Raw genomic sequence first — 115343 nt, forward strand, 5'->3', positions numbered from 1 at the left:
CCATCAGATAAGTTTAGTTTGCCGTCCGGTCACACTGCTGCTGCATTTGTGATGGCAGCAATCGGCAGCCATTATTATCCTGACTTTACTGTCTGGATGTTTGCTTGGGCAGGTTTGGTCGGCGCCTCTCGGGTTTTGCTCCGAGTTCACTTCCCTACCGATATTATTTGTGGTTTGGCCCTTGGCGCTTGCGCGGCCTCCTGCAGCCTAGTGATTTGGGCCTAACCCCTCTCTCGAAGTAGTCAATGGAAATCATCAATTAATGCGTATTTTGTATGGCGTTCAAGCCACTGGTAATGGCCATATCACGCGTGCTCGAGCGATGGCGCAGGCACTCAACGACACAGATATCGAAGTCGATTTTTTGTTCACTGGTAGACCCGCCGATCAGTTATTCAACATGGAGCTATTCGGACAGTACAAGGCGTTGCCAGGCCTCAGTTTCGCCACTTCCGGTGGCCGTGTGGATCTGATAAAAACCCTGCAGCAAGCCCGAATCAGACAATTGTTCAGTGACATTAACAAGCTCGATGTTAGCCAGTATGATTTGGTGCTGAATGACTTTGAACCCGTCTCAGCATGGGCTGCAAAACGAGCCAACAAACGCTGCATTGGCCTATCACACCAGTCTGCATTTAGCTTCGACATACCGAAAACAGGGCAGGATCTGGGGTCAAAACTAGTGATGCGTTACTTTGCCCCATCATCCGAGCAACTGGGTGTACATTGGCATCATTTCGGCCAGCCAATCTTGCCACCGATCATTGATGTCGGCATGACCCAAACCAACGCCACTGATAACAAAGTCGTTGTCTACTTGCCCTTTGAAGAACTCAGCATCATCAAACAAATGCTGCAACCATTCAGCAATTACCGCTTCTATATCTATCATCCACAAGCAACAAATGCTGAAGAAGGCCACCTGTCGCTGCGCGCCCTTAGTCGCGTAACCTTTGAGCACGATTTGCTCGAAGCGGAGGGTGTGATTGCCAACGGAGGATTTGAACTACCAAGTGAAGCACTATTCCTTGGTAAAAAAATTTTGGTTAAGCCCTTGGTTCGGCAGTTTGAACAAGAGAGCAATGTATTAACGCTGGAGCAACTCGGGCTAGCGAGCAGCATGGCGGATCTAGATAGCAGCAAAGTGAGTCAATGGTTAGATGCACCTTCAGCGCAACCAATCAATTACCCAGATGTTGCTGGCCGATTAAGCCAATGGCTTGCCGAAGGTGCGCAGCAGTCGCTGATCGAACTGAGTCATGAGTTGTGGCAACAAGTGCGATTTCCCAGCTACGCAACTCTTCCTGCGCCCTCAGTCTGAGTGGGCGCTTACCATTATTTGTCACCACATCACGGTTTTACTGTTCCGTCGCAGTAACTGCCCAGTCAAGCTTTCAGCTTTATCGCTGATTGGACTACTTTTAGTTCAAGGACCGACAACTGCTTGAGTTCACTAATACTTCTCTGAAGCATTAGCACTATAGATTTGTTGCTTAAAGCCGATAAGCAATAAAGAGCCGCTGTGCCACCGGTAGTTGCTCGATTATTTGATCTGGCCATTTGCCAGTATCAGTTTTTGACGGAGTAATTTTAGTTATGACCATTCGAAACCGCCTGTTGATCCAGCTCGTGGTTGGTGCGGCATTAATGACCATGTTGTTAGTCGTCGCGATTGTCGTCGACCGCTCATCGCAACAATACAGCCGCCTGTCAGCCTCAGTGTTGAAAGATATGTTTGAGATTGAATCAATGGCTTACAACGTCAGTCAGTTCGAGCGAGTCAAAGATTTGCAATACATTGAATCATTCAACAGTAATCGCGATCGAGTCGAAAAAACGCTAACAAAACTGAGTGACGACGTCACGTCAGATGCAATCAGGCAGCAACTGCAAGTGACACAACAAGCGGTGTCTGACTACGTCAACATAGTCAATCAGCTCGTTGAACTGCGACAACAAATTGGCTTGACGCCAAAAACCGGCCTTTACGGCGCATTGCGATCAGCGGTCCATGAAGTTGAAACCTTGCTCTATGCACAGAATAGTTATCAACTTATCGCCCAAATGCTGCAGCTTCGTCGTGCCGAAAAAGACTTCATGCTGCGCTACGACATTAAGTACTTGGGCAAGTTTAATAAAGGCGTAGAGACACTCAATGCATCGATTGGCGACAGTGGTTTACCGAGTTCGACACAGGATCAACTGCGCAATTTACTGACCACCTACAGCCAGCGCTTTACCACCTTAGTTGAAGCCGAAGAGCGTATTGGCTTGACGCCAAATGCCGCACTAAGAGGACAACTACAACAAACGCAGTCAGAGGCGCTGACAAAAATCGCTGAACTGAACGAGCTTATTGCTGACACCAGTGCTGAAGTTCGTAGCCAATACCTAACCTTTGCCGCTGTTGTCGTCATTCTGTTAACAATCGCATTGACCGCACTAGCGCTATGGACGTCACGTTCGATTACCTCAAAAGTGAATGCTTTGCAGCGCTACATGCAGGAAGTCATTAGTAGCAAAGATTTGACCTTGCGGGCTGATGCAAATGGCAAAGATGAACTCGCAATGATCAGCGCAGGAATCAACCAGTTACTCGCAATGTTCCAAGAGCTTGCCGAACAAGTGTCAAAATCCAGCGCAATTTTGGACGATGCCGTTGGTCGTTTATCGACTCAGGCATCGAGTACTCATGATGGCGCTATCCGGCAACTGGAAGAAACCGAGCATGTCGCTACAGCAACGACTCAAATGGGCCAAACCCAAGGCGAGATTGCTCGCAATACCGAATCGGCAGTGACCCATGTCGATTCGACCTATGCAGAGGCCGAGCGCGGTACCACTGAAGTGGATAACAGCATCAGCCACATCAGTGCGTTGTCTGAAAAGCTCAATCAAACAACCGCCCAAGTACAAGAACTGGCGGAGCAAGGCAACACCATTGGCTCCATGCTTGACGTCATTCGAGGCATTGCCGAACAAACCAATTTACTGGCATTAAATGCTGCAATTGAAGCCGCTCGTGCTGGTGAGTTGGGTCGCGGCTTCTCTGTTGTTGCCGATGAGGTTCGCAGCCTCGCCAATCGCACTCAGGAGTCTACCGAGGAGATCGCTGCAATCATTAAAAATCTCCAGGATAGCACCGGCACCATTGCGGAAATGATGGGAGAGTGCAAGCAATCGGGCGAGGTCAGTGCCGAGCTGGCCAGTGGAGTTGGTGATGCACTGCATTCAATTTTGCAATCAATGTCAGGCATCGTCGATATGAACACTCAGATAGCCACAGCGACAGAGCAACAAAGCTTGGTATCAGCAGAAGTAACAAGAAATATTCAGCGTATTCGTGATATTGCCGAAAGCACCAGTACCGAATCAGAACAAAGTGTCGCAGTCGCCCAAGAAGTCAACGAACAGTCAGAAAACCTGCGTCAACAAGTCAGTCAATTTAAGGTCAACTAGCTGTTGTCACCGTCAAAGCTAACTTGAATGGGGATCTGCAGCGCTTGCTTGGTTGCGCAGCGCTGCCGATACTCAGCCCACAAGGCGTCCTTGTCGCGACAGAGTCGATGCAGCCAGTCCCATGAGTAAATTCCAGAGTCATGGCCGTCATCGAAGATCAGTCGGACCGCATAATGACCAACGGCTTGAGCATCAAGGATTTGCACCGCTGATTTGCCCTCGACCAAAATCGGATTACCGTGCTGTTGCACCTCTGCAGACGGCGAGTGGACTCGAAGAAATTCCGCTTCCAGAGATGCCGTCAAACCATCGCTAAAGGTCAGAGCCAGTATCTGGCTCTGACGGTGCAGTTTGATGACGGTAGCGCGGATTTGACTCATTGTCTGACCAGCAGATTACAGAATGAAGCGGCTTAGATCTTCGTCTTCGATTAGCTCGTCGAGATAGCGATTGACGTATTCAGCATCAATCACAATCGTTTCGCCATTGTGATCAGAAGCCTTATAGGAAATCTCTTCCATCAGTCGCTCCATCACCGTATGCAGTCGACGAGCACCGATGTTTTCTGTGCGCTCATTGACTTGCCACGCAGCCTCGGCAATTCGTTGAATACCAGATTGCTCAAACTGGATGGTCACACCTTCGGTCGCCATCAGAGCCTGATACTGCTCTGTTAGTGAGGCATTTGGTTCCGTCAAGATTCGAACAAAATCGTCAGTACTCAAAGCCGACAGTTCGACTCGAATAGGCAAACGACCTTGTAGCTCGGGAATCAAGTCTGATGGTTTAGCCATTTGGAATGCGCCCGAGGCAACAAATAGGATATGGTCAGTCTTCACCATGCCATGTTTGGTACTAATGGTGCTGCCCTCAACCAGAGGTAACAAGTCACGTTGCACGCCTTCACGGCTGACATCGGGGCCAGAAGCACTGTCGCTGCGTTTACAGATCTTGTCCACTTCATCGATAAATACGATGCCGTGCTGCTCAACAGCAGTGAGCGCTTTTTGCTTTAAATCTTCTTGATTAACCAGCTTTGCAGCTTCTTCTTCGGTCAGAGCTTTAAAAGCGTCTTTGACTTTCAGCTTCTTCATCTGGCTGTGGGTGCCAGACATATTCTGGAACAAGCCTTGCAGCTGGTTCGTCATCTCTTCCATGCCCGGTGGCGCCATGATTTCAACGCCCGCTTGCGGCTGCGCCACTTCGATTTCAATTTCTTTATCGTCTAAATCGCCTTCACGCAGTTTCTTGCGGAAGATTTGTCTCGTTGAAGAGGTATCTGGTTTGGCATCTTCGCCCCAGCCTTCTTTAGGCGGTGGCAGCAAAGCATCAAGAATTCGATCTTCCGCCGCTTCTTCGGCGCGGAATTTATTCTTGTCCATCTCCTGCTCTTTGACCATTTTGACAGCCATATCGGTCAAATCACGAATGATCGAATCCACTTCCTTGCCAACGTAGCCCACTTCAGTGAATTTGGTTGCTTCAACTTTGATGAAGGGAGCGTTGGCCAATTTCGCTAAACGGCGGGCAATTTCGGTTTTACCGACGCCCGTTGGTCCGATCATCAGAATGTTTTTTGGGGTCACTTCTTGACGCAGCGCCTCAGGCAACTGCATGCGGCGCCAACGGTTACGCAGTGCAATGGCAACGGCTCGTTTGGCGTCTTGCTGACCAATAATATGAGCGTCCAATTCATGGACGATTTCGCGGGGAGTCATCTCAGACATAACAGCATCCTAGTTAAACCAGCGCGCTGGAATTAGTAATCCAATTGCTCGATGGTTTGGAATTGGTTGGTGTAAACACAGATATCGCCAGCTATTTTCAGGCTTTTTTGGACAATCTCATCCGCCGCCAACTCAGTGTTTTCTAGTAACGCAGTCGCAGCGGCTTGGGCAAACGAGCCTCCAGAGCCGATGGCGATCAAATCATGCTCCGGTTGCACCACATCGCCATTGCCGGTAATGATTAATGACGCGGTATGGTCAGCAACTGCCAACAATGCCTCAAGCTTGCGCAGCATGCGGTCGGTACGCCAATCTTTGGCCAGCTCAACAGCGGCACGGGTTAGATGACCCTGGTGCATCTCAAGCTTGCTTTCAAAGCGCTCAAATAAAGTAAAAGCGTCGGCGGTACCGCCGGCAAAACCGGCCAGAACTTTGTCGTTGTAGAGGCGGCGCACCTTCTTGGCATTGCCTTTCATTACGGTATTGCCAAGTGACACTTGGCCATCACCACCAATAACAACTTTGCCATTGCGACGAACAGAAACAATCGTGGTCACAGGCGTTCTCCTAAATTATACGGTTAACTGCAAGATAGGGGCGCCTGAGGGATTTTCAAGGGATGATGGCCAGATCGACCATCACCAATACCAGATCTTACAACCTCGCACTGAAGCACGCTGCAACGCGTGGCGGTCTTTTTCTGCCAAACGTTTGGTCTTGTAGGGTCCCAATACTACCTTGTACCAGACGCCATTTGATCCTTCAGCGCGACGCACTTCTGAGCTCAAACCTTGGAACGCAATTTTGGCTTTTAGTTCTTCCGCCTGGTTTTGTAGACGGAACGAACCACATTGCATCAAGTAAGGTCGTGTTTGCTCCGGCGCTTCTGGCACATCCACTTCGACTTCTTTGGTTTCCAGCTCTTCGATGAAACTCCAGCGTTCTTCTGGTTTCTCAGGCAAAGCGTCGGCGGGCTTAGCGTTCTGCTGTTGCACTTCGGGCTCTTGCCCTTCCACCCGCTCGGCACTGCCCTTGATATGGCTTAAGCCATAACCGAAGGCAGCAATCAAACCAACAATGATGATGATTCGAACCCAGGGTAACTGAACATGGGAGCCATTGGCACGAGCTTGGGTAGCGCGTCCCTTGTTCTTACTATTGCTGCGAACCGGCTTCTTTGGAGCAGGCTTGCGCTTGGCATAATCTCTAGGCATAGAACAGCGACCAGTTAATCAGTAACAAACGTTGAGCAGGCGGTTACATCCGCTCCAACGTCGCAATACCGAGCAATCCCAAACCAAGCTTCAATACCTTTGCGGTAGCCCCGCAAAGCAACAATCGGCTGGCGCGGACATCATCCGCAACACCATCTTTGTTGACCGGGCAGGCTTCGTAGAAACTCATGAATTGTCCGGCTAGTTCGTACAAGTAAGTGCACATGAGGTGAGGCGAGGTTTTCGCTGCGACATTGTTCACCACATCACTAAACTGGGTCAGTTTCTGCGCCAATGCCTGTTCCGCTGCTTCTTGCAGTTGTGGCGAGCCGCTGAGCGTCGCGCCATCAACGCCAGCTTTGCGGAAAATAGATTGAATGCGAGTATATGCATACTGAAGATAAGGCGCAGTGTTGCCCTCAAACGACAGCATATTGTCCCAGTCGAAAATGTAATCTGTGGTGCGATTTTTCGATAAATCGGCATATTTCACTGCCGCCATGGCGACAGCGGTAGCGATTTCCCGACGCTCATCATCGGCCAAATCTTGATTCTTCTCAGCAATCAAGGCATTGGCTCGCTCTTCAGCCTCGTCCAGCAAATCGACCAACTTCACTGTGCCGCCTGAACGGGTCTTAAATGGCTTACCATCTTTGCCTAGCATCATGCCGAAGGCACAGTGCTCCAGTGATACTTGCTCTGGTACATAACCCGCTTTACGCGCAATAGTCCAGGCTTGCTGCAAGTGCATGGCTTGGCGCGAATCAATGAAGTACAGCACTCGATCGGCACCCAGTTGCGCGACGCGGTATTTGGCACAAGCGATATCCGTGGTGGTATATAGATAACCGCCATCTTTCTTGCGAATAATGACGCCCATAGCATCGCCATCTTTACCTTTGTATTCCTCTAGGAACACCACCATGGCGCCGGCATCTTCAACGGCTAGGCCCTGCGCGGCCAAATCCTCGACAATGGCAGGCAACATGTCGTTGTATAGGCTCTCACCCATGACGTCTTTATCGCTCAGCGAAACATTAAGACGATCGTAGTTGCGCTGGTTTTGCTCCATGGTGATATCCACCAGCTTGCGCCACATGCTTTGGCAATACTCATCACCGCCTTGCAATTTCACCACATAGTTGCGCGAACGCTCGGCAAAATCCTCGTCTTCATCGTAGTGCTTTTTAGCTTCGCGATAGAAAGCTTCCAAATCAGATAACTCCATATCTGAAGCTTGTTCATTTTGAACCTTTTCGAGGTAGGCGATGAGCATACCGAACTGAGTACCCCAGTCACCAATATGATTGGCTCGAACAACCTGATGACCCAGAAACTCTAAAGTCCGAGTCACTGCATCACCAATGACCGTGGAGCGAATATGGTGAACAGCCATTTCTTTGGCAACATTGGGTGCGGAATAATCAACCACAACGGTTTGTGGGCTAGCGGCTAATTGCACGCTGGCGTGGTCATCGGACAGTAATTGGCCGATTTGATCCGCCAGATGATCTGGATTGACAAAAAAGTTAATAAAGCCCGGACCAGCAATCTCGATGTTGCTAATGGCCGCGTGCTTGGGCATCAACTCAATTATTTGCTGCGCCAATTGGCGGGGATTTGACTTGGCAGGTTTCGCCAGCATCATCGCCAAGTTAGTGGCAAAATCACCATGACTCTTGTCTTTAGTGCGATCAATCTGCAGTCGAGGCTGCAAATCAGCAGGCAAGGTTCCTGCTTGTTTCATTTGCGAGACAGTTTCGAGCAACAGGGTTTCAATAATCGCTTTCATAATAACAATAAGTCCGGAGTGGTTAGTGATGCATCAGGGTGCAGGCGGCAAATTGTAAACTGCCGAGAGGGTACATTTCTACCTGCACAAGGATATTCCTCAACCGAGTTGATCTCAGACCTTGGCAGTTCGTAATAAAAGCCAGAGATATCGCAATCCCGATGGTGTTTACAAGGTCGAACCGAGCATGAAGCAAGAACAAGAATTCGCACTCTTTCCACTCACTGCCCACGTGTTACCGGGTGGCAAGCTGCCATTGCGAATTTTCGAGCCCAGATATGTCCGCATGGTACGGGATGCGGCAGCAGGCGGTCGTCCATTTTGCATGTGTATGCTCGACGTCAAGGCCAAACCACAAACGATGATGAATATGTACCCACTAGCCACCGAAGTGGCCATCATCGACTTTGATCAATTGCCTGATGGCATGCTTGGCATCACCGTCCAAGGGTTGCGCAAGCGCAGGTTAAGTCGCGTTTGGGTCGAACAAGACGGGCTAAAAGTTGGCGAAACTAGCGTAGTTCCCGAATGGCCAAAACAGGGGTTATCATTAACACAGCACAAAATTGTCGACCAGCTGCAGCGGCTTTATCAGGACAACGAAAGCTTGCAGGATTTGCAGTTGGATTTTCACGACAACGATGCCAGCTGGTTGTGTCAGCGCTGGCTCGAATTGCTGCCCATGGACCCAAATGACAAACAATTATTAATAGAACAACCCGATTGCACCGCCGCCCTTGCGTTTTTGGAGCAAGCAATCAGGACCACAGGAGAGTCATAGTGATCACCACCCCCGGAAAACTAGTTAAGTCAATTGCCCTACTCGCTGCAATCGCCAGCTTTGGCGTTACGGCGGCGTCATGCCCAGACACCTTAAAGTTTGTTAAACGCAAGTTAAACAGCTCTGAGACCGTCAATTTGTGTACCGAGTACAGCGGCAAACCATTGCTGATCGTCAACACAGCCAGTTACTGCGGCTTCACCCCCCAGTTTAAAGGGTTGGAAAAGCTGTACGCCGATTACAAAGACAAAGGGCTTGTGGTTTTAGGCTTCCCAAGCCATGACTTCAACCAAGAAGACAAAGACGAGGGTAAAACGGCCGAGCTTTGTGAGTTGACCTACGGGGTGAAATTCCCAATGTTTGAACCAATGCCAGTACGGGGTGACGATGCCGACCCGTTTTACCGCAAGCTGGCAGCCCAAGCAGGCGAAGCGCCGAAGTGGAACTTTCATAAATATGTTGTCAATCGTGAAGGCAAAGTCATTGCTTCATTTAGTGCGATGACCAAACCTGACAGCGACGACATGATTAAAGCCATTGAATCAGCCATGTAAGCTTGCAACACTCCGAAACCAAAAACTGCCGCTTTTATAGCGGCAGTTTTATTAGTGACAAAGAAATGACAGCGATGTCGTGGCACAACGGTTATTGCGCAATTTGACTTAGCTTTTTTGCCAACATCAAGCCAACTACGGTGATTTCGGAGTCATTCTTTGTTTAGATCACTTTATTCGCCATTTTTATTCAATTTGCGACAAGTTACATACTTTTAGCGACACATTTCGTAATTTTCCGTTTATTTTTTGATCGCCAATCCGAACCGGTGCGTAACCCCAGATGCGCCTAAATGAAAACAAGGATTAGCAACCATGAAAGCCACCAAATCACTCCTAGCAGTCGCCGTAACTTCCACCCTACTCGCCGCTTCCCTTACTGGTTGCGGGGGGAGCAGCAACAACTCAAGCAGCGTTAACACCGTTGACACTCCCGAGTATGCATATCTGCGCGTATTTCACGCAGCCCCAGATGCACCGGCAGTGAACGTATGGTTAAACGGCTCCCCAGCACTTGAGGGTGTTGACTATCAAGTCAGTTCTGGCGCCATTCAGGTCCCCGCTGGCAGCCACACTGTGCAAGTAGACGCCATTTTGGCCGACGGTTCACCACTGACTGTCATACCAGAAACACAATTAATGTTGGACGCAGACACTGAATACAATGTTGTTGCAACTGGTAAAGCAGGCTTAATCGGCACAGGCGATCCAATGGAGTTTGGGCCGCAAATTATTGCCCGCCCAGCGCTGATGCCCGATGGCGCTCGAATTCAAGTCATGCACGCGTCTCCTGATGCACCGATGGTTGACGTATTTATTACCGCGCCAGGAGACGATTTGAGCACTGCGATGCCGTTCGCAGATAATGTTAGCTTCCCTATGGCAACCGACGCAGTCGAAGTGCCAGCAGGCAGCTATCAAGTCCGTATCACGCTGCCAGACGACCCAACTGTAGTGGTGTTTGATTCCGGCACGGTTGACGTACCCGCTGGGTCTGACTGGTTTGTTGCAGCTGTGACCAACACCGACGCGGGTAGCTCACCGGTCAACTTGCTAGTAGATGCAGCCAGTGCTTCCTTGGTTGTGCGCGATGCAGCGATGGAAGCTGACATTCGTGTCGCTCACACTATCAGCGACGCACCAGCAGTCGATGTGTGGATAAACGGTTCGGCGCCAGCAATGGACAGCCCACTTTATAACGTGTCATTTAAGGACTTTACCGGCTACCTCATGGTACCTGCCGGTGACTATCGCTTTGATGTTGGAGTCAACGGCACTGACCCGGTGGTGGTTGTCGATGCTCTCGGTCTCGATGCCTCGCTGATGCCTGCGTATAAATACACAGCGCTGGCAATCGGTAACCTCGGCGATGGCATGGCCAACGATGAACTGTTCGTGGTCATGGACGAAAACACTCGTCGCGTTGCGACCGAAGCAAAACTGCGCGCCATCCACGCGTCTACGTTGGCGGGCGATGTCGACATTTATGTTAGTGCTGATGCAACGCCGTCAAGCGATGATGTGATTCTGGCAGGGGTACCCTTTAAGGGCGACAGTACCGTGTTGTCGGTGTCGCCGGGCACTGCTTACGTCATGGTAACACCAGCAGGCGACCCCGGCACCATTGCCATTGGCCCTGCTGAGTTACCACTGGAGGGTGGTACCTTGACAACTTTAGTCGCCATTGATGATCCAATGTCAGCGACAGGCGTATCAGTCATAAGTTTGGATGATTAATAGTTAGTAGCCGGGCCTCATAAAGGCCCGGCAATAACGACAGGAGTGACGATGTCGACAGCACAGAGCAGCGTTTGTGGTTATACTGCCAGCACTTCTCCTTTAGTGTCGGGCCAGATGAAACCCCAGCCAGAAGCAAAAGTAAAACCAGCCGAAAATGACGGCGAGCGTTGGAAAGCAGCGCTTTGTCAAATCGCTGAAAACAAATGCCGTAAGCACTACGCCGCATTGTTCAACCATTTCGCGCCAAGGTTGAAAATGTTTGCTATCCGCTTGTGCGACGGTAATGAGGCTCTAGCGCTGGAATTGGTTCAAGACACCATGATGACGGTTTGGCAGAAAGCGCATTTATACAATGCCGGTAAAGGCGCCGCTTCGACGTGGATCTACACCATCGCCCGTAACCTCCGATACGATCAATTACGAAAAGCCAGCAGCAAAGCCGATGTCATCAGTGCTGAAGATTTATGGCCGGTACTGGAGGCGGAAGCGGACGAAGGCAGAAGTCAACCTGACCACTTGGTGCTGCAACTGCAATTGGAAAAGTACTACGACGCTTTGTCCCCCGCTCAGATGGAAGTGATCCGCAAAGTGTATTTAGAAGACAAACCTCAGCAACAAGTCGCTGATGAATTGAACATCCCGTTAGGCACAGTGAAATCTCGTATTCGGTTAGCAGTGCAGAAGTTACAAGAAAAAATTGAGGCTAACGATCATGATTAAAAGCCACCCAAGTGAAGAATTATTGCGCGCTTTTGTAAGCGGAGAGCTGCCACCTGCATTAGCCTTGTGTGTCTCAGCACACGTCGATATGTGCCGCTTATGTCAGCGTGAAGTGAAGCAAATTGAGCAAGAGTTAGCAGCAAGCATAGAGCATCAAAACAATGATAGCGCTGACATTCAGGTATCAGACGATCTGACGGCAATGATGGCTGCCATTATAGACAGTGAGCCAGCGCCGGTTGAACAACCGAGTCTGGTCGCCGAGCGTCACAAGGCCAAACATATTCGCTGGCAGGACAACAAATTCTTACTGCCACGAGCGCTGCAACGTCAAATAGCAGAACAGCCAGAGTTGGTGACCGGTGATAGTTGGTTTCAGCTCGGCAAGTTGTGGCGAGGGCGCCTAGCAGAGCACCAACAGTGGCGCACCAGCTTTTATTACATTGAGCAGGGCGGCGAGATACCAGAACACACTCACAAAGGGCGCGAGATTACGCTGGTATTGTCCGGCAGCTTCGTCGATGGTGATGAGGTGTACCAAGAAGGTGATTTTATATACCGCGACGGCGCTCACACCCACAAGCCTGGTGCAAGCGTCAGTGAAGATTGCTTGTGTTTCACCGCGGTCGAAGCACCATTGCACTTCACATCGGGCGCGACCCGATTGCTCAACCCGATTGGCAAATTGCTGTACTAAGCCATTCAAACGGTGTCATGGGGATCAACATCCACATGCCACCGCACTACTTGGGCGAGTTTAGAGCTTTCTATCTCGCCCAAGCTTTCGGTTAATAATTTCTGAATTGGTGCTTTTTGTGGCGCAATCAGGACCAATTGCCATCGATATCGTCCTGCTTTGCGCACCATTGCACATGGCCCAGGAGGCATCACGATAACTTCATGTCGCTGGGCTGCTGTGTTTAACACCAGCTCGGCTGCAGCCAAAAACTCAGCGACCTTCGTCTCATCATTCGCCTCAGCACGAATAATTGCAATTGCCGCATAAGGTGGTAACTGCGCTTGCTTACGCTCCGCCAGCAACGCACTGGCCACCTGCTGATAACCCTCAGTCTGAAGTTGTTGCACCCAAGGGTGATCAGGGTAGTGGGTTTGCAGCAAGACCTGAGCTTGCTGACCTGCTCGTCCTGCTCTACCAGAAACCTGAGTTAACAACTGGCACATCCGCTCTCCAGCGCGAAAATCACTGCTAAACAACGCACCATCAACGTCGGCGATAACCACCAAAGTGACATCCACAAAATCATGCCCCTTGGCCAACATTTGGGTCCCAACCAAAATTCGATAGTGTCCGCGCTGGATGTCAGCAACCAAGTTTTCGAATGCATCTTTGCGTCGAGTTGAGTCACGGTCGATGCGAACCACGGGGTAATCAGGAAACTGCTCTTGCAATGCTTCTTCGAGCTGCTCAGTGCCTTGGCCGACCGGTACCAGTTGAGTGCTGCCACATGAATCACATTGATGCGGCACCGGTCGCTCAACTTGGCAATGATGACAAACCAAGCGACGAAACCCCTTATGCCAGGTAAACGGTCGGTTACAACGATGGCACTCAGCGAACCAACCACATTCATGGCACAACAATACCGGCGCAAAACCACGACGATTCAAAAATACCAGCACTTGGTTGTTAGCTTGTAAGTGCTGCTCCATGGCTTTGACAATGGGAGCAGACAACGGCCCTGTCATCACTTGCTGACGCATGTCGATGGCCGCTATCTTCGGCAATTGACCACCGGCAGCACGTTCACTCAGAGTCAGATGCTGATAGCGACCGGCCTCGACATTGGCCAATGATTCAAAACTCGGCGTAGCAGAGCCCAACAACAGCAGCACTTGCTCGTTTCTGGCGCGCATGACGGCTAGGTCGCGAGCCTGGTAACGGAAGCCATCTTGTTGCTTGTAACTGCCATCATGCTCTTCATCGACCACAATCAAGCCGAGGTTGGCCATAGGAGTGAAAATGGCTGAGCGAGTACCGAGCAACACTGGTAACTCGCCAGTGCGTGCCGCCTGCCAAGCGGCAAGTCGCTCGCTATCGTTCAAACCCGAATGTACCAGACCAATCCGAACGCCTAAATGATGGCGAAACCGGCTCAAGGTTTGAGGTGTTAAACCGATTTCAGGCACCAGTACCAAGACTTGTTTACCTTGTTCAATAACTTGCGACATGACATCGAGGTAAACCCTAGTTTTGCCGGAACCGGTAATGCCTTCAAGTAAGCTGACCGAAAACCCTTGCAAGCGCGAACACAACGCCGTAATTGCAATGCTTTGTTCACGGGTTGCAGGCGGCTGGTTTGATGGCTGTGACAAAGATTCATTCAAAGCACTCAGCGGAGCAGATTCAATCCATTGCTTTTTCGCCACTGCTTGAATGGTAGCGCCAGTGACGCCTTGAGCACTCAGCGTTGCTCTTTCCTGAGCTCCTGCCTTTAGCAACTCCAGCAACTGCCACTGTTTCGGTGCCCGCTTAGTCGATTGCGCATCTTGCGCCACCCCTGCATCCGTTAGCTGCCACACTTCAATATCGGCACTATTGGGCTGTTCGCCTTGACGCATTTTCTTCGGCAGGGCATGAGTGAGTACTTCGCCAATGGGATGCTGATAGTAGCGTCCAGCCCACTTCAACAAGTCCAGTAGAGATTGCGGCCAAATAGGCTGCTGATCGAGCACCTCATCAACCGCCTTGAGCTGCTCGACCGGCCAATCACTGTGATCACTTTCGCCAACGACCACGCCAACCATCATGCGACGGCCAAAGGGCACTCTGACCCGGCCACCAACAACCACTTGGCGCTGCGGATGAGGCAAATAGTCGAAGATCCGCCGCATCGGTACCGGTAAAGCGACATGAATAAAGCGAAGGTCTGACACGAACAAAATCACACAGTCAATAAGTAGCGCAAGCTTACCATGGTTAACACCAAGCAGTGGATACCGAGCAACTGCGACTATAATTGGTTAAAAAGTTAGCAATTGGGCTTGATCCGGCGCTATAACTGCTTTACCATTCGCGCCCCAAACAGAAGTAACTAAACCACGTGTGGTGTCTGACTCCGGGTTGGATAGCGACACGGCCTAATAATTGAGGTTTTCCATGCAACAAGGTATTCACCCTGAATACGCTGAAGTAACAGCAACTTGCTCTTGTGGTAACACAATCAAGACTCGCTCTACTTTGGGTAAAGATTTCCACATCGACGTATGTAGCTCTTGCCACCCGTTCTACACTGGTAAGCAGAAAGTTCTGGATTCTGGCGGACGCGTTGATCGCTTCAAGAAGCGTTTCGGCGCTTTGGGCAAGAAGTAAAACTCTTGCACCAGCAGAAAAAGGCGCCGGATGGCGCCTTTTTTGTTTGTCCGCCCCGTACTGAAATCCTCACCCACTGAACGTCGTCGGAACAAAACATCATGAGTCTATCGCGTGTTATTCTTTTTGCTGGTTTGGTGCTTTCCTGTCATGCCGTTGGTCAAATGCTCGACTGCCTACCGCAAGGCGCTGCTGAGCGAGTCATCATGGCGCAACTCCATGATGGCGACACCATCACCCTGAGCGATGGCCGCCGCATTCGCTTTACTGGTATCGACACCCCTGAGCTTGACCACAAGCAGCCATCACGCAACGAACCCTATGCCTTGCAAGCACGCAATCGTCTCGATCAGTTAATTGATAACAAACCTGTCAGCATGGTCGTCGATCGGCGTCCTCGGGATCGTCACGGCCGCACACTTGCTCACTTAGTCAATCATCAGGGCAAAAACATCAACCAGCAGCTGTTACTCGACGGCTACGCCAAGTTGATGGTCATTGGCGATAACGATCTTTGGCGCTGCTACAACATGGCCGAATGGATTGCTCGTCGCGATAAGCGAGGATTATGGCAACTTGCAGAAAATCAGCCATTAGCTGTTAGTCAAATCACCCGCCCTTCAAAGCGCTGGCGCGAATATCGTGGCACGGTGACAAGATTTCAGCGCAACCAAAATCACAGTTGGTGGCTACTTGATAACAAACTCTGGGTCGGCGGTGAAAATCAAGTCATCGAACAACTACTGATCCCAGCAAATCCCTCGGTAGAGGGCGAAGATTGGATCGTGAGAGGTGTGCTGTATGAGTCCTATGGCAAGTGGCGAATCAGAGTCAACCATAGTTCGCAAGTGATCCGCACCAGTGAAATGGAGCGCTGGGTTGATAAGGTCAAACCAACCTAATTAGCAGCGCCAGCGCTTTGCTCACAAGCCAAGCTCGCTAAGCGATGAATAGTTGTCAGGCCTTACCTCAGTGTCCCAAGTGAGCAATCGCTCGCTTTGGTCAATCGGTAAGTCATTAATGCTCGCGATGCGTCGTTGCATCAAGCCTTGTGAATTAAATTCCCAATTCTCGTTGCCGTAAGAGCGATACCAATTGCCTGAATCATCGTGCCATTCGTAAGCAAAACGAACTGCAATGCGATTGGCGGTGTATGCCCATAACTCCTTACACAAACGATAATTCAACTCTCGCTGCCATTTACGACTGAGAAATTGCTCTATCTGTGCTCGGCCTTTAATAAACTCCGAACGATTGCGCCACACCGAGTCAGGGCTATAGGCCATAGCCACGGCAGCAGGATTTTTGCGATTCCAAGCATCTTCTGCTTTGCGCACTTTAATGGCTGCAGATGCCGCATCGAAAGGCGGAAACGGCGGCCGAGATTCATCTGTCATTCAATCCTCCAGTTGGTTTGGCTGCCATCAGCAGCCAATACCATCACTTGTTCAGCTATCCTTGCGTCGAGCGCATTACCAGGATTTATACGGCAGGAACTTACCATTTAAAGTCAGCAGTACCCGATCGCCCTTAGGATCTTCAATCTTGTCCACTTCCATAGAAAAATCGATGGCACTCATGATGCCGTCACCAAACTTTTCCTGAATCACTTCCTTGAGTGTTTCGCCATATACGCCAACCACCTCATAAAGACGGTAAATCAACGGATCCGTTGGTACAGCTTGATCCCAAATTTTGGTTGGAAAAGCGATCAATGCGCTAGTGACCTCTTCTCCCAATCCTAGGTAACTGCTGATTGCTGCGGCTTTCTCAGCAGGAGCGCTATTCATGCCAAGGCACGCCGATGCCAGCCATACCGGCGACATATTCAAATCAACGCCCATCTTTTCCCAGCTTAGGTTCAATTGGGTTTTGGCGGCAACAATAGCATCTGTCATTTGCTCTTTATTCATCAGTAACTCCTTGTTGTTCAACAACATCAGGTAATAACAAAATTATGCAGCGGGTTGCTCCGACTCACTTGCAACAAGCTTGATGTCGGTAAGTTCAATTTGTTCAGGCTCGGGGTCGTCGCCCATATCATCGGTTGGATCAACAATCACAGGGCTGTTGTCCGACGATTCTCGCAATGCCAGCTCACCCGATCGATTCACCAAGAAATCGACCAAATGGTTGCGGATCTTGTAGTATCCAGGGTGTTCGATAATGTCTGAGCGCTGACGCGGACGTGGCAAATTGATCGTCACGGATTCGGCAATTTTGGCTTCTGGACCATTGGTCATCAGCAACACCCGATCGGCCAGCAAAATCGCCTCATCGACATCATGGGTAATCATAAAAACGGTCTGCTGCGACTCCGACCAGATTTTGATCAGCTCATCTTGAATAATCCCGCGGGTGAGCGCATCGAGCGCACCGAACGGTTCATCCAGCAATAGCAATTTAGGTTGGGTAGCAAAGGCCCGGGCAATGCTGACGCGCTGACGCATGCCGCCTGACAATTGCGATGGCTTGCGATCCATCGTTGTCGACAGGCCGACCATCTGCAGATATTTTTTGCTATGGGTTTCAACTTGTTCGGCAGACCACTTGGGAAAACGAGCTCGGACTCCAAAGTTGACGTTCTGCAACGCACTGAGCCACGGCATCAGGCTGTAGTTTTGAAACACTACTCCGCGATCTAAGCTTGGCCCCGACACTTCCTTACCTTCCATGATGACGCCGCCAGATGACGCTTCATCTAAGCCCGCCAAGACATTGAGAATGGTCGACTTGCCACAACCGGAATGGCCAATGATGCAAACAAACTCGCCTTTCTCTAGGGCAATATTAACGTCTTTGAAGACCACCAAGTCGGGCCCCTTGTTAGGGCTTGGGTAGGCTTTGCTTAAGCCTTCGACCGATACCAAAGGTTTTTTATCTGTCACAGGCTACTCCTCATAAGCGACCAAGCGGGAAACTGCCGACAACGCCATGTCTAACAACATCCCCACCACACCAATCATCAAGATGGAGAAAATCACGCTGTTCAAATCCAGGTTGTTCCACTCGTTCCATACGTAGTAACCAATGCCGGTACCGCCAACTAACATCTCCGCAGCGACAATCACCAGCCAAGCGATACCGATGGAGATCCGCATCCCCGTCAGAATGGTCGGTGCGGCAGCCGGTAAAATCACACTCCACGCCGTTCGCCATGGGCTAAGCTCATGGGTTTGCGCCACTCGGATCCAGTCGCTGCGAACATTGGCAACGCCAAAGGCCGTGTTGATTAACATCGGCCAAATCGAACAAATGAAGATGACAAAAATCGCCGACTGCTCAGAGTCCTTAATGATGAACAGTGCCAACGGCATCCACGCCAGCGGCGAAATGGGTCTTAACACCTGAATGAATGGGTTCAGGGCTCGATACATCAACGGCGACATACCAATGACAAAACCGAGCGGAATGGCGATAAGAGCAGCAGCAAAGTAGCCCGTCAGCACCCGATAAAGCGAGTAAGCGAGCTGAATGCCGATGCCTTTGTCGTTAGGGCCCGCATCGTAGAAAGGGTTACTGAGTTCCTGCCACGCCAATGCCAGTACTTGCGATGGCGGCGGCACCCGAGCTTGGTCGTCAGCCCCGCCCATCAGCAATTCAAACTCGGTTAGCGCTTCCGATGCCGCGGGAGGCTGATTCATTGCCTCCCACAACCCCAGCAAAAGCGCGAGAAACACCAGTGCAACAATCGTCGCTCGCACATTCAATGACATCATCAGCTCCTTTTGATGGCAAAGCTGTTCACATAGCCTTCTGGATCCGTGTAATCAAAGGTCTTACCCATGATGGTGTAATTCTCATAGGTCTTGCTCGGCGCTTCATAACCAAGATCTTTCATCACTTTGGCGGTATCCGAGGCAACATATACCTGCTCAGCAATGCCTTTGTAGTCGATGTCACCATCAACATAACCCCAGCGTTTCATTTGGGTCAGAATCCACACGGCCATTGAATGCCACGGGAATGGATCGAAATCGATGCGGTCAGGGACGTCGTAGACTTTCTTCTCCAAGCCATCCACGTAGCGGCCAGTTAACACTTGGCGAATCACGATTTCCGGCTGGTTGAGATAATTCTTCGGCGCAATTGCGGCAGAAATTTCACTGCGATTTGCCGGATCGGCAGAATAGTGGGTGGCGTCCACAATGGCGCGGAACAATGCGGTATAGGTGTTCGGCATCTCGGTGGCAAACTTCTGGCTACAAGCAAATGCACAGCATGGATGCCCTTCCCAAATATCTTTGGTCAAGGTATGGATGAAACCGACTTTCTCGTACACCGCACGCTGGTTAAATGGATCCGGTGATAAGTAACCATCGAGGTTACCGGCTCGCAGGTTGGCGACCATTTCTGGCGGCGGTACGACACGGATTTGAATATCCTTGTCCGGGTCGAGGCCAAATTCAGCGACGTAATAACGCAGCAAGAAGTTATGCATCGAATAATCAAACGGCACACCAAACTTAAAGCCCTTCCATTGCTTCGGATCGCGCTTATCTTTGTGTTTGTTGTGCAGCACAATGGCTTGGCCATTGATGTTTTCCACCGCCGGCATAATGTACGGGGTAGCAGTAGAGCCGGCGCCCATGGTCATTGCCAATGGCATTGGAGTCAGCATATGCGATGCGTCGTATTCGCCATTTAACGACTTATCCCGAGCAACTGCCCAGCCGGCGGTTTTGATCACATCAACATCCAATCCGTACTTGGAATAGAACCCCATCGGGTGCGCCATGATGATAGGCGTGGCACAAGTAATGGGTACAAAACCAATATTAAGCTTGGTTTTTTCTAGTTGGCCAATGCCATCTTTTACCGCAGCCTTTACTTTATCGAGCGGCAAAATAGAGCCCAGCGCTGCAGCCAAGGTACCGCCGCCAACCATGCGAATAAACTGTCGACGGCTCTGATCGTGATGACCAAACATGCCTCGTACAATGGCACTTTCCACTGCCCGATCCATGATGTCTTCTTGCGTCATTGCCGCTTGCTGACTGGCTTTTTGTTCGGGCTCAACTGACTGCCGAGCTTGCTGATCATATTGATCACCATAGGCTTCAAGCGCCTCAGTCCGCTGTTGGTCACTCAATTGCGGTTGGCGTTGTAGTTGGCAATCCATACAGTCGCAATCGATGGTGTGCGTCAATCCGACTTTGTGATCAAAAGGGTTTCCTAAGCTTTTGATGGCCATGCCGTATTTCTCCCTTTGAAAGTACTGTGATTAATTGGCTTGAAACAAAGCACCAGAGTTGTGCTTGACCTATCGCTGTGCGCGTATCAACAGCAAATGTCGACGATTTCTGCGTTCGACTCTGGGTTAGCGCGGTTTTCATAGAGTCGGACGGGTTTGCTCCGTTTCGTTCGTAGAAGCTATTTGCAAAGACAGAACCAACTTTCAAAAACAACCATAAGAAACTGTTTTTAATGAATTTATTATCACCAAACGGAAATCAAACATAACTACGAATTTTCGTAGAACACGAAATCTCGTAGTTACCATCACGAAATTTCGTAGTAATTGGCGTAAAAATTGAACAGTTTTTGGCAATGACAGGTGTTCGGCTCAAAAAACGGGGAAGTTTATGGCTACGATTGAACAAATCGCCTTTTGGAACTCACCGGTCCCACAACTGATGGTGTGCCCGATATCAAACCTAATTGAGGCAGCCAATAAATCGGCTTGTCAGCTGCTGCAAGTACCGCTGGGAGACCTGAAACAAACCCATGCCAGCAGTTGGTTCAACCACTGTTTCACTCAATTGGTGGTTTTCACTCAGGAAACCATGATGAACGGCCATGCTTGGTCGGACACCCTAAGCGTCAAAGTTGCTGACCAAGAACAACCTATCGTACTGGAAACCCTAGCCAGTCAGGTCGAGCTAGAAGGCCGGCAGATGATTCAATTTGTGTTTCAGGATGTCGAGAAAATTGATCGCAACCGCGTGCAGTCTGATGCCCAACGTCATTACCGCTCTGGCATTGGTCAGTGGCAACGAATGGCGCGTATTTTTCAAGATTTTGAGCGCGAGAACCAGCTCATTCTCGACGCCGCAGGGGAAGGTATTTATGGCGTTGATGCCAATGGCCAAGCGACCTTTATAAATCCAGCCGCTGAGCGCATATTGGGCTTTCGCAGTGAGGAGTTGATTGGCCGCAACATCCATACTGCAATTCACTACAAACACTGTAATGGCGACCACTATCACGTTGAAGATTGCCCTATTTATGCCGCCTTTCAAGAAGGCGAAGTGCGCCAAGTGGACGACGAGGTATTTTGGTCAAAATCAGGTGTACCGGTTGATGTCGAATACACCAGCACACCGATCAACGATGGCGATCAAGTCGTGGGAGCGGTGGTGATCTTCCGCGATATTACCGAAAAGAAGCGAGCTCAACGTGAGCTTGTTCAAGCGTTGAAGGAAGTCGATCAACTCCGCCAGCAGCTGGAAATGGAAAATGCCTATCTGCAAGAAGAAATTAGCTCCGAGTTTAACAACCACCAAATTGTTGGCCGCTCTCAAGCGGTACGAGAGTTGGTTAAACAAATTGATTTAGTTGCACCAACGGACGTCACTGTTCTTATTTGCGGCGAATCAGGCACAGGTAAAGAACTGATAGCCCGCGCCATTCATGAATCCAGCAAACGCAGCAAGCGGTCACTGATTCGGGTGAACTGCGCGGCAATTCCTGCTGAGTTGTTCGAAAGTGAGTTTTTTGGCCATGCCAAAGGTTCCTTTACCGGCGCCACCAGCGATCGGCCGGGTCGTTTTGAATTGGCCCATGGCGGTACTTTGTTTCTTGATGAAGTCGGTGAGATACCGCTGGCTTTGCAGGGCAAATTGCTTCGGGTATTGCAAGAACAACAGCTGGAGCGGATCGGTGAATCATCGACTCGCAATGTCGATGTGCGGATCATTGCCGCAACCAATCGAAATCTGGCGGATATGGTGGCAGCAGGTACCTTTCGAGAAGATCTCTATTTTCGCTTGAACGTGTTTCCCATTGAGTCGGTGCCGTTACGGCAGCGAGCAGATGACATTCCGCTATTGGCTCATCACTTTTTGGACAAAGCCGGCAAGCGGCTCAATAAGCCCGACATGCGGATATCATTAGCACAATTAGAAACCCTCAAACGCTATGACTGGCCGGGCAATATTCGTGAACTGGAGAATGTCATCGAACGCCAGGTGATTTTGGCCCACGGCCAATGGTTGAAGTTTGATGATCTGCAGGCAGAAAAACAGCAAAGGCTTGAGTCCAACATCGCCGAAACAGCCATCGTCACGGCCGGAGACCTTAAGCAACAAGAGCGACAAAGCATTATCAACGCTCTCAAACAAGCCAAAGGCAAGGTGTTTGGTCGTGATGGCGCCGCAGAAATCATGGCGGTCAAACCGACCACTCTGGCATCACGCATCAAGCGGTTAGGTATCGATGTGCAGCTTTTTAAAGGTGAGCAGGCTTAAAACATAACGCCAATTGTTGGCTTACTTCATTGCCGACTTACCATCAACAACAAAAAGGCCGCCCATTTCAGAGGCGGCCTTTGTCAATCAACTTAATAGTGATTAACCACTATTGCGCATACCTGCAGCAATACCTGTGATAGTGATCATCAACGCTAGCTCTAAGTGCTTCTGCGCAGCTTCACATTCTTCATCACCTTCACATGCACGATTGCGTTTGAGCAATTCAGCTTGCAAGCGGTGCAGCGGCTCCATGTAAGTTGCACGCAGTTTAATCGACTCACGACTCCACTGTTCGCGCTCCATCAAACCTTCATCGTGAGTAATCGACAACACGGTATCGATGTCAGACGCCAACTGACTGCGCAGTTTCACGCCCAATGGTTGCAACTCTTCTGGTACCAGCACTTTGTCATAGTAGGCCGACAGGCTGGAATCAGATTTCATGAATACCATTTCCAGCATCAGCATCCGAGTGCGGAAGAATGGCCAAGTAGAGAACATTTCTTCAATCAGTTCGGCCTTGCCAGAGGTCAACGCACTGGCCAATGCCTGCCCCGCGCCGAGCCACGCTGGCAGTACCAGACGGTTCTGCGACCAAGCAAAAATCCAAGGAATAGCGCGCAATGATTCCACACCACCACCTGGTTTACGCTTAGCCGGACGTGAGCCCAACGGCAACTTGCCGAGCTCTTGCTCTGGTGTCGCTGCGCGGAAATAAGGCACAAAGTCTTTCTCGCCACGAATAATCGAACGATATGCTTGGCATGACTCTTCGGCTAAGCCGTTCATCACCTCGCGCCAGCTGTCTTGCGGCACTGGCGGCGGCGTCAAGATGCCTTCCAACACGGCGCTGGTGTATATCGCCAAACTGCGGACTGCCAAATCGCTCAAACCGAACTTGAAGCGAATCATTTCGCCCTGCTCAGTCACTCGCAGACCACCTCTCAGTGACCCCGGAGGCTGAGACAAAATCGCTTGGTGAGCTGGCCCGCCACCGCGACCGATGGTGCCGCCTCGACCATGGAATAGGGTAATAGCAATATCTTTTTGTTCAGCCAAGGCAACCAAGGCTTCCTGCGCCGAATACTGGGCCCAAGCAGCTGCAAGTACACCGGCATCCTTGGCAGAGTCCGAGTAGCCGATCATCACTTCTTGCTTGCCATTGATGTAACCACGGTACCAGTCAACAGAGAACAGGCGCTCCATACAATCAACAGCACCATCCAAGTCATCAAGTGTCTCGAACAATGGCGCAACAGGCATGGCATAGCTAATACCTGCTTCTTTCAACAACAGGTGAACCGACAACACATCAGATGGATTGCTTGCCATCGAGATAATGTAGGTGCCTAAGGTATCTGGATCGGTATCAGCAATAACGGCACAGGTGTCCAATACTTCCTGAACATCATCACTTGGCTGCCAATTACTTGGGATTAGAGGGCGCTTGCTGTTGAGCTCTTGCAGCAAGAATGACTGTTTGTCTTCCTCACTCCACTGCATGTAATCGCCCAAACCGAGGTAACGAGTCAGTTCACTGAATACTTCTGCGTGGCGCTCGCCATCTTGGCGAATATCCAAGCGGGTTAGATGAATACCAAAGCAGTGAACGCGGCGGATAGTCCGCAATAAGCGATCGTTAGCGATGGTGTCCATGCCGCATTCGACCAACGAGTCGTAGCACAACTGCAGCGGAGTCAGCAGATCAGTCTTGGTATGGATCAAACCAGGCTGCTTGAGCTTAGAGAAGCTACCGTTGAGCGCACGGAATAATGCTGCCCGAGTCGCCTTCATCCGATCGCGCAGGTCTTTGACGATTTCACGATATGGTTCGTTGCTATCAACGACCAACTCGCGCACTTTGTCATTACAAGCACGCATCGATAATTCGCTAGCCAGCACATCCAAATCAGCAATGTACAAATCAGCCGCTTTCCAGCGTGCCAAATAAAGTACTTCGCGTGTCACCGCAGCGGTAACAAATGGGTTACCGTCACGGTCGCCCCCCATCCAGGAGGCAAACTTGACCGGACGAGCATCAATTGGCAATGACATGTCGAGCTTAGACTGCAACAAATCATCAAGTTGTTCTAAATAGTCAGGCACCGCATCCCACAGTGAAGATTCAACTACGGCGAAACCTGATTTCGCTTCATCGACCGGTGTAGGTCGCTGTGTACGAATTTCTCGTGAGCTCCAAGCCTGATGAATCAGCGACGCCAATCGATTTTCAGTTTTCTGGCGCTGGCGGCGAGGCAGATCAGCTTGCTCCAACAACTCCAAACAATCTGCCACTTCAACATACTTGTTGATCATGGTGCGGCGGCTGGTCTCAGTTGGATGAGCGGTCAAGACCAGTTCAACCGACAACTGGCTGATGGCATCTGCAATTTTATCTTTGCTGATTTCCTGTTGCTCGAAGCGCTCGAGCATGTCTTCAAACGGATCAGGTTTATCAATAGCCTGATTCGCGGCTCTGGAAATATTGTGGTATTGCTCGGCAGTGTTCGCCAAAGTCAAGAAGTGGTTGAAGCTCCGAGCAACGCCCATTAACTCGTCGTCGCTGAGGTCATTTAAGGTAGCTTCTAGCTGCTGATTGGCGTCCTTGTCACCGGCACGCGCAGCCTTTGATAAGGTGCGGATATGCTCCACTTGGTGAAATAGTTCTTCGCCTAAATCTTGGCGAATGACGTCGCCTAACAGGTTTCCCAGTTTACGCACATTGGCGCGCAAGGCTTCATAGTGTTCCATGAACATGTACCTTCGTTAACGCTGCAAACAAAATAAAACCAGCAAGGTGCCGGTTTCAAAATTAGTGCTAGTTCTAATCAAGGCAAATTGGCCTTAAATAGTTTACCGATTCTATCAGGTATATAAAAAGCCTCAACTTGCCGGCTTTCTAACCACTTTTTGAACACGATCTATTCAACTGTGGTAACTAAAGTTTACAACAGAGCGAATTGAATAATCCATATATTCATGCATTTTTGTTGCATAACCATGCAATCAAAGTTAATGTGTCACTCTCATTTTAAAGGGTTATCTTTACCCTTGTTTTTTGCCCTGATAATTCTGGAAAAAGTATGTCTCAGTTGATTCGTTGTGCCGTGATTGGAGCCAGCGGTTATACCGGCGTGGAGCTAGCAGCATTGATTGCTCGCCACCCGCAATTAGAGCTTGGAAAAGTATATGTTTCCGCAGCCTCCGTCGATGGCGGCAAACAGCTTAGTCAACTGCATGGCCGCTTCCTGGGATTGCTTGATTTGCCGGTAACGCCACTTACCGATGACGAATTGGCGCAAGTTGGCAAGCAGCATGACTTGGTGTTCTTAGCCACTGAACATCAAGTTTCAACTCAACTTGCTCCGACCTTTTTGGCTCAAGGCGCCGTAGTGATGGACTTATCCGGCGGCTTCCGCTTTGCTGATGCAGAGGTTTATCCGAAGTTCTATGGTTTTGAGCACGAGCAACCTGAATTGCTCAAAAAGGCTGTTTATGGTCTTGCTGAATGGAACGCCGAAGCGGTGAAAACTGCTGATTTGGTTGCCGTTCCCGGCTGTTACCCAACGGCATCATTAACCGCATTAAAACCCCTGCGAGAAGCTGGCTTATTGGATGATGTTCAATATCCGGTGATCAATGCCGTTTCTGGTGTCTCAGGTGCTGGCCGCAAAGCCAGCATGACCAACAGCTTTTGCGAAGTTAGCTTGCACCCGTATGGTGTATTAGGTCATCGTCATCAACCAGAAATCAGCGACCAACTCGGCCGCGACGTTATCTTTACCCCACATTTAGGCAATTTCCCACGCGGTATTGTTGCCACGGTGACAGTTAAATTGGCTCCAGGAGTCACTGCTGAACAAGTCAGTCAGGCCTATCACAACGCTTATGACAGCAGCACTTGCGTTCGCTTGTACGACGCAATGAATCAAACCCCAAGCATCAAGAATGTAGTCAACACCTGCCATGTCGATATCGGCTGGAAGGTCGATGAAGCAAATGGTCACGCCGTGTTGATTGCTGCCGAAGATAACTTGCTCAAAGGCGCTGCTGGCCAAGCCATCCAATGTGCCAATCTGCGCTTTGGTTTAATTGATTTCCCATTTGAAGCAGGAGCCGCACTGTGAGTTTAGTGGTCATCAAACTTGGTGGCGCAGTGATGGAGCAAGCCGAGCCTGCGCTAAAGCTCTTCCGTACGGTTGCCGATCTGCAAGCCAAAGGCCATCAGGTGGTATTGGTGCACGGTGGCGGTATTTTTGTTGAGCAACAAATGCAGGCTCAGCAATTAGTGAGCGACAAGCTCGACGGCCTGCGCGTGACGCCTGATGAACACATGCCGGTTGTGGTCGGCGCGCTTGCCGGTTACGCCAACAAATTATTAGTCTCTTATGCCAAGCAAAGTGGCGTTGATGCTTGTGGCATTAGTCTCGCCGATGGCGGCATTACCACAGCAACCGTGCTCAATCCTAAGTTAGGTGCCGTAGGCACATGTCAAGCAGCTGATCCGGCCTTGGTTCAAGCGCTGCTCTCTGCTGGCAAAGTGCCAGTCATTTCATCCATTGCGATGTCAGCCGAAGGCCGTTTGCTGAACGTCAACGGTGACGACGCGGCAACCGTGATTGCCCAGTTACTAAGCGCCGATTTAGTGCTACTTTCTGATGTGGATGGTGTGCTAGATGGCAACAAACAACTGATTCCACAACTGGATGAAGCAGGCATTGAACAATTAATTGCCGATGGTGTGATAACCGATGGCATGATCCCAAAAACCAAAGCAGCATTGGCAACAGCGCGATCTCTATCGCGCCCGATTGCCGTTGCCAACTGGCGTTATCCGGAGCGACTGGCAGGCCTATTACAAGGCGAACCGGTCGGCACCCGTATTCTGCCCTGATTAACCGACAAACCGTCAGACAGCGACACATCGAGATAAATTATGACGTTTGAACATTTACTAACGGTCAAGGATCTGGATAAAGCGACCATCGAACAGCTGATCGCCCAAGCCATCGACCTTAAGCAAAATCCGCAAAAATATCAGCAGGCGTTGGCCGGCAAAAGCATTGCAACCATCTTCGAAAAACCGTCGCTGCGAACTCGCGTGAGCTTTGATGTTGGCATCCAAAAACTGGGTGGCCACGCGGTTTACCTCGATCAGCAAAATGGCGCATTGGGCAAACGCGAAAGCGTCAAAGACTTCGCCATGAATCTGTCATGCTGGGTCGATGGCATTGTCGCGCGGGTATTCAGTCAAAAAACGCTGGAAGAGCTAGCCGAATACGGCTCAGTGCCAGTGATTAACTCATTGTCAGATTTGTATCACCCCTGTCAGGCATTAGCCGATTTCCAAGCACTTACTGAGCAGTTTGGCAGTGTTGAAGGTAAAACGCTGGCCTATGTTGGCGATGGTAACAACGTCACTCACTCTCTGATGCTGACCGCAGCCATTCTGGGCTGCAACATGGTCGTGGTGACACCGCCGGGCCATAGCGTGGATGGCCAGGTTGTGGTTGATACTCAAGAACTTTGTGCTAAATCAGGTGCCAAACTGGTGATTAGCAATGACATCAACGATCTGAAAGGCGTTGATGCAATTTATGCCGATACTTGGATTTCAATGGGCGACGAAACTCCATTTGAAGTCATTGCCGAGAAATTCATGCCGTATCAGGTCAATAAGCAACTGATGGCAATGAGCGGCGCACAGTACTTTATGCACTGTCAACCAGCGCATCGGGAACAAGAAGTGACTTCCGATGTATTGGATGGCAAACAATCAATCATCATGCAACAGGCCGAAAACCGCATGCACGCGCAGAACGCCGTGATGCTGGCACTGTTACAGAAATAAGTGAACTAAATAAGAATTTTGGAGCGCGAGATAATGAGCGAAACAATTAAAAAAGTCGTGTTGGCCTACTCTGGTGGTTTGGATACTTCTGCCATCATTCCTTGGCTCAAAGAAACCTACCCAGGTTGTGAAGTTGTGGCTTTCTGTGCCGATGTTGGCCAAGGCGATGAAGAGCTAGAGGGCTTGGAAGAAAAGGCTTTGGCCTCCGGTGCAACCGAGTGCCACATTGTCGATCTGAAAGAAGAATTCGCGGCAGACTATATCTACCCAACGCTGAAGACAGGCGCTATCTACGAAGGTACTTATCTGCTGGGTACTTCGATGGCACGCCCAGTGATTGCCAAAGCCCACGTTGAAGTGGCGCGTAAAGTTGGCGCTGATGCGGTTTGTCACGGTTGTACCGGTAAAGGTAATGACCAAATCCGTTTCGAAGGTTGCTTCGCTGCTCTCGCCCCAGATCTGAAAGTGATTGCGCCGTGGCGTGAGTGGACCATGGAATCTCGTGAAGACTTGCTGGCTTACCTCGCAGAGCGCAACATTCCTTGTTCTGCCAGCCTGACCAAGATCTACAGCCGTGATGCCAACGCGTGGCATATCTCAACCGAAGGTGGCGAGCTGGAAGAAACTTGGAATGAGCCTTCTGAGCAAGCTTGGGTGTGGACTAAGTCGCCAGAGCAAGCGCCAAATGAAGCTGAATACCTGACCCTGAAAGTTGAAAACGGTGAAGTAGTTGCCCTTAATGGCGAAGCACTCAGCCCGTATCAAATGGTTGTGAAACTGAACGCGATTGCTGCCGAGCATGGCGTTGGTCGCGTTGATATCGTTGAGAACCGTTTGGTGGGCATGAAGTCTCGTGGTTGCTACGAAACGCCGGGCGGAACCGTCATCATCGCAGCTCTGGAAGCAATTCGTGAGTTGGTCATGGACAAGCGCTCACGCGAATGGCTGCACACCGTTGGTGAGCAGTTCGCCCACTTGGTGTATGACGGTCGTTGGTTCACGCCGCTGAAAGATTCTCTGTTGGGTGCTGCTGATGCTTACAGTGCTGATATGAACGGTGAAGTGGTCCTGAAGCTTTACAAAGGTTCAGTAACAGCAACTCAGAAACGTTCGCCAAACAGCCTGTACTCTGAAGAGTTCGCTACTTTTGGTGCTGACGATGTTTACGACCAAAAACATGCTGAAGGTTTCATCCGCTTGTATACACTATCAAGCCGGATTAAAGCGCTGAAAGATCAGGAGAAGTAATCATGGCGTTATGGGGTGGACGTTTTTCACAAGGCAGTGACGTACGATTCAAAGCATTTAATGATTCGTTGCCGTTCGATTACCGTCTGGCGGAACAGGATATTGTTGGCTCTGTGGCTTGGTCGCAGGCGTTGCAAAAGGCAGGCGTGCTGACTGTTGAAGAGCAGCAGAACTTACAACAAGCACTTGAGCAGTTGTTGCTGGAAGTGCAGCAAGATCCGAATCAAATCCTCCAGTCGGATGCGGAAGACATTCATTCCTGGGTCGAAGGCAAGTTGATCGACAAGGTCGGTGATTTGGGCAAAAAGCTCCACACTGGCCGTAGCCGTAATGATCAGGTTGCCACCGATCTCAAGCTGTGGTGCAAAGAGCAAGGCGAAGAAATCTACGCCGCATTGGTCAAGCTGCAAGAAGCGCTGGTTAACTTAGCTGCTCGTGAGCAATCCACGGTATTGCCAGGTTACACCCACTTACAGCGCGCTCAGCCACTGACCTTTGGTCACTGGTGTTTGGCTTATGTCGAGATGTTCGATCGTGACTTGAGCCGAGTGAAAGACGCGCTGCATCGAATGGACCGCTGCCCGCTGGGCTCTGGCGCTCTGGCCGGTACTGCCTACCCGATTGACCGTGACGAACTGGCGCAATCTTTGGGCTTCCGTTCAGCGACTTTAAACAGCCTGGATGCTGTGTCCGATCGTGACCACGTGCTGGAGCTGCTGTTCTCTGCTAGCACTTCGATGCTGCACTTATCACGCATGGCCGAGGATCTAATTTTCTACAACTCAGGTGAAGCTGGCTTCATTGAGTTGGACGATGCAGTGACTTCGGGCTCATCGCTGATGCCACAAAAGAAGAATCCCGATGCGCTGGAATTGATCCGCGGTAAAACCGGTCGGGTTATTGGCTCTTTGAGTGCCTTGATGGTCACCATCAAAGCCCTGCCAATGGCCTACAACAAAGACATGCAGGAAGACAAAGAAGGCCTGTTTGACGCTGTTGATACTTGGCTGGCTTGTTTGGATATGGCGTCGCTGTGTTTGCAAGATCTCAAGGTTAATCAAGACGCGACACTAAAAGCAGCACAGCAAGGTCACTCTAACGCGACTGAACTGGCTGACTATCTGGTTGCTAAAGGCTTACCGTTCCGTGAAGCGCACCATGTGGTGGGTGAGGCGGTTGTTGCTGCCATCGAAAAGAACAAAGCATTGGAAGAATTCGAATTGGCTGATCTCAAGCAGTTCAGCGATTTGATTGATGAAGATGTGTTTGAGCATCTAACCATCGAAGCCTGCCTTGCTAAGCGTGAAGTGCTGGGTGGTACTAGCCGCGCGAGTGTTGAATCAGCCCTCAACGGTAAGAGCCAGTTTGAAACCCAGCAAGGTCAAACCAAAGGTGGAACTTCAGTCGGCCAAGTTGGTTATGCGTTGAGTCAAGTGCAGCAACGTTTGAACGCCCAGAAAGCTGAGGTGCTGAGTGTTCGAAGTGCTCGCTTGTCCGATATGGATGAAATTGATCGCATTGTTTCTCACTGGGCCAAAGAAGGCGAAACGCTGCCGCGCAGTCGTGATGACTTGCTCCGCTCGATCCTCGACTTTGCGGTCGCAGAGATTGAACATGAGGTGGTAGGTTGTTCATCACTTTATATCTACGGTACTGGTCTCGCCGAAATCCGCAGCCTAGGTGTCGACTACGACAAACACGGGCAAGGTCAAGGTAAAGCACTGGTCCAGTACATGATGCAACGCGCCAAAGACCTTGAGCTCAAACGTTTGATCGTACTGACGCGTGTGCCTACTTTCTTTGAAAAACTGGGCTTTAGCTATACCAGCAAAGATCAGCTACCAGAGAAAGTGATGAAGGACTGCGATATTTGTCCGAAGAAACACGCCTGTGATGAAGTAGCGATGGAATACTTCTTGTAGCGCGATACTTATTGTAAAAATAGCTCATACGTTCACCAGGCTACTTTATGTAGTTTGGTGAACCTTGTTTTCATGACGCTAGTTAAAACGACTACGATAACTCCCCGGCGGCATACCTTTCCACGAGCTATACGCTCGAATAAATGAATTGGCTTCATTAAACCCGAGTAAAAAAGCTATTTCAGTCAATGGCATGGTGGACTTCTCAAGGTAGTGATCGGCAAGCTCGGCTCGAACTATCTGCAAGACCGATTGAAACGTTTCTGCTTCGGCCGTCAATTTGCGCTGTAGCGTTCGTTTGCTCATCGCCAGGCGGCCCGCCACTTGTTCCATCGCTCCCTGACCACTTGGCAATGCTTCCAGCAATACCGCCCGGACCCGTTCGACAGTCGTGGCGTTAGCAGTCATATCAACCAGTTTTTGATTGAGTTTAGCTTCAAAAAACTCCCACATCGCAGCATTTTGAGTAAGAAATGGTTTGCGGGCATCTTCGTGTCGGAACGACATATGAACGCGTGCGCCTTGTTTTAAGCGACAGCCAAAATAGGCCTCGAAGGCTGCGATATTTTCCGGCAATTGCGGTAGCTCAATATTGATGGGCTCAATACGCTCTCGAGTCGCCAAACGCGAAAGCTCAGTAAAAAACACCAGTTCAGTTAAGCCTAGTGTTGTTGGTAAGTTATTTGACTGACCATAACAGGAAACCCAAAGGTTGGTTTGCTTGGGGTTTGTTTTGATATCGAGAATCATCGGGCCGATAAGTGGCTTGTAGTGGCTCAGCCGCCGCAACGCGGTATTCAAATCAGAACTACAAATAGCGGCAAAAATCGGTGCATCAAATGACTCGACAGTCATATGCTCAGCTAACAGAAGAGGGAAATCTCGCGGTTCACAGGCTCGTTCGATGCCTGACCAAAATCGAAAATACTCATCTGCACTCAATATGATCTTGCCGCGGTTAAACAAATCTGCCGCTAATCCAGCATTGGCCAACACCGCATTCAAATCGACCTTCATGTCATTGAGCATTAATCGCCAGGTTGGCGAAATGACAAACTTACTAGCTCTTTTCATCACCAATAATTCAGTTAGATTGTTTTTCCATGCTGTCGCGAGACATTTTGAGTACCATTTTTCTCGGCAAAAATGGGATCAACCAGTTCAGCATGAAACTTAGTTTGCTTTCGTTGAAAGCAACTAACTTACCCTGCTCCATGGCACGATAACCACAATCGGCCACTGAGCTTGGGCTTCTAGCATTGTTGAATACTTCGACGCCTTCTAATCCACCAGCGGCAACAAATCCAGTGTCAACTGGGCCAGGACACAACGCGGTTACTGTCACCTGATGCTGCCGCAGTTCTTCTGCCAATGCTTGCGAGAACGAAGTCACATAGGCCTTGGTGGCATAGTAGACGGCTTGCAGCGGCCCCGGCAAAAACGACGCAGAGGAAGATACATTGAGCACTTTGCCATGCTTTCGAGACACCATGCCCTTGACGTAATAGTGAGTCAAATTGGTTAGGGTCACCATATTTACCTGCATCATTGCCTGCTCATCGGCCAAATCACGGCTGTGGAATAGGCCATGGCCGCCAAAACCGGCATTATTGATCAAGACATCAATTGATAAACCAAGCGACTCCGTTTTAGTAAAGATACGTTCTGCAGCATCTGCATCACTCAAATCTTCGATCAATACCACGACGCGAACCTGATATTGTTTTTCGAGCTCGGTTTTCAGTGCCTTAAGCCTGTCTTTCGAACGAGCAACTAGCACCAGATCTCCGCCTTTCTGCGCATGAATGCGAGCTAGTTCAAGCCCAATACCGCCAGAGGCTCCTGTAATTAGCGCCGTGTTGTTTGTTCTGTTGCTGACCATCATCATTCCTCTTAGCTTGATTTGATGGCCTCACTTTACGCAATCCAATCACGCCACACACTGGCAGAAGATGCCATGTGACTAGCAAATGATGACAATCATTGTGCGAACGACTCAGCCCAACCCAATCGAGCATCGCGCTGGCCGCATGTGTATTCGGAAAAATTTGATGTGATATTGAAGATGAATTAGCTACAACCAAATCAAAGAAATGAAAAGCCCCGTTTGTTGAGGTTTTTTGCATTCATCGAGTGAAATTATCTGACCGTTCGTCGTTTTTTTCTGGGGAACAACTTCATCCAAAAAGCCCCCTCAAACAGCAGCCCGAAAAGGATAAAGACAAACAATCCAGCCATACTGCCGTAGCTGTAAAAGCAAAGCGCCAAGAACAACAACACAAAGGCGACCAAATATCGGTATAGGTGTTTCATTTGATTTCCCAGAGCTTGATGAAGAAATGTCTACCATTGAGCTTAATGACGACGGCAGATTTTGCAATTAACTGGTAAACAAAGACTCTAGCGAAGAATCATCGCCATTAGAGAAATGATCGGAATCGCTACAATCGCAGCGAGTATTGCTGTGACAATCAAACATCCACGTTTTTCACTTTGAGACAAGGAGTGAGTTTCTGGTGGGAGGACATAGCTCAACGACTGACGATAGTTGCGCCAAGCACAGTAAAAGAAGATAAACGCGCAACACCATAGGCCAAAGGTTCCACCACCGGCTACACCGGTTAGGGATTCCCAGAACAAACCCAGCAACAGAATCGGAATGGCAAGGACTACGCCTTTGCCTGTACCCCAGTTAATATGAACTTGCTCAATGGAATAACCCCATAACGAAATGCCAACTCCAACAGATAGAATTGTTAGCCCGCCATATAAGTAAAGCTTTACTTTGTGCGGATTCTTGTACCACTTCAACTGGTTGGTCACCGCTTTGACACTCCTTGTTGCTAATATGTGGCTTCCAAGCGATTTATTGCCTTTATTGAATCAACAGCTGATTGCGACCACCTTGAATCGCATCAACATCTAGTTGCATGTTGATAAACATCGGACAAACACTGTAACAGTAAGCAGGGTTCAATGCCTTCTTCGCCTCCCCATGTTAATCCGGTGATTAGTCATGGTCCCCGTGTTAGGCTAAGTGTCAACACATCAAAGCAAGGGACTGATGCGATGACTCAAACCCCTTTTCGAAATCCGCGTAGTTGGCTGCTGATTGGCTTGCTGCTTGCCGCTGTTTATGTCTGCTATCAACTCATTTTGCCTTACATCGAGCCCATTATTCTGGCGCTTATTTTCGGTATTTTGATGGCACCAATTAACCAATGGCTACAGAAGAAGCTGGGCAATCGAGCTAATTTGACCGCGGTGCTCAGTTGCATCTTGCTCACCTTGGTCATTCTGTTGCCTGCGTTCACCGTTATCGTCGCTATTGTTAGGCAGGGCATCACCTATACCGTCGATTTGCGAAGTTGGATTGACCAAGGCGGTTTGGAGACCATGTTGGCGCATCCTTGGGTGCAAATCGTCAAAGCCAAGCTTGAGATTATTTTGCCCGATGATTTCCTGACTCCTGAAAACCTTCGGACTCAGGTAGTTGGTGTGGCCAGTGGTGCCGGTAAGGGCCTTGTCGGTATATCTACCGGCGTACTAGGCAGCTTAAGTCACTTCCTAATGCAACTCACGCTCATGCTGTTTGCGCTGTTCTTTGTCCTTCGCGACTATGACCGTATGGTCGATTTCTTTCGTCATGCCTTGCCGCTCTCTCGCACTCAGGAAGATGCTCTACTAGAGGAAATCGAAGCCGTCTCCAAGTCGGCTCTCCTTGGCACCATCTTAACGGCCATGACACAAGGCATCGTCGGCGGCTTTGCCATGTGGCTGGCCGGCTTCCCCGGTCTGTTCTGGGGCACTATCATGGCATTTGCGTCATTGATTCCGGTGGTCGGAACGGCATTAATCTGGTTGCCTGCGGCACTATTCCTGATTATCTCCGGTGATAGTGGTTGGGGTATATTTCTGATTGTCTGGGGCGTGGCAGTGGTCGGCAGCATTGATAACTTTGTTAGACCCTTGTTTATGCAAGGCGCGGGATCATTAAATACCGTGGTGATTTTCTTCTCGCTACTCGGTGGTTTGCATATGTTTGGTTTGATGGGGTTACTTTACGGGCCATTGATTGTCGCCCTGACATTGGTGTTGTTCCACCTCTACGAAACCGAGTTTCGTGACTTCTTAGATCAGCAAGACCAAACTTAGCGTCGCTTTTCACTGGTAAGTGATCAAGCAGCAACAAAAAAGGCACCGACAGGTGCCTTTTTCAATGCTAACCGGATAGCTTACTTGAGGACGTCTGCCACACCGGTGCAAAGCGCATCCATGTTGGCCTTGGTCATGCCTGCAACGCTGATACGGCCCGAGCCTACAATGTAGATGCCATGGTCTTCACGCAACTGGCCGACTTGTTCTGGATTCAATCCAGAGAATGAGAACATGCCATTTTGACGTTGGATAAAGCTAAAGTCGCCATCGACGCCTTTGTCAGCCAAAGTCTCAACGAACAAGTCGCGCATCTGGTGAATGCGAACACGCATTTCAGCCACTTCTGCAACCCACTGAGCATACAAATCATCGTTGCCCAAAATAGTGCTCACCACTTTCGCGCCATGTGCTGGCGGGTTGGAGTACATCGCCCGAATGTTCACTTTGACCTGACTGAAAGCAGTGTCAGCAACGTCGGCATTCTGCGCAACCAGCGTGAAAGCACCGGTACGTTCATTGTACAAACCAAAGTTCTTCGAGAACGACGAAGCAATCAGCAGTTCATCGTGGTTGTTCAAGAAAGTACGCAAACCTTGGGCATCTTCTTCAATGCCAGTGGCAAAACCTTGGTAAGCGAAGTCAAACAACGGCAACCAACCCGCTTGTGCAGACATATCTGCCAGCACTTGCCATTGCTCAGCAGTAGGATCGATACCCGTTGGGTTATGACAGCAGCCGTGGAACAGCACTAAATCACCGGCCTTAGCCCCCTTAAGGCTTTCAACCATGGCGTCAAAGTCGAGATCGCTGGTTTCGGCGTTGTAGTAAGCGTACTTCTCAACAGTCAAACCTGCCGCACCAAATACCGCCGCGTGGTTTGCCCACGTTGGGTTACTGACCCAAATGGTTTTGCGCTCTAAATTGCGCACGGCGAAATCGGCAGCAATACGCAATGCGCCGGTACCACCTGGCGCCTGAGCTGTACGCGCACGATTGTCGGCAATCACTGCACTATCAGCACCAAACAAGAGCTTCTGAACATGTTTGCCATACTCAGGCACACCTTGAATACCTAAGTAAGACTTGGTTTTCTCGGTATCTAATAGCAGAGCTTCAGCTTTTTTAACCGAAGCAAGAATAGGGGTGGTGCCCGCTTCGTCTTTATATACACCAACGCCTAAATTGATTTTATTGTCACGTGGATCTGCATTGTAAGCTTCAGTTAAACCCAGAATTGGGTCCGCCGGCGCTAAAGGTACCGATTCGAACATGATGGTTTGCTACTCCTGTAGTAGTGAGGGCCTCAGATTTTAAATAAACCTTTGCCGTTATACCACTAGCTGTGCAGCGCCGAAAGACTGACCAGTACAAATAATTGACTGCTCTTTGATTCGCCGCAAACCCACGACTTTTGATAGCCAATATGTTACAAATCACACAAAATAATTGGCAAATGTAATCAGTATGAACTTACGTGATTTCGAATACCTACTGGCGCTCTATGAAGTACGCCATTTTCGCAAAGCGGCAGAGCGATGCTATGTCAGTCAACCAACGCTAAGTGGTCAAATTCGTAAGCTCGAAGATGAGCTTGAGTTAACCCTAATTGAGCGTGATACCCGCAATGTCATGTTCACCCCCGCTGGCGAATCCGTGGTCGAGCATGCTCGCCGCGTGCTCAGCGAAGTGAAGCAGCTGAAAGACACAGCGCAGTCGTTTCGTGATCCCATGTCTGGTGAACTCAAGCTAGGCCTGATCCCCACCGTAGCGCCCTACCTGCTGCCAAAAATCATGCCGCACCTGTTTCAGAATTTCCCAGATATGGGCTGGCAACTAGAAGAGCAGCAAACCCACGTGCTACTTAACCTGTTGCGCGAAGGCCAGCTTGATGCGCTGCTACTCGCTTGGTTGCCAAATGAAATGCAGGGACTGGCACACATCACCTTGTTCGATGAACCACTGTGGTTGGCGGCATCAAAAGATAATCATCTGATTAAGCAACCGGATGTAGAACTCAGCCAGCTCGACGGCGAAACTGTACTGATGCTCGAAGATGGCCATTGCCTTAGAGACCAAGCACTGGGTTACTGTTTTAGTGCTGGAGCCAATGAAGATGGCACGTTCAGAGCCACCAGCTTAGAGACCCTACGACACATGGTCGCCACCGGTCGCGGTGTAACGCTGATGCCTTATTTAGCCATTCAAGAGCACCATCAGGCAGACCCCTTGCTGAGTTATCAACCGTTCAGTTCGCCACAGCCAACACGAGAAATTGCGCTGGTCTATCGACGGGGCTCAAGCCGCGTTCGAACCTTGCAAGCCCTAGCCGATGCAATCAAGGAAAGTGTGACCATTCCGACAGCTTAACTCGCATCCGCTTGCATTGTGGCTAAACTCGGGAGATACAAGGAATGATTTTTTATTGAGGGTGAAGTAATGATTACTCAAGGTGAACGACGCAATTTTATTCGTATGTCAGTCGATACCCCAATTCGAGTGAAGCGGCTTGATTCTGGTGACACGATCAGCGGCACCTGTCAGAACTTGAGCGCTACCGGCTTGGCAGTGATTCTTTCAGAGCCACTAAAAATGGGTGAAGAAGTAGAAGTGTTCATCGATTCCACTGGCGACAATATCCGCCCCCTAGAAGCGACAGCTACTGTATTGAGAATGGATCCTATCGAGCAAGATCAATACGACGTCGGCTTTGAGATCACCGGCTACAAATAAACAAAAACACCGCTAGAATGGCGGTGTTTTTGGTCTGCGACCAAACTGCATTTTGCACTAAATGTAGTTTTTCAGTTCCAAGCCATAAGCTTCGGGCTTTTCGGCACTGACAATTTTGTCGCTTTCATATTGCGCTAAGTTGTACATCTCGACATTGATATGGCGATTGAATTTAGCGCTGTACACCAGCTTCAGCATCGGTCTGGTTGGCGCCTTTTCGTTAATTTCAACCACAATTCCCAAGCGACCGCTTTGCAGTTTAACCAAAGTACCAACCGGATAGACGTTAATGCAGCGAATAAAGGCGTTTACTAGTTCTTGATCGAGCTTATCCGGCGCCATGCTCCGAATAATGCTAAGAGCGGCTGTCGGCAACATCGCTTTCTTGTAGACTCGCTCGCCAGTCAAGGCATCGAAAATGTCGACAATCGACGCCATTCTCCCATACTGACTGATTTCATCACCAACCAGTCGTTTGGGATACCCCGCACCACTTAATTGCTCGTGATGTTGAACAATAACTTCCATCGTTGTTTTCGGCAGTACCACTTGGTTTTCGTCAATGATATCGCGCCCATGTAAAACATGGCGTTTCATCTGCTCAAACTCTTCGGGCATTAATTTGCCGGGCTTGTGAAGGATTTCTTCTGGCACTCGGAGCTTACCGATATCGTGCAATAAGCCGCCTGTGACCATATCAGCAATCACTTTTTCATCCAGCTTTAGGTAACGACCAAAGACGCCGAGTAAAATGCCAACATTGATGCTGTGTTCAAGCAAGTACTCATCTTTTTGCCGAATGCGGGTCATCATGGTCAGCGCTTGAGGGTTGCGAAACATTGAGTCCATCAACCCTTCGCCAAGCTCCTTAAAAGCTTCAACGTCAAGATTGTGGCCCTTCTCTAAATCCCTAAATGCTTTCTTCTGCAGCTGTCGAGCTTGATTATGCAGCGCCTTTGCTTGCTCCATTTCCCGCTCAACGCTAACCAAAGGCGCGTCATAACGAGTTCTGGGCTGACTTTGAGTGGCTTCTAACCCCTGCGCTTTATTTTCGTCAGGAAGTTTTTTATTTGGGTCTATATGAAGTTGTTCAACGCCCTTGCTGATCAGCGCATCGATACTTGCCTGAGAAGTAACAAACCCAGGTTTTTTGAGCGCAAAGTTACCCCGGCACTTAGCAATACCGGCGATAAACATGCCTACTTTGAGTTCGTTGATAGAAATAGTTTTGGTCATACCCAACTACACATTAATCCCATGACACGCAGCATTGAGTTAGAACAATTCGTCATCGACAGTTGAAGGTTGCTGAACTTCATTATCAATAAATGGATCAACCGGTTGAGTTAGTGCTTCGGCGTATTGAGTAGGCTCAGAACCCGCGACGAAGTACTCAAAACGTGTCGAACTATCAGTTCGATGGGTCAACAGCCCAGACGACCGGTCAATTCTTACACTGACAATATTATCGGGTGCAGTAAATGACTGAACCGGCATATTTTGCAATGCAACTTGCATAAATTTGATCCAAGCAGGCAAAGCGGTCTTGGCACCAAATTCTTTGCCAACAATTTGGTCTCTACCAAGGTTAGCGTTGTAGGCGGTCGAACCAAGCTTACGTCGGTGATCGTCAAAGCCAATCCAAGATGTTGCCACTAAATTTGGCTGAAAACCGGAAAACCAAGCGTCTTTTGCATCGTTGGTGGTACCAGTTTTGCCAGCGATATCGCGGCGTTTTAGCGCCCGCGCCGCGCGCCAACCGGTACCATTCCAGCCCGTGCCAGCAGACCAATTGCCGCCGCCCCAAATTGCGCTGTTCATCGCTTGCGTCACCAAAAACGTGTTGGTATCCGAAACCACACGGGGAGCTTGTTGGGCAGGGTCAACCGGCAGCGCAGGACACATGGCGAACTGGTCCGCAGCGATATCAGCAAACTCGGTCAGATCACTAAACTCGCTTATCGACTCTTCAATCGCCTCACACTCAGAACAAGCAACTTTAGGTTGCTGCTGGAACAAGCGGTTACCATGTTGATCTTCTATTCGTTCAATCAAATAAGATTTGACCTGAAATCCACCATTGGCAAGCACAGCAAAGCCAGTGGCGACATCCAGAGGAGTAAAACTAGCAGAGCCCAATGCCAACGATTCATTCGGCGGAATTTCATCAAGCGGGAAACCAAACTTACTCAAATGTTGCCTGATTTTATCGATGCCAACGGCGCGTAATAGCCTCACAGACATGACGTTCTTGGATTGCGCCAAGCCCAGTCGCAAGCGGGTATCGCCATCATAAGTTTCTGGCGAGTTCTTCGGTCGCCAAGCAACGCCAGCTGATGCATCCCAGTGGCTAATCGGCGCATCAGCAACCAGCGATGCTAGGCCATAGCCATTGTCGAATGCAGCCGAATAGATGAAGGGTTTGATATTTGAGCCGAGTTGACGTTTTGCTTGAAATGCACGGTTGAACTGACTTTGCGCAAAGCTAAAACCACCAACCAAGGCACGGATCGCAGCATCTTCAGGATTAAGAGCAATCAGCGCCCCGGATGCTTCTGGCAACTGTGATAAGGCAAAGACACCATCTTGAACGACCTCGGTCATAATGACATCACCGGGTTGGACGATTTCGGCTGCCGTCTTCGGTGCCGCCCCCTGGCGCTCATCAGTGATAAACGCGCGAGCCCATTTCATGCCATCCCAATCGATCGTGCCAGCAGCACCATCTCTGCGAATCACTTCCGCCGACTGTTCCGATACGCTGGTGACCATTGCAGGCACCAAATGCTGATAACCTCGGTACTGCTGCAGGTGTTCAACTATTTCAGCTTGTTCCCACATTGGCTCAGGTAGCACCACCATCGGTTCGAGAGGCTGCTCCTGTGCGCTTTGCTCATCCAACTCTGGTACGGTCAACCAGGGGTTAGCAATAGGGCCACGATAACCATGGCGATGATCATAATCGAGTAGGTTTTGCACCACCGCATCAATCGCCGCCTGTTGCTGCTTTGAGTCGATGGTGGTGTAGACCTTGAATCCGGTTGTATAAGCTTGCTCTTCGCCATATCGCTCAACCATATACTGGCGAGCCATTTCTGCGACATATGGCGCATGCATCTCGATCGCTGGGCCGTGATATTTGCCTTCTAGAGGCGCTCGGCTGGCTTGGTCAAATTCTTCACGGCTAATCGCATCGACAGCGAGCATTCGAGCCAATACAACATTACGACGCTCGACCGCATTCTCTACCGAATAGATAGGGTTCAGTCGCGACGGTGCTTTTGGTAAGCCCGCGATCATGGCAATTTCGGGCAACGTCAATTGATCAACAGTTTTGCCAAAATACACTTCTGCAGCAGCGCCAACACCATGAGCACGCTGCCCTAAAGGGATTTTGTTGAGATAAAGTTCCAGAATTTGGTCTTTCGGCAACAGCTGTTCAATCCGCCACGCCAATAGAATCTCGCGAATTTTACGACGATAGGTTTTATCACGGGTGAGGTAAAAGTTTCTGGCCACCTGCATCGTGATGGTACTGGCGCCCTGACGTTTTTCACCAGTCATCACCAGCGACACAAACGCCCGCGTTACACCAATCAGGTCGATACCGGGGTGGTCGTAAAAACGGGAATCTTCCACCGCCAGAAAGGCATCTTTCATCTGCTGTGGGATTTGTTCAATGGCGAGCGGAATCCGACGTTTTTCACCAAATTGCGAGATCAGCACACCATCATGGGTGTAGACCAGCATTGGTGTCTGCAGTTGAACGTCTTTGAGCTCAGTAACATCCGGAAGGTCACGACTAAAGTAAACCGCAACAGCAATAGCGACAATCAGCCCGAGCACGCCGCAGCTGAAGAAAAAAATCAATAAAGAACGCAATAATTTCACGGTTAGTAATCACTTAGATCATGAAGCCGCACCCAAAAGGCAGGCCCTTCGCCTAGGGCCCAGAGTATAAAGAAGTCGCTCCGCAAAAGACACAAAATAGCGAACTGTGTTGAAAGTCCAAGCAAAAGCGCTTGTTTTTTTGGGTGAGACTAACAGTATAATCAAGCTTAACAATAGCATTACAATGGATTTGCATTCGTGAAACTTGAGCGCTTTTGGAAACGTAGCCAACCTCCCCTTATTGGCTTAGATATCGGTTCCCATTCCGCCAAAGCTGTACTGTTGAGCAAAAACACAGACGGCTGGGTGCTCGAAAATGCATCCCAAGTTGCCATTCCCCCAGGTGCTGTAGAAGAACACGAGATTAAAGATTTTGAAGCTGTTGGTACCGCCCTCAGGCCACTACTAACTCGACTCGGTAAGAAGAACAACCTCGTCGCAGCAGCAGTTGCCGGCTCATCGGTGATTACTAAGATTATTTATGTCGATAGTGGCGGCACCGAAGCCGACCTCGAAGCGCAAGTTCAAATTGAAGCCGATCATCTCATTCCCTTCCCTCTCGATGAAGTCAGCCTCGACTTTGAGGTCATAGGTATCAACAGTACCGACAGTAGCCGCAAGGATATCTTACTCAGCGCTTGTCGAACCGAGCATGTTGAATCTCGGGTTGCGGCATTAGAAACAGCAGGTTATACCCCTAAAGTGATGGACATTGAGGCCTTTGCTCTGGGGCGAACCTTGTCGGTAATGCAAAGCCAGCTTGCCGAGGACATGGTCAATAACACAGTAGCAATGGTCGATATTGGCGCCAACATGATGTTGTTTAGCATCGTTAGCAATGGCGAAACCATTTATAGTCGCGAGCAACCTTTTGGCGGCGAGCAATTTAATCAAGCTGTGACAGGCTATTACGGCATGGAACCCAATACCGTTGAGGAAGCCAAGTTGGCTGGGACCTTACCCGCTAACTACGATTTTGAGGTGCTGGCACCATTTCAAAGCCAGATGGCACAACAGATTCGCCGCAATATTCAGATCTTCTCAACGTCCAGCGGTATCAGTGAAATCGACGCGCTGATTGTCAGTGGCGGCAGCGCCACGCTGCCTGGCACAGTCGAATTGCTCCGCCAGGAACTACAGATCGACGCAATCCTCGCAAACCCATTCGTTGATATGACGATTGCCGATTCGCTCGACCGACAAAAACTGCTTGAGACAGCTCATCAATATGCCATCGCATGTGGTTTAGCCATGAGGGAGCATAGCGAATGAGTCGCATTAACCTGCTGCCTTGGCGTGAAGAAGCCAAGCAAAAACAACAACAAGAATACCTAACCATGTTGCTTGCTGCCGCCATTGCCGCAGCGTTGATTATGTTTGCGGTATCGTCTTTTTACGGCAGTAAAATCGCCACGCAACAAGCTCGCAATAACTACTTGAAACAAGAAACAGCGATTCTGGATAAGAAGATTCAAGAGCTCAATGATCTTAAGCAACGGAAAAAAGACTTAGAGCAGCGCTTGAAGCTAGTTCAAGAACTGCAACTCAGCCGCAATTTACTCACTCAATTGTTTAACGCCATGGCCGACATTATTCCGGCGGGTGTTTACTTAACTCGCGTTGAAAAGACCGGCCGGTTGCTGAAAATCGAAGGCATTAGCGAGTCCAACAACCGACTAGCCAACCTGGTTCGCAATATCGATGGTCTGGCCTGGTTGCAAAGCCCGAGCATACAAACCATCGAAGTTGACGAAATCAGGCCGAAGTTGCTGAGCAAATTTGTCATGACGGTGCAAATTGTCGAGCAAGAGCTGGTTTCTTCTGAGCAGGGAGGCAAAGCTGATGGCAATTGATTGGCGTGCAGAGCTTGAGCAACTAAAACAAGTCGATCTCGATTTAGAGAACATGGGCAGCTGGCCGTTGTTGGTGAAGCTGGTATTTGCCGTCATGTGCTCTGTATTCGCAGCATTTTTGGTGTATTACTTTGTCATTAGCGATCAACTCGACACCTTGGAACATGAACGCAACGTCGAAGTAGAGCTGCGGCAAAAATATCAGTTGAAATACGGTATCGCAGTCAATGTTGAAATCTATCGCTCGCAATTGGCAGAAATTGAAGAACAATTTCAGTCAATGCTCAAGCAGCTGCCGACTCGCCATGAAACAGCGGCATTGCTTGACGACATGACATACGTTGGCACTGCAAATGGCTTGCGCTTCGATAAATTAGAGTGGCAACCCGAGCAACAGCAAGAGTTTTATATTGAATTACCCATGCAACTAGAGGCGGCCGGTCAGTATCATCAGCTCGGCCAATTTGTCAGTGATGTTGCCAGTTTACCTCGAATCATTAGCCTGCATGACTTCGAGCTGCAAGCTGATCCAGATTCTGACAAAGAACTGCTAAAAATGAGCGTGCAAGCCCGCACCTACCGCTACAAAGAAGCGGAGGAACAGCAATGAAACGCTTGTTGATGATCGTAGCGGTTTGTTTTATTGGTGGATGTGCCGATGACTTGGCTGACGTTAAGCAGTTCGTCAAGAATACCCAGGAAGCCTACCGACCGAAGCCCGAGCCATTGCCAGAAGTACCGGACTTTACTCATATTCCTTATACCGCCAAGGTAGTTCGCAGCCCGTTTGTCGAGCCTGTGCCAGAATTGATCGAAGTGCAGGTGGCGCAACGCAAAGACTGCTTAACGCCGCGAATCGATCGACCTCGACACCCATTGGAGTCTTTTGCCTTGGATGACATTACCATGCGCGGCACCATGGGGGCAGGTAGTGATATCCTTGGCTTAGTGCAAGCCAATGGTGGCAAAGTTTATCAAATCCAAGTTAACGACTATATGGGCTTGTTTCATGGTAGGGTCGTCGCTGTTTCCAATGGTCAGATTTTGATTGAAGAAATGGTTCCAGAAGGTGACGGCTGCTGGGAAAAACGCATGAATAAATTAGAATTAATCTCCGGCTGAGAACGGAGAAAGTGATGGGAGCAAGACTCGTGTTTATTCGACAGATATGGCGCATTCTTTCAGTAGTGGCATTGCTGCCAACAATGGTCTTGGCCAGTCAACCACAACTTGTAGACGTTCGTTACAATAATTTAGTCAATGACCAGTTTGAGCTCGAACTGGTTTTCGACCAGCCTTTTTTACCGCCGCAAACCACAGTAGCGCAGCTACCAGAGCAAGTTATTGTGACCTTTCCTGAGAGTGTCTCAGCAATGACTCTGTCTAGCATTCCGGTTGGCGAAAAAGGGGTTCAGCGAGTCAACTTCTTTCAAACTTCGGAAGGTTTGGCGGTTCACACCGTCATGGAGCGACTACGACCATATGCTGGTCGCATTCAGGGCAATAGCTATGTTCTCAGTCTCGGCAATGTCGACGGAGCAGACAGTGACGATCTGCCGGACTACCTCAACGAAATAACAGCGATTGATTTTCGCCGCACAGAAGCTGGCGGTGGTGATGTATTAATTTTCTTAGCGCGTAATTCAGTGGCTGCCGATGTTGTCCAACAAGGCGACAAAGTGGTCGTCAGTTTCTTTGATGTCAATATCGTCGAGGCGCTGGTAGCGCTACTTGATGTCACCGATTTTGCCACCATAGTCGACACCATAGACGTTCAGCAACAACAGCAAAAAGTGACCTTAACCGTTGCTGCTAACAGCAATTACAGTTTTCATCATCAGCAGGTCGATAACTTATTCACGCTCAGTTTAGAACCGATTCCCGAAGCTGAAATAGCCAAACAGTCAAAATACTCAGGCAAGCCAATTTCGCTCAACTTTCAAGATATTCCAGTGCGAACCGTGTTGCAGATCATCGCCGACCACAATGGCTTTAATTTGGTAACAACCGATACCATCAGCGGCAACATGACATTGCGGTTGGATGGGGTACCTTGGGATCAAGCATTGGATATGATTCTCAAGATCCGTGGCTTGGGTAAACGAATGGAGGGCAATATCCTGCTGGTTGCTCCGGCAGATGAGTTAGCAATCCGCGAGGCACAAGAATTACGAGCTCAACAAGAGGTTGAAAACTTGGCCCCTCTGTTTTCTGAATATGTTCAGATCAATTACGCCAAAGCAGATGATATTGCTGAGCTACTCAAGAATGATGAAGCCAATATGCTCTCAGAGCGTGGCTCTGTCACCGTCGATGAGCGAACCAACACTTTACTGATTCGCGATACTGCAGAGCAATTAGAAGAGGTTCGGCGGTTGATCGCGGTTCTCGACCGTCCCGTCAAACAAGTATTGATTGAATCTCGGGTGGTCAATGTTCGCGATAGCGTCGGCGAGGAACTTGGTGTTCGTTGGGGCATTACCAATACCTTCGACGCGGGCTCTGGTAATGGCGCCACATCCGGCACAATTGAAGGTGCCAATGACGCCAACAATGGCGTTGTGCCGTCGATTGCAGACCGCATGAATGTTGATTTACCAGTGGCCAATGCGGCTGGCTCTATTGCCTTCCAGGTTGCCAAACTCGCTGATGGCACAGTGATTGATCTCGAGCTGTCGGCTTTAGAAGTTGAGAACAAGGGTGAAATCATCGCCAGTCCGCGGATCACAACAGCCAACCAAAAGCCAGCTTACATTGAACAAGGTGTTGAAATCCCTTATGAAGAATCAACTTCAAGCGGAGCAACCAATATCGAATTCAAAAAAGCGGTACTGAGTTTGCGCGTGACACCGCACATTACCCCCGATAATCGCATCATTCTTGATTTGGTGATCACTCAAGATACTCAGGGCGAAGAAGTACCTACTTCTGCCGGGGGCAGAGCCGTGGCAATCGATAAGCAAGAGATCGGTACGCAAGTATTGGTCGATAATGGCGAAACCGTTGTTTTGGGTGGTATTTATCAGCAAATCAACACCAAATCTGTTTCCAAAGTACCGGTTTTGGGGGATTTACCGGCAGTTGGCTGGCTGTTCCGCAACACCAATGAATCCAACGAAAAACGAGAATTGTTGATTTTTGTGACCCCAAGAATCATTACCGAAACGCTATGATTCTTTACAAAGCCGTCAAAAAATCATATAAACATCGGTCGGAATTGCGCTGACGGAAGTTCAGCGCATTCGCTAATGATCATAATGCGCTGTTTAAGCGCTGAACTTCGCACTCTCGAGCGCACTTAATTCTGATAGACGTTCACGGTAGAAGCGAACACTTCTTGATTTACCCGTAAAGACGCAATGGCTGAAAAAAGAAATATATTCCTTGTTGGCCCAATGGGAGCCGGCAAAAGCACAATTGGTCGCCAATTGGCCCAAGAACTTCATCTGCAGTTCTTCGATTCAGATCAAGAAATCGAGAAGCGCACTGGCGCTGATATTTCTTGGGTATTCGATATCGAAGGTGAAGCAGGTTTTCGCGCTCGCGAAGAATCTGTTATCAACGATCTGACAGAGAAGCAGGGCATTGTTCTGGCGACCGGTGGTGGCTCAATTAAGAGCAAAGAAAACCGCAATCGTTTGTCAGCACGCGGCATTGTCGTGTATTTGGAAACATCGATTGACAAGCAATTTGCCCGAACTCAACGAGACAAGCGACGTCCACTTCTTGCCAACGCCGATGATCCGCGCGAAGTATTGGAAGAACTGGCCGGAGAACGCAACGATCTGTACAACGAAATCGCTGATGTAGTCGTCCAAACCGACGATCAAAGTGCCAAAGTTGTTGCTAGCCAAATCATCAAACAACTCGATCTGTAAAAGAGGTTGAATATGGAGCAGGTCACCGTCCAGCTGGATGACCGTAGTTACCCGATTTTTATAGGTTCGGGAATCATCAAGGACAGCAACTACATTGCTCCATACATTCGCGGCAAAAAAGTTGTCATTGTCACCAATGAAACGGTCGCCCCACTTTATTTGGACGCTGCCTCACAAGCTCTGACCGACTTTGAAGTCAGTGCCGTAGTGCTGCCTGATGGTGAGCAATATAAAACGCTCGAACACCTTAACAGCGTGTTTGACAAGTTATTGGCAGACAACCATGGTCGCGATACCACATTAGTGGCACTAGGCGGCGGCGTGATTGGCGATATGGCGGGGTTTGCCGCAGCTTGTTATCAGCGCGGTGTCGACTTCATTCAGATACCGACCACCTTGCTCGCTCAGGTCGATTCATCGGTGGGTGGCAAAACTGCCGTCAATCACCCTTTGGGCAAAAATATGATCGGCGCCTTTTACCAACCGCGCGCTGTCATCATTGATATCGATTGCTTACAGACCCTGCCGAAACGCGAACTATCTGCAGGCATGGCAGAAGTCATTAAATACGGCATTATTGAGGACTTTGAGTTCTTCGAATGGCTTGAGCAACACGTCGATGAGCTCATGGCACTTGAACCCACGCTGATGTCAAAAGCCATTGCCCGATGCTGCCAAATCAAGGCAGATGTAGTTGCTGCTGATGAAACAGAACGCGGCAAACGTGCACTACTCAACTTGGGACACACCTTTGGCCATGCGATTGAAGCCGAGCAAGGCTATGGCAACTGGCTGCATGGCGAGGCGGTTGGTGCAGGCATGGTTCTCGCCAGCCAGACAGCAATGCTTGAAGGCCTCGTTGACCAAGCGCAACACGATCGAATGGTGGCCTTGATCAAAGCTGCAGATTTGCCAGTTACAAAACCAGCTGAGATGGATTATGCTGCTTTTATCAAGCACATGATGCGCGATAAAAAAGTCCAAGAGGGCAAATTGCGCTTGGTGCTACCAGAAGCAATCGGTCGTGCTGGTATCTATAGTTCTGTGCCAGAATCCGTATTGCAACAGGTGATCGAAAGTCACTGAACCATACGGGCACTTTGATGGAACTTGAGCCACAAGCCACTAGTCTATTGCCATCACAGCAGCAACTCATGCTGCGCATTCAGCATTTGGCTGGCCTCGACTCCAACCTCGTTATCATTGCTGGGCGCGAAGGCGCCGGCAAGCACACCCTTGCTTCAGCCTTGGTCGAACAATACAGCGACGAATATGATCTCGCTTGGCTTGAAGTCAGCAGCAAGAGCTCTGATTCAGTAGTTCGGGCACAAGTACTCAACCAGCTATTTGCCGATACCGCTTACGATCCTGACGAACCACTTCAGCACAGTGTCAATCAAATACTTGGCGATACCGGCGGCAAGCAAATGATTGTCCTTACCCATGCCGATCGCCTCAGCAACCAGCTGTTGGTTGAACTCTGGAGTTTGGTAGAAAATAGTCGTCAGTTGCCTGCCGGTACTCATCATATCAGCGTTCTGATGTTCGCAGACCCCATCTGGGCGAACCGCGTTTCGCGCGAAATGGCAGCAATCACCGAAGCCGATCAACCTGTACTTCAAATACCGTCGCTACCACTAGAAGAACGCAAACAACTATTCTCTCAACTCCAGCAGCGACTTGGCCATAACGAACTCGAGGTCGATTTGGTCGAGCGGCAGCTTAACGACCAAGATGGCTTACCTGGCGAAATCGTCGCTTTGTGCGACGTGGCAACACCCGTTGTTGTCGATGATGACGAAACACCGGGCGACAATAGACAGCCAATGGTGGTAGCCAAGACTTGGCTGATTGCCGCTGCAGTTGGCTTGCTGCTGTTAGTAGTTATCCTTTGGTGGGCAATGTCTTCGGAACCCGAAAGCCAACAAGCAGCAAGCTTGGCAACACCAGAGCCGATGACTGAAACTGTATTGGCCACGGAACCTGATGACACCACTGTTCGAGCAAATGAAGCACAAGAGTCGAAACCAATAGCGGACAACGCCCCTTTAGAGCAACTGCCTGAACAGTTGCCGGAGGCCACTGTCACCACTGAAGTGGAAGATGAATCGGACAAACAGCGTATCGAAGTCGATGAGCAAGCACTCACTTCGATTGCAGCGAAGCAGGCGTTAGATACGCCAACTGAGCCTGCAATTGAGCAGCGCTTAGAGCCAGTTACAGAGAGCAAACAGCAAGCTGAGCCCGAGGTCGTTGAGGTCGCGCCACAACCGGTAGCGGTGCCCACACCGGAACCCGAAGCATTGGCTCCAGCTCCAGAAAGTATCCCCGCTGTTAAGTCGCAACCTTGGTGGCAACAGTTAGATGGTAAAGAATATGTCCTGCAACTCGGAGTGATGAGCAGTCAGACACGATTGGATGCTTTTGCCAAGCGCTATGGTTTAAACGATGACTTGTCTTTCCGCCAATACCTAAGCCAACGCAAAGATAACCTCGTGTATATCGGCGTATACGGCAGTTACCCTTCGGCAGCTGCTGCGCGACAAGCAATTAACGCCTTGCCATCACAGGTTCAAGCATTGAAACCTTGGCCAAAATCAGTCGCTACCATTCAACAAGAAGCAGTTGGCCCTTGAAGAGTTCTAAGCAACGCTCTTTTCTAAAGTGGGCAGGCGGCAAGTTTGCTTTGATCGAGCCTATCGTCAAGCAGTTGCCAACAGGAACTCGACTGGTAGAGCCATTTGTTGGCGCCGGCAGCGTATTTCTTAACACCAACTATGAGCACTACTGGTTAAATGATATTAATCCAGATTTGATTGATGTCTATCGGCGCTTACAGAACAGTCCAGAGCAACTCATCGAGGCAACTCGCCCATTGTTCACTGCAGCCAACAATAATGCCGATGTCTATTACCGGCTGCGCAATGAATTTAATCAAAGCAAATCCAGCTTACGGCGAGCAAGTCTGTTTATCTACTTCAATCGTCATGGCTATAACGGCCTTTGTCGTTACAATCGCTCCGGTGGTTTTAACGTGCCGTTTGGCCGCTACAAGCGCCCGTACTTTCCTGAGCAAGAAATGCAAGCCTTTGCAGCTAAGGCGCACTTAGCAAGCTTCACGTGTCTACCCTTTGAGCAGGTGTTTGCTCGCGTTGAAACCGGTGACGTCGTCTACTGCGATCCGCCGTATGCGCCACTCAGTGCTACCGCTAGCTTCACCGCATATGCTGGCAATGGCTTTAGCAGCGACGAACAACTTAAACTCGCAGAGTGCGCCGATCATTGTGCTAATGAACAAGGCTCTCCGGTACTGATTAGTAATCACGATCTGGAGTCGACTCGCTATTGGTATCAAAGTGCCAAAATCACTCAGTTGGACGTGCGCCGGAACATTAGCCGCAATGGCAACGGCAGAGGGAAAGTCAGAGAACTATTGGCTCTATATGAAATTGAAGTTAACGCAGAACCCAACTAACGACAGCTAGTAAGCCTAATACAAATAACAGGATCATAACGATACCAGCCACCACATAAGGCAGCACACTTCGTTCGGCAAAATCTTGTTGCCTTGCTGCTTCTGATTGCACACCAAACAAGGCCGCCGCAGCGCTCTTTAGATAGCGCCAGGCGTCACTTTCATGATTAGTTTTCAAACCAACGGGTGGGTTTGTCTATTCAGTTGGCTTTTTGTCGGATTGAATCCGATCGCTGCTGTTGCGTGAAATAAGTTCTAGCAGATCTAAGAAGTGGAAGCTTGTCGAGCGGCTACTACCGGTCGCCCAGCCATACCAGGAGGTAGACGGAGTCTCAGAAGCCAATGCACATTGGTTGGTTGGATGGCTGCTAGGCAGGGCATTATTGTATTCGACCCCAGCTTCACAATCGCAGCTCAATAAACCAGTCACGGCTTGAGTTTGCCCTTGATAGGCAAAACCTGCGACGGTTAGAGTGACAGCGGCTGCGCTGCCAGAAAGCCAGTATTTGAGAGCCATGATGGTCGCCTTTGTCCAATTCCATGTACAAACGGTTAACAAGTATACAAGGATGTTTCAATTGAAACAAATTGATCTGAGACAAAAAAACACCGCCAGTTGGCGGTGTTTTATATCGCATTGTAATCTTTATATTTTTTATCTTATAGATCGAAATCTACAGAGTAAGAAACAACCGCTTTAACGTCATCGTCGTCAAGGTCGGTATCGCTCATTGCGAAAGTGAAGCCGTCTTTGCTGACAGAGAAGCCGTAGTCGATGTAGTCTTCACCAGCATCATCGTCAAAGCTGAAGCTACCAACGTGCAGACCCAACTCCAAACCTTCAGCAACTTCGAAAGCTGCATCAGCAGACAGGTACAAAGCATCTTCGTATACTTCGCCGCCGTCGTCGCTGTTAACACCGTAGCTAGCGCCAACAGTCAAGAATGAGTAAGAAACAGAACCGTAAACTTCACCGAAGTCGTACTCGTTGTCGCTATCAACTTCTGATGAATCTGGGTACGCGTAGTAGATGTAACCGATATCGTATGCGAAATCGCCTACTTCACCAGCATAACCTGCATAGAAATCCAATTCGTAAGACGCGTCGTCACCGAAATCAACGTTAGATGCCCAAGTACCAACGTATACGCCAGAAGCGTGAGCATAGTCGATACCGCCTTGAACAGCTGCGCCGTCGTCAGTCTGAGTGACGCCACGCCACAAGTAGTTGCTGGTAAGGCCGATGTTGGCAGACAGACCTTCAACGGCGATAGCTGGTGCAGATAAAGTTGCGGCAACAATCGCTGAAGCGATCAGAGTCTTAGTTGCTTTCATTAGTGTGTACTCCTGGATATGTGAGTGATGTTATTCGACTTTTTAGTATGTCGTTCATATGCTGAGTCCAACAAAGCACAGCCTATGCCACACTTACAAAATTCATATTTATTAACTAGTTATGAATATCCATGCACTTTTTGTGCATACATCACCACAACCCTTTGCACCAAAATTGAACCCTGCATTAACCATATTTTCACTTTTGGTGCAAAGTGGTATTTTTGGTGCAACTATTAACATCATTGCACCACTGCAATGGTCGCCGCAATCCGCTAAACTATGGCCTCATAATTTGTGTTGATGGCTTGAGTAACTATCTAATGGCTAACGAAATTCACCCCCATATCATTGCCCCATCGATTCTTTCTGCTGATTTAGCAAGGCTGGGAGAAGATGTTAGCAACGTCCTCGCAGCGGGTGCAGACTGGGTTCACTTCGATGTAATGGACAATCATTACGTACCAAACCTGACGTTTGGTCCAGCAGTGTGCAAAGCACTTCGCGACTACGGAATTACTGCACCAATTGATGTTCATCTGATGGTGGAGCCAGTTGACGCACTTATTCCACAGTTTGCAGATGCTGGCGCTAGCTTAATTAGTTTTCATCCTGAAGCTTCGAAGCACCCTCACCGGAGCATCCAAGCGATTAAGGCAGCCGGATGCCAAGCCGGCGTGGTACTGAACCCCGGCACTCCTCTCAGCATTCTCGATTATCTTATTGATGATATTGACTTAATCTTGTTGATGTCAGTCAACCCTGGATTCGGCGGCCAGAAGTTTATCCCTGCGACAATGGATAAGATCCGTCAGGCGCGGGCCATGATTGATGCTTACGGCCTACCGATCCGGCTGCAAATTGATGGTGGCGTCAACGTCACTAACATCGGCGATATTGCCGCTGCGGGTGTCGATACCTTTGTTGCTGGTTCAGCAATCTTCGGTCAGCAAGATTATGATTTGGTGATTGCTCAAATGCGCGAGCAATTGACCCTAGCAACCGAAGCTTCGGGAGCTTAGCGCCAACAATGAAGCCAGAACAAATAAAGGGCATAGCGTTTGATTTAGATGGCACGCTGCTCGATAGCGCGCCAGATCTTGCTGCCGCAGTCAACGCTATGCTGACAGCAATGGGCGCCGATCCGGTAGCGGAAATCCAAGTGCGTCATTGGGTGGGCAATGGTATGCCGGTATTGGTGCAACGCGCAATGCAACATATTGGTGCCGATAAATCGCTATTCGAACAGGCATTCTCTTTGTTTACTCAAGCCTATGCCGATGATCCAACGTCACGTTCAACACTCTATCCCGGTGTTGCAGAGGCTTTAGTTCAGTTGCATGAATTGCGAATACCGATGGCAATTATCACCAACAAAGCCGCGCGGTTTTTGCCCGCAATACTGTCGGGATTTGCCATTGACGGCTACTTTTCTCAGGTGATCGGCGGTGACAGCTTGCCTGAAAAGAAGCCTCATCCGATGCCGCTGCAACATGTCTGCCAGCACTGGCACATTGAGCCGCGTCAGCTATTGATGGTTGGTGACTCAAAAAATGACATTGAAGCAGGAAAAGCCGCAGGTTGTATGACCCTCGGCTTGACCTACGGCTATAACTACGGCGAACATATCGGCCTCAGCAATCCAGATCAGGTTGCCGACAATTTACTTGAGCTAGTTGCGCAACTGGCTCCAACCAATCAACTCGTTTAGGTAACAAGATGTCCAAACCCATTGTGCTCAGCGGTATTCAGCCCTCTGGAAGCCTCACTATTGGTAACTACATTGGTGCAATTAACCAATGGGTGCCGATGCAAGATGAATTTGACTGCTTCTTTATGTTGGCAGATCTGCATGCCATTACGGTTCGCCAAGATCCCAAACAACTGCGCGAGCAAGTATACGATTGTTTGGCCATGTACATCGCCTGTGGATTGAATCCAGAGAAAAGCGCTATTTTTGTTCAATCCCATGTGCCCGAACATGCGCAGCTTACTTGGGTACTTAACTGCTATACCCAAATGGGTGAGTTGAGCCGGATGACTCAGTTCAAAGATAAGTCGGCGAAGAATGCGAGCAACATTAATGTTGGTTTGTATGGCTACCCAGTGTTAATGGCTGCTGACATCTTGCTTTATCAAGCCGCACAAGTACCCGTCGGTGATGATCAGAAGCAACACCTTGAGTTGACTCGCGACGTCGCAACCCGCTTTAACAATATCTACGGCGATACCTTACGCGTGCCAGAACCAATGATTCCTAAGGTTGGTGCTCGCATCATGTCGCTGCAAGAGCCAACCAAAAAAATGTCGAAATCGGATGCCAATCCGAAATCATTCATTTTGCTCAATGACACCTTGAAGCAAATCACCAAGAAGATTAAATCAGCGGTCACTGATTCTGACGAACAAGCGCGCATTTTCTTTGACACCAAGGAAAAGCCCGGCGTGTCTAATCTGTTAACACTATTATCGATTGCCACAGGTCGTACAATTGATGACTTAGTGCCTGAGTACGAAGACAAAATGTATGGCCATCTGAAAGGCGATACGGCTGACGCTATCGTTGCCATGATCGAACCTATTCAGCAAAAGTACGCCGAACTTCGTGCTGATGCTGACTATCTTCATTCAGTGATGCGCAGCGGTGCCGACCGCGCCAGCGAGCAAGCTTCTAAAACCCTTGCCGCGGTATATGACAAAGTGGGCTTTATTAAAGCGCCATAAACAGCAGCGCTGTCACATTGAATTAAGCCAGCATCATGCTGGCTTTTTTATTGCTCGATCCCAGCCCCCTTTTTTCTCCCCGCGGTTGAGATAGCCACTGAAGGGGTTGGACAATCGGCATTCAAACTGTATATTAGAACAATCTAATTTTAATATTTAAAGGTTATCTCATGACTCGAATAGTGATTATCGGAGGCGTTGCCGGCGGAGCTTCTGCCGCAGCCAGAGCAAGACGCATGAGTGAATCTGCCGACATCATCATGTTTGAACGCGGCGACTACGTGTCATTTGCCAACTGTGGTTTGCCTTATCATATTGGCGGCGACATTGAATCTCGCGATGCCCTGCTATTACAAACACCGCAAAGCTTTAAACAACGTTTCAATGTCGACGTTCGAGTGCGTAGCAATGTCGAAGCAATCAACCCATTGGCGCAAACCGTCACAGTTCGCAATCTCGATAGTAATGAATGCTACCAACAACCTTATGACAAACTGCTACTGAGTCCAGGTGCTAAGTCGATTGCGCCAGCCATTGATGGTCTCAGTAACAACCGCACATTCACCCTCCGCACCTTGCCGGATATGGATCAGATCCAAACTCTGATTGATCGTGACCAGCCGAGCCATGCCACCGTCCTAGGTGGTGGTTTTATCGGTTTGGAAGCAGCCGAAGCGTTGCGCCAACGCGGCATTGACGTTGCTCTGGTTGAGCTTGGCCCACAGGTCATGGCTAATGTTGATGCAGAAATGGCTAGCCCATTGCACCAAGAACTAGCTGATCACGGTGTCGATTTGCGTCTTGCCACGGCGCTGATGTCAGTCGAAGACAATGGCGATTCGCTGGCATTGAAGCTCTCCAACGGCGCATCACTAACCACCGAGTTACTGATCTTAGCTACAGGGGTGAAACCCGAGACAGAGCTGGCCGAGCAAGCCGGTATCGCCTTGGGCGCCAATGGTGGTATCAAAGTCAATTCTCGGATGGAAACCTCCATCACGAACATATTTGCCGCCGGCGATGCAGTCGAGCATGTCGATTTGGTGACTGGCCAGCCTGCACTTATTCCTCTGGCAGGCCCGGCTAATCGCCAAGGTCGAATTGCTGCCGATAACATGCTGGGCAGTGATAAACACTACAAGGCCACTCAAGGGACATCGGTTTGCCGGGTCTTTGACTTAACTATTGCCGCCACCGGCAGTAGCGAAAAAGCACTGCTCAAAGCCAAGCGCAAGTATGAAAAAATCTATGTTCATCCAATGAACCATGCTGGCTATTTTCCCGGTGCGACGGCGGTCAGCTTAAAACTATTATTTGAGCCCAATGATGGCGTCATTCTAGGCGCTCAAGCAGTCGGTAAAGATGGCGTTGATAAACGAATTGACGTCATCGCAATGGCCATTCGCGCCAAACTCACGGTGTTTGACCTTGAAGAGCAAGAACTCTGTTATGCACCACCTTACGGTTCAGCCAAAGACGTGGTGAATTTGGCAGGCTTTGTTGCTGCTAATTACCTTCGTGGTGAAAGTGATATTTGCCAAGTTGACGATGTGTTGGCGCCGAATCCACAACAAGTAGTATTGGATGTGCGCAACCCACCAGAGCTAATCAATACTGGAGCGATTGAAGGCGCCGTCAATATTCCGCTTGATTCATTACGTGAGCGACTCAACGAGCTTGACCGAGACAAAGAGTACTTAGTCAGCTGCATGGTTGGCTTGCGGGCTCACGTTGCCACCCGCTTACTCATCAACTCGGGCTTTAAAGCTAAGAATATGACCGGTGGGTTTAAAACCTATCAAATGGTTCTAGCAGCGAAAGCGGTGACATCATGACCGAATTCACTCCCATTAGCGCCTTATTAGGCGGCGCGTTGATCGGCCTCGGCGCAGCCTGTTTGCTGCTGATCAATGGCCGTATAGCTGGTATTAGCGGTATCGCTAGCCAGCTGCTGCGTAAACCCAACCCAGATTGGTGGTGGCGATTGGCGTTTGCTGCCGGCCTAATTACCGCACCGGTGTTATTTTTCCAACCGACTGACATGCCGGAGCTGTCGCTACATTCCAATTGGCTAGTAATTGTCGCCGGGTTGCTTGTCGGTATTGGTACCAAAATAGGTTCTGGTTGTACGTCAGGACATGGCATTTGTGGCATGGCTCGGTTATCAAAACGGTCCATCGTCGCCACGCTGGTCTTCATGACCACGGCTATCGTTGTAGTAGCGCTGCAGAAACTGGTGTAATGGATGAAAAATAACATGTTACTTTCAATCTTAAGCGCCCTTGCAAGCGGCTTGTTGTTTGGTGCTGGGCTTGTCATTTCAGGCATGATCAACCCACAGAAAGTGATCGGCTTTTTGGATATCTTCGGCCACTGGGATCCGTCACTTGCATTGGTGATGACTGGCGCGCTTGCTGTGTATACGCCGGCGTATTGGTTGCTAGTCCGTCAACGGACGAACGCCGTATTGTCAGAACAACTCCACATCCCTAATCGAACCGAAATCGATTGTCAGTTATTAATTGGCGCCATCTTGTTTGGCGTCGGCTGGGGATTGGTGGGAATTTGTCCCGGCCCAGCGTTGACCCTAATCAGTTCACTACAGCAGCCGGTATTTCTGTTCATCGCCGCGATGTTTGTTGGCTTTTGGCTAGCGCCAAAATGGATGAGTCTAATGGGTAAATCAGTTCCCTCCTAAATATTCGTTATTTTACATATGTGATTTTTTGTATATGATGCACACTCGCCAGTTGGAGGTGCATCATGGCAAAGACTCTAGACGCCAATCAAACAACGAATTGTTCGTTAGTTAATTCACTGGACGCGATCAAAGCGCTCGCCGACGCCAATCGATTAGAGCTGACTTTACTGATTGCTGATCAAGGCGAGCTTTGCGTCTGTGAACTTGTCACTGCAGTGCAACAACCGCAAGCCAAAATATCCCGCAATCTAGCGTTGCTCCGTCGCGCAGAGATCTTGGTTGACCGACGCCAAGGTAAATGGGTGCACTACCAACTCAATCACACAGCCCCAGCTTGGCTAATGCAGATGCTTGATACCCTCAAAGCAGCAGAGGCTTGCCACCTGAACGAGCTGGTTCAACGTTTAGAACAAATGGGTGACAGACCGCAACGTCTAAGTAACTGCTGCCCAAGTACTTAATTCGGAGAACAATCATGACCATCAAAGTAGGAATCAACGGTTTTGGCCGCATCGGCCGACTCGCGCTCAGAGCCGCGTTTGACTGGCCCGAGCTAGAGTTTGTGCAAATCAATGACGTGGCAGGCGATGCCGCAACACTGGCTCACCTGCTGCAATATGATTCAGTACAAGGCACTTGGGAGCATGAGGTCACGAGCGACGGCAACGACATGCTGATCGATGGTCACCGTATTGCCTGCAGCCAGCAAGGCAACATTAGCGATATCGATTGGTCAGGCTGTGATGTGGTACTCGAAGCCACTGGCGTCCATCGCAAAACTGAATTACTGCAGCAGTATCTGGAACAAGGCGTTAAGCGCGTGGTGGTCTCTGCGCCAGTGAAAGAGCCCGGCATCGCCAACATTGTCATGGGCGTGAATGATGATATTTATGTCGCCGACGAGCACCCTATCGTGACAGCAGCTAGCTGCACCACCAACTGCTTAGCTCCGGTGATCAAGGTAATCAAAGAAAGCTTTGGCATTGAGCGCTGTATGATGACCACCATTCATGATCTGACGAATACCCAAACTATTCTCGATGCGCCGCATAAAGATCTGCGTCGCGCACGCGCTTGCGGTATGTCGCTGATCCCAACAACCACAGGTTCAGCCACTGCCATAGTCGAAATTTTCCCAGATCTGAAAGGCAAGATTAACGGCCATGCCGTGCGTGTGCCGCTAGCCAATGCTTCACTCACCGATATGGTATTCGAACTGCAGCGAGATACTGACGTAGAGGCTGTCAATGCAGCGTTAAAAGCAGCTGCCGAAGGCGAGTTAAATGGCATTTTGGGCTACGAAGAAAAACCCTTGGTATCGATTGATTACAAAGGCGATCAGCGTTCAACTGTGGTCGATGCCCAAAGTACCATGATGCTCGAATCACGAATGCTCAAGATCTACGCTTGGTATGACAATGAAATGGGCTATGCAACCCGCACCAGCGAATTGATCCGCAAGGTCGGTTTGTCGGATTTAACTTGATACCCGAGTCCGCTGTCGACCTATAGGAGCAAGTTGTCGCTGGTGGGAACATCTGCCGCAGGGATGCGGCAGCTGAGCCATCATGGAAGATTTCTCGGCGCTTCCCAACAGCGACAACTTGTTCCTATCATCACCTGTTACTTAGGATCATTTGATCATGACGCAAGCACTCAAACAGTATCTGCTCGTTACCTTCAATTACTGGAATTTCACCCTTACCGACGGCGCGTTGCGGATGTTGGTAGTTTTGCACTTCCATCACTTGGGTTACTCAGCACTGAGCATTGCCATGCTGTTTTTGTTCTACGAGGTGTTTGGCGTCGTTACCAATTTGGTGGGCGGTTGGCTCGCCACTCGGTTAGGGCTCAATAGCACGATGAATTTGGGGCTAGCGCTGCAAATCGTCGCGCTGGCATCGCTCGCGGTGCCATCCGAATGGCTATCGATTCCTTACGTCATGGCAGCCCAAGCGTTGTCAGGCATTGCCAAAGACCTGAACAAAATGAGTGCCAAGAGCAGCATTAAGATGCTACTGCCAGAGCAACAACAAGGCTCGCTGTATAAGTGGGTGGCGATTCTGACTGGCTCTAAGAATGCCCTCAAAGGGTTGGGCTTTTTCCTCGGCGGCGCATTACTCGCCTGGCTTGGATTTAGTCATGCCATGTTAGCGATGGCAGCAGTACTTGCTGCTGTACTGCTTTTGAGTCTGCTGCTATTACAGAAGGATCTTGGTAAAACCAAAGCAAAAACCAAATTCCGCGATATTTTTTCCAAGAGCCGCAGTGTCAATGTGCTTTCGGCAGCCCGAATGTTTCTTTTCGGCGCTCGCGATGTTTGGTTTGTTGTCGCCCTACCGGTTTATTTGGCTAGCGTATTCGACTGGCCCCATTTGCAAGTTTCCGGCTTTCTTGCGGTGTGGGTGATTGGTTATGGCTTTGTTCAAGGCTTGGCGCCATCAATTACTCGTGCAGGTCAGTCGTTACCAGATGGCCGCTCCGCTTTGTTCTGGGCGGCATTACTAGCAGCGGTGACGACGCTAGTGGCTGCGCTAGTGACCATCCAGTGGCAACCACAATTGGCAATCGTTGTTGGCTTACTGGCCTTTGGCGCAGTGTTCGCGGTGAATTCCTCGCTGCACTCATATTTAATTGTCAGTTATGCCGATCGCGAAGGAGTGTCATTGGATGTTGGTTTTTACTACATGGCCAATGCCATGGGCCGATTGATCGGCACCGTGTTATCAGGAGTGGTTTACCAAGTTGCGGGGTTGACAGCATGTTTATGGGTTTCTGCCGCATTCCTAGCAGCAACCAGCCTAATATCGCTGGCGCTACCCAAAAATACCGACACCGCCGTTAGCTGAGCAGCTGAAGTGTCATCGCTATCGACATAGCAATAAACAGCATGCCACTGGCAAAGTGAAGCCATTGCAGTTGCATGCGCCGCAATAATGCGCAGCCAATCAGTACGCCCAAAGCTGACGTCATTGATAACCCTACGGTGGCACCAAACCATACGGCAATAACATCGTACTTGGTACTCAGCGCAGCCACACTGAGCTGAGTCTTATCGCCCAACTCGGCCATTGCAATCAGACTGAAAGTAGACCAGATCACTCGTCTACGACTCACATGACCTACATCAGAAGCGTCCTCTTCAGGCTGATGACGCCAACCTTGCCACAGCGCTTGCATACCAAAGATGGCAAACATCGCAGCAGCTGCAATAGCGAGCCACTCAAGCGGCAGCCAGTTTGCCAGCGTGCCACCGACCGCAACCGCCAAAGCATTCAAACCGGCAAAGGCCAGTATCGCGCCAATTAATACTTGTTTGGCAGGCAAGCGCGCCGCCAGTGCCATGCAAACCATTTGGCTTTTGTCGCCCATCTCCGCGAGGGTGACGATCAAGAAGCTAATTGAAAATGCTTCGAACATTAGGGTGGACCAGAGTCGTAGTTAAAACTAATTATGTTGCAAAATTGATGAAGTTTAGCGCTAGTGTGATCTAAATCATGCCACTGGCAAGCGAAACTGATAACTATTAGCGCCAACACTCTTTGTTAAATCGCTGTTATGCAAATTACCGATCGAGCCATTGAAGACAAAACCATGCCGCTATTCCGCCTCGCGTTTCGGCCGCTATTCCTCTTTGGTACAGCATACGCAGGTTGGCTTATGGTGCGCTGGATCCTGATTCTGACTGGCTCTTGGGCTTGGTCGCATCCGGTTGCTCTGTTTACTTGGCACGGTCACGAAATGCAATTTGGTTTCGTGATGGCAATCATCATCGGTTTTCTGTGCACCGCGGCTCAAAACTGGACCGGTATCCCCGGCCTGCGTAGTTGGCACTTGGCGGTTATCTCCGCGTGCTGGCTGGGGGGCCGAATTGTAGCCAATATCGAGCCTAGTTCAATAGCACTATATATCTTCGACGGCGCATTTATTGTTCTCGGTGCGGCTGCGGTAGGAAGGCAACTGTTGCTATCAGGCAATAAACGAAACTTAGTATTCTTGCCAATTCTGGCGGTATTTCTTGCCCTCCACTTAGCTCAGGTTTGGGCCATGCAATCTGCGCCACAATATGGCCGAGCTCTGGGCTTTGCTGGCATCTGGTGGATTAGTTTATTGGTGAGTTTGCTCGCCGCTCGCGTGGTACCTTTTTTCATCGAGCGCCGATTGAACGACAAGCTACCGCGTGATCCTATCTGGTGGCTAGCTGGTGCACAATTCAGCCTGCTGGCGTTGGCATTGTTAAGCGTATTCGCAATGCCTGCCATCACGATGCAGATTCTGGCAGCCACAGCGCTGCTGTTTCAAGCGCCGCGGCTTTGGCGTTGGTATCGCTCTGGCATCTGGTCAGAGCCGCTACTGTGGTCTCTATATCTGAGCTTTGCTTTTCTACCGATAGCCTTGCTTGTGTTGGCAATCAAGGGCAACAATCATCTGAGCATGGTCATGCATTTGCTTAGCGTCGGCCTTATTGGTGGCATGATCATGGCCATGATGGCTCGTGTGAGTCTGGGTCACACCGGCAGGGTACTTCATGCTCATCCATTAACCGTATTTGCCTTCGCCGCAATGCTGCTGGCGGCAACAGCCAGAACCTTACTGCCAGCATTGGGAGTGGAGTGGACCCGATTCGGTTATCAACTCTCTGCGATGGGCTGGATCTTGTCCATAGGCTGCTTTTTATGGGTTTACGCACCTATTCTGTGCAAAGCCCGCGCAGACGGAAATCCCGGTTAAAGTGCAACCAAAGTGTTGCTTCACATAACAAAAAAATAACATGGATAGTTATCCCTCAGACCGAATACAAGCTTGATCCAGATCAGTAATTGTTGTGTCTAAATCTCGCCTAATACACCAGATATAGTGCCAAGCACACATGCACAACCACATATGTTGTGCATAAAGCTAAAATAACCTGTGTATAAAGTTGAGAGGAGACTACTGTGAAACCTGTGGTGATCAAGCGCGATGGCTGCCGAGTACCTTACGACAGCGAACGCATCAAGGAAGCTGTGATCCGCGCCAGTATTGCGGTCAACTGTAAAGACAACGCATACGCCGATCTGGTAGCGCACGCCGTGACATTGGAGTTCGAAGATCACGACGAAGTCGACATCAATGAGATTCAGTCAGTAGTCGAAAATCAACTGATGCAAGGCCCTTACAAGGGCTTAGCTCGTGCCTACATCGAATATCGCCATGATCGCGATATGATCCGCGAGCGTCAAAGTCGATTGAACAACGAAATTCAGGGTTTGGTCGAGCAAAGCAACTCCGACTTGCTCAACGAAAACGCCAATAAAGACAGCAAAATCATCCCTACCCAACGTGATTTGCTGGCCGGTATCGTCGCCAAGCACTATGCCTTGCAATATATGTTGCCCAAGGAAGTGACCCGCGCCCACCAACTCGGTGATATTCACTATCACGATCTCGATTACGCACCATTTTTCCCGATGTTCAACTGCATGCTGATTGACCTCAAAGGCATGTTGACCAATGGCTTTAAAATGGGCAATGCCGAGATTGAAACGCCAAAATCGATAGCTACAGCAACAGCTGTTACTGCTCAAATCATTGCCCAAGTAGCCAGCCACATTTATGGCGGTACCACCATTAACCGCATTGATGAAGTACTCGAACCATATGTTCGTGCCAGCTATAAAAAGCACTTAGTGATAGCCCAAGAGTGGCAAATTGCCGATGCCGAGGCCTTTGCCCGCGCTCGCACGGAGCAAGAGTGTTACGACGCTTTCCAATCATTGGAATATGAAGTAAACACCCTGCACACTGCCAACGGCCAAACCCCATTTGTCACCTTCGGTTTCGGCCTGGGAACAACGTGGGAAGCCAAACTGATTCAGCAATCGATTCTGAAAAACCGTCTTGCCGGTTTGGGCAAGAATCGCCGCACAGCAGTATTCCCGAAACTGGTGTTTGCTATCAAAGATGGCTTGAATCACAAGCAAGGCGATCCCAACTACGATATCAAGCAGCTGGCACTGGAATGCGCTTCCAAGCGGATGTACCCAGATATTCTCAACTATGAAAAAGTGGTTGAAGTCACCGGCTCCTTCAAGACGCCAATGGGCTGCCGTAGTTTCTTGTCAGAATATAAAGACGAGAACGGCGAGCAAGTACATGAAGGCCGGAACAACCTAGGCGTAGTAAGTCTTAACTTACCTCGTATAGCCTTGCAGGCAAAAGGCGATGAAAAGCGTTTCTACAAGCTACTAGAGAAACAGCTGAAAGTGGCTCGCACCGCGCTTGATACCCGCATCGAGCGTTTGCAAGATGTAAAAGCTCGGGTGGCGTCCATTCTGTATGTTGAAGGCGCGGCTGGTGTCCGTCTCAACCCAGATGACAGCATCTCGGAGATTTTCAAGCATGGTCGTGCGTCAATCTCGCTCGGTTACATTGGTATTCACGAAACCATTAATGCCCTGTATGGCAACAGCAAGCACGTATATGACGATACTCAATTGCGCGATAAGGCAATTGCCATTGTTCAGCATTTGCGTAACGCTGTTGATCGTTGGAAAGCAGAAACCGGCTATGGCTTCAGTTTATACAGTACGCCAAGTGAAAACTTGTGCAGCCGTTTCTGTAAAATTGATGCCCGCGAATTTGGCGTGATTGATGGTGTCACCGACAAAGGCTACTACACCAACAGTTTCCACCTCGATGTGGAAAAGAAAGTGACCCCGTACGAGAAGCTCGAATTCGAACGTCAGTACCCGGCAATCGCCAACGGCGGTTTCATTTGCTACGGCGAATATCCCAACATTCAGCACAACGTTGAAGCGTTGGAGGACGTATGGGACTACAGCTACAATCGCGTTCCATACTACGGCACCAATACGCCAATTGATGAATGCTACAAATGTGGCTTTACCGGCGAGTTCCACAGTTCGAGTAAAGGCTTTGTCTGCCCTCAATGTGGTAACTCAGAGCCGGAAACCGTATCGGTGACACGCCGCGTTTGTGGTTATCTCGGCAGTCCTGATGCCCGACCATTTAACGATGGTAAGCAAGAAGAAGTGGTACGTCGGGTGAAACACCTAGATGAGCAAACCACGGCACCTGCGAGTGGGCCAGAGTATGTTCCTGAGTTGCAGCCAGTTGAGGCAAGCGATACTGAGCAGCAAGAGACCACCGTTTCGGCATGAACTACCACAAGTACTTCCCGGTCGACGTATTAAACGGGCCGGGAACCCGCTGCACCTTGTTTTTGTCAGGCTGTGAGCATCACTGCCGTGGCTGCTACAACCAATCTACTTGGTCGCCAACCTCAGGGCATCGATTTGATGATGTCCTGCGTCAACGCATCATCGATGATCTCAATGATCCAGAGATTCGCCGCCGCGGACTAACGCTGACCGGCGGCGACCCGTTGCACCCAGCCAATGTTGACGAGGTGGCAGAGCTAGTGTCACTGGTTCGAGCGCATTGTCCGGGCAAAGATATCTGGCTGTGGACTGGCTATACCCTTGCAGAATTAAACCCGAAACAACTGGCCATTGTTGAGCAAGTGGACGCCTTTGTGGATGGCAAGTTCGAACAAGAGCTGGCCGATCGTCGCTTGAAGTGGCGCGGCAGCAGCAATCAAGTGGTTTATCGCGTTAACGATGGCGATATTAATGTTGTCGAAGTCTAATCAAACAAAATCGGCACTATAATCGAGCTATCCAAACTCAATAATCGACTAAATCAGTGATGAATTTCACCCCCTTTGCCCCGCACCAAGCAGCAGATGTCATCCACTTATTTTTCCAAGTCTTTAGTGATTCCGAAGGAGAAGCAGAAGGTCAATTGATCAGCAACTTGGTTAAGGACTTAATCGGAACCACCAATGCCGCTGAGTTAGCAGGCTTTGTTGCGTTAGACGGAGACGAGCATGTTGGCGCCATCTTCTTCACACCACTGACGTTTCAGCGGCCCATTCAGGCGTTTTTGCTCTCTCCGGTGGCAGTGAAAACGAGCTATCAAGGCCAAGGCGTCGGCCAGCAACTGATCAAGTTCGGCATTGAGCAACTCCAGCAGCAAGGTGCCGAATTGTTGATTACCTATGGTGATCCGAATTTCTATGGCAAAACCGGCTTTCAACCACTAGCAGAGACAATCATTCAAGCACCATTGCTATTGAGTTATCCCCATGGTTGGCTCGGGCAGTCACTTGTATCCGATACCATGCCCACCATTGCTGGCAAACCAAGCTGTGTGCCAGCATTAAACAACCCAATTTATTGGTGAGCGCTTCTTCAGCACCGGTCAATTAGGGTAAGATGCGGCAGGAGAAGCCATCAGCTCCGGTTTTTATGAATAGCTGCGCTGATGACCTTGAGTCTTTATCTCGAATTCACCGGTAAAAAGCAGCCAGTTATATGTCTCGGAAAGCACCTCGTATCGAACCCACACTTTTTGGTGATGGTGAGCCACACGAACCTATCGTCACACAAGAGCACTTACCGAAGGACTCCGCCAAAGAAGAGCTCAGCGCCGCGGCTCAGTTTACTGAGTCATTAAAGAATGCGACGTCTCGCGGCTATCAAAGCTGCAATCAGTTTTTGCGCAGCCATATCTTATCGAGTAGAAAAAATACCCTAATCGCTGGCGGTGTATCATCAGTCGTTGTGTTAGTTGTGTTGATGAGCTTGCTGATGCCTTCTGAGCAACAACCGGCCGAATCGACACCAGAGCAAGTAGCGACAGCCATTAATCCTCAACTGATAATGCCAACCGAAGCCATATCACGCTCTCACCCAGTGGAGTTTCCTGACAACTTTTCACTGTGGGCCACTGAATACAACGGCATGGTGATTAGCTGGAAAGCAGAACAAAGTTCAGAAACGACAATCTGGGACATAGCCACGGCTGACGGCGATCAAAGCTGCGAGCAAATAGTCTTCAATAACGGCGACAGTTACCGTTCTCTGGATGTTTTGGTTGAGCGAGGTTCTCATTACTTCGCTAGCTTTTCTCCACTTGATAGCATCGCCATCGTCAACAATATTGCCCTACGAGGCAGTTTTAAGCTCTGTGGTTATCAGTTTTCGCTAAAAGGGAGCCAAGCTATCTTGAATAGACACCCTCACTACAGCGAATTGTTGATCAACTAACTAAACAAAGTGGTACCCAAACTAAATCTGAAAAAATACCCAATAAAAACGAAGGCTTAACCTAGCAATGCTGTTGATGATCGACAACTACGATTCCTTTACCTACAACCTAGTGCAGTACTTCCAGAAATTGCAGCAAGAGGTGGTGGTAAAACGCAATGATGAAGTCGATATTGAGACGGTGACGACGCTTAATCCCGACTATCTGGTCATCTCTCCCGGTCCTTGCAGCCCCAATGAAGCCGGCCAATCATTAGCTTTAGTCGAACACTTTGCCGGCAAAATTCCGCTGTTGGGGGTGTGTTTGGGTCACCAAACCATCGGCCAGGTATTTGGCGCCAGCGTGGTCAAAGCATCAAAAGTCATGCATGGCAAAACCTCAGATATCGAGCATGCCGGCAGCGATCTATTTCAAGGCCTCCCCAATCCGCTTCGCGTCACTCGCTATCATTCGTTGCTATTGGCACCGGAGTCCATGCCCGACGAGCTACAAGTTACCGCTTGGTTTGATGATCCGATTAGCCAACAACGGCAGATCATGGCATTACGGCACAGAGACTTAGCCGTTTTCGGCGTGCAATTTCACCCTGAATCTGTTCTTACCGAGCAAGGACATGCGCTACTCAACAATTTTTTGCAACAAAGGCTTGGCTAACGCTCGCCAGCAGGCGATAGTAAAGGCCTAAGCGCATTGTAAAAAACCAGTGAGTTGCAGCAGTATCGAAAATGAGTACCTCCGCGACATCTTTTTCCGACCAGACCGATAATCAAGGCTTGTTCTTTGACCACTTGGTGCGTCAGCAATTTACTTGGTTCAGCAATCAACAGCAGGGACACACTCCTTCGGCCATTGCCACACGACTTGCCGAGCATTTGGAGCTTGCGCTTAACCAGTCTTATGAGAACCCAAAGCGGATGCTGTTTGTTCGCTTGACCATGGGCGAGCAACTACCTGAGATGCTGGATTTAGTGCTCGATCAGTCCGATACCGATGATCCACTGCGGCGCACTATCAATAGTGAAAGTTGGGTGGCCAAAGAGCTATTACAATGGGTCAACGCACCACGCTTTCGGCAGGTCACAGGAACAGCTCCCGAATACGTCAGTTCGCTAGACCAAGCACTGGAGCAATTTGACGGTAAGATGCTGGCTCGGCGGTTGGTCGAATTTGGCATGATTCAAGCGGCCGGCCGCAAAGTGCCATTTTGCCAGTTAATGAATCGGCGGATTCTCGAGTGGTCACAGGAAATGGCCCAGTGCGCGTCACTACTTGCCGAGCAACGTCAACAATGCTCGGCAATTTCATCGCTTGCCGCACTCATTCAAGGGTTGGCTCCACTGGCAATTAGTCAAACCTTTGTGCATCTGTTTGATAGCCAGATTAAAGCTGCGCTAGAAAAATCACGTCAATCTGCCCAAAAACAGGTTTATGACCAAATAAACACGATTCGGCCACCGGTATCGATTCTCGCAAGTCACCTCGCTCGGGCTTCCGCTCTTCAGCACGCGCTGTTGAATGAACTCGGTGCAACTGGCCGCATTCTAGCCTCTATCACTCGCGAGGCCGACGCCGATATGCCCGTCAACCAGCTCTCTGAGCTTGGTCAAATTCTGCGTCAGGCCAGAGGTTACTGCCAGTATCGCTGGCTTAACGATGCCTGTGCTCTCACCCCGCATCAGAGCCATTCATTGCTTGCTGATTTATCCCTCAGCGAGGATGAAATGGCTGAATTATCACGCTTACGACGACGATAATTAATTCAACAAAAGTCGAAACATCCGACTACCTCATGCATCAAATATGCATTTGAATGCAGTTTTATATTCACTTTATGAATAAAAATTTATTTTTTATTCAAAATTGTACAATTTCGATCGCCTTGAAGATAATGACAACCGTTTCGAATTAACGCCTCATTATCCTTGCTTGGCACAACTGAAAAGGAAGCTAGCATGAACCAAACAGAACAGATCACTCGGCAGACCTTCGATCAGGTGATGGCACCAAATTACGCTCCGGCAGCAATGATTCCGGTTCGCGGTGAAGGCTCTCGCGTTTGGGATCAAGAAGGCAAGGAATACATCGATTTTGCTGGTGGCATCGCGGTGAACTGCCTCGGCCACTGCCACCCAGCACTAGTCAATACACTGCAACAACAAGCCAGCAAGCTTTGGCATGTGAGCAATGTCTACACCAATGAGCCGGCACTCATTCTGGCTAAACAGCTGATTGATGCGACATTCGCCGAAAAGGTATTCTTCGCCAACTCCGGCGCAGAAGCCAATGAAGCGGCGTTGAAACTGGCTCGGCGTTATGCCAATGAGCACTTCGGCGAACACAAAGATCAAATCATTGCCTGCCACCACGGCTTCCATGGTCGTACCTTCTTCACCGTTAGTGTCGGTGGGCAAGCAGCATATTCTGATGGCTTCGGACCAAAACCAGGCGCCATTGAACATATCGCCTACAACGACTTAGCGGCATTAGAGGCACTCATCTCGGATCGCACTTGCGCCGTGATGATCGAGCCAATGCAAGGTGAAGGTGGCGTTATTCCTGCCACCGACGAGTACTTGGCCGGTGTCCGCGCCCTGTGTGACAAACACAATGCCTTGCTCATCTTTGATGAAGTACAGACCGGTGTCGGCCGCACCGGCGCCTTATTCGCCTACATGAATTCACCTGTGGTGCCAGATATCCTGACTTCCGCCAAGTCACTCGGCGGCGGATTCCCAGTAGCAGCCATGCTGACCAGCGATAGCATCGCAGCTAGCCTCAAAGTCGGCACTCACGGCTCGACTTACGGCGGTAACCCTATGGCCTGTGCCGTCGCCTCAGCGGTACTGGCTGAAGTGAATACTCCGGAAATGATGGCTAACGTTAACGCCGCAGAAGTTCAGATTCGTCAGCGGTTGGCCGACATCAACGACCAGTATCAAGTATTTGCCGAAGTTCGTGGCAAAGGCTTATTGCTGGGGGCGGTCATGAACGATAAATATCAGGGCAAAGCACGCGATTTCCTTACCGCGGCAGTCGCAGAGGGCCTAATGATGTTGGTCGCCGGCCCCAATGTGTTGCGCTTTGCTCCAGCATTGAACATCACTGAATCAGAAGTATCCGAAGGCATGGACGCACTTGAGCGAGCAGTCGCCAAAGTCTGCCAGTCGAGCGATTAATACAAGGAGTAACGCCGATGCTAATTGTCCGACCGATTGAGAAAAGAGACTTTTCCGCATTACAAGCGATCGCAGAACAATCCGGCATTGGTTTTACCTCTCTGCCACAAAATGATGACTTGTTGCGGGCTAAGATTGACCGTTCAGTCAATTCATTTGCCGCCAAGGCTGAGCGCCCTGGTGACCAAGGGTACTTGTTTGTTGCCGAAGATACCGACACTGGTGAAGTGGTTGGGACCGCTGGTATAGAGGCATCGGTCGGGCTGTCCGATGCCTTTTACCACTATCGCCTTGGCAGTGTGGTTCATTCATCTCCTGAGCTCGGTATTCACAAGACTGTTAAGACATTGAGCTTGTGCAATGACTTCACCGGTGCCGCCGAGCTTTGTACCTTGTTCTTAAAGAAAACTCACCGCATCGGCAGCAATGGCCGTCTGCTAGCGAAAAGCCGCTTCTTGTTCATGGCCAGCCATCCTCAACGATTTGGCGACACCGTCATTGCCGAGATGCGCGGCGTCTCCGATGAAGAAGGTCGCTCACCGTTTTGGCAGTGGTTGCAAGAGCACTTTTTCGATCTCGATTTTCCAACAGCCGACTACCTCACCGGGATCGGCGAGAAACGCTTTATCGCTGAGCTGATGCCGAAGTACCCGATTTACGTCAACTTACTGTCTCAGCAAGCTCAAGACGTTATCGGCAAGGTTCACCCGGCCACCAAACCAGCCATTGCTATGCTGAAAAAAGAAGGTTTCCGCTTCAAGGATTACGTCGACATTTTCGATGCTGGTCCGACAGTGGAATGCCCGCTCGATCAAATCGAAACCGTCCGCCAAAGTCAGGCGGTGATTATTCGTATCGGCGAACTCGCGGCTCCGCCAGTTGAATACCTGCTAGCCAACACACAGCTGACCCATTACCGTGCCGGTTTAGTGAAAGCTCACCTGCACGATGGCGAGCTGTTTCTGGACACCGAGCAAGCCAATATTCTTGGACTATCTGATGGCGATGCTGCTCGCTGCTTCGCCATGCCCTGCAGTCAATAACTAAACATCCGAGGTTTTCCATGTCCGACACTATTCAGATTACCGGCCAATCTTTTATCAATGGCCTATGGCAAGACGGACAAGGACAGCTTCTCGAATCCTTCAGTCCCTCGAATCAGCAACTTGTACTCAGTGGCCAATGTGCCACCGATGAGCAAGTGGCAGAGGCGATGCGAGCGGCACGTGAAGCTAGTTTTGGCTGGGCGAATCGCTCAACCGATGAGCGCGTACAAATCGTCGATCGATTCGCAGAGCTGCTCGGCGAACACAAACAACAACTTGGTGAGCTGATCGCGTTGGAAACCGGCAAACCACAATGGGAGAGTGCTACCGAAGCAGCCGCAATGATCGGTAAAGTAGCTATATCGAAGCAGGCATATAATGAACGCACCGGTTTCCGCTGCTCTGATATGCCTGTGGGCAAAGCCCATTTGCGCCATAAACCACATGGTGTTGTTGCGGTATTTGGTGCTTATAACTTTCCAGGTCATTTGCCAAACGGTCACATTATTCCCGCGTTGATCGCCGGTAACACAATTGTCTATAAACCGAGTGAACAAACGCCTGCGGTTGCCGAATATTACGTCAAACTCTGGCAGCAAGCAGGCTTACCTCAAGGGGTGTTGAATTTGCTGCAAGGTGCCGTTGCAACCGGGAAGGCAATTGCTCAACATCCAGCGATTGATGGCTTGTTCTTTACCGGCAGCTCAACGACTGGCCACAAGATACACCAACAGTTTGCCGCCCAACCGGGCAAAATCCTGGCCCTGGAAATGGGTGGTAATAATCCACTGATCGTTGCCGGAGTCAGTGATATTGATGCCGCCGTGCATGACATCGTCCAATCAGCCTTTATTTCTGCCGGTCAGCGCTGTACCTGTGCCCGCCGCTTATTGCTGCCAAGTAACGAACAAGGTGACGCCATCATGGCGCGCTTGCTGGAAGTGACCAAGCAAATCGTAGTGGATCGCCATGATGCCGACAGTCAGCCGTTTATGGGTTGTGTAATTTCAGCTCAGGCCGCAGATGCGGTATTGGCAGCTCAAGACAAGTTGCTGTCATTGGGTGCCAAAGCGTTACTCAAAGGCGAGCGTTTAGCGCTCGGTGACGCCTTTGTCAGCCCAGCAATCATTGATGTCACGAACGTTGAGGAATGCCCGGATGAAGAATATTTTGGGCCGCTTTTACAAGTGTATCGTTACCACGCCTTTGATGACGCACTGGCGATTGCCAACAACACTCGTTTTGGCCTCTCTGCAGGCTTATTGGCAGACGATGGCGAACTCTATGAGGTGTTTTTCCGCCATATTCGCGCCGGTATAGTCAACTGGAACCGCCCCATCACTGGCGCCAGCTCAGCCGCGCCTTTCGGTGGTATCGGCGATAGTGGTAATCATCGCGCAAGTGCCTACTATGCCGCCGATTACTGTGCTTATCCCGTCGCTTCAGTCGAAGCTGAGAGCTGTCAGCTACCGGCAAACCTGAGCCCAGGCCTGACGTTCTAGCAATAACGTTGAATTGTTACTTAAGGAGGTGCCGACATGAGCACTGCAACAACCAACTGGCAACAGATTTTTGACGCCCTATGGCAGCAGTATCTCAAAGTAACACCGTCGGCACTGGCAATTCACCAGTTACTCAGCGCTGATAGCACCATTCATAACGACCATATCGCGCTTCGTACCTTCAATGTTAAGCCCGTTGGGCTTGACGCATTGGCAGCACCTTTCGAGAGAATTGGTTATCAAGCGAAAGGAGATTACCAGTTCAAAGCCAAAAAACTGCGAGCCAAACACTACGAGCACCCAGATCCGCTGGCACCCAAGGTGTTCATTAGTGAGTTATTGGTCGAACAGTGCTCAGCACAGCTTCAGGCCATTGTCAGCAGCTTGATTTCGCAACTAAGTGAGGATTTGACGGACTCAGCTAGCTGGGTGCATAGCGGGCGACCTTGGCAAGTCTCTACCGAGCAGTACCACCAGCTGATTGACGAAAGTGAGTATGCTGGCTGGCTTGCCGCTTGGGGTTATCGCGCCAATCACTTCACCGTCAATGTCAATAAACTGAGAGAAAGCCCTGAGCTTGCAGAGGTCAATGCACGGCTTCAAGCTGCAGGCTTTGTTCTTAACGGTAGCGGCGGCTTAATTAAAGGATCACCAGCTGAGTTACTCGAACAATCCAGTACTATGGCTGATCAAGCCAGTTGTCAGTTCAGCGATGGCGAGCTAACTATACCCAGCTGCTTTTATGAGTTTGCTAAGCGTTATCCGATGACAAATGGTGAATTGTATTCAGGTTTTGTCGCCGCGTCAGCGGACAAAATATTTGAGTCTACCCATCATTCGTAGGCGCTCATCTGCGACGTGAGAAGTATTGCTTAATCAAGTTTCGAAACGGCTGATCAAATAAGTAAAAGGCAAGGTAGTAGGCCAGATAGCCGATCACAATGGCAGCTTCGTTTATCAACAAACTCGCTGGATAGGCCGCGCCAAACCCTGCCAATAGCGACAGCGGTAAATGAACGGCAAAGGTTCTAAATGGCATGCCTTGCTGTTGTGTCGCTGACGCAATCAACGGCACCAACAATAAAAACGCAAACAGCATCTGCATTGGCAACACTCCAATAGGCTGCGCGATGATGAACGACTAGAAATAGAAAAACACCCGCCGAAGCGGGTGTTTCATCAGAAGTGTCTAGCGAGTGCCAAATACCACGATGGTCTTACCATGGGCATGAATCAACTCTTGCTCTTCAAGCATCTTCAAAATTCGACCGACGGTTTCACGAGAACAACCAACAATCTGGCCAATCTCCTGTCGAGTGATTTTAATTTGCATGCCATCTGGGTGAGTCATCGCATCTGGTTGCTTCGCAAGGTGAAGCAAAGTTTGTGCGATACGACCGGCAACATCCAAGAATGCCAAGTTACCCACCTTCTGGCTGGTACTTTGCAGACGACGCGCCATCTGAGATGACAAGCGCATCAGAATTTCTGGATTAACCTGAATCAGCTGACGGAATTTCTTGTATGAAATTTCAGCAACTTCGCAAGCCGCCTTGGCTCGAACCCAAGCGGTACGCTCTGGCTCTTCTTCAAACAAGCCAAGTTCACCAATGAAGTCGCCCTGATTGAGATAGGACAGAATCATTTCTTTGCCTTCTTCATCCTTAATAAGAACGGCAACAGAACCTTTGATGATGTAGTAAAGCGTATCGGCTTTTTCACCTGCGTGGATAAGTGTGCTTTTTGCTGGATACTTGTGAATATGACAATGAGATAGGAACCACTCCAAAGTTGGATCCGGTTGTGGTTTCGCAATAATGGCCATATGAGCTCCTTATAATTTTGATGGTTTCCCCCGAGCGCCGCAATACGTAGTGCATCATGCATCAAGACTGCGACTTCTGAACCATAGCTCGCCTAGCCACTAAAACTAACACAGTTTTTAATCAGCAAACCAGCCTAAAAGCCGGAAAAAGTTGATTAAATTGTCACTTAATTAACCCTTCAGCATAAAACCTGAATGAATGTGGGTAAAAACCGCTCAGGCAACACCAGGTGAGGCCTTAGTTGGCGGTAACAAAAGCACGATTAGAGCTTTTACTCTTTATAAATGATGCCAATTTGATAACAAATCGTACTTTTAGGTTGCTAATCTTGGTTAGTTAAAAATAACGAAACCGGTTTATACAAGGTCCAGTTCACACTATTCGAAAGCGCCCCTTCATTTCATTGATCAATCTGCCGACAAAAATCAGAATCGTCTTTAAATGAGTTAGTTAGTTCTCACTTCCCAACTCAAAAAAAGCGAATATTTTCTTCTGTACTAAGCTTCCTCTGTAGTTGGGAAAGTATGGAAATTGCGTCAGATTGGATGACGTCGGGATGTATTGGTTGAAAGGCAATAAATCATGAATATGACGTTTATTCAGCGCACCTATTTGAGCTTTGGCGTGCTGGTATTTATTTTGCTCCTGACAGGCTTGGTAAACTATTACTTGCTGTCGCGCTTCAATGACGGGGTTGAGCAGATTGCCCATGAGGAGATCCCAAGCCTCAAGTCCAGTTATAGCTTTTACAGCTTGCTGCAAACCAGCAATCAAATTGTGTCCGACGCACTGGCTGAGAACACCGTAGAAATGCTGGAACAGTCAAAAGCATCCTATGAATTAGCAAGCGAACAAGCAGAGCAAGAACTCGAACGCCTATCCCAGCAAGGCAGCACTGAACTACTTACCAGCTTACAAACCACCCTTCCTGAGTTGCAGCGCATCTCGGAACTGATGCTCAGCGAACATGGCAAGCTCATTGAATTGGAGAAAAAGAACTCTGAGGACATTCGCGGCATGCTGTTGGAAATGGCGCGTTTTAAGCAGCACCTGCTTGCTAAGAGCTATGCCATCGCCGATGACTACGTGCGTTGGAGTTTCAATGAACTGCTCAACCCGTTCGAGCAATCTGAAGTGTTGCTGATGAAAGCGATCAACGCCGCCAATCAAAAATCCATTACCTTCTCAGGTGGTCGAATTGAAAAACTAGCGCCAGTGCTCGATGAGAAATTCGGTAACTTGATTGATGAAATGGCCATTTATCAGGATTCTAGAACCGACTACAGAGCTGAATTCGAACCCAGATGGCAAGCGATAAAAAAAGACATTGTCTTGTCACAGGGTGGTGCATTTGGTCAGTTTCAGGCACTGGTACAAATGCGCGATAAAAATACTGAGCACAAACAACGCTTGTATGAGCTGCAACAACAAGCTGGTGATGCTGTGAAGCAAATGATTGCCGAAGCAGATGGTCGAGTTGACAAGGCCTCTGCCAGTGTTGCTAAGCAATACGTGCGTGGTATCAGCATCACTGTTATTGCTGTGCTTGCTTCGGTCGCTATTGGTTTGCTAGTCGGTTTCCGTATTAGTCAGCTGCTTCGTAGAGCTGTTCGCAATGTTGGCGGCGCGCTGGAAGATCTTAGCAGTGGCGACATGACGGCTCGCTCAAGCTACACCGCCGCTGACGAATTTGGTGAGATTGGCGATGATGTGAACCAGCTCGCTGAGCGCATGCAGCGTTCATTGAGTGAAATATCCTCAACGTCTGCTCGCCTGAGTGAATTAGCACAAAGCAATAGCCACCTTTGTACCGACGCTGAGCAGCGGCAGATGAGCCAGTCTCAAAACATCGCCATGCTAGCGACCGCGATGGTAGAAATGGAGGCGTCATTTGCCGAAGTAGCACAATTGGCCTGTGACACCGCTGAACAAGTCGCCAGCGTTGAGAAATCGGCGACTTTGGGTAGCGAAATCATGGCTCAAACAATCCAGAGCACCAATGTGGTATCCGGTGAGCTGGAAAGTAGCGTGGAACGTATTCGAGATGTCGAGCACTACAGTGAACAGATCGGCGATATTTTGAGTGTCATTCGCGGTGTCGCTGAACAAACCAACTTGCTCGCACTGAACGCTGCAATTGAGGCCGCTAGGGCCGGAGAACAAGGTCGCGGTTTTGCCGTTGTCGCTGATGAGGTCCGCCACTTGGCGCAACGTACTGCTGAATCAACCACTGAAATTCAGCAACGTATCGAGAACCTACAGCAAAGTATCGACGGCGCCGGTAAGGTAGTCCGGGAGGCGCAAAACAGTATGGAGCGCAATCTTGAGAAAGTGTCCGACGCCGACAGCGCCATGGGCACTATTCAAGCAGCGGTTTCTCAGATCACCGATATGGCGGCACAGATCAGCGCTGCCACTGAAGAGCAGCGTGTCACCTCGCAAGATATGACACGCACCGTCAATGAGGTCAGTGATACGGCCGACGCCAACTCACAATTAATCAGTCAAGTCAGCAATGCCAGTGAGCAGCAAGCCACCATGGCAGAAGAGCAACAGCAATTGATATCTCATTACAAGGTTTAGTAAAAAGCACTGATAAAAAAACGGCCTAAGTGGCCGTTTTTTTCGCAGATAGCAAAAGCAATTGCTATCAGTACTCCATGGCTTGGCGCTTTTTCTCCAGCAGCTCATCAAGCAAAGGTGTTAAAATCAGCTCCATTGCAAAGCCCATTTTGCCTCCTGGCACAACCAACACATTCAATCGCGACATAAACGAGCCATCGATCATCTGCAGCAAGTATGGGAAATCAATGCCTCTTGTCTCTTGGAAGCGGATCACCACAAAGCTCTCATCAAGCGACGGAATGTTCTTGGCGGCAAAGGGGTTTGACGTATCGACCGTTGGTACCCGTTGAAAGTTAATGTGGGTGCGAGAAAACTGCGGCGTAATGTAACGCACATAATCTTCCATACTGCGCAGAATAGACTGGGTCACTGCTTCTCTGGAGTGACCGCGTTCAGTGGTATCGCGAATGATTTTTTGGGTCCACTCTAGGTTGATGATCGGCACCATTCCAACCAACAAATCAACATGTTGAGCAACGTTGTGTTGCTCCGTTACCACGCCACCATGTAGCCCTTCGTAATAGAGTAAATCAGTATCTTCGGGTAAATCTTCCCACGGCGTAAATGTGCCTGGCATCTGATTGTATGGCACCGCTTCATCAAAGCTATGGAGGTAACGCCGCACTTGCCCCATACCACTATCACCATAGCTCTTGAAGAAAGTTTCTAACTGACCAAAATCATTGGCCTCTGGGCCAAAGTAGCTGATGTGCTTACCTTGTTCTTGCGCCTTGCGAATCGCCATGTCCATCTCTGCGCGAGAGTAGCGGTGAAAACTATCACCTTCGACCAGCGCAGCATTGATGTTGCGATGACGGAACATGTGTTCAAACGCAGTGCTGGTGGTGGTGGTGCCAGCGCCAGAAGAACCGGTAATGGCAATAATGGGGTGTTTGACCGACATAAGAGGCCTTGTTGTCGAGATTCTGGCCTTATTGTTGACAGCGTAACAAGGGAAATCAAGTATCGGGTGTTTGTTGAGCCTTGAGCTGCTCCGCAGGAATAATATCAACGCTCTCGTGCAACTCGGAATAGATCAGTACCGCAGAGCCCTGTCGAAGCTGCTCAAGCACTTGCTCAACCTTGTCGGTCAATGAAGCTTCTTCATCACCGTAATCAGTCCCTTCACGAAGTACGAAAGACTCTGCGATGGCGTAAAGCGTATCAGCATTGAGTTGATCAATAGGTATTTGCATGGAGCCGATGTGGGTAGTGATGAACCTGCAACAACACTACCCGAATGATTGAGCGGGCGATAGTAGCAATCGCCAACCAATTAGATTTGATTATCGATGATTTGACCCAACGTCGGGTTAGACTCTGAGCCTTGCTGCGTTGCGTTATACAGCGATGTCGGCGTTTGGTTACCGGTAGCCGTTCGATATTGCTGCTCAGTGAGCTGAATATCATCGGGGGTAATGGTATTGCTATCGCGCGATGCTTCGCCATTGGTCGCCGAAGTGACGTAGGCGTCAATCACACGTTGGGTTTGATTATAGTCAGCCACTGTAGTTGCTGCTTGGCGTTGGGCATCCTGAACGTTTTGCTCACGCTGAGCGATCTCATTTTGCCGCGCTTCAACCTGATCAATCAGCTCTCGTTGTTGTTCTGGGCTGAGTTGTGGCCGCTCATTTTCTGGAATACCAGCAACGGGAGGCTCGACCTGAGGACGCTCTGGAGTAACTGCTGGCTGCTGGCGATTGGTCGCAACTGTTTGTTGTTGCGTAAATAAAGCGGCGCTACTGGCCGAAGAGATACTGGTCATGGTCACTCCTAAACTACAGGCTTGTGCTGGTTCGACTATTAATTATACAAAAGGTTCATCGATCTAGCACTTAATTGGCTAAAAAACATTCAGCCCTGCTGAGCATGCTCCTCGCTCAATTGTTCCAGCTCAGCACTAGCTGCCAGCCAACTCTCTTCATGTTCGTCTAACTGACGTTGGCTTTTGGCTCGCTGTTCAATTAGTTGTGTCAATTTGGCCTTATTAGCTTCATCGTAGATCGACGGTTCGGCCAGCTGTTGTTCCAGCTCCGCGACTTCGTCACCGAGCTTTTCCATTGCCTTTTCATGACGCTCAATCGTTTGTCGCAACGGTCGAGTTTGCTGCCGAAACTCAGCATCTCGACGTTTTTGATCCTTGCGATTTTGCGATACCGAAGGCTTATCCGAACTCGCTTCAACCGCCGGCTGCTGAATCAATTTTTGATAGTCCGCTAGATCACCTTGGTACGGCTGCACCTGACCGTTGGCAACCAGCCACAGTTCATCGGTAGTTGAGGCAATCAAATCCCTGTCGTGGGACACCACCAGTAATGCCCCTTCATAGCCCTGCAATGCCAACTCAAGGGCATGGCGCATTTCCAAATCCAAGTGGTTGGTTGGTTCATCGAGCAATAGCAGGTTGGGTTTTTGCCAGCAAATCATCGCCAGTACCGCTCGGGCTTTTTCACCACCGGACATACTGGCCAGCTGCCGCAGCGCATCGTCGCCATGAAAATTGAAACCACCAAGGTAATTCCGCAAATTCTGCTCTGTTTGCTCGGGGCTCATGGCCATCAATGCTTGTAACGGCGATTGCTCGCCATTGACCTGCTCTAGCTGATGCTGCGCAAAATAGCCCACGGTTAACTTCGAACTTGCTGCTTGCTCGCCATTCAATACGGTTAATGAACCAGCTAACGCCTTGATTAAGGTACTTTTACCTGCGCCATTAGGGCCAATAAGACCCACTCGTGAACCGGGTACCAAAGACACGTTCACTCGCTGCAAAATAGTACTGTCACCATAGCCAAGATCGGCTTGCTCCAATGTCACCAACGGATTGGGTAAGTGGGCCGGGCTCGGGATTGAAAATGAGAATGGGCTACCAACATGCGCTGGCGCACTGGCTTCGAGCCGTTCTAGCGCCTTGATCCGGCTTTGAGCCTGACGAGCTTTAGTCGCCTTGGCGCGAAATCGATCAATGTAGGACTGTAAGTGAGCGCGCTGGCGCTGCTGCTTTTCAAACACCGCAGCTTGCTGGGCAAAGCGCTCTGCACGCTGCCGTTCAAAACTACTGTAGTTGCCCGAGTAGCTAGTAATTGTGGCCTGATCGATATGGGCGATTTGGCCAACCACATTATCCAAAAAAGTCCGGTCGTGACTAATCATCAACAAGGTGCCATCAAAACGCTGGAGCCAGCTCTCAAGCCACAGCACGGCTTCTAAATCTAAATGGTTGGTTGGTTCATCGAGCAACAGCAGGTCAGCTCGGCAAATCAGTGCTTGAGCTAAGTTTAATCGCATTCGCCAACCACCAGAGAAGTCGCTCACTGGTCGCTGTTGCTGCTCGTGACTGAAACCCAAGCCCGACAGCATCGCACCAGCTCTGGCGTGAATACTATAACCATCAATGGCAGCCATCTTGCCATGTAAGTCTGCTTGCTTGGTACCATCGTGCGACTGTTCTGCTGCCGCAAGCGCATCGGCAAGTTTCTGATACTCCCGATCACCAGCAATGACGTAATCCATCGCCGAGATTGGCAGGGCAGGCGTTTCCTGAGCAACATGACCAATACGCCAGCCTGGGGTGATGTTGAAATCACCTTTGCTGGTTTCCAACTTACCTAGCAGTAACGCGAATAGACTCGATTTGCCACAGCCATTGCTGCCAACCAAGCCAACCTTGTGGCCATCAGGAATATGCAGGTTGGCGTCGGTCAATAGTATTTTATGACCTCGCATCAATTCGATGTCCTGACATTGAATCATCAGGGTTACTCCGCGTTACAAACTAATAATGAAGGGCGCCAATGGTAACTGACATTAGCCGCCAGCCCAACCAATTCAGCTGGGCAGGAAGCGGTTGGCTAGGTAAACTAGGCGGCAATTAGAATCCGATTAAGGATCAACAACAGAATGACCAAACCAACGAGGCGCTTTATTGCCGGAGCGAGCTGCCCAAAGTGTAACGAACAAGATAGTTTGGCCATGGTAGTGACCGAAGACTCAAGCTACGTCGAGTGTGTCGAATGTGGTCACGTCCAACATGAGCCGGGAAGCGACGATCAAACGCCTGGCTTGATTGCCACTTTCAACCCCAATCAGGACTGATATTGCTGCTAATAATGCGGTGGCGGGGTCTCTTCTGATTCACTCGCCATGTTCGAACCTTTCAGATCATGGATCTGGCGGAACATCAATTTAACTTGTACTTGAAGTTTATCGATTAACTCTTGGTGAGCGCTCAGTTCTTGGTTCAAGTCGCCAATCGTAATCTCCTGAAACGCCAGCTTCGACTCCAGTTCGTCAATTCGGCTCTGGAGCGCTTTATCATTGGTTACCATCAGGCTTCCTTATTGCAGTGCTTGTTGAGGTAGCGGCCATGCTTCAGTGTAACCAGATGAGCTTACGCTAAATAACCAACGGCCCGAAAAGGCGACATCATACACCACCGCGCTGCGCCAACGATTATCCGATTGCCTTGCCACTTGCCAACCGGCGATTTTCTGACCAGTTTCAACATGCCACAGGGTTAACTGACGTGACGGTGATCCCGTTGCGAGCCATTGACCGTCGGCCGAGAACCTTGCAGCACTGAATACTTGCTGGCGGGACTTGAAATTCAAGTTACTGACCATATCACCTGAGGGTATGCGCCAAATCCGTGCTTGCTTCAGACTATCGGCGGTAAAGACATATCGGCCTTGCTGATCGAAGCGAACTTGGGTAACTCGGCTGGGATGATTGAACTGTTGGATGATTTGTGCGGTCTCAGTACTCCAGAGCTTAGCACTGTAGTCACTGCTGCCAGTAATGGCATAGAGTCCATTAGCTGATAGGTCGACGGCATTGATTTTTTCTTGATGACCAAGAAACTCGAGCCGACGTCCGGTTTGTCGTTCGACATAGACGGCACGGCCATCGGCAAGCCCATAAAGGATGCCGGTCGCTTCATTATCGATGGCGATATCGCGTATGCGACTGTCCGGAATGGTAAACCAGCCGATGGATTCACCGCTGGTGACAGACCAAATGGCGATTTCACGGTCTGAAGCGGTAACGACATAGTTGCCATTGGGTGAAAACCGGGTCAAATAAACGGGGCTCGACTGGTCGCCCAACTGCCACTGGTAGCGTAAGCCTTGTGTTTCATTGTCCCAAAGCGCTAAGTTATGGTGAATGGTGGCATGGATGGCCCAACGGCCATCGGCAGATAACGCGGCGGCAGAGCTACCCTCTGCTGCTTGCTCAATCCGCTCAGCCGGTTTGCTGATCTGATCACAACCATTGAGCAAGACCGCAACACTGGTCAGTACAACGACGACTCGAACGTGACAGTATGCGCGCTTGAGCGCGTTAATAAGGTTCATAGCAACCCTAATTTTTAGGCCCTAACGGCATGATAGCGTTAGTAATCTTGTTTCGCTATTGGCCGCTTGGAATAACCCGAGATATTTGTCATCAATGAGTGGTGACGATACACAATCAGGAGTATTTATTTAATGAAACGTCTTGCATTAGGCACAGCAGTGGTAGCGGCCATGCTGACCGTTGCTTGTAACGCAGAAAAAGAAGCACCAGCTGCAACAGAAGCGACAGCAGAGCAACCAGTTGCTACCGAAGTGAGCTTTGCCTCTGACCGTGAGAAGCAATCCTATGCCACGGGCGCCTTCATGGGCCAACAAATGATCCGCATGGTCGATGCTTATAAAGAGTTAGGTATTGAGCTTGACGCAGCACAGTTAGAAAAAGGCATCATCGCCGGTATCAGTGGCACTAGCCAGCTCGATGAGGCAACACTGCAAGAAGTGCTCACAGCACTTGAATCAGAGCGCATGACTGCAGTTCAAGCGTTGCAAGCGAAAGCCCAAGAAGAACAGCAAGCCAAAATGGCCGAAGCAAAAGCTGCCGGCGAAGCATTCTTAGCAGAAAACGCCAAGAAAGAAGGTGTTACCGTTACTGAATCTGGCCTGCAATATGAAGTCATCGCAGCAGGTGAAGGCGACTCTCCTGCGGCAAGCGATCAGGTTAAAGTACATTACACGGGTACATTAATTGATGGCACCGAGTTCGACAGCAGCCACAAACGCGGCGAGCCTGCAGTATTCTTCCTCAACCAAGTTATTCCTGGTTGGACTGAGGGTGTGCAATTGATGAAGCCTGGTGCCAAGTACAAGCTGTATATCCCATCAGAATTGGGCTATGGCGAGCATGGCGCTGGTGCCAACATCCCTGGTAACTCAGCGTTGGTATTTGAAGTCGAGCTAATTGAAATCAATCCAGATGCAGCAACAAAAGAAGCGGCGGCAGAGTAATCTCAAGCCTCTTTGTTTTGACAAAAACTGCGACAAAAAAAGGCGCCTTAAAGCGCCTTTTTTATTTCTTGGCTTAACTCAAGCTGATGCCGAAGCAAGGTTTTCAATCAGTGAATCTTCCAGCTCAAAACGCTGTGATAGTGCTTCGCCAAGCTGGCTCAAATCATCATCCAATGTCGCCAAATCATCGTCTGCACTCACTTCACCATATCGGTCATTGAAGTTGAGCACGATATCGGTACTGGCGTTAATCCCGGGATACACTTTTGCCGCTAGTTGCTTGGCCTCAGGATTTTCTTCGTCCACCAATTTGTCGTACATCTCGAAATGCCCGGCTGATGTATAATCAAGCAGGCCAGCACAAAAATCTTTTAATGACGTTGCATCGGGCAACTGACGCTCATGTTCAAACGGCTTTAAACCGGCAAGTTTGCAATATTGAATCAATACGCTTTCTCGGTCAGCCAACCACTTATCAATGGCAGAGTCAGCACCACCCCACGCAGCCTGAGCTTTTTCCAATCTTGTAAGCATTTATCATTCTCCGCACATTGAGTCGGCAGCAGAGTTAATCGCACCCAATCGATACCGACTTGAACTCAGTTTTGAGTCATTTATCCAAGTGAATAGCAGTCTATTGGAACCTAGAATAACGACAATCTAGCAACAATGGAACGCTCGATGAGGACACCCAACTAGCAACGCTGCATTGTCGCAGCCAGCGGGCAAATATCGGCATCAGAGACTACCTGTAATCTATGAAGGCAGTATGGCAGGGGTTAAACGAAAATGCCCGAAGATCTGACCAGATCGTCGCGCTAATCACAGTTGCAAAAGGAATTTCAGGCAATAAAAAAGCCCCACTTAAAGTGAGGCCCTAATCTGCGAAGGTACAGTCTCGTTCTAACGAGCTTCTTGGTTGTTTTTCGCTAGCTCGACACAATTTTTAACACTCCGATTAGCAAGCCTCAACAACATAACCACAAAACTATGGAGGGCTTCACACTAATCAAGTAACCGGTCTCCTCGAGCACTACCGGTATCACTGGTTGCACATTATTGACTTGCTTTCCAACTTAAAATTTGAGTTCACCAACGCTATGAAACAGCGATCTATTTTCGTTTAGTTCTGTCTAGCGGTTCCGATTCGACAAAAAATAGACATATAATCGCAGCAACCTCAGTTAAAAAAGACCCTACATGAGCCAGTTAGAAAACGATCGATACCTAAGAGCCTTGCTAAAGCAGCCAGTGGATCGCACGCCAATTTGGATGATGCGCCAAGCAGGCCGCTACCTGCCAGAATATCGCGCGACACGAGCCGAAGCTGGTGACTTTATGTCACTTTGCAAAAATGCCGAGTTGGCGTGCGAGGTTACTTTGCAACCGCTGCGCCGCTTTCCTCTCGATGCCGCTATTTTGTTCTCAGACATTCTGACCATCCCAGATGCAATGGGGCTCGGTTTGTACTTTGAAACCGGAGAGGGACCGAAATTCACTAACCCTGTTCGCACCGCAGCTGATGTCGCCAAGCTTGCTGCCCCCGATCCGAATCAGGAGTTGCAGTATGTGATGAATGCGGTCAGCACCATTCGGCGTGAACTCAAAGGTAAAGTACCGCTGATTGGCTTTTCGGGTAGCCCATGGACTCTAGCAACCTATATGGTTGAGGGCGGCTCAAGTAAGACATTCAGTAAGATTAAAGCAATGGCCTTTGGCGAACCAAAATTGATGCATCAATTGCTTGATACTGTTGCCGACTCAGTGATCAGCTACCTCAACGCGCAGGTTGAAGCTGGCGCGCAGGCGTTGATGATTTTTGATACCTGGGGAGGATCATTATCCGGCCCGGCATATCGCGAATTTTCATTAGCTTACATGCAAAAAATTGTCGATGGTTTGGTTCGCCAGGCCGATGGTAGAACCGTGCCTGTGACGCTGTTTACAAAGAATGGCGGCCAATGGTTAGAGCACATGGCCGAAACTGGCTGCGACGCCTTGGGTCTCGACTGGACCACAGAGTTGGCCGATGCTCGATCTCGCGTTGGCGACAAAGTGGCACTGCAGGGCAACATGGATCCGTCAATGCTATACGCGCCAATCCCAGCCATTGAGCAAGAAGTTAGCCGCCTGCTCGCATCGTATGGCCAAGGCACCGGCCACGTATTTAACTTGGGACATGGTATCCACCCGGATGTCAACCCAGAGCACGCTGGCGCCTTTATCGCCGCTGTGCAAGCTGAAAGCGCCAAATACCATTTGGATGAATCCTAATTTGGCCCAACGCACGCAAAGAAAAGGCAGCTTTTAGCTGCCTTTTCTATATCATCGCTATCAACTTCTAGTCAGGCGTAATACTGCATAAATTCTTTCAGGTGTCGCTTTATCCCGGTGAGCTGTAATTCAGAGACGAGCGCCTCTTCAGTATCATTGACGCATTTGATTAAACCATGAAGCACCGAATCAGAGATGCTTTCATAGGTTGGGTTAGCACGCAGTAGCCTAAATGCTTCCAGAGCGGTCATCGCCTTCAAACTCCTTTCCAAAGACATTGAGCAAAAAATAATCGCCAGCTAAGCTAGCGCCATCGGCAACAAAATGCAACCCCGTCAGACAGTTATTCGTATCTTAATCAAGTACGTAGATGGTTTGAGTTAGCCGATGACTTTCTCCAGGCAATAACGCATAGCAATCGTCGCCGGCATTCACCGCTTCAATGCACACCATGCTCTGATAGCCATCGTTATTGAAATCGCCCATGGCTGCAGCTTTATCGAACCAAGGGTTCCAAACGACCGTGGTACGACTGCCATCTTTGGCGACGGCAATGACTCGCTCGTTGCCGTCATCATTAATCAAACATGTCGCTAGGGTGTCGAGATATACTCGGTCCACTTCTTCATCGATAATGATGTCACCGCGCTGAATCAGTCCATCTTGCACGGCCACTTTGTCATCATAGGTCACTTGATCGAGGCCGCGAATCCGAGTTTGGGCAATGCTGGCAATATCAAAGTAAGAATGCAAAGCGCCGCCAACGACCATTTCGTCATCGCCAGTATTGGTGCTGAGCAGTTCCATATGAAGTTGTTTGCCAACGGTGACCTTCAAGGCAAGTTCAAATGCATGTGGCCACAGCTGGCGGGATTGTTCTGAATCGGTCAAGGTAAAGACCAGCTCGGTCGCGCCATCAGCAAGCTGCATGGTATCGGATAACTGCCAGTTTTGATTGCGGGCGAAGCCATGCTGCGGGAACTCTTTGTTTGTTGGATGCGGCCCAAACCACGGCCAACACACAGGTACCCCGCCACGAATGGCTTTTCCTTGTATGAACTGGACATCATTGCTCAGCCAAAGCACGGGCTTTTGGCCTTTGGGCTGAAACGAGCAGACATGAGCACCATGCAAACAAATCTCAGCGCGAGCAAAATCATTTTCAATGGTCACCATGACTAATCCAGTATTAGTCGCGGAAAACGACAATTGGGCAGAGTCTTGATAACGAGTTTGGAGTTGGCTTAGAACGTCGGACATGAGTCAATGGCTTCCGTGTGTGACATAAAAATGCGCTTTGAGATTGTCTCTAGCTAACTCAAAACGATTGCTTGGACGGTATAGTATCGACGTAACAATGTTACAGCCAGAGCTAGCTGTTGTTTGTCTCCAACTTCACTTTCTCTATTAGCGCTTGCCAAAGAACGGGCTCGGAAGCAAGCAACCCCGTTGGCCTCAGCCAAAAGCCGTCAGCTAACCAGTCGTAATGGAGCTGAACCAAGCCATCCGGAAGATGCAAACAAGCAAACCAAACATCAGCCCCTAAGCTCTGATCGGACAATTCACCTCCAGTCACAACAGCGAGCCGTTGAGCCATCAGCTCAACATCTTGCTGTTCCTCACAATTGACCGAGTAAAAGAAGCTGACGGCCTCATCTAGCTGCTGCATGAAATTTCCAAGTGCTGACTCCAATCCGGTGGCAGCGCCGCATATTGCTCATACTCAGGCTGCTCATCATAGGGCCTAGCCAGTACTTGCTGCAGTCGCGCTATCTCATCAAAGCGGCCCGACTGGGCCTCTTCAATGGCCTGCTGCGCCATATAATTGCGCAAAATATACTTTGGATTGGTTAGTAGCATCTGTTGCTGCCAATGCTCGATGTCGCCTTGGGCGATCCGACGCTGGCGATAGGCCTGCCACCATTGACGGAAACCGTCGCGGTCAACCCAATCATCTTCCATCGCGGAGTGCTGCTGATTGACGTCTTGGTGGCTTAGCTGACGAAAGGTTCGAGTCAAATCTTGCCCCTCAGATTGCATCAGCGTAAACAATCCATTGAGCATCTCACCATCATTCTGCTGAATTTCATTGAGCCCGAATTTGGCGGCCATCAATTGGCTGTAACGGCCAAGCAATGCAGTTTGATAATGCTCCAGCGCAAGTTGCGACTGCTCTTTGGTAACTAGAGGCGATAAAGCCAGCGCCAGGCATTGTAAGTTCCAGTGACCAATCCCCGGTTGTTGGGCGTAGCTATAGCGGCCGCCATGATCAGAATGATTTGGAATATAGCCGGCTTGATAACCATCCATAAAGCCATATGGGCCATAGTCAATGGTTAGTCCCAGCAACGACATATTGTCGGTATTCATCACCCCATGGGTAAAGCCCACGGCTTGCCACTTGGCAATCAACTGTGCTGTTTTCACCACCACCTGCTGAAACATTGCAGCATAGGGCTCTGGTTGGTCGATGCAATCTGGAAAGTGATGGCGCAAGGCAAAATCAGCTAACTGCTTTAATTTGTCATGCTCGTTGCGATGATAAAAGAACTCGAAATGACCAAAGCGTAAATGACTGTCGGACACTCGTAACAAGGTTGCTGCGGACTCCAGTTCTTCGCGTTGCACAGGCGTGTCACTGCCAATCACACACAGAGCTTGGGTAGTTGGAATAGTCAGCCCAGAGAGGGCTTCTGAAGCAAGAAATTCGCGAATGCTGGATCGCAACACGGCTCGACCATCGCCAAATCGGGAGTAGGGCGTTTGCCCTGCGCCCTTTAAGTGCAGGTCAACCAAATCGCCCTGTTGATTGCGAATTTGCCCCAACAACAAACCGCGGCCATCGCCGAGTTGTGGTACGTACTGGCCAAATTGGTGACCGGCATAAACTTGAGCAATGGGCTGGCTACCGGCAAGCAATTGGTGACCAGAGAAGTAACGACACAAATCGGCGGCGGCAGGCTGTTCGGCTAATCCCAATGACCGCCCGGTGGAATCTGAGTATGCGACCAGTGTGGGATTGCTAATAGCATCTGGTGACACTTCCGAGTAAGTACCCACCAACTCATTAAACCACGAATTTTCAAACTGCCACGTTTCCACCCACTCACTCCCTGCATTCCTATTGTCATCAGCAAACTGATACGACAAAAAACAACGGACTGATTAAATCATGTCTACACTTGGCGACGAAATACTTCTTTTTTCTATCCTCATACTCCAGCTTATAAAAGGACTTCGTTATGCCATTGTCAAAAAAGCTACTCGCTGAATTCTTTGGTACGTTTTGGTTGGTACTAGGCGGCTGTGGAAGTGCCGTTCTGGCTGCTGGTTTTCCCGATGTTGGTATCGGTCTGTTGGGCGTTAGTTTAGCCTTCGGCTTGACGGTGCTGACCATGGCCTATGCCATCGGCCATATCTCCGGCTGCCATTTGAACCCTGCAGTATCGGTAGGCCTGTGGCTGGGCGGACGATTCTCTGCTGCAGAACTTGGCCCTTACATCATTGCTCAAGTCATTGGCGGGGTTGCCGGTGGTGCGGTGCTTTATGTCATCGCCTCCGGTTCTGCCGACTTCTCTGTTGCTGGCGGCTTTGCCTCGAATGGCTTTGGCGCTCATTCACCCGGTGGCTATGGCATGACAGCAGCAATTGTCTGTGAGGTGGTGATGACCATGATGTTTCTTTTTGTCATCATGGGAGCGACCGACAAACGCGCACCGGCTGGCTTTGCGCCGATTGCCATTGGCTTATGTTTGACCCTTATCCACTTGATCAGTATTCCGGTCACCAATACCTCAGTGAACCCAGCTCGCAGCACCGGCGTTGCCCTATTTGTCGGAGATTGGGCTATCGCGCAACTATGGCTATTTTGGTTGATGCCGATTATCGGTGGCGGGCTTGGCGGCTTGACCTACAAGTTTGTCGCTAGCAGCGACGATTAACGCTCCAGCAAGTAGGCGCAAATGGCGGTGAGAAACTCATCGCCATATTTGGCTAGTTTAGTCCGCCCCACCCCAGAAATCGCCAGAAACTGACTATCGTTGGTTGGCTTTTGTTCGGCCATTTCCACCAGCGAGGCATCAGAGAACACCACATATGGCGGCACTTCATCGCGATCAGCAAGCGTCTTCCTAACCCCTCGTAAGCGCTGGAATAACGGTCGATCGTCATCGTTCAATCCAAGTTGCAATGAACGCTTGTCCTTAACCCGAAGTCTCGGCACTGCCAACTGAAGTCCCTGCTCGGCTCTTAAAATAGGTCTGGCGGCCTCAGTCAGCATCAGTGCACCATGGCGCGTGACGTCCTGCCGCAACAAGCCCAAATGGACCAATTGCCGGATCACCGATAGCCATTGCTCATGATTGTGCTGCATACCAATACCGTGAGTACTGATTTCGTGGTGGCCCAAACGACGAACTTTTTCGTTATCGGAGCCTCGCAGCACATCGGCAATGTGATGGGCGGTATGACTTTGCTCGGTGCGATAGACACAACTAAGCGCCATCTGCGCATCATTCAAGCCATCGTAAAGCTTAGGCGGATTGAGGCAAACATCGCAGTTACCACAGGCTTGCTGAGCAGGCTCGTCAAAGTAATTGAGCAGCACTTGGCGGCGACAGGTTTGAGCCTCACAAAAAGCGCCAATGGCATCAAGTTTGTGTTGCTCCACTTGACGCTGATCTGGGTTTTCGATATTGGCAATAAAACCGACAATACGCTGTCGATCGGCCGGGTCATAAAGCATCAACGCTTCTGACGGCAAACCATCTCGACCTGCTCGGCCAGTTTCCTGGTAATAGGACTCGATATTCTTTGGCATGTCATAGTGAACCACAAAGCGCACATTAGACTTGTTGATGCCCATGCCAAATGCCACTGTCGCCACCACAATTTCGACCTCATCACGCAAGAATTGCTCCTGCACTCGATGACGGACCTCCGGCTCAAGTCCAGCATGGTAAACCGCACTGTTGATCTTATGATTGGCTAGGCGCTCCGAGACTTGCTCGCAACGCGCTCGACTACCGCAGTAAATAATGCCACTTTGGCCCCGCCGCTCGTTCAAGTAATCGACGAGCTGTTTTAGTGGCCGATACTTATCTTCCAAGGTGTAGCGAATATTGGGTCGGTCAAAGCTGCCAACGTGAAGTAACGCCTGATTGAGTTGAAGACGCTCAACGATATCTTGTTGCGTCGCGGCGTCGGCGGTGGCGGTCAGCGCCATCACAGGTAAATTGGGATAGCGCTGTTTGAGCTGCCCGAGAGCAGCGTAATCGGGCCTGAAGTCGTGTCCCCATTGTGAGATACAGTGGGCTTCATCGACAGCGACAAAGGCCAGTGGCAACTCTGCTAACCGCTCAAGAAAGCGATCGCGAACAATTCGCTCTGGCGAGACATACAGTAAATCTAGCTCACCGTGATGCGCGTCATTCAAGGTTTGAATTTGTTGTTCACGCGGAATATCGCCATACAGAGCAGCGGCGCGAATGCCCATGTTTTGCATCGAGTCGACTTGATCTTTCATCAATGAGATGAGCGGTGAAACCACCAGTACTAAGCGCTTTTTCACTAGCGCCGGCAACTGGTAACACAATGATTTACCGGCGCCTGTTGGCATGATCACCAACGCATCCTGACCGTTGCAAATAGCGCAGATGACATCTTGCTGACCAGGGCGAAATTCGCCATAGCCGAAGACACTTTGCAAAGTTCGCTGCAATTGTGGCAGTAAGTCAGGAGCAGGGCTTGAAATAGGATCAGCGAGCATGATTTCCAAAGCAGGCGAGGTGTAAGCACAGAATAATCGAACTGGCTATTGTACCGGTTGCAGATCAACCAGCAATGGCAAATCAGGTAATATCGAGATTGGCAGTGATAACCAGCTGTTTCTCTGAATATTTATATGGTCGATCAATTTCTATAACAACGGATAACAGGGTATGCAATGGCATCACATTGAACAGCAGTTAAAGCTAGCTCTTGGCTCCAGTTTACAAATCACTGCTACTCAAGCGCTAAGCGGTGGCGACATCAATCAGGCTTTTCGGTTGCGGACCAACCTAGGAGACTTGTTTATCAAGTTGAATGATGCTGGGCGCTTGGATATGTTCGAGCAAGAGGCCTTGGGCTTGGCCGCTATGGCAGCGACCAATACCATTCGCACGCCCAACGTTATTGTCACCAGTTGCACCCAGCAGCATGCGTTTTTGGTGCTCCAGTACCATGAGGCCACAAACCCGGAGTCATCAGACTGGCAATTAGCAGCAGAGCAACTAGCCGCAATGCATTGCACCCCAACAGACTCAATAGTCGCGAACGACCGGTTTGGCTTTAATGCCGACAACTACATCGGCAGCACCCCACAGCTCAACTCAACAAGCAAGTGTTGGAGCCAATTTTTCTCGCAACAGCGCATCGGCTACCAACTGTCGTTACTTGAGGGGCGAATGAGGTTACCAGTCACTCATGCAGAGCTGTGTCGATTAATCGAATCCATTGTCAACACCCTACCAGCCAAACCTTCGCTGCTCCATGGCGATCTGTGGCGTGGCAATATGATGTTCGACAAGTACGGTCCACTGCTAATTGACCCTGCTTGCTATGTTGGTGATGGGGAAGCAGATATTGCTATGACCGAGCTGTTTGGTGGTTTTCCAAGGCCGTTCTATCAAGCTTACCGGAGCATCAGGCCAGCATCCGAACCAATCAGCCTCCGGCATCAAATCTATAACCTCTACCACCTGCTCAATCACGCCAACTTATTTGGCGGGCATTACGTTGATCAAGCAGAAAAATCTATTGTGAGCCTAATGACAAACGGCAGCTAAAAAGCTGCCGTTTCACGCGCTTCATCATCCCAAGTGACTACGAGCGCCGCTGTTGCTCTGCCAATTGCGCTTTTAGCGCCAACAGCTCGCGATGCACATCGACAATGGTTGGTTCGCCAGCATGCTCAGCAGCATCTGCTTCCTTATTTTCTTGTTCGATAACATTGACCACGATACCGATCACCATGTTTAAGAAGGCAAATGCGGTTAGGCAAATAAACGACAAGAAATACATCCAACTCCAGCCATGAACTGTCATGGTTTCGTACATCACATCAGTCCAATCCTCGAACGTCATCACTCGGAACAAGGTCAGCAAGGAGATCGCAATATCACCCCATAATTCGCTGTTAATTGAAGCAAACACAGTAGTGCCAACCGCCGCATAGATATAGAAGATGACAAACATCATCAGCAACACATACCCCAGTTGCGGCAAGGCTTTGAGCAACGAGTTAATCAGCATTCTCAGCTCGGGGATGATGGACACCATACGCAACACTCGGAACACCCGTACCAAGCGAGCAATCAACGCCATATCGTTGTTGCCAACCGGTATCAGTGACAAAGTCACCACAAAGGTATCGAATAAGTTCCAACCGTTTTTGAAGAAATCTCGCTTTCTTGGCTCACCAATGAACCTAATGGTAATTTCGATCAGGAAAAAAACAGTAACGCCCCAATCGAGAACCGATAAGCCAGTGTGAAGCCAGTTGGGTATATCGAAGGTTTTCACTCCGATCATTAGGGCAGAAAAGATAATTACGGCGATAACGAGCAGCTCGAACAGCTTGTTTTTCCGCAGCCGATCAAACTTGCTTTGAATGGAGTCGAAGTGAGTAGTCATTTTTGCTTTAGCAATTACGTCGTAACAATGGCGCGATTGTACAAAGCCTTTGCTATTGCTGACTAGCCCGAAAAATCAGCGGTTAAATAACTAATGGTTAAATAAAGAGTTGTTGGATGGAATGCTTGTTGTGGTACATCAACTCATCGCCGGCGGCAAGAAGCGCATCAACTGAGGGATGCTTCAGTGGGTCGTATTGCACGGCACCGCAGCTGAACTCAATATCGTAACCACGTTCACTCTCTGCATTATATGCTTTGATCGCATCGGCAAACTTTTTCAGTACCGCCATTGCCACTTGTCGCCGGGTGTTGGTGAACAACACGACAAATTCATCACCGCCGATACGAGCAAACAAATCCGACTCACGAAAATTCTCACGCATTGCTTCAGCAAAACACTGCAAAGCCCGATCGCCTTCGGCATGACCAAATGTATCGTTAATTTCTTTGAAGTGATCTAAATCGAAAAACACCAGCGTTGCGGGGATATGCTCACGGGCAAACATCTTCATGCTGTGTTGAGCCAAGGTTGCGAAGCCTCGGCGATTACTTATGCCAGTCAGTTCATCGGTGGTCGCCAGCTGAAAAGCCGACAATTCACGCTCGACCATGGACGCCAAGTCGACCAATGTTTCCATTTCTTCGGTACAAAAATCTCGCGGCGCAGTGTCAATGATACACAGCGTACCCAATCGACCGCCGGACACCGAACGCAATGGACAACCGGCATAGAAGCGAATACCGGGCTCACCAGTCACCAGAGGATTATCAAAAAATCGTTCATCCTTGAGTGCATCCGGAACCAGCAAGACTTTAGAATCTAAAATCGCATGGCCACAAAACGATACATCTCGGGAAGTTTCTGAGGCATCGAGACCAACGCAAGACTTAAACCACTGACGATCATCATCAACTAATGACACCACGGCGATAGGCACATCAAACACCCGCTTTGCCATTCGGGTTACTCGATCAAATCGTTCTTCATTGGGAGTATCAAGCACATCCAAAGAGCGCAGCTCAACTAACCTAGCGGCTTCGTTATCTGGCCTATCGGGTTTCTTCACATGATTCTCCAACTTATATTTCGGCAGAAATCTAAGTATAGAAATTACAGATTGCTTTAAGAGATCAATAAATCAATCTGTGAGCCGGATTACGAAGCGCCAACAAAACAGTCGTCAATGGCATTGGCAAGTGCTATCACCGCGGGATTAGCTCGGTCTTGCAAGGCCAGCACTCGATTGACGATTAATGACTTCTTAGCATCAAACGCTAATGGCACTTCGATAAGCTCACCGCTTTGCAACTCCCGATGAATGTGTGATGTGGGAACGAAGATAAAACCCAGCCCTTGCTTGACGATATCTATCGCCGTACCGAAATAGGTCACGGTCCAGCGCTGCTCCGCTTGCAGCCAGCCTGCATCGACTGGTCGCCGGACGCCTGAATCTCGGATCACCAACTGGCGATACTGGCGCAGATCGTCAGAACTTACCAAATGGTCGACTGTAGCCAATGGGTGTTGGGGGCTAACCGCACAAATCATCGAGCTGGTGGCCACCGGCTTGCCGAGAAATCCTGGTAATACCCGGACCGCATACACTAAGTCCGCTTGTCGTTCGAGCAACGCATCATCCGTTGCCGACAGGGTCGTTTCTAAGATTCGAATTCGGGTCTCTGGGTGGGCTTTGGAAAACTTGGCAATGCCAGCGACGACGGGTGCCATGTCAACTACCGCATCAACCGCAATAGTCACTTCAGCCTGCCAGCCAGATGCGAGGTAGCCAGCATGTTGCTCCAACGCTTGTGCCTGCGCCAGCAAATTGCTCGCATGGCGATAGAGAACTTGGCCGGCTTCGGTCAACACCGCTTTGCGACCTTGCTGGGTCAGCGCTGGCGTCGGTAGTTGCTGCTCCATCTTACTGATGATGTAGCTAACTGCGGATTGGCTTTTGTTGAGCTTTTCGGCCGCCTTGGCAAAAGAGCCACAATCAATCACAGCTTGAAAGGTCGCCCATTGCTCGAGTGAAATGCGTGGCATTGTCATAGTGGTACCATCCGACTTTGTCGTCGCTGAAGTCCAACCAACACAGCAACAAACGTTAACAAAGCAAAACCACCTATTTGCAGTGCCCAAATAGCAAATAGATCCGGGGCTTTGAGTAAGGTCGTCATGAGTGACTCATAGTATTCAAAGTACCATTGATGTTGGACCGGAAAAGCACGTTGATGAAACTCGGTATAGAGTGCATCAAAACCAACCACCAGATAGCTCACAACAAAAGCCAACCCAGCAGCTAGACCGATGCCTCGTTGCATTAGAACACTTGGCAGCCGTAATCGCGATCGCCAATAAAGAAACAATAGAATGAAGGTGACAGGCGTGCTTAGCCACCAAAGCACATTGAAGTCTCGCAGCAACAAGTGGACATCTCGCAAGTGCGTGACTTCACTATCGGTCAGCAATGGCTTACTACCGCTGTTGGTGGTGTATCGAATCTCGGCAAGCTGATCGGGCTGGTCATGCACGGCATCATTGATCTGCTCAAACAGGGCAAGATGTTGATGCTTTACCGTGAGGTGAAAATCTTTGCGCTTCATCTTGTTGAGCGGCGCATAGCGCTTGATATGGGCGTCGATGGCAATGACCTCATACCAAAACGGGTAGCCGAACTGAACTAACTTGTTGACTTGGTAACTGACGCCACAAGTGACAATCAAAAGTGACAGACACATCACCAGCCAAACAAATGTCCTAACAATAGTCACCCAACATAATCCATCAATAATTTCGATTAATTTGAGCAAATATTAGCATCATTCAATCGACTTAATAGCTCTATTATCAAATTGTCAGTTCGCCAACCATGATTTCAGGAGCTCAACATGAACAACGTACTTCGTATCGATTCCAGTGTATTTGCCGAAGCAGGCGTCAGCAGCCAACTTGCCAATCAGATGCAGCAGAAATTGTTGTCTACCTATCCGGCGATCAATGTCGTCGAGCGGTCGTTTGCAGCGGCCCCGATTCGTCACGTCGATGGCGCCCACATTACAGCATTGATGACTCCAGAAGCTGACCGCAATGAGCAGCAGCACGAGGCTGTGGCCTATAGTGATCAGTTAATCGCTGAAGTTCGCGATGCCGATGCCATTATCCTGACCGCACCAATGTACAACTTCCAAGTACCGTCGATGCTAAAAGCCTGGTTCGATCATCTCGCACGGGCCGGTGATACCTTTAAATACACAGAAAATGGCCCTGTTGGATTGCTAACCGACAAGCCTGTGTATGTCATCACCACTCGAGGTGGAGTGCACCGCGATCAACCCACCGATACCATTGAGAGCTTCGTCAAAACCATGCTGAGCTTTATTGGTCTTAATCAGGTCACCATGATTTTTGCCGAAGGTCTAAACATGGGTGATGACAGTCGCAGCAATGCTATTAGTAGCGCTGAACAACAAATCGCCGCATTGGCTGTCGGCTGAGCGAGGAGACCATCATGACAGATAGAAAAGTAGTCGAAGTGATTAAAGCTCGGGCCACCAGTGATGGTAACGGCGTCAACCTGTTACGAGTGTTTGGCGGGATCAGAACCGACCGCTTTGACCCCTTCTTGATGCTTGATGATTTCGGATCGGATAACCCAGATGATTACATTGCCGGATTTCCGCCCCATCCGCATCGCGGGTTTCGCACCGTCACCTACATGCTGCAGGGGCACTTTGAACACCGAGATCATTTGGGCAATATCGGCGGTATACGTGACGGCGGAGCCCAATGGATGACCGCAGGTCGAGGCGTAATTCATTCTGAAATGCCGAAACAAACCGACGGCAAGCTACGTGGCTTCCAGCTGTGGTTAAATCTGCCCAGCAAAGACAAAATGATGGCGCCTGACTATCACAATGTAGAGGCAGAGGATATCGCCATCACCCGCATTGACGGCATCGAGGTGCGGACCATTGCCGGTCAGGGCCAAATCAATGGTCAGCACGTCAGCAGTAACAAAGAAATTGCCGATACTAAGCCACAAATTTGGTACCTCAGTAACCCAACAGATGACAGTAAGGTACTAACCGTTGCTCAAGATTGTGGTCGCAACGCCATGATTTACATCGCCGAAGGGAACATCGCAGTGGCGGCTTCTAATTGGCGAGGTTCAGCAGGGTCCCTGTTACGCTTTGGCCAACAAGGCGATCTGCGCTTTGAAATGGCAGCGGGCAGCGAACTGCTGTTGCTTAGCGGAGCCCCAATCAATGAGCCAATCGTGCAATATGGCCCGTTTGTGATGACTAGCCAAGCAGAAATCGATCAGGCCATTGCTGACTATCAGGCCGGTACGCTGACCGCGCCAGCGGCTTAATATGGGTCAATCATAATCGCAGCTCAACTCACAGTTTTATCGGGATCGACTGGACACAACTGGTCGGTCCACTATTCTCGTTCGATATCAATGGGTATCGCAGGACAACTTCACCATGGAACTAATCAACCCCGCCGACCATCTCGACAAAGTGGCTGAGTTGTTTGATCAGGGCATGGCCTTTGACAAAGTCATTGGCCTCAAAGTCGAGCAGTATGACCCGACCGGAGCAAAGCTAACATTTGTCGCCAAACCCGAACTTATTGGCAACCCGATACACAAAATTCTCCATGGTGGCGTTATTGCAACTGCACTCGACGTCGCTGGCGCAGCAGTCACATTTGCCGCCGCGCTGGCTCGGATGCCAGCAATGCCAGAGCAGCAGCTGAACGAAAAACTAGCGCGAATGAGTACCATTGATTTGCGTGTCGATTACCTACGTCCGGGCTGGGGCAAGCAATTCACCGTGACCTCTCACATTATTCGAACCGGCACCAAAGTCGCAGTAGCACGAATGGAGCTGCACAATGAGCAAGATACTCATATCGCTTTTGGTACAGGTACCTACATGGTGGGCTGACTATTCGTAGCGCTTGGCGCCTTGATTTCAATTGCGATCAGCTTTAGCGCCGAGTTAAACTCGCGCGGCAATCATTAGCGGAAGCAGCATCGTGCAATCAGTCGCGCGCCAAGGGGCAATATTTGCCGTTTTGGCTTACACCATGTGGGGCATCGCGCCCATTTACTTTAAGTCTTTACAAAGCATTCCCGCCCTCGAGATGGTCAGCCACCGGGTAGTTTGGTCATTTTTGTTGTTGCTGGCAGTGCTGTCTTGGTATGTCGGTTGGCAAGCCATCAAGCAGCTACTCAAGGAGCCGAAGAAACTTGCTCTGCTCGGCTTGAGTTCGGCACTCATTGCCGTCAACTGGGGAGTTTTCATTTGGGCGGTCAATAATGACCGAATGCTTGATGCATCACTCGGTTATTACATCAACCCTCTGGTTAATGTCGCTTTGGGCATGGTATTTCTGCAAGAACGTTTGGCTCGTTTACTGTGGGTTGCGATGGCGCTAGCCGCCATCGGCGTGATGATTCAAGTAGTCACCTTTGGCTCTGTTCCTTGGGTTGCACTGGTGCTGGCAGTCAGCTTTGGCTTTTATGGTTTGCTGCGTAAACGCGTTCATATCGACGGCGTCTCTGGGTTGTGGGTCGAAACGGCGTTAATAGCTCCTATCGCCTTGTGGTATCTGGTGAGTGCCAGCAGTACTGGCCTACCGATGGCCGACCACCCACTCATGACTAATATGCTGCTAATTGCGGCCGGTGTCGTCACGACCGCCCCTTTACTTTGCTTCATTGCCGCTGCCAAACGATTACCGCTGTCGCATTTGGGATTTTTTCAATATATTGGCCCCAGCTTGATGTTTATACTAGCCACCACCATGTATGGCGAAGCCATTACCATCGACAAACTAATCACCTTCGCCTTTATTTGGGGCGCACTAGTTGTCTTTAGTTGGCATGGGATACGCACAAGCCGGACAACTCGCGTCAATCGGCAACGCTAGACACAAACTGGGTAACAAGAAATCGATGAACTACTTTAACTGGCTGGTGTTTTCATTCCGCGGCCGAATCAATCGCAAAACATTTTGGCTTTGCCAACTGGCCATGCTGGCAGTGAGCACCCTGCTTCTAGTGACCTTCGGCAGCGAGGTGCTCGAACGCTTCACTCGCAATCCAGAAGATCAAGCAGCATTGGACGCCGTCATGAGCTTCGGTTGGAAGATAAACCTAGTGTTGCTGTGGCCCAAGCTGGCAATTGATATTAAACGTTTCCAAGATCGCGACCGTCCTTGGTATTGGGTAATGATTCAATTCATTCCGCTGATTGGCCCCATTTGGTATCTGATTGAAGCCGGATTTATGCCCGGCACAGCGGGTCCAAATCGTTATGGACCCGGCAACGGCAACAACAATAATCAAAACCCGCCATCGAACTCGAATGACAATAGCGGTCACTTCGAAGCCTAAATAACGGACCGGATGTCCTCATCCGGTCGGACCTCTCATTGCCGCATGGTGTGCGTCAAATCAAATTAATCGCTGATCGCACAGTCATTTCGTTTACCTTTCATATAGTCCTCAAAAACCACTGCTAGACTGGGAACAGTTGTGTTGCGCTTATGTTAAAGCGCTGCATTGTTATGTAGTTAGGTCGCTTTATTCAGCTACCTAAGCATCCCTGAGGTTATTATGTCGGTTCGCATCAAAGTCATTCTGCTGGCCACCATTCCTGCGCTATTGGTGTTTGTTATAGCGACTTTGCTGACAATTTATGAATTGAAAGCAGTGGCGGAAAAAGAGCTAGAAACCACCCGTGTTACTCTGGAGCAAGCCGAAAAACTGAAACTCAAATCCTTAGTTGAGGCCAGTGTTAGCAGCCTCGATGATATTCTGCAAAACAATGGGTTGAGCAAAGAGCAGAAACAACAACAAGCCTATCAGCGCTTTTCATCCGTTAAATTTGGTGCTGACGGTTACATCTTTGGCTACACCCCCTCTGGTACTCGGGTTTTGCTTGGTGCGAGCAGCAAAGGTCTTAACGATAACTTTCTCCAACTGAAAGATGCCAACGGTGTCACTTTCATTCAGCAGATCGTTCGCGAAGCACAAAGTGGCGGTGGTTACACCTATTACAGCTTCCCCAAACCGGGGCAATCACAAGCAGAACCAAAGCTAAGCTATTCGCTGTTAATTCCTCAGTTGGACTGGGTAGTTGGCGTTGGCATTTACATCGATCACATTGAACGCGAAATTGCCAAGGCCCGAGCACAGGCTGATGCCTCGGTTGTTCAAGCCGTCTGGTGGTTTATTGGCATTGCGGTGGTGTCACTGGCGTTGATTTCGCTGCTTGCTTCCTTGTTTGCCAACAAAATGATGGGGCGTATCGTCAACGTGCAACACAGCTTGCATGAAATATCTCAAGGCGATGGCGATCTGACCCAACGCTTGGTGATTCAAAACGATGATGAGATTGGCAAGTTGGCGCAATCGTTTAATGAGTTTGTCGATAAGATTCACCAAACCATTGCGGCCATTTTCGGCGTCGTCAATGAGCTTGCTGATACAGCACAAAAAATGGCGGCTTCGGCTTCAGGCACTCACGATTCAGTGCAGGCCCAGCGCACCGAAACCGACATGGTGGCAACCTCAATGAATGAAATGAGCGCATCGGCGGTTGAGGTTGCCCGAAGTGCAGAAGAGGCAGCCCAGGCCGCGAACAAGGCCAGCAATGATGGCGCTCAAGCCCACGGTGTGGTGAGTCAAACCTCGAACACCATCGACCGTTTGGCGCAAGAAATCGATCAAAGCGCCAATGCTTTGGAATCACTCGGGAATGACGTCAATTCGATTGTCTCAATACTTGATGTGATTCGAGGAATTGCCGAGCAAACCAATTTGCTGGCTCTCAATGCTGCCATTGAGGCGGCTCGCGCTGGCGAACAAGGGCGCGGATTTGCGGTGGTTGCCGATGAAGTGCGATCGTTGGCTAGCCGCACGCAAGAAAGTACCGAAGAAATTCAGTCGATGATTGAGCGGCTACAGCAGGGCTCAAACGATGCCATTGAAGCCATGACTCAAAGTCGCGACAGTGGTCAACAAGCGGTAGAGAACGCAACCAAAGCCCAAACTTCACTTGACGAAGTGGCCCATGCCATCAGTCTGATTAGCGCGATGAACGAACAAATCGCTAGCGCTTCTGAACAACAAACCAGTGTCAGTGAATCGATCAATCTCAGTATCACACGAATTTCCGATTCGGCTGGCGAAACAGAAAACCACGCTGCAGCGACAACAGAAATGAGCGACAACTTAGCTCGTTTGAGTGAGCGTCTTGGCCAGCTGCTGGCGCAATTCAAAGTTTAGCCGCCAACTGACTGGCGCCACAGTAGTGAATCACACGGACACATCAAACCAGCGCGCCTTCGCGCTATTAGTTTTTGACCAACACCTCAATTGAGAATCATTTAGGCCCTGTTCATTGGGCCTAGTTGGTGGAACCAACTATGTTAATAACACAACCAACTGCAAAAAATTCTTAACACAAGTAGCTAGGAATCGCAGATCTTGTCGCGAATGGAGGGAGCCACTAACTCGCACGTTAAGCATCAATCAGAGGTCAGCTGCGATGACTGTGCGACTGAAGCTTGTTTTACTCGGCACCTTGCCGGCCCTACTCATTTTTCTGATTACCTCGGCACTGACCTATAACGACATGCGCGCCGTTGAGGAAGGCAACCTAGCGACATTTAGAAACACCCTAGAGCAAGCTGAAAAAAATCGCCTTGAGAACATGGTCGACGCCAGTGTCGATGTCATCCAGCACATCCTCAAAGACCCAGACCTAACTAACGTCGAGAAGGAGCAGCAAGTGTTTGAGCTGCTCTCGCCGATTTCCTACGGTGGCGATGGCTATATTTTTGCCTACACCTCCTCTGGCGTTCGCAAGATCAATGGCCAGAATACCAAGGGCCTTGGCAATAACTTCATTGACCTGAAAGACGCAGATGGTGTGCCGCTCATCGCCGAACTGATCGCACAAGCTCAGTCAGGTGGAGGATTCCTTTACTACAGCTTCCCAAAACCCGGAGCAAGCAAACCATTGCCTAAGCTAAGCTACGCCAAACTGGTCCCTGAACTTGATTGGATGATTGGAACTGGGGTTTATATCGATAGCATCGATCGTGCTATCGAGTCTGCCAGAGCAGAAGCCGATCAAACCGTAATGTCGGCACTACTTTGGTATCTCGTCATCGCCATTGGCGTGTTGTTGGTAGTGTTGTTTATCGGCTCTTACATGGCCAACTATGTCACTCGCCGGATCATCAACGTCCATCATAGTCTTGATGAAATTGCTCAAGGTGATGGCGATTTGACTCAGCGGCTAACCATAGTAAACGACGATGAGATTGGCGATTTAGGCAAGGCATTTAACCTCTTTGTCGACAAAGTACATCGCACCATAGAGGCAATCGTGGACGTTGTCGGCCAACTCTCAACCACCAGCGCAGAAATGGATCGCTCAGCAGCAGGGACACATGACTCAGTGCAAGCACAGCGCAGTGAAACCGACATGGTTGCGACATCAATGAACGAGATGAGTGCCTCTTCAGTTGAAGTAGCGCGGGCAGCCGAGGAAGCAGCTCATGCTGCCAATCAAGCCAATCAAGATGGCAACCAAGCGCGCGATATCGTCGAGCAGACGTCCCTCGCAATTGGCCAGTTGGCCAATGAAATAGATCAAAGTGCCAATGCATTGGAGTCGTTGGGCAATGATGTCAATTCGATTGTATCAATCCTTGATGTGATTCGAGGAATTGCCGAGCAAACCAATTTGCTGGCTCTCAATGCTGCCATTGAGGCGGCTCGAGCAGGAGAGCAGGGCCGCGGCTTCGCTGTGGTTGCCGATGAAGTCCGTTCATTGGCCAGTCGCACCCAGGAGAGTACGGAAGAAATTCAGTCGATGATCGAACGATTACAATCCGGCTCCAATGATGCTATTGCAGCGATGACTCGCAGCCGTGATGGCGGTCAACTGGCGGTCGAGCAAGCCATCAAAGCGCAACAGTCACTTGACCAAGTCGCTGAATCCATCAACTTAATCAGCTCCATGAACGAACAAATCGCCAGTGCATCTGAACAACAAACCAGCGTCAGTGAATCCATTAACTCAAGCATTACCCGTATCTCAGATGCCGCCGGTGAGACCGAAGGTTATGCATCGACCACCACAGCAATGAGTCGCAATTTAGCTGAGCTAAGCAATCGCTTGGCCCAGCTGATGGCGCAGTTCAAGGTGTAACACTAGATCGCTGACAGACGCGCATAAGCGATCACTAGCCACTTGCTGCCAACGTCATCAAAGTGGACCTGGATCCGAGTTTGCGGACCAGAGCCTTCGTAGTTAGTAACGGTGCCATCACCAAACTTCGGATGATTGACCCGCTGCCCCAAATAGAATCCGGCATCGTCAAAACGTTCCGCTTCTTGGTGAAAGCGATTGGCCATGGTTGGCTGACTCACTTGCGTCGTCAACTTGACCTGATTCACCAGCTGGGCCGGTATTTCACGTAAGAAGCGCGAGGGCCGATTAAAGCTTTCTTTACCATACAAACGACGACTTTCGGCATGGCAAATCACCAATTTTTGCATCGCTCGGGTCATACCCACATAGCAAAGTCGACGTTCCTCTTCGAGGCGCTCTGGATCTTCTCCAGATTGCATGCTCGGGAACATGCCTTCTTCCACACCAACCATGAAGACCAGTGGAAACTCCAAACCTTTGGCCGAGTGCAGCGTCATCAACTGCACCGCATCATCAAACTCATCGGCCTGGCCCTCCCCTGACTCCAACGCCGCATGACTTAAAAAGGCATCAAGCTCGGTCATTTCTTGCTCGTCTTCACTCGGCACAAATGCCTTTGCGGCACTCACCAGTTCTTCAAGGTTTTCTACTCGGGCCTGTCCTTTCTCGCCTTTTTCCGCCTGATACATTGCCAGTAGGCCGGAATGACGCATGGTGACATCTGTTTTTTCATGCAACGGCTTATCGGCCACCTGCTGATCAAGAAACTCAATGAGATCAACAAAGCGCGCCGCCGATGTTGCCGCCCGGCCTTTGAGGGTTTTCGCTTCTAACATCATCAACACCGAGTGCCACATGGAACAACCATGCTCACGGGCATTGAGGCGAATTTTCTCCAGCGAGGTGTCGCCAATACCCCGTGTCGGAGTATTCACCACCCGCTCAAAAGCAGCATCATCACGGCGATTACTCAGCAACCGCAAATAGCCCATGGCATCTTTGATTTCTTGTCGCTCGAAAAATCGCACACCACCATAAATCCGATACTTAACGCCCGCTTGGCCAATGGCCGATTCCAACACCCGCGACTGAGCATTGGAGCGATATAAGATTGCGCAATCTGTTAGCGCATTGCCTAACTGCTGCCACTGCTGGATTTGGCCAACGACATAACGCGCTTCATCGAGTTCGTTGTAAGCTTCATAGATGGCAATTGGCTCACCATCTTCACCATCGGTCCATAACTCTTTACCTAATCGATCCGAGTTATTGGCAATCACCGCATTGGCGGCCTTGAGAATAGTGCTGGTCGAGCGATAGTTTTGCTCTAGCCGGACCATCCGTGCGCCGGGGAATTCATCAAGAAACTTCTGAATGTTTTCGACCCGCGCTCCGCGCCAACCATAAATCGACTGATCGTCATCACCAACAATCATGACGTGGTTACTGTCACCTGCTAATAGCCGAATCCAAGCATATTGGATACGGTTGGTGTCCTGAAATTCATCGACCAAAATGTGGCGAAAGCGATCGCGATAGTGCCGCAGCAAGGCTGGATTTTTCAGAAACAACTCGTGAGCACGCAGCAACAACTCAGCAAAATCAACCAACCCAGCTCGGTCACAAGCCTGTTGATAGGCTTCATAAACCTGCAACCAGGTTTTGGTAGTCGGGTCGCCATGACTGTCGATGTGTTGAGGCCTCAGCCCTTCATCTTTGTTGCCATTGATAAACCAGCTGGCTTGCTTTGCAGGCCATTTTTTTTCATCAAGGCCAAGGGCTTTGATTAAGCGACGCAATAACCTCAGTTGATCATCACTATCGAGGATTTGAAAAGTTTGCGGTAACCCGGCTTCTTGAAAATGAGTACGCAACAGACGGTGAGCTAATGAGTGAAAGGTACCAATCCACATGCCATTGAGTTGGCCACGCAGCAAACTCTCGGTCCTGCCGCGCATCTCAGCAGCCGCTTTATTGGTAAAGGTCACCGCCATAATGGAGAACGGTGATGCCTGCTCAACGCGCATCAACCAAGCGATTCGGTGGACCAGTACTCGAGTTTTACCGGAGCCAGCACCCGCCAACACCAGTTGAGTGCACGCTGGGGCGCCAACCGCCTCGCGTTGAGCATCGTTCAAACCATCGAGTAATTCACTGACATCCACGCCTTGAGTACCTTTACTGTATCGAAAGCGGCAGTATAGCGGGTTTTAGTGGATGAATATACAGTACATGCGAATGGCCTAAGCCATCAGCACATCAACTAATTCGGCAAGTCGCGAATACTCTAAATGGGGTAATGCCAAGGCCCGCTGGCTCGGCGTCAACTGAGTCTGAGCGGGATTAAACCAGCCCGCATGCCAACCGGCACCAATAGCGCCGGCAACATCGGAGATCAAATGGTCGCCTAGGTGCAGCCCTTGATGAGGCTTGATTGCCAATTTGTGCTCTGCCAGCCGGAACAAGTCGACATGAGGTTTGGCCCGATATTGTCCTGCCAACGGGTAAAAAATGTGGTCAAACACCTTATCAAGACCGATTAAATGAGGTTGAGCATTGCCATTGGTAATGGCAACCAAGCGGTAACGGGTTTTCAATCGCTGCATCAATGCCACGATATCTTTTGCCACTTGGAATTGGTTGCGATGATGCAAAAACAGCTCAAAGCCTTGCTCTGCCAATCGCTTGCTGTCGGCGGCGGCAAAGCCCCGAGCGGCGAAAGCTTGTTGTAAAGCGGCGCGGCGCAAGGCCGTCATGTCGTCACCTAAATGGGCATGCTGCAACGCCACTTGGCGCCGGTACTTGGCCCAGTCGACGACCGACATAGCAGCAAAGTCTTGATGCAACTCAGTTAACCACGCCTGAAGCTCAGCCTCGGCTTTAACCATGTTCGGCGCGTTGTCATAAAGGGTATCGTCTAAGTCAAAACTAATTGCCAACGGCCGTTGCCAGCGTTTGTAAACCCGCATCATTATTCTCCTTACCAGCTATTTATTATCCGTTTTGTTGTTTGCTGCACGTTTCGCTCGCGGGTGAGCCTGATCGTAGACTTTGGCTAAATGCTGAAAATCCAAGTGAGTGTAAACTTGCGTCGTGGAAAGGTTGGCATGACCCAGTAACTCCTGTACCGCTCGCAAATCACCGCTACTCTCAAGCATATGAGTAGCAAACGAATGGCGTAGCTTGTGGGGGTGAACCTTGGCATTAATGCCCTGTTCGATACCAGCCTTAGCTAAGCGGCTTTGCACCGAGCGCTCGCTTATCCGCTGGCCTTGCTTGCTAACAAATAAAGCCGGCTGATCAGCCGGAGCAAAGTCATTGCGAAATTGCAACCAACGTTCAATGGCTTGAACAGCGGCTCGCCCCAATGGCGCCAAGCGCGTCTTACTCCCCTTACCGGTGACAGTCGCAACGCCGCTGTCAAAATCGATGTCGGTAAGGTCAAGTGCCGTCAACTCTGAGACCCTCAAACCACCGCCATAAAGCACTTCCATCATCGCCACATCGCGGGCACCAAGCGGATCGTCGGTCGACGCTTGCAGCAACTGATTGACTTGGTCAACATCGAAGTTTTTCGGTAGCGGACGATTAACTTTTGGCGTTGTCACGCCCTGAGTGGGATCGACACTCAGCCACTGCTGCCTAACGCCATAGAGAAAAAAACTGCGCAGCGTCGACATTTGTTGCGCCAAAGTCCGAGGTTTTTTGCCCTTTCGGTGCTGACCGGCCAGCCACTGTTCGACATGCCGATTAACGACATCAGTCATCAGAGCCAAGCGCTGCTGCTCGGCCCAATCACAGAACTGGCCTAGGGTACGGCTGTAACTATCCAAGGTGCGCGAGCTGTATTGGCGCTCCACCCGCAGGTGTTGCAAAAAATCATCACAGCTCTGGCGCAAGGATTTAGCCATGGCGACGTTCGCGCAATTGCTTCAGCACCGCGCTTAGCAAAAGCCGCAACTGATCAAGCAATAAGACATCAAGATTAGGATTAAAATGGCTGCTATCGGTGCTGCCAAAGGCCAACAATATGGACTCGTCTTCTAACGTCATTAATGCGGCCGATTCTACGGGCTGGTCATCAAACAATAGCGCCTTGTCCATTTCGTTGAGTCGACCAAAGTAATAGGGTTGATGGCTCAAGCGTCGGTCAGCCAGCGCTTTTAACGCTTCATGATCGACAGGCTTGCGCCGAGGTACCCAATCTTGCTGGCCCGACAACGGCCACATAGTAATGGCACTGAGCCCCAGCAGATCGGTCAGTATCTGCTGCACTTTTTGGTGAATCTCATTAATTGACTGGCAGGGCAGCAACGCCACATAGAGCTGACAAAAACTGTTGTAAATCGCCTCGTTATGTTTGGCGATGGCCATTAACTCAGTAATTTCTTCACGCAACAGGGTGTTTTGCTCACGCAACTTGTCGAGCTGCCGATCCACTAGCGAAATACTGCCGCGTTGGGTGTGAGTAAAGCGGACATTGGCAAGCCAGTCACTCTGGCGCTCAAAGAACTGCGGATCCGCTTCTAAGTAAGCTTTGACTTGTTGATCATCCAAGCCGATTTGGAGCGGTTCAGCTGCTGCTGAATCTGACGTGGCATCATGACTCATATGTTAATGGTTCCATCGTAAACATGCTTTGCCGGGCCGGTCATGCGCACCGGATGGCTGTCGCTGTCACAGCGGATCTGCAAGGTACCGCCCGGTAAGTCTACTTTCACTCGCTTATCCAACAAGCCAAATTTCTGACCAACAACAACCGCTGCGCAAGCACCAGTGCCACAGGCTAGTGTTTCTCCAACACCGCGCTCATACACTCGCAACCGCACGTGACCACGATTCATGACTTGCATAAAGCCAGCGTTGACCCCTTCGGGAAATCTCGAGTGCTGCTCAATCGCAGGTCCCAAGGTGTCGATATCTAAGTTTTTCAAGTTATCAACAATGGTCACGCAATGTGGGTTCCCCATCGAAACGGCACCCACTTTGAGCTGTTGGCCAGCCACATCTAGCATGTAGTGCTCGGCAAGCTCATCAGCTGCGAACGGCACGTCCTGAGGTTGCCAAATGGGCTTACCCATGTTGACCGATACCGTGCCGTCGCGCTCAACTTGCAGCAAAATATTGCCTTTGGCAGTACTGACGCCAATACGATGTTTGCTCGTTAAGCCTTTGATGCGAACAAACCGAGCGAAACAGCGGGCACCATTACCACATTGCTCCACTTCAGAGCCATCGGCATTAAAAATACGGTAGTGGAAATCCATATCAGGATCATATGGCGGCTCAACGACCAGCAACTGGTCGAAGCCAACCCCGAAATTACGATCGGCCAAGCGGCGGATCTGATCGGGCGACAGGTATTGGTTCTGGGTAACGTTGTCGATGACCATAAAATCGTTACCCAGACCATGCATTTTAGAAAACTCTAGCGGCATGAATGCAATATTCTAATTCAATCTATGGCGCTAGTTTACGGCAGCACTACCTCTCCTTTCCATAGTTCTGCGTAGGTTTCGCGTCGCCGGATCTCAATTGTTTCGTCACCATCGACTAAAATCTCCGGCGGACGAGGTCTTGAATTGTAGTTTGACGACATGCAAAAACCGTATGCACCGGCCGAGCGCACCACTAGCAAATCATCTTCTGCAATCGCTAACTCTCTGTCTTTACCCAAGAAATCACCAGTTTCGCAAACCGGGCCAACGACATCATAAAGCGCAGAATCTCGCTCTAAGCTCCGATCGACCGGTTCAATCGCCTGATAAGCACTGTAGAGCGAAGGGCGAATCAGATCGTTCATTGCCGCATCAACAATAGCGAAGTGTTTCGCTTCAGTAGGCTTGAGGAATTCAACTTTGGTCAGCAAAACGCCAGCATTAGCAGCAATCGCCCGGCCCGGTTCAAATACCAGTTTGAGATGGGGGCGGTCAGCTAAGCGCTCGCGCAATGCCGCAGCATACTCACTTGGATGTGGCGGTTGCTCACCATCGTATGGCACACCTAAACCGCCGCCAACATCCAAATGCTCAATGACGATGCCTTCAGATGCAAGCTGATCGATCAGTACTAACAAGCGGTCAAGCGCTTCTAAAAACGGCGCTAATTCGGTGAGCTGAGAGCCAATATGGCAATCGACTCCAATCACTTTCAACTGCGGGTATGCCGCCGCTTGGCGATAAACTTCAGGGGCCTGCTCGATGGCAATACCAAACTTGTTTTCTTTCAGACCAGTTGAGATGTATGGGTGAGTGCCAGCATCAACATCTGGATTTACCCGCACCGAAATTGGCGCTACTTTTTTTAGTCGCTCAGCCACCTTGGCAATGCGATGCAACTCAGGCTCAGATTCAACATTAAAACAGCCAACCCCGACCTCGAGCGCGTATTCAATCTCTTCAACCGTTTTACCGACACCAGAGAACACGACTTTGGTTGGGTCGCCACCGGCTTCAAGCACACGAGCCAACTCACCACCAGAGACAATATCAAAGCCCGAACCCAGCTTTGCTAGCACACTCAATATGGCTAAATTGGAGTTAGCCTTGACCGCATAACACACCAAATGAGGGTGATCGCCAGCAGCATCATCAAACGCTTTCCAGTGACGCTCTAAGGTAGCGCGTGAATACACATAACAAGGGGTGCCGTAAGTTTCGGCAATAGCGGCAACGGGAACCTGTTCAGCAAACAGTTGGCCGTTGTCCTGATAATTAAAATGGTCCAAAAAGTACTCCTTGAGATTCTGGTGCCAGTGGGGTCAAGGCCCTTAAGCTGGCTCGGTCGCTGGTTGCTCAGGCTCGTCAGTCGGCTGAGGTTGTTGCTGAGGCTCTTCAGGCAAATAAAGTGGCCCCTTCTGACCACAGCCTGAAAGACTAAACATTAAGGCCAGCAAAGCTGCCCCTACCAGTCGTGACCGCAGATTGTTCCGCATCTGTTTCCACTCTCAGTTATAGAAATTGTCAGAATGGCCTCTATAATCGCACTCAAATCAACAATTGCAACCATTGTGACTGATCTATGAACGACACCGAATTTCATACCCTGATTGATGAGCAGCTGAACGCCATTGAAGAGCAACTTGACGAAATCGATGCCGATATCGATTACGAGATGATGGCAGGTATTTTGACCATTGATTTTGCCGATGGCTCAAAGGTGATTATTAACCGCCAAGAGCCGGTGCATCAGCTGTGGCTGGCGACACGCAAAAACGGCTATCACTTTAACTATGTTGATGGTGCTTGGCTGGATGATCGAACTGGCGAGAACTTTCTCGATATTTTCAACAACGCTTGCAGCGAACAAGCTGGCGAGCCGATTAAGATTCGCTAAAGGTTGACTGACTGCGACACGCTGCCGCCGGCACCGTAAGGCAAGATGTGCTTACTGCCGTTACGTTCGACGATTTCGTAGAACTGCGGCAGGTTGAAGTTCACTTTTTGCTCCTCTTCATCGCTTTGTTGTTGTCTTGACGATGAGTAGAAACGATTGACACTTTGCACCAGCTCTTCTTTCGAACCTTTGAAGTGTTCATACAGCTCAACCTGATTGGCCTCATCAACCACATAGATGTTGAAGCCTTCTAAGCCCTGCTCAAAAAAGAACTGCACCAAGCCTTCACTAGCATGGTTTTCGACGATAGTTGGCGCAACGCTATCGGCCGACTCACCTGAAGCATGATCACGACCGCCAATCTTGTTGTGAGAAATATGGCGATAAAAATCGACCGGATTTTCTAACTTATGTTTGTAAACCGAGCGCCGCTCAAAGAACAAACCATGGCGCTCGCCACCGAGGGTAAACAGCCGGTAATCGGAACCTGAACCTGAGCGATCCAGACGCATCGTCATGCAATCGAGCAGTACCTGGCGGACTTGCTGGCCGATCAAATTTGGGTTTTGTTGTGAGTAGCAAAACACATCACTGCGCATCGGTATGTTTGCTTGCTTGTGCATTTTCGATGTCAGCATCACCATGCAATCAAGAATCGCTTCGTTACCAGCGAAATGGTAACTGTGAATCTCATTCCAGCTACTGACAAACAACATATCAATGCTTTGAACCAAATTTTCTTCGTCGTCGCCAAGGCTAAAGATGCTATGGCTCTCTGGCGTGGCATCAAGTGGCAACTCGTGGTCAGCATACGCCTGCGGATGAGATAAGTTAACGAACAGCATCAATTGACGAATTTCGCTGGGCTTACTGAGCTCTTCCTTGCGCGTGGCAGCAAAAGTGACCGGCATCGCCGAACTTAGATCACGCACCATGCGGCGCACTGCATCAACCGTGATATTGCTATCCGGCGCATGAATATTGATTTGCGTCGTAGGGTTAACAATGCCATTGAAATAGGCCCACGCTAACAGCTTGGATAAATGATCGGTGTGTTTCTGATGCTTCGCACCAATCATACTACTGGCCCGTAATGGCGTTTTATACAGATACCAGCCCGCAGGATTGTGGCGGCCTTCTGGCACCTGAACCAAGGTGATAACCGGTTCAAACAAGCTCGGCGCAATATTTGGGTTAATGAGGTCAACCTTACTCGGCGTCATCTCAAACGACGCATACAGTTTGCGCGATAGCACCCCGATGTCTTCCGGGTTAATGGCTTCACTGATTTGATTACGGCGGGCAAATTCAATCAATTTGCGGAACCCGACCATCAAGGCTTCAAGAACCTCGCGGTAAGCTTTTCTGACGTGCTCGACTTTCCATTGTTCACGACGATCAAGCTCGACCAATAGCTCATGCTGCCAATGCCAATCAGACATCAGGTAGCGTAAGCCAATCACCTGCCAATTGAGCTCTTCGACAGGTTGGCTCAGCAACATACAGGTCTTGAGATAGAAACAGCGCCGCGCTAAGTCCAATCGCGCCCAGTCATTCTGCTCGCGCAAATAGTCGCTGACGCGTTCCAATACTAAACGGTAACTATCCAACCCCAACGGGTCACAACAACCATCCATCCAGCTCTGTTTGAACTCGTGGCACAGCAAACTGGTGTTAGGGTACTGGTGTGAATAGGATTCCAGCAGTAAGGTTTTGAGAACCGCTTTAAAGGGCGAATCGATGCCCTTATAGAGCTGCCACAATGCTGCGCCGAAATACTCTTCCGCAGGAACGCGAGCAATGCCGCCCAAATCGACCCAGTCGCGTGGATCCATCAGCTGCTGATCAAACAGTGCCGCGACATATTCAGCATACTGCTCTTCGCAATCAACCGGCACCAAAAACCAAACCAAATTACAACCGGCCAAGCGAACACAAGAGCGATAAAACTCGTCGAGTAGCAGCCAGTTTTGAGTCGAGCCACAGTTATCTTTGGTTACCACTTGTTGGCGGCTACGCACAAATTGCTCGGGATCGACCAAGAAGAAATTCGCCTCAATACCCATTTGGGCGGACCAGGCCGTTATCTTCTGACATTTCTGCTCCAGCAACATGCGCTGATGAGCATTCAGATTGGAATCGTAAATCACCCAAACATCGAGGTCAGAATCACAACACTGGCCCAACGATGCAGTACTGCCCATACAGAACACACCGAGAATAGCGCTGTCATCGGTCAGTTCGGGGCGAAAATGCTCCCATTCAGACAAGTAGCGGCGCTGGGTTTCCAGCAAGTGATAATTTTGAATACCAGCAGGGCAGCTACCACCAACGTAGCCTGGCAAATCAGGGTGATTGAAATGCAATAGCGGCGCAATCAACTCAAAGACTTTAAGGCCGGATTCGGTGAGGATAAGACGCGCACGATTGAGGCGCTGCTGATTAAGCGCTTCAAGTCGAGCGATACGTTGCTCGATTTCAATACCATTGGTATCCATCAGCTCACCACAACCCGGTGACAGGGATAACTAACTAAATGGCAACAAAACGGCGACATAAATAGGCTGGTACCTTGGGTAAAACGTGATCATGCTAACAACTTAACACCCCAAGGTAAACTGTACCAAAGCTTGGGTCTGGGTAAGGGCAGTGATAGCATGTTGCTATGACGCTAAATGGAAAGTTATATGTCTCTGATCCGCATCGCCACTCGTAAAAGTCCGTTAGCCTTGTGGCAGGCTGAATATGTAAAAGCACAACTTCAACACTATCATCCGCAGCTTAAAGTCGAACTCGTTCCCATGGTGACCAAAGGCGACAAAATTCTTGATACGCCATTGGCCAAGATTGGTGGTAAGGGGCTGTTTATCAAAGAGTTGGAAGTGGCTATGTTGGAAGGAGAAGCTGACATCGCGGTACATTCAATGAAAGATGTACCGATGGAATTACCTGAACCTTTCAGCTTGCCGATTATCTGCCCACGAGAAAATAGCGCCGATGCCTTCGTCAGCAACGATTATCAAACCATCGATGCGTTGCCACATGGCGCCCGTGTTGGCACCTCTAGTTTACGACGCCAGTGCCAACTCAAAGCATCTCGTCCTGACCTAGAGATCTTAGACTTGCGTGGCAATGTCGGTACCCGCTTGGGCAAGCTCGACAATGGTGAATATGACGCCATCATTCTAGCCAGTGCCGGCTTGATTCGGCTCGAAATGCCGGAACGAATCAAGCAACACCTGCCCCATAGTTTGTGCCTACCAGCTGCAGGCCAAGGTGCCGTTGGTATTGAATGTCGCGAGGACGACCAAGCCACTCAAGCGCTGCTAGCACCACTACATTGTCAAACCACCGCCTTGTGTGTTCGCGCCGAGCGAGCAATGAACCGCCACTTAGAAGGTGGTTGCCAAGTGCCGATCGCTGGACAAGCCGCGCATCATGGTTCCCAGCTAACACTAACTGGCTTAGTGGGCAGTATGGACGGCCAGACCATACTCCGCTGTGTATTAAGCGGGCCGGCCTCAGAGCCAGAAGCACTAGGTATACAAGTCGCAGAAAAACTATTGGAGCTGGGCGCTAAGCCTCTGTTAGAAGGCTGCGCAGGCTAAGCTGCAATGACTAAGGTACTGCTGACCCGCCCTGAGCAAGAATGCGACGAATTGCAGCAGTTGC

The 115343-nt window shown here is 49.8% G+C and carries 112 protein-coding genes and 1 pseudogene (2 of these 113 running past the window's edge); 65 read left to right on the forward strand and 48 right to left on the reverse strand.

Going from position 1 to position 115343, the window contains the following annotated elements; all coding sequences use genetic code 11:
* The 3 genes from CBE68_RS00510 to CBE68_RS00520 all read left to right on the forward strand — a co-directional run.
* Positions 1-225, forward strand: partial view of a phosphatase PAP2 family protein gene (locus CBE68_RS00510; RefSeq protein WP_087504110.1) — the end only. 297 nt of this gene lie to the left of the window's left edge; 225 of the gene's 522 nt are visible here — the last part of the coding sequence; the start codon falls outside the window, past its left edge; it ends in the stop codon at positions 223-225.
* Between the two features lie 37 nt (positions 226-262).
* Positions 263-1321: an MJ1255/VC2487 family glycosyltransferase gene (locus tag CBE68_RS00515; protein WP_087504111.1), complete on the forward strand. Its 1059-nt coding sequence runs from the start codon at positions 263-265 to the stop codon at positions 1319-1321.
* A 275-nt stretch (positions 1322-1596) separates the two neighbouring features.
* Positions 1597-3459 (forward strand): methyl-accepting chemotaxis protein, encoded by a 1863-nt coding sequence (locus CBE68_RS00520; protein WP_087504112.1) that lies wholly within the window; start codon positions 1597-1599, stop codon positions 3457-3459.
* Here the strand turns inward: CBE68_RS00520 and CBE68_RS00525 are convergent.
* From CBE68_RS00525 to argS, 5 genes are all read right to left on the reverse strand, one after another.
* A complete protein-coding gene (locus CBE68_RS00525) occupies positions 3456-3839 on the reverse strand; it encodes a gamma-butyrobetaine hydroxylase-like domain-containing protein (RefSeq protein WP_087504113.1) in 384 nt (127 codons plus the stop codon). The genes CBE68_RS00520 and CBE68_RS00525 overlap by 4 nt on opposite strands.
* Positions 3840-3854: 15 nt before the next feature.
* Positions 3855-5186 (reverse strand): HslU--HslV peptidase ATPase subunit, encoded by a 1332-nt coding sequence (gene hslU, locus CBE68_RS00530; RefSeq protein WP_087504114.1) that lies wholly within the window; start codon positions 5184-5186, stop codon positions 3855-3857.
* 32 nt (positions 5187-5218) lie between these two features.
* Complete coding sequence (gene hslV / locus CBE68_RS00535; RefSeq protein WP_087504115.1) at positions 5219-5743, reverse strand: ATP-dependent protease subunit HslV; 525 nt, start codon at positions 5741-5743, stop codon at positions 5219-5221.
* Between the two features lie 81 nt (positions 5744-5824).
* On the reverse strand, positions 5825-6400 hold the full coding sequence (locus CBE68_RS00540) for an SPOR domain-containing protein (protein WP_087504116.1): 576 nt from the start codon (positions 6398-6400) through the stop codon (positions 5825-5827).
* A gap of 43 nt (positions 6401-6443) precedes the next feature.
* Positions 6444-8192 carry an arginine--tRNA ligase gene (gene argS, locus CBE68_RS00545; RefSeq protein ID WP_087504117.1) on the reverse strand — a complete coding sequence of 583 codons (1749 nt, stop codon included), beginning with the start codon at positions 8190-8192 and terminating at the stop codon, positions 6444-6446.
* 187 nt (positions 8193-8379) lie between these two features.
* On the opposite strand from argS, the gene CBE68_RS00550 reads away from it, so the two are divergent.
* The 5 genes from CBE68_RS00550 to CBE68_RS00570 all read left to right on the forward strand — a co-directional run bounded on the left by CBE68_RS00550 (position 8380) and on the right by CBE68_RS00570 (position 12684).
* Positions 8380-8973, forward strand: coding sequence for an LON peptidase substrate-binding domain-containing protein (locus CBE68_RS00550; protein ID WP_087504118.1), 594 nt, complete (start codon positions 8380-8382; stop codon positions 8971-8973).
* 32 nt (positions 8974-9005) lie between these two features.
* Positions 9006-9527, forward strand: coding sequence for a glutathione peroxidase (locus tag CBE68_RS00555; RefSeq protein WP_087504371.1), 522 nt, complete (start codon positions 9006-9008; stop codon positions 9525-9527).
* Between the two features lie 315 nt (positions 9528-9842).
* Positions 9843-11264 (forward strand): DUF4397 domain-containing protein, encoded by a 1422-nt coding sequence (locus tag CBE68_RS00560; protein WP_087504119.1) that lies wholly within the window; start codon positions 9843-9845, stop codon positions 11262-11264.
* Positions 11265-11315: 51 nt separating this feature from the next.
* Positions 11316-11987 (forward strand): sigma-70 family RNA polymerase sigma factor, encoded by a 672-nt coding sequence (locus CBE68_RS00565; protein ID WP_229744588.1) that lies wholly within the window; start codon positions 11316-11318, stop codon positions 11985-11987.
* A complete protein-coding gene (locus CBE68_RS00570; RefSeq protein WP_087504121.1) occupies positions 11980-12684 on the forward strand; it encodes a ChrR family anti-sigma-E factor in 705 nt (234 codons plus the stop codon). Before CBE68_RS00565 ends, CBE68_RS00570 begins: the two co-directional genes overlap by 8 nt.
* Positions 12685-12689: 5 nt before the next feature.
* Here CBE68_RS00570 and priA read toward each other — a convergent pair whose 3' ends face one another.
* Positions 12690-14882, reverse strand: a complete 2193-nt coding sequence (priA, locus tag CBE68_RS00575; protein WP_229744589.1) for a primosomal protein N' — start codon at positions 14880-14882, stop codon at positions 12690-12692.
* 223 nt (positions 14883-15105) lie between these two features.
* Between priA and rpmE the strand changes: the two genes are divergently transcribed.
* Together rpmE and CBE68_RS00585 are read left to right on the forward strand one after the other, a co-directional pair.
* On the forward strand, positions 15106-15318 hold the full coding sequence (gene rpmE, locus CBE68_RS00580) for a 50S ribosomal protein L31 (RefSeq protein ID WP_087504122.1): 213 nt from the start codon (positions 15106-15108) through the stop codon (positions 15316-15318).
* Between the two features lie 101 nt (positions 15319-15419).
* Complete coding sequence (locus CBE68_RS00585) at positions 15420-16220, forward strand: thermonuclease family protein (RefSeq protein ID WP_087504123.1); 801 nt, start codon at positions 15420-15422, stop codon at positions 16218-16220.
* 21 nt (positions 16221-16241) lie between these two features.
* Here CBE68_RS00585 and CBE68_RS00590 read toward each other — a convergent pair whose 3' ends face one another.
* The 5 genes from CBE68_RS00590 to CBE68_RS00610 form a co-directional block, all read right to left on the reverse strand.
* Complete coding sequence (locus CBE68_RS00590) at positions 16242-16715, reverse strand: nuclear transport factor 2 family protein (protein WP_087504124.1); 474 nt, start codon at positions 16713-16715, stop codon at positions 16242-16244.
* A gap of 75 nt (positions 16716-16790) precedes the next feature.
* Positions 16791-17231 carry a cyanase gene (cynS, locus tag CBE68_RS00595; protein WP_087504373.1) on the reverse strand — a complete coding sequence of 147 codons (441 nt, stop codon included), beginning with the start codon at positions 17229-17231 and terminating at the stop codon, positions 16791-16793.
* 42 nt (positions 17232-17273) lie between these two features.
* A complete protein-coding gene (locus tag CBE68_RS00600; protein ID WP_188708025.1) occupies positions 17274-18206 on the reverse strand; it encodes an ABC transporter ATP-binding protein in 933 nt (310 codons plus the stop codon).
* A 3-nt stretch (positions 18207-18209) separates the two neighbouring features.
* Complete coding sequence (gene ntrB / locus CBE68_RS00605) at positions 18210-19034, reverse strand: nitrate ABC transporter permease (RefSeq protein WP_229744590.1); 825 nt, start codon at positions 19032-19034, stop codon at positions 18210-18212.
* A 2-nt stretch (positions 19035-19036) separates the two neighbouring features.
* Positions 19037-20512 (reverse strand): CmpA/NrtA family ABC transporter substrate-binding protein, encoded by a 1476-nt coding sequence (locus CBE68_RS00610; protein WP_087504126.1) that lies wholly within the window; start codon positions 20510-20512, stop codon positions 19037-19039.
* Between the two features lie 391 nt (positions 20513-20903).
* On the opposite strand from CBE68_RS00610, the gene CBE68_RS00615 reads away from it, so the two are divergent.
* Complete coding sequence (locus CBE68_RS00615) at positions 20904-22787, forward strand: sigma-54 interaction domain-containing protein (RefSeq protein ID WP_087504127.1); 1884 nt, start codon at positions 20904-20906, stop codon at positions 22785-22787.
* A gap of 102 nt (positions 22788-22889) precedes the next feature.
* On the opposite strand, the gene ppc is transcribed toward CBE68_RS00615, so the two are convergent.
* Positions 22890-25541, reverse strand: a complete 2652-nt coding sequence (gene ppc / locus CBE68_RS00620; RefSeq protein ID WP_087504128.1) for a phosphoenolpyruvate carboxylase — start codon at positions 25539-25541, stop codon at positions 22890-22892.
* A 341-nt stretch (positions 25542-25882) separates the two neighbouring features.
* On the opposite strand from ppc, the gene argC reads away from it, so the two are divergent.
* From argC to argH, 5 genes are read left to right on the forward strand one after another with little or no spacing between them, the layout of a single operon-like run.
* Positions 25883-26917, forward strand: a complete 1035-nt coding sequence (gene argC / locus CBE68_RS00625; protein WP_087504375.1) for an N-acetyl-gamma-glutamyl-phosphate reductase — start codon at positions 25883-25885, stop codon at positions 26915-26917.
* Positions 26914-27684, forward strand: a complete 771-nt coding sequence (gene argB / locus CBE68_RS00630; RefSeq protein WP_087504129.1) for an acetylglutamate kinase — start codon at positions 26914-26916, stop codon at positions 27682-27684. Before argC ends, argB begins: the two co-directional genes overlap by 4 nt.
* Before the next feature lie 42 nt (positions 27685-27726).
* Positions 27727-28641, forward strand: coding sequence for an ornithine carbamoyltransferase (locus CBE68_RS00635; RefSeq protein WP_087504130.1), 915 nt, complete (start codon positions 27727-27729; stop codon positions 28639-28641).
* A gap of 33 nt (positions 28642-28674) precedes the next feature.
* Positions 28675-29889 carry an argininosuccinate synthase gene (locus CBE68_RS00640; RefSeq protein WP_087504131.1) on the forward strand — a complete coding sequence of 405 codons (1215 nt, stop codon included), beginning with the start codon at positions 28675-28677 and terminating at the stop codon, positions 29887-29889.
* 2 nt (positions 29890-29891) lie between these two features.
* Positions 29892-31811, forward strand: coding sequence for an argininosuccinate lyase (argH, locus tag CBE68_RS00645; RefSeq protein ID WP_087504132.1), 1920 nt, complete (start codon positions 29892-29894; stop codon positions 31809-31811).
* A gap of 78 nt (positions 31812-31889) precedes the next feature.
* On the opposite strand, the gene CBE68_RS00650 is transcribed toward argH, so the two are convergent.
* Positions 31890-32885 (reverse strand): AraC family transcriptional regulator, encoded by a 996-nt coding sequence (locus CBE68_RS00650; RefSeq protein WP_087504133.1) that lies wholly within the window; start codon positions 32883-32885, stop codon positions 31890-31892.
* A 10-nt stretch (positions 32886-32895) separates the two neighbouring features.
* Positions 32896-33696 carry an SDR family NAD(P)-dependent oxidoreductase gene (locus CBE68_RS00655; protein ID WP_233143569.1) on the reverse strand — a complete coding sequence of 267 codons (801 nt, stop codon included), beginning with the start codon at positions 33694-33696 and terminating at the stop codon, positions 32896-32898.
* 248 nt (positions 33697-33944) lie between these two features.
* Here CBE68_RS00655 and CBE68_RS18675 point away from each other — a divergent pair, with 248 nt between their 5' ends.
* Complete coding sequence (locus tag CBE68_RS18675) at positions 33945-34115, forward strand: hypothetical protein (RefSeq protein WP_158100455.1); 171 nt, start codon at positions 33945-33947, stop codon at positions 34113-34115.
* A gap of 96 nt (positions 34116-34211) precedes the next feature.
* Here the strand turns inward: CBE68_RS18675 and CBE68_RS00660 are convergent, their stop codons facing one another.
* A complete protein-coding gene (locus CBE68_RS00660) occupies positions 34212-34634 on the reverse strand; it encodes a hypothetical protein (RefSeq protein WP_087504134.1) in 423 nt (140 codons plus the stop codon).
* A 246-nt stretch (positions 34635-34880) separates the two neighbouring features.
* Here CBE68_RS00660 and CBE68_RS00665 point away from each other — a divergent pair, with 246 nt between their 5' ends.
* Entirely contained in the window at positions 34881-35966 is a 1086-nt protein-coding gene (locus CBE68_RS00665; protein ID WP_087504135.1) for an AI-2E family transporter, read from the forward strand.
* Positions 35967-36046: 80 nt separating this feature from the next.
* Here CBE68_RS00665 and CBE68_RS00670 read toward each other — a convergent pair whose 3' ends face one another.
* Positions 36047-37243 (reverse strand): amino acid aminotransferase, encoded by a 1197-nt coding sequence (locus CBE68_RS00670; RefSeq protein WP_269844724.1) that lies wholly within the window; start codon positions 37241-37243, stop codon positions 36047-36049.
* A 190-nt stretch (positions 37244-37433) separates the two neighbouring features.
* Between CBE68_RS00670 and oxyR the strand changes: the two genes are divergently transcribed.
* Both oxyR and CBE68_RS00680 read left to right on the forward strand, forming a co-directional pair.
* A complete protein-coding gene (oxyR, locus tag CBE68_RS00675; protein WP_087504137.1) occupies positions 37434-38336 on the forward strand; it encodes a DNA-binding transcriptional regulator OxyR in 903 nt (300 codons plus the stop codon).
* Positions 38337-38405: 69 nt separating this feature from the next.
* The gene (locus CBE68_RS00680; protein WP_087504138.1) at positions 38406-38699 is read left to right on the forward strand and encodes a PilZ domain-containing protein; all 294 of its coding nucleotides are present in this window, start codon (positions 38406-38408) and stop codon (positions 38697-38699) included.
* Between the two features lie 57 nt (positions 38700-38756).
* On the opposite strand, the gene CBE68_RS00685 is transcribed toward CBE68_RS00680, so the two are convergent.
* A complete protein-coding gene (locus CBE68_RS00685) occupies positions 38757-39935 on the reverse strand; it encodes an HD-GYP domain-containing protein (RefSeq protein WP_087504139.1) in 1179 nt (392 codons plus the stop codon).
* 39 nt (positions 39936-39974) lie between these two features.
* Positions 39975-42590 (reverse strand): penicillin-binding protein 1A, encoded by a 2616-nt coding sequence (locus CBE68_RS00690; protein ID WP_087504140.1) that lies wholly within the window; start codon positions 42588-42590, stop codon positions 39975-39977.
* Between the two features lie 198 nt (positions 42591-42788).
* Here CBE68_RS00690 and CBE68_RS00695 point away from each other — a divergent pair, with 198 nt between their 5' ends.
* From CBE68_RS00695 to CBE68_RS00735, 9 genes are all read left to right on the forward strand, one after another.
* Positions 42789-43862 carry a pilus assembly protein PilM gene (locus CBE68_RS00695; protein WP_087504141.1) on the forward strand — a complete coding sequence of 358 codons (1074 nt, stop codon included), beginning with the start codon at positions 42789-42791 and terminating at the stop codon, positions 43860-43862.
* Complete coding sequence (locus tag CBE68_RS00700) at positions 43859-44443, forward strand: PilN domain-containing protein (RefSeq protein ID WP_087504142.1); 585 nt, start codon at positions 43859-43861, stop codon at positions 44441-44443. Before CBE68_RS00695 ends, CBE68_RS00700 begins: the two co-directional genes overlap by 4 nt.
* The gene (locus CBE68_RS00705) at positions 44433-45053 is read left to right on the forward strand and encodes a type IV pilus inner membrane component PilO (protein ID WP_087504143.1); all 621 of its coding nucleotides are present in this window, start codon (positions 44433-44435) and stop codon (positions 45051-45053) included. Before CBE68_RS00700 ends, CBE68_RS00705 begins: the two co-directional genes overlap by 11 nt.
* Positions 45050-45565: a pilus assembly protein PilP gene (locus tag CBE68_RS00710; RefSeq protein ID WP_087504144.1), complete on the forward strand. Its 516-nt coding sequence runs from the start codon at positions 45050-45052 to the stop codon at positions 45563-45565. The genes CBE68_RS00705 and CBE68_RS00710 overlap by 4 nt, the downstream gene beginning before the upstream one ends.
* A 14-nt stretch (positions 45566-45579) precedes the next feature.
* Entirely contained in the window at positions 45580-47616 is a 2037-nt protein-coding gene (locus CBE68_RS00715) for a type IV pilus secretin PilQ (protein WP_087504145.1), read from the forward strand.
* A gap of 186 nt (positions 47617-47802) precedes the next feature.
* A complete protein-coding gene (gene aroK / locus CBE68_RS00720) occupies positions 47803-48321 on the forward strand; it encodes a shikimate kinase AroK (RefSeq protein ID WP_087504146.1) in 519 nt (172 codons plus the stop codon).
* A 12-nt stretch (positions 48322-48333) separates the two neighbouring features.
* A complete protein-coding gene (gene aroB, locus CBE68_RS00725; RefSeq protein WP_087504147.1) occupies positions 48334-49407 on the forward strand; it encodes a 3-dehydroquinate synthase in 1074 nt (357 codons plus the stop codon).
* Positions 49408-49424: 17 nt separating this feature from the next.
* Positions 49425-50957 (forward strand): SPOR domain-containing protein, encoded by a 1533-nt coding sequence (locus CBE68_RS00730; RefSeq protein ID WP_087504148.1) that lies wholly within the window; start codon positions 49425-49427, stop codon positions 50955-50957.
* Positions 50954-51796, forward strand: coding sequence for a Dam family site-specific DNA-(adenine-N6)-methyltransferase (locus CBE68_RS00735; protein ID WP_087504149.1), 843 nt, complete (start codon positions 50954-50956; stop codon positions 51794-51796). Before CBE68_RS00730 ends, CBE68_RS00735 begins: the two co-directional genes overlap by 4 nt.
* Here the strand turns inward: CBE68_RS00735 and CBE68_RS00740 are convergent.
* The 3 genes from CBE68_RS00740 to CBE68_RS00750 all read right to left on the reverse strand — a co-directional run bounded on the left by CBE68_RS00740 (position 51777) and on the right by CBE68_RS00750 (position 53131).
* The gene (locus CBE68_RS00740; RefSeq protein ID WP_087504150.1) at positions 51777-51974 is read right to left on the reverse strand and encodes a DUF2970 domain-containing protein; all 198 of its coding nucleotides are present in this window, start codon (positions 51972-51974) and stop codon (positions 51777-51779) included. The two genes, CBE68_RS00735 and CBE68_RS00740, sit on opposite strands and share 20 nt — an antisense overlap.
* A gap of 18 nt (positions 51975-51992) precedes the next feature.
* On the reverse strand, positions 51993-52313 hold the full coding sequence (locus CBE68_RS00745; RefSeq protein WP_087504151.1) for a hypothetical protein: 321 nt from the start codon (positions 52311-52313) through the stop codon (positions 51993-51995).
* 143 nt (positions 52314-52456) lie between these two features.
* A complete protein-coding gene (locus CBE68_RS00750; RefSeq protein WP_087504152.1) occupies positions 52457-53131 on the reverse strand; it encodes a TorF family putative porin in 675 nt (224 codons plus the stop codon).
* A gap of 335 nt (positions 53132-53466) precedes the next feature.
* Between CBE68_RS00750 and rpe the strand changes: the two genes are divergently transcribed.
* From rpe to arsJ, 9 genes are all read left to right on the forward strand, one after another.
* Entirely contained in the window at positions 53467-54153 is a 687-nt protein-coding gene (gene rpe / locus CBE68_RS00755; RefSeq protein ID WP_087504377.1) for a ribulose-phosphate 3-epimerase, read from the forward strand.
* 8 nt (positions 54154-54161) lie between these two features.
* Positions 54162-54842, forward strand: coding sequence for a phosphoglycolate phosphatase (locus CBE68_RS00760; RefSeq protein ID WP_087504153.1), 681 nt, complete (start codon positions 54162-54164; stop codon positions 54840-54842).
* Between the two features lie 8 nt (positions 54843-54850).
* A complete protein-coding gene (trpS, locus tag CBE68_RS00765; protein WP_087504154.1) occupies positions 54851-55855 on the forward strand; it encodes a tryptophan--tRNA ligase in 1005 nt (334 codons plus the stop codon).
* A 170-nt stretch (positions 55856-56025) separates the two neighbouring features.
* A complete protein-coding gene (locus CBE68_RS00770; RefSeq protein WP_087504155.1) occupies positions 56026-57690 on the forward strand; it encodes an FAD-dependent oxidoreductase in 1665 nt (554 codons plus the stop codon).
* Complete coding sequence (locus CBE68_RS00775; RefSeq protein ID WP_087504156.1) at positions 57687-58097, forward strand: YeeE/YedE family protein; 411 nt, start codon at positions 57687-57689, stop codon at positions 58095-58097. Before CBE68_RS00770 ends, CBE68_RS00775 begins: the two co-directional genes overlap by 4 nt.
* A gap of 15 nt (positions 58098-58112) precedes the next feature.
* On the forward strand, positions 58113-58553 hold the full coding sequence (locus tag CBE68_RS00780; protein WP_229744592.1) for a DUF6691 family protein: 441 nt from the start codon (positions 58113-58115) through the stop codon (positions 58551-58553).
* A 65-nt stretch (positions 58554-58618) separates the two neighbouring features.
* Positions 58619-59017, forward strand: coding sequence for a metalloregulator ArsR/SmtB family transcription factor (locus tag CBE68_RS00785; RefSeq protein WP_087504158.1), 399 nt, complete (start codon positions 58619-58621; stop codon positions 59015-59017).
* A 14-nt stretch (positions 59018-59031) separates the two neighbouring features.
* Positions 59032-60042 (forward strand): ArsJ-associated glyceraldehyde-3-phosphate dehydrogenase, encoded by a 1011-nt coding sequence (locus CBE68_RS00790; RefSeq protein WP_087504159.1) that lies wholly within the window; start codon positions 59032-59034, stop codon positions 60040-60042.
* A 157-nt stretch (positions 60043-60199) separates the two neighbouring features.
* Positions 60200-61405, forward strand: a complete 1206-nt coding sequence (gene arsJ / locus CBE68_RS00795; RefSeq protein WP_229744593.1) for an organoarsenical effux MFS transporter ArsJ — start codon at positions 60200-60202, stop codon at positions 61403-61405.
* Here the strand turns inward: arsJ and CBE68_RS00800 are convergent.
* Positions 61398-61976 (reverse strand): TMEM165/GDT1 family protein, encoded by a 579-nt coding sequence (locus CBE68_RS00800; RefSeq protein ID WP_087504161.1) that lies wholly within the window; start codon positions 61974-61976, stop codon positions 61398-61400. The genes arsJ and CBE68_RS00800 overlap by 8 nt on opposite strands.
* A gap of 138 nt (positions 61977-62114) precedes the next feature.
* Here CBE68_RS00800 and CBE68_RS00805 point away from each other — a divergent pair, with 138 nt between their 5' ends.
* From CBE68_RS00805 to CBE68_RS00855, 11 genes and pseudogenes are all read left to right on the forward strand, one after another.
* Positions 62115-63287, forward strand: coding sequence for an NnrS family protein (locus CBE68_RS00805; protein WP_087504162.1), 1173 nt, complete (start codon positions 62115-62117; stop codon positions 63285-63287).
* A 206-nt stretch (positions 63288-63493) separates the two neighbouring features.
* Positions 63494-65614: pseudogene (nrdD, locus tag CBE68_RS00810) on the forward strand (anaerobic ribonucleoside-triphosphate reductase); the annotation flags it as partial.
* Between the two features lie 101 nt (positions 65615-65715).
* Complete coding sequence (gene nrdG / locus CBE68_RS00815; protein WP_087504164.1) at positions 65716-66207, forward strand: anaerobic ribonucleoside-triphosphate reductase-activating protein; 492 nt, start codon at positions 65716-65718, stop codon at positions 66205-66207.
* 59 nt (positions 66208-66266) lie between these two features.
* Positions 66267-66803 carry a GNAT family N-acetyltransferase gene (locus tag CBE68_RS00820; protein ID WP_087504165.1) on the forward strand — a complete coding sequence of 179 codons (537 nt, stop codon included), beginning with the start codon at positions 66267-66269 and terminating at the stop codon, positions 66801-66803.
* 131 nt (positions 66804-66934) lie between these two features.
* Complete coding sequence (locus CBE68_RS00825) at positions 66935-67669, forward strand: hypothetical protein (protein ID WP_087504166.1); 735 nt, start codon at positions 66935-66937, stop codon at positions 67667-67669.
* Between the two features lie 67 nt (positions 67670-67736).
* Positions 67737-68324 carry an anthranilate synthase component II gene (locus CBE68_RS00830; protein WP_087504167.1) on the forward strand — a complete coding sequence of 196 codons (588 nt, stop codon included), beginning with the start codon at positions 67737-67739 and terminating at the stop codon, positions 68322-68324.
* 71 nt (positions 68325-68395) lie between these two features.
* Positions 68396-69424, forward strand: a complete 1029-nt coding sequence (locus CBE68_RS00835) for a hypothetical protein (protein WP_087504168.1) — start codon at positions 68396-68398, stop codon at positions 69422-69424.
* A 198-nt stretch (positions 69425-69622) separates the two neighbouring features.
* The gene (locus CBE68_RS00840; RefSeq protein WP_087504169.1) at positions 69623-70846 is read left to right on the forward strand and encodes an aspartate aminotransferase family protein; all 1224 of its coding nucleotides are present in this window, start codon (positions 69623-69625) and stop codon (positions 70844-70846) included.
* 17 nt (positions 70847-70863) lie between these two features.
* Positions 70864-71889, forward strand: a complete 1026-nt coding sequence (gene astA / locus CBE68_RS00845) for an arginine N-succinyltransferase (RefSeq protein ID WP_087504170.1) — start codon at positions 70864-70866, stop codon at positions 71887-71889.
* Between the two features lie 20 nt (positions 71890-71909).
* Positions 71910-73394, forward strand: a complete 1485-nt coding sequence (astD, locus tag CBE68_RS00850) for a succinylglutamate-semialdehyde dehydrogenase (RefSeq protein WP_087504171.1) — start codon at positions 71910-71912, stop codon at positions 73392-73394.
* Positions 73395-73430: 36 nt separating this feature from the next.
* On the forward strand, positions 73431-74237 hold the full coding sequence (locus CBE68_RS00855; protein WP_087504172.1) for a DUF1338 domain-containing protein: 807 nt from the start codon (positions 73431-73433) through the stop codon (positions 74235-74237).
* 4 nt (positions 74238-74241) lie between these two features.
* Here CBE68_RS00855 and CBE68_RS00860 read toward each other — a convergent pair whose 3' ends face one another.
* Positions 74242-74499 (reverse strand): hypothetical protein, encoded by a 258-nt coding sequence (locus CBE68_RS00860; RefSeq protein ID WP_087504173.1) that lies wholly within the window; start codon positions 74497-74499, stop codon positions 74242-74244.
* 84 nt (positions 74500-74583) lie between these two features.
* Positions 74584-75219, reverse strand: a complete 636-nt coding sequence (gene crp / locus CBE68_RS00865; RefSeq protein ID WP_087504174.1) for a cAMP-activated global transcriptional regulator CRP — start codon at positions 75217-75219, stop codon at positions 74584-74586.
* A gap of 583 nt (positions 75220-75802) precedes the next feature.
* On the opposite strand from crp, the gene CBE68_RS00870 reads away from it, so the two are divergent.
* Positions 75803-77803, forward strand: coding sequence for a methyl-accepting chemotaxis protein (locus CBE68_RS00870; protein ID WP_087504175.1), 2001 nt, complete (start codon positions 75803-75805; stop codon positions 77801-77803).
* A gap of 67 nt (positions 77804-77870) precedes the next feature.
* Here CBE68_RS00870 and CBE68_RS00875 read toward each other — a convergent pair whose 3' ends face one another.
* From CBE68_RS00875 to CBE68_RS00890, 4 genes are all read right to left on the reverse strand, one after another.
* Complete coding sequence (locus tag CBE68_RS00875) at positions 77871-78749, reverse strand: phosphoribulokinase (RefSeq protein WP_087504176.1); 879 nt, start codon at positions 78747-78749, stop codon at positions 77871-77873.
* Between the two features lie 55 nt (positions 78750-78804).
* Positions 78805-79041 (reverse strand): YheU family protein, encoded by a 237-nt coding sequence (locus CBE68_RS00880; protein ID WP_087504177.1) that lies wholly within the window; start codon positions 79039-79041, stop codon positions 78805-78807.
* Between the two features lie 80 nt (positions 79042-79121).
* Positions 79122-79610, reverse strand: a complete 489-nt coding sequence (locus CBE68_RS00885; RefSeq protein ID WP_087504178.1) for a hypothetical protein — start codon at positions 79608-79610, stop codon at positions 79122-79124.
* An 89-nt stretch (positions 79611-79699) separates the two neighbouring features.
* Complete coding sequence (locus CBE68_RS00890; protein WP_087504179.1) at positions 79700-81598, reverse strand: ATP-binding cassette domain-containing protein; 1899 nt, start codon at positions 81596-81598, stop codon at positions 79700-79702.
* 147 nt (positions 81599-81745) lie between these two features.
* Here CBE68_RS00890 and CBE68_RS00895 point away from each other — a divergent pair, with 147 nt between their 5' ends.
* Complete coding sequence (locus CBE68_RS00895) at positions 81746-81940, forward strand: YheV family putative zinc ribbon protein (protein ID WP_087504180.1); 195 nt, start codon at positions 81746-81748, stop codon at positions 81938-81940.
* Positions 81941-81948: 8 nt separating this feature from the next.
* On the opposite strand, the gene CBE68_RS00900 is transcribed toward CBE68_RS00895, so the two are convergent.
* Together CBE68_RS00900 and CBE68_RS00905 are read right to left on the reverse strand one after the other, a co-directional pair.
* Positions 81949-82173 (reverse strand): SlyX family protein, encoded by a 225-nt coding sequence (locus tag CBE68_RS00900; protein ID WP_087504181.1) that lies wholly within the window; start codon positions 82171-82173, stop codon positions 81949-81951.
* Positions 82174-82182: 9 nt separating this feature from the next.
* Positions 82183-83199, reverse strand: coding sequence for a WD40 repeat domain-containing protein (locus CBE68_RS00905; RefSeq protein WP_087504182.1), 1017 nt, complete (start codon positions 83197-83199; stop codon positions 82183-82185).
* A gap of 132 nt (positions 83200-83331) precedes the next feature.
* Here CBE68_RS00905 and CBE68_RS18980 point away from each other — a divergent pair, with 132 nt between their 5' ends.
* Positions 83332-84144 (forward strand): FKBP-type peptidyl-prolyl cis-trans isomerase, encoded by an 813-nt coding sequence (locus tag CBE68_RS18980; RefSeq protein WP_087504183.1) that lies wholly within the window; start codon positions 83332-83334, stop codon positions 84142-84144.
* Positions 84145-84222: 78 nt separating this feature from the next.
* Here the strand turns inward: CBE68_RS18980 and rsd are convergent, their stop codons facing one another.
* A complete protein-coding gene (gene rsd / locus CBE68_RS00915) occupies positions 84223-84678 on the reverse strand; it encodes a sigma D regulator (protein WP_087504184.1) in 456 nt (151 codons plus the stop codon).
* Between the two features lie 666 nt (positions 84679-85344).
* On the opposite strand from rsd, the gene hemE reads away from it, so the two are divergent.
* The gene (gene hemE, locus CBE68_RS00920) at positions 85345-86418 is read left to right on the forward strand and encodes a uroporphyrinogen decarboxylase (RefSeq protein ID WP_087504185.1); all 1074 of its coding nucleotides are present in this window, start codon (positions 85345-85347) and stop codon (positions 86416-86418) included.
* Positions 86419-86489: 71 nt separating this feature from the next.
* On the opposite strand, the gene CBE68_RS00925 is transcribed toward hemE, so the two are convergent.
* From CBE68_RS00925 to CBE68_RS00940, 4 genes are all read right to left on the reverse strand, one after another.
* Positions 86490-86669 carry a hypothetical protein gene (locus CBE68_RS00925; RefSeq protein ID WP_143824444.1) on the reverse strand — a complete coding sequence of 60 codons (180 nt, stop codon included), beginning with the start codon at positions 86667-86669 and terminating at the stop codon, positions 86490-86492.
* A 103-nt stretch (positions 86670-86772) separates the two neighbouring features.
* Positions 86773-87678, reverse strand: a complete 906-nt coding sequence (locus tag CBE68_RS00930; protein WP_087504187.1) for a D-hexose-6-phosphate mutarotase — start codon at positions 87676-87678, stop codon at positions 86773-86775.
* Positions 87679-87790: 112 nt separating this feature from the next.
* Positions 87791-88087 carry a hypothetical protein gene (locus CBE68_RS00935; protein WP_087504188.1) on the reverse strand — a complete coding sequence of 99 codons (297 nt, stop codon included), beginning with the start codon at positions 88085-88087 and terminating at the stop codon, positions 87791-87793.
* Positions 88075-89520, reverse strand: a complete 1446-nt coding sequence (locus CBE68_RS00940) for a protein adenylyltransferase SelO (protein WP_087504189.1) — start codon at positions 89518-89520, stop codon at positions 88075-88077. Before CBE68_RS00940 ends, CBE68_RS00935 begins: the two co-directional genes overlap by 13 nt.
* 140 nt (positions 89521-89660) lie before the next feature.
* Here CBE68_RS00940 and aqpZ point away from each other — a divergent pair, with 140 nt between their 5' ends.
* Positions 89661-90359, forward strand: coding sequence for an aquaporin Z (gene aqpZ / locus CBE68_RS00945; RefSeq protein WP_087504190.1), 699 nt, complete (start codon positions 89661-89663; stop codon positions 90357-90359).
* On the opposite strand, the gene recQ is transcribed toward aqpZ, so the two are convergent.
* The gene (gene recQ, locus CBE68_RS00950; RefSeq protein ID WP_087504191.1) at positions 90356-92185 is read right to left on the reverse strand and encodes a DNA helicase RecQ; all 1830 of its coding nucleotides are present in this window, start codon (positions 92183-92185) and stop codon (positions 90356-90358) included. The two genes, aqpZ and recQ, sit on opposite strands and share 4 nt — an antisense overlap.
* 172 nt (positions 92186-92357) lie before the next feature.
* Here recQ and CBE68_RS00955 point away from each other — a divergent pair, with 172 nt between their 5' ends.
* Positions 92358-93245 (forward strand): fructosamine kinase family protein, encoded by an 888-nt coding sequence (locus CBE68_RS00955; protein WP_087504192.1) that lies wholly within the window; start codon positions 92358-92360, stop codon positions 93243-93245.
* A 37-nt stretch (positions 93246-93282) separates the two neighbouring features.
* Here CBE68_RS00955 and CBE68_RS00960 read toward each other — a convergent pair whose 3' ends face one another.
* From CBE68_RS00960 to CBE68_RS00975, 4 genes are all read right to left on the reverse strand, one after another.
* Positions 93283-94092, reverse strand: coding sequence for an ion transporter (locus CBE68_RS00960; RefSeq protein WP_087504193.1), 810 nt, complete (start codon positions 94090-94092; stop codon positions 93283-93285).
* A gap of 97 nt (positions 94093-94189) precedes the next feature.
* Positions 94190-95161: a GGDEF domain-containing protein gene (locus CBE68_RS00965; protein ID WP_087504194.1), complete on the reverse strand. Its 972-nt coding sequence runs from the start codon at positions 95159-95161 to the stop codon at positions 94190-94192.
* 89 nt (positions 95162-95250) lie between these two features.
* The gene (locus CBE68_RS00970; protein WP_229744594.1) at positions 95251-96144 is read right to left on the reverse strand and encodes a LysR family transcriptional regulator; all 894 of its coding nucleotides are present in this window, start codon (positions 96142-96144) and stop codon (positions 95251-95253) included.
* Positions 96141-96866, reverse strand: coding sequence for a lipoprotein intramolecular transacylase Lit (locus tag CBE68_RS00975; RefSeq protein ID WP_143824445.1), 726 nt, complete (start codon positions 96864-96866; stop codon positions 96141-96143). Before CBE68_RS00975 ends, CBE68_RS00970 begins: the two co-directional genes overlap by 4 nt.
* 117 nt (positions 96867-96983) lie before the next feature.
* On the opposite strand from CBE68_RS00975, the gene CBE68_RS00980 reads away from it, so the two are divergent.
* The 7 genes from CBE68_RS00980 (at position 96984) to CBE68_RS01010 (ending at position 104333) form a co-directional block, all read left to right on the forward strand.
* On the forward strand, positions 96984-97589 hold the full coding sequence (locus CBE68_RS00980; protein ID WP_087504196.1) for an FMN-dependent NADH-azoreductase: 606 nt from the start codon (positions 96984-96986) through the stop codon (positions 97587-97589).
* A 14-nt stretch (positions 97590-97603) separates the two neighbouring features.
* Complete coding sequence (locus tag CBE68_RS00985; protein ID WP_087504197.1) at positions 97604-98467, forward strand: pirin family protein; 864 nt, start codon at positions 97604-97606, stop codon at positions 98465-98467.
* 115 nt (positions 98468-98582) lie between these two features.
* The gene (locus CBE68_RS00990; protein ID WP_087504198.1) at positions 98583-99047 is read left to right on the forward strand and encodes a thioesterase family protein; all 465 of its coding nucleotides are present in this window, start codon (positions 98583-98585) and stop codon (positions 99045-99047) included.
* A gap of 91 nt (positions 99048-99138) precedes the next feature.
* Complete coding sequence (rarD, locus tag CBE68_RS00995; RefSeq protein WP_308477803.1) at positions 99139-100035, forward strand: EamA family transporter RarD; 897 nt, start codon at positions 99139-99141, stop codon at positions 100033-100035.
* A gap of 25 nt (positions 100036-100060) precedes the next feature.
* Entirely contained in the window at positions 100061-100501 is a 441-nt protein-coding gene (locus CBE68_RS01000) for a DUF805 domain-containing protein (protein WP_158100456.1), read from the forward strand.
* Between the two features lie 222 nt (positions 100502-100723).
* Positions 100724-102397, forward strand: coding sequence for a methyl-accepting chemotaxis protein (locus tag CBE68_RS01005; RefSeq protein ID WP_087504201.1), 1674 nt, complete (start codon positions 100724-100726; stop codon positions 102395-102397).
* Between the two features lie 262 nt (positions 102398-102659).
* Positions 102660-104333 carry a methyl-accepting chemotaxis protein gene (locus CBE68_RS01010; RefSeq protein WP_087504202.1) on the forward strand — a complete coding sequence of 558 codons (1674 nt, stop codon included), beginning with the start codon at positions 102660-102662 and terminating at the stop codon, positions 104331-104333.
* A 2-nt stretch (positions 104334-104335) separates the two neighbouring features.
* Here CBE68_RS01010 and uvrD read toward each other — a convergent pair whose 3' ends face one another.
* The 7 genes from uvrD to lptM form a co-directional block, all read right to left on the reverse strand.
* Entirely contained in the window at positions 104336-106501 is a 2166-nt protein-coding gene (gene uvrD / locus CBE68_RS01015; RefSeq protein ID WP_087504203.1) for a DNA helicase II, read from the reverse strand.
* 78 nt (positions 106502-106579) lie between these two features.
* The gene (locus CBE68_RS01020; protein ID WP_087504204.1) at positions 106580-107308 is read right to left on the reverse strand and encodes an HAD-IA family hydrolase; all 729 of its coding nucleotides are present in this window, start codon (positions 107306-107308) and stop codon (positions 106580-106582) included.
* 15 nt (positions 107309-107323) lie between these two features.
* Complete coding sequence (gene xerC / locus CBE68_RS01025) at positions 107324-108247, reverse strand: tyrosine recombinase XerC (protein ID WP_087504205.1); 924 nt, start codon at positions 108245-108247, stop codon at positions 107324-107326.
* Complete coding sequence (locus CBE68_RS01030; protein ID WP_087504206.1) at positions 108240-108947, reverse strand: DUF484 family protein; 708 nt, start codon at positions 108945-108947, stop codon at positions 108240-108242. The genes xerC and CBE68_RS01030 overlap by 8 nt, the downstream gene beginning before the upstream one ends.
* Positions 108944-109774: a diaminopimelate epimerase gene (gene dapF / locus CBE68_RS01035; RefSeq protein ID WP_087504207.1), complete on the reverse strand. Its 831-nt coding sequence runs from the start codon at positions 109772-109774 to the stop codon at positions 108944-108946. The genes CBE68_RS01030 and dapF overlap by 4 nt, the downstream gene beginning before the upstream one ends.
* Before the next feature lie 35 nt (positions 109775-109809).
* A complete protein-coding gene (lysA, locus tag CBE68_RS01040; protein ID WP_087504208.1) occupies positions 109810-111063 on the reverse strand; it encodes a diaminopimelate decarboxylase in 1254 nt (417 codons plus the stop codon).
* A gap of 42 nt (positions 111064-111105) precedes the next feature.
* A complete protein-coding gene (lptM, locus tag CBE68_RS01045) occupies positions 111106-111270 on the reverse strand; it encodes an LPS translocon maturation chaperone LptM (RefSeq protein ID WP_087504209.1) in 165 nt (54 codons plus the stop codon).
* An 86-nt stretch (positions 111271-111356) separates the two neighbouring features.
* On the opposite strand from lptM, the gene cyaY reads away from it, so the two are divergent.
* Complete coding sequence (cyaY, locus tag CBE68_RS01050; RefSeq protein ID WP_087504210.1) at positions 111357-111671, forward strand: iron donor protein CyaY; 315 nt, start codon at positions 111357-111359, stop codon at positions 111669-111671.
* Here the strand turns inward: cyaY and CBE68_RS01055 are convergent.
* On the reverse strand, positions 111668-114169 hold the full coding sequence (locus CBE68_RS01055) for a class I adenylate cyclase (protein ID WP_087504211.1): 2502 nt from the start codon (positions 114167-114169) through the stop codon (positions 111668-111670). The two genes, cyaY and CBE68_RS01055, sit on opposite strands and share 4 nt — an antisense overlap.
* 189 nt (positions 114170-114358) lie before the next feature.
* On the opposite strand from CBE68_RS01055, the gene hemC reads away from it, so the two are divergent.
* Both hemC and CBE68_RS01065 read left to right on the forward strand, forming a co-directional pair.
* A complete protein-coding gene (gene hemC / locus CBE68_RS01060) occupies positions 114359-115279 on the forward strand; it encodes a hydroxymethylbilane synthase (RefSeq protein ID WP_087504379.1) in 921 nt (306 codons plus the stop codon).
* A 6-nt stretch (positions 115280-115285) separates the two neighbouring features.
* A protein-coding gene (locus tag CBE68_RS01065) for a uroporphyrinogen-III synthase (RefSeq protein ID WP_087504212.1) crosses the window boundary here: on the forward strand, positions 115286-115343 show its beginning. It continues 683 nt past the right edge of the window; the window shows 58 of its 741 coding nt (coding positions 1-58); it begins with the start codon at positions 115286-115288; the stop codon falls past the right edge of the window.

Origin of the sequence: Neiella marina, from assembly GCF_002165625.1 — a bacterium.
Taxonomy (GTDB): Bacteria; Pseudomonadota; Gammaproteobacteria; order Enterobacterales; family Neiellaceae; genus Neiella; species Neiella marina.

Coding starts and splice junctions, on each gene's coding strand:
- CBE68_RS00570 (WP_087504121.1), top strand. CDS start 11,980: ATGATTAAAAGCCACCCAAGTGAAGAATTATTGCGCGCTTTTGTAAGC.
- CBE68_RS00835 (WP_087504168.1), top strand. CDS start 68,396: ATGAGTACCTCCGCGACATCTTTTTCCGACCAGACCGATAATCAAGGC.
- CBE68_RS00745 (WP_087504151.1), bottom strand. CDS start 52,313: ATGGCTCTCAAATACTGGCTTTCTGGCAGCGCAGCCGCTGTCACTCTA.
- argH (WP_087504132.1), top strand. CDS start 29,892: ATGGCGTTATGGGGTGGACGTTTTTCACAAGGCAGTGACGTACGATTC.
- CBE68_RS00970 (WP_229744594.1), bottom strand. CDS start 96,144: ATGACAATGCCACGCATTTCACTCGAGCAATGGGCGACCTTTCAAGCT.
- CBE68_RS00990 (WP_087504198.1), top strand. CDS start 98,583: ATGGAACTAATCAACCCCGCCGACCATCTCGACAAAGTGGCTGAGTTG.
- CBE68_RS00780 (WP_229744592.1), top strand. CDS start 58,113: ATGTTACTTTCAATCTTAAGCGCCCTTGCAAGCGGCTTGTTGTTTGGT.
- CBE68_RS00895 (WP_087504180.1), top strand. CDS start 81,746: ATGACCAAACCAACGAGGCGCTTTATTGCCGGAGCGAGCTGCCCAAAG.
- CBE68_RS00805 (WP_087504162.1), top strand. CDS start 62,115: ATGCAAATTACCGATCGAGCCATTGAAGACAAAACCATGCCGCTATTC.
- CBE68_RS01030 (WP_087504206.1), bottom strand. CDS start 108,947: ATGAGTCATGATGCCACGTCAGATTCAGCAGCAGCTGAACCGCTCCAA.
- xerC (WP_087504205.1), bottom strand. CDS start 108,247: ATGGCTAAATCCTTGCGCCAGAGCTGTGATGATTTTTTGCAACACCTG.
- CBE68_RS00585 (WP_087504123.1), top strand. CDS start 15,420: ATGAGTCTATCGCGTGTTATTCTTTTTGCTGGTTTGGTGCTTTCCTGT.
- recQ (WP_087504191.1), bottom strand. CDS start 92,185: ATGCTCGCTGATCCTATTTCAAGCCCTGCTCCTGACTTACTGCCACAA.
- CBE68_RS00890 (WP_087504179.1), bottom strand. CDS start 81,598: ATGATTCAATGTCAGGACATCGAATTGATGCGAGGTCATAAAATACTA.
- CBE68_RS00540 (WP_087504116.1), bottom strand. CDS start 6,400: ATGCCTAGAGATTATGCCAAGCGCAAGCCTGCTCCAAAGAAGCCGGTT.
- lptM (WP_087504209.1), bottom strand. CDS start 111,270: ATGCGGAACAATCTGCGGTCACGACTGGTAGGGGCAGCTTTGCTGGCC.
- CBE68_RS00565 (WP_229744588.1), top strand. CDS start 11,316: ATGTCGACAGCACAGAGCAGCGTTTGTGGTTATACTGCCAGCACTTCT.
- CBE68_RS01055 (WP_087504211.1), bottom strand. CDS start 114,169: ATGGATACCAATGGTATTGAAATCGAGCAACGTATCGCTCGACTTGAA.
- CBE68_RS00760 (WP_087504153.1), top strand. CDS start 54,162: ATGAAGCCAGAACAAATAAAGGGCATAGCGTTTGATTTAGATGGCACG.
- CBE68_RS00830 (WP_087504167.1), top strand. CDS start 67,737: ATGCTGTTGATGATCGACAACTACGATTCCTTTACCTACAACCTAGTG.
- CBE68_RS00655 (WP_233143569.1), bottom strand. CDS start 33,696: ATGATGGTCAGCAACAGAACAAACAACACGGCGCTAATTACAGGAGCC.
- aqpZ (WP_087504190.1), top strand. CDS start 89,661: ATGCCATTGTCAAAAAAGCTACTCGCTGAATTCTTTGGTACGTTTTGG.
- aroK (WP_087504146.1), top strand. CDS start 47,803: ATGGCTGAAAAAAGAAATATATTCCTTGTTGGCCCAATGGGAGCCGGC.
- ntrB (WP_229744590.1), bottom strand. CDS start 19,034: ATGTCATTGAATGTGCGAGCGACGATTGTTGCACTGGTGTTTCTCGCG.
- arsJ (WP_229744593.1), top strand. CDS start 60,200: ATGACGCAAGCACTCAAACAGTATCTGCTCGTTACCTTCAATTACTGG.
- argS (WP_087504117.1), bottom strand. CDS start 8,192: ATGAAAGCGATTATTGAAACCCTGTTGCTCGAAACTGTCTCGCAAATG.
- CBE68_RS00770 (WP_087504155.1), top strand. CDS start 56,026: ATGACTCGAATAGTGATTATCGGAGGCGTTGCCGGCGGAGCTTCTGCC.
- CBE68_RS00525 (WP_087504113.1), bottom strand. CDS start 3,839: ATGAGTCAAATCCGCGCTACCGTCATCAAACTGCACCGTCAGAGCCAG.
- trpS (WP_087504154.1), top strand. CDS start 54,851: ATGTCCAAACCCATTGTGCTCAGCGGTATTCAGCCCTCTGGAAGCCTC.
- CBE68_RS00560 (WP_087504119.1), top strand. CDS start 9,843: ATGAAAGCCACCAAATCACTCCTAGCAGTCGCCGTAACTTCCACCCTA.
- CBE68_RS00875 (WP_087504176.1), bottom strand. CDS start 78,749: ATGTCGGTCAAACACCCCATTATTGCCATTACCGGTTCTTCTGGCGCT.
- CBE68_RS00680 (WP_087504138.1), top strand. CDS start 38,406: ATGATTACTCAAGGTGAACGACGCAATTTTATTCGTATGTCAGTCGAT.
- CBE68_RS01010 (WP_087504202.1), top strand. CDS start 102,660: ATGACTGTGCGACTGAAGCTTGTTTTACTCGGCACCTTGCCGGCCCTA.
- oxyR (WP_087504137.1), top strand. CDS start 37,434: ATGAACTTACGTGATTTCGAATACCTACTGGCGCTCTATGAAGTACGC.
- hemC (WP_087504379.1), top strand. CDS start 114,359: ATGTCTCTGATCCGCATCGCCACTCGTAAAAGTCCGTTAGCCTTGTGG.
- CBE68_RS18980 (WP_087504183.1), top strand. CDS start 83,332: ATGAAACGTCTTGCATTAGGCACAGCAGTGGTAGCGGCCATGCTGACC.
- CBE68_RS00885 (WP_087504178.1), bottom strand. CDS start 79,610: ATGACCAGTATCTCTTCGGCCAGTAGCGCCGCTTTATTTACGCAACAA.
- CBE68_RS00820 (WP_087504165.1), top strand. CDS start 66,267: ATGAATTTCACCCCCTTTGCCCCGCACCAAGCAGCAGATGTCATCCAC.
- CBE68_RS00825 (WP_087504166.1), top strand. CDS start 66,935: ATGTCTCGGAAAGCACCTCGTATCGAACCCACACTTTTTGGTGATGGT.
- CBE68_RS00790 (WP_087504159.1), top strand. CDS start 59,032: ATGACCATCAAAGTAGGAATCAACGGTTTTGGCCGCATCGGCCGACTC.
- CBE68_RS00715 (WP_087504145.1), top strand. CDS start 45,580: ATGGGAGCAAGACTCGTGTTTATTCGACAGATATGGCGCATTCTTTCA.
- CBE68_RS00900 (WP_087504181.1), bottom strand. CDS start 82,173: ATGGTAACCAATGATAAAGCGCTCCAGAGCCGAATTGACGAACTGGAG.
- CBE68_RS00550 (WP_087504118.1), top strand. CDS start 8,380: ATGAAGCAAGAACAAGAATTCGCACTCTTTCCACTCACTGCCCACGTG.
- CBE68_RS00775 (WP_087504156.1), top strand. CDS start 57,687: ATGACCGAATTCACTCCCATTAGCGCCTTATTAGGCGGCGCGTTGATC.
- cynS (WP_087504373.1), bottom strand. CDS start 17,231: ATGAATAAAGAGCAAATGACAGATGCTATTGTTGCCGCCAAAACCCAA.
- CBE68_RS00955 (WP_087504192.1), top strand. CDS start 92,358: ATGCAATGGCATCACATTGAACAGCAGTTAAAGCTAGCTCTTGGCTCC.
- CBE68_RS00905 (WP_087504182.1), bottom strand. CDS start 83,199: ATGAACCTTATTAACGCGCTCAAGCGCGCATACTGTCACGTTCGAGTC.
- CBE68_RS00860 (WP_087504173.1), bottom strand. CDS start 74,499: ATGCAGATGCTGTTTGCGTTTTTATTGTTGGTGCCGTTGATTGCGTCA.
- CBE68_RS00960 (WP_087504193.1), bottom strand. CDS start 94,092: ATGACTACTCACTTCGACTCCATTCAAAGCAAGTTTGATCGGCTGCGG.
- CBE68_RS00615 (WP_087504127.1), top strand. CDS start 20,904: ATGGCTACGATTGAACAAATCGCCTTTTGGAACTCACCGGTCCCACAA.
- CBE68_RS00925 (WP_143824444.1), bottom strand. CDS start 86,669: ATGACCGCTCTGGAAGCATTTAGGCTACTGCGTGCTAACCCAACCTAT.
- CBE68_RS00665 (WP_087504135.1), top strand. CDS start 34,881: ATGACTCAAACCCCTTTTCGAAATCCGCGTAGTTGGCTGCTGATTGGC.
- nrdG (WP_087504164.1), top strand. CDS start 65,716: ATGAACTACCACAAGTACTTCCCGGTCGACGTATTAAACGGGCCGGGA.
- hemE (WP_087504185.1), top strand. CDS start 85,345: ATGAGCCAGTTAGAAAACGATCGATACCTAAGAGCCTTGCTAAAGCAG.
- CBE68_RS00730 (WP_087504148.1), top strand. CDS start 49,425: ATGGAACTTGAGCCACAAGCCACTAGTCTATTGCCATCACAGCAGCAA.
- rsd (WP_087504184.1), bottom strand. CDS start 84,678: ATGCTTACAAGATTGGAAAAAGCTCAGGCTGCGTGGGGTGGTGCTGAC.
- CBE68_RS01020 (WP_087504204.1), bottom strand. CDS start 107,308: ATGATGCGGGTTTACAAACGCTGGCAACGGCCGTTGGCAATTAGTTTT.
- CBE68_RS00610 (WP_087504126.1), bottom strand. CDS start 20,512: ATGGCCATCAAAAGCTTAGGAAACCCTTTTGATCACAAAGTCGGATTG.
- CBE68_RS00700 (WP_087504142.1), top strand. CDS start 43,859: ATGAGTCGCATTAACCTGCTGCCTTGGCGTGAAGAAGCCAAGCAAAAA.
- CBE68_RS00855 (WP_087504172.1), top strand. CDS start 73,431: ATGAGCACTGCAACAACCAACTGGCAACAGATTTTTGACGCCCTATGG.
- CBE68_RS00935 (WP_087504188.1), bottom strand. CDS start 88,087: ATGCAGCAGCTAGATGAGGCCGTCAGCTTCTTTTACTCGGTCAATTGT.
- CBE68_RS01005 (WP_087504201.1), top strand. CDS start 100,724: ATGTCGGTTCGCATCAAAGTCATTCTGCTGGCCACCATTCCTGCGCTA.
- CBE68_RS00515 (WP_087504111.1), top strand. CDS start 263: ATGCGTATTTTGTATGGCGTTCAAGCCACTGGTAATGGCCATATCACG.
- CBE68_RS00710 (WP_087504144.1), top strand. CDS start 45,050: ATGAAACGCTTGTTGATGATCGTAGCGGTTTGTTTTATTGGTGGATGT.
- CBE68_RS00635 (WP_087504130.1), top strand. CDS start 27,727: ATGACGTTTGAACATTTACTAACGGTCAAGGATCTGGATAAAGCGACC.
- dapF (WP_087504207.1), bottom strand. CDS start 109,774: ATGCCGCTAGAGTTTTCTAAAATGCATGGTCTGGGTAACGATTTTATG.
- CBE68_RS00880 (WP_087504177.1), bottom strand. CDS start 79,041: ATGCAAATACCTATTGATCAACTCAATGCTGATACGCTTTACGCCATC.
- CBE68_RS01000 (WP_158100456.1), top strand. CDS start 100,061: ATGAACTACTTTAACTGGCTGGTGTTTTCATTCCGCGGCCGAATCAAT.
- CBE68_RS00750 (WP_087504152.1), bottom strand. CDS start 53,131: ATGAAAGCAACTAAGACTCTGATCGCTTCAGCGATTGTTGCCGCAACT.
- cyaY (WP_087504210.1), top strand. CDS start 111,357: ATGAACGACACCGAATTTCATACCCTGATTGATGAGCAGCTGAACGCC.
- astA (WP_087504170.1), top strand. CDS start 70,864: ATGCTAATTGTCCGACCGATTGAGAAAAGAGACTTTTCCGCATTACAA.
- CBE68_RS00930 (WP_087504187.1), bottom strand. CDS start 87,678: ATGTCCGACGTTCTAAGCCAACTCCAAACTCGTTATCAAGACTCTGCC.
- rpmE (WP_087504122.1), top strand. CDS start 15,106: ATGCAACAAGGTATTCACCCTGAATACGCTGAAGTAACAGCAACTTGC.
- astD (WP_087504171.1), top strand. CDS start 71,910: ATGTCCGACACTATTCAGATTACCGGCCAATCTTTTATCAATGGCCTA.
- CBE68_RS00870 (WP_087504175.1), top strand. CDS start 75,803: ATGAATATGACGTTTATTCAGCGCACCTATTTGAGCTTTGGCGTGCTG.
- hslU (WP_087504114.1), bottom strand. CDS start 5,186: ATGTCTGAGATGACTCCCCGCGAAATCGTCCATGAATTGGACGCTCAT.
- ppc (WP_087504128.1), bottom strand. CDS start 25,541: ATGGAACACTATGAAGCCTTGCGCGCCAATGTGCGTAAACTGGGAAAC.
- CBE68_RS00685 (WP_087504139.1), bottom strand. CDS start 39,935: ATGACCAAAACTATTTCTATCAACGAACTCAAAGTAGGCATGTTTATC.
- aroB (WP_087504147.1), top strand. CDS start 48,334: ATGGAGCAGGTCACCGTCCAGCTGGATGACCGTAGTTACCCGATTTTT.
- CBE68_RS00840 (WP_087504169.1), top strand. CDS start 69,623: ATGAACCAAACAGAACAGATCACTCGGCAGACCTTCGATCAGGTGATG.
- CBE68_RS00980 (WP_087504196.1), top strand. CDS start 96,984: ATGAACAACGTACTTCGTATCGATTCCAGTGTATTTGCCGAAGCAGGC.
- CBE68_RS00985 (WP_087504197.1), top strand. CDS start 97,604: ATGACAGATAGAAAAGTAGTCGAAGTGATTAAAGCTCGGGCCACCAGT.
- CBE68_RS00520 (WP_087504112.1), top strand. CDS start 1,597: ATGACCATTCGAAACCGCCTGTTGATCCAGCTCGTGGTTGGTGCGGCA.
- CBE68_RS00705 (WP_087504143.1), top strand. CDS start 44,433: ATGGCAATTGATTGGCGTGCAGAGCTTGAGCAACTAAAACAAGTCGAT.
- CBE68_RS00785 (WP_087504158.1), top strand. CDS start 58,619: ATGGCAAAGACTCTAGACGCCAATCAAACAACGAATTGTTCGTTAGTT.
- CBE68_RS00640 (WP_087504131.1), top strand. CDS start 28,675: ATGAGCGAAACAATTAAAAAAGTCGTGTTGGCCTACTCTGGTGGTTTG.
- crp (WP_087504174.1), bottom strand. CDS start 75,219: ATGGCCATTATTGCGAAACCACAACCGGATCCAACTTTGGAGTGGTTC.
- CBE68_RS00650 (WP_087504133.1), bottom strand. CDS start 32,885: ATGAAAAGAGCTAGTAAGTTTGTCATTTCGCCAACCTGGCGATTAATG.
- CBE68_RS00800 (WP_087504161.1), bottom strand. CDS start 61,976: ATGTTCGAAGCATTTTCAATTAGCTTCTTGATCGTCACCCTCGCGGAG.
- CBE68_RS00590 (WP_087504124.1), bottom strand. CDS start 16,715: ATGACAGATGAATCTCGGCCGCCGTTTCCGCCTTTCGATGCGGCATCT.